Source organism: Carboxylicivirga mesophila (assembly GCF_018271975.1).
Lineage (GTDB): Bacteria > Bacteroidota > Bacteroidia > Bacteroidales > Marinilabiliaceae > Carboxylicivirga > Carboxylicivirga mesophila.
Genome location: NZ_JAGUCN010000015.1, coordinates 1 through 115,343, shown reverse-complemented (window position 1 = coordinate 115,343; position 115,343 = coordinate 1). Strand labels below are relative to the sequence as shown.

Below are 115,343 nucleotides of genomic sequence, written 5' to 3'. Positions count from 1 at the left end.
TTGTTCAACCTGGATTCGTCGATATAAGTTGGTGCATTCTTAGGCGCCAATCCTTTTTTGACTTCATGATAATAAGCGTAGGTAAGAGGAGTACCTGACTTATCCAGCAGTTCATTATCTTCAATGGTAGCAATAAATAAAATGTGCGTACCTACATCGACTGTTTTGTTGACTTTACACTCGAACCAAGCCAGGCAATCATCCGTAACTATTGGCACTCCGCTTTTTCCAGTCTTATAATTGATGTGTTCAAATTTATTTATCTCACTGCCACTTTTGTATCCAAATAAGCCAATAATGTCGGCACTAACATTTTGTTTGAGTACAGAAATTGAGAAGATACCGCTATTCTGAATCATCTGGCAGCTAAGGTTGTTCTTACTGCAGCTAATAGCTATTTGCGAGGGTTCTGCTGTTACCTGGAATGCGGTATTGGCAATGTAGCCGTTAAGCTTGTTGTCATCTTTTGTTGTGATGATGTATAACCCGTATGTTAACTTAAAAAATGCTTCAATATTCATCTGAATTAATTCATTAGGATGGATAGGTAAGTTATTAATAAGCCTTGTTAAATAAAAGTATTGGCTTTCAGAAATAGTTTATAATCAGTGCAGATAGGCTAATTTAGAATGCATGTAAATAATTAGTAGATAACTAATATCATAATTTGAGGTTAATTCAAACGCTATTTTTACCTTTGAGTATTCTAAAAAATATTACCAGATATTTGTTGTCTGGCTACCTTGGTCTCAGGTATATAACTAAGTAATAGTTTGTTATAATGAACAAAATTGTCGAAAAGGAGCATTTCTCAGAAAACGTTGTTCGTCTGGAAATTGAAGCTCCACGTATTGCAAAGGCTCGGCGAGCTGGGCATTTTGTGATAGTAAAAGTTGGTGAAACAGGGGAACGGATTCCGTTGACTATTGCGGCAGCAAACCCTGAAAGGGGCACCATTACGTTAGTAATACAAAAAGTAGGCGTTTCGTCGCGTCGCATTACCGATTTAAATGTGGGTGATGAACTAACCGATTTGGTTGGCCCACTTGGAGAAGCTACACATATCGAAAAAGTAGGCACTGTGCTGGCTTGCGGCGGTGGTGTTGGCGTTGCTCCTTTATTGCCCATTGTTGAGGCGCTAAAAAAGGCCGGAAACCGAGTAGTGACCATTCTGGCGGCCCGCACAAAAGACTTAGTTATCCTTGAGGAGCAAATAGCAGAATATTCTGATGAGGTGATTATAATGACAGACGACGGCTCCTATGGTAAAAAAGGTTTGATTACTGATGGGATGAAAGAAGTAATGGAGCGTGAAAAAGTGGACGAGGCCGTTGTAATCGGGCCAGCCATCATGATGAAGTTTGCCGCGTTGACAACCAAGGAGTATAATGTGCCAACTGTGGCGAGTTTAAATACTATTATGGTGGATGGTACTGGTATGTGCGGTGCCTGTCGCATAACAGTCGGAGGTAAAACGAAATTTGTGTGTGTTGATGGACCTGAATTCGATGCCCATCAGGTTGATTTTGATGAGATGTTACTTCGCCTGAATGGTTATAAAGAAATTGAAAAAGGTGCTGAGCAGCAATACTTAAAATCTAAAGACAAATAGAATGACTGTTACTAAAGAATTTTTAAAAGAAGAGAGAGAGCAGTCATGGCGTGTAGATGTACGTAAGCTGCTTAAAAATAAAGAGCGCACAGCGCTTAAGCGTGTTCATATGGGCGAGGTCGCTCCTAATGAGCGCGTCAAATCTAATGTTGAGGTAAATACTGGGTTGACTGCAGACGAAGCTATCGATGAGGCACGTCGTTGTCTGGATTGTCCTGATCCAACGTGTATTACAGGCTGTCCGGTTGAAATCAATATTCCCAAGTTTATCAAGCGTATCGAGTTGGGCGAGTTTCTGGATGCAGCTCGTGTTCTTAAAGAAACAAGTGCATTGCCTGCTGTTTGTGGTCGTGTTTGTCCGCAGGAGAAGCAATGTGAAGCCAAGTGTTTTTACCAGGTGAAAATGCAGAAAGAGCCAGTGGCTATTGGTTACCTGGAACGTTTTGCAGCCGATTACGAACGTGAATCAGGTCAGATATCAGTACCTGAGGTAGCCGCACCCAATGGCATCAAAGTGGCTGTTATTGGTAGTGGTCCGGCCGGCTTAACCTTCGCTGGTGATATGGCCAAGCATGGATACGATGTCACTGTTTTTGAGGCCTTGCATCAGATTGGAGGCGTACTAAAATACGGTATACCCGAATTTCGTTTGCCAAACAGCATTGTTGATGTAGAGATTGATAACCTGAAGAAGATGGGGGTTAAGTTTGAAACGAACTTTATTGTAGGTCGAACAGCCACCATTGAAGATTTAAAAGAAGAAGGCTTTCAGGGCTTTTTCACAGGAAGTGGAGCAGGATTGCCTCGTTTTATGAATATTCCAGGAGAAAATTACATAGGCATTCTTAGTTCAAATGAATATCTTACGCGTGTTAACCTGATGGATGCAGCCAATCCTGCAACTGATACGCCAATTATCAGCGGGAAGAATGTAGCTGTGATCGGAGGAGGTAATACCGCTATGGATTCGGTGCGTACGGCCAAGCGTTTAGGGGCCGACAGGGCAATGATTATTTACCGTCGATCAATGGAGGAAATGCCAGCACGTGTTGAGGAAATTAAGCATGCGCAGGAGGAAGGTATTGAGTTTATGACTCTGACGAATCCGGTGGAGTATTTTGCTGATGAAACAGGACGAGTAAGTAAGGTGCGTGTGCAAAAGATGGAGCTGGGTGAGCCTGATGCCTCAGGTCGTCGTCGTCCGGTGCCAATGGAGGGCTCTGAGTACGATATTGAGGTTGATACGGTAGTGGTAAGTGTTGGTGTGTCGCCTAATCCGCTAATACCAAGTTCGCTGCCACAACTTGAGACAACCCGCTGGGGAACCATCGTTGTGGATGAAGAAAAGCTGCAAACGTCTATTCCTGAAATGTTTGCTGGTGGTGATATTGTAAGAGGTGGAGCCACGGTTATATTGGCAATGGGTGATGGAAGAAATGCGGCAGCATCGATGCATAACTATTTACAGGACAAACTAAACCCTTAAGCTCATGCGAAATTTAGAAACTACATATTTAGGATTACCAATAAAAAACCCGATTGTAGTGGGGAGCTCAGGACTGGCTTCTACTATTGGGGGTATTAAAAAATTGGCCAAAGCAGGTGCGGCAGCTATTGTGCTGAAGTCGGTTTTTGAAGAAGAGATTAAAGCGGAAGCTGAGCAAACCATAGGTCAGCAGCTGGGGATGGATGAGAATAACCTGGAGTTTTATGATTATTACGACTATCAGGTGAAAAACGAGGTGTTGGAAAGCTACGTTTCGCTTATTAGAGAAGCAAAAGAAAGCGTTGATATTCCTATCATTGCCAGTATTAATTGTACCAGTTACAGCGAATGGGTGTCATTTGCTCATAAAATTGAAGAAGCTGGTGCTGATGCCATCGAGCTAAATATATTCAAACTGCCTTTTGGAATAAAAGAAGAAGCTGGTGAGATAGAAAAGGTCTATTTCGATATTGTACGTAAAGTGAAAGAGCGTCTGTCAATTCCAGTAGGGATTAAATTAGCGCCTTATTTTACCAATCTTGGCAATGTGATTCATCGTCTATCTCATTCAGGTGTTAACGGTCTAATTTTATTTAACCGCTTCACATCGGTTGATTACGATATTGAAAATGACCAGGTGATTACCGGAAAAGTGTATTCCAATGCCGATGACTATGTGAATTCATTGCGTTGGATTTCAATAGCTTCATCCCAGGCTGGTAGTGATTTGGTTGCTTCCACGGGTATACATGATTATCGGGCAATGGTGAAAATGCTGATGGCCGGGGCTTCGTCTGTAGAGGTGGTTTCAGCTATTTATAAAGAAGGACCTGAAGTAATAGGTGCTATGTTGAAAGAGCTTGATGCATGGATGGAGCGTCGTGGTGTCAATTCAATTAATGAATTCAAAGGACGTTTGAGTCAAAGTACATCTGCTAATCCAGAAGTTTTCGAGCGTGTGCAATTTATGCGCTATTTCTCGGGACACAAACAATAGTTTAGTGAATAAGAAATATAAGAAGAGGGCAGAAGTTGATGATGAATAGCTTCTGCCTTCTGTCTTTTAACTAATTCGCTTATTTACTGCTTTGTTTCTTCTTAATTTATTTTTATCTTTGCGCCCTGATTATTTAAACCTTCTAAAATTAAGAAGATATGTTAAATCGTTATGAAACCGTTTTCATTTTAACTCCCGTTTTGTCTGATGTTCAGATGAAGGAAGCGGTCGACAAATTCAAAGGTTTGATTGTTGAGGCCGGAGGTAAAGTGGTAAATGAAGAAAATTGGGGACTTCGTAAGCTTGCTTACCCAATTCAAAAGAAGTCAACAGGATTTTACCAGTTGTTCGAATTCGACGCTAATCCTGAATTTATTGCGAAGCTGGAGACTGCTTTCCGTCGTGATGAGCGTGTTATCCGTTTCTTATCTTTCAGATTAGATAAGTACGCTATGGCGTATGCAGAGAAAAGAAGATCAACTAAAAAAGAAGAAAAGGAGAACTAGACCATGGCACAGAATCAATCAGAAATCAGGTATTTGACTCCTCCGTCAGTAGAAATTAAAAAGAAAAAGTACTGTCGTTTCAAAAAGAACAAGATCAAGTATATCGATTACAAAGATCCTGAGTTCTTAAAGAAATTCTTAAACGAGCAGGGTAAAATTTTACCTCGCCGTCTGACAGGTACATCTTTAAAGTATCAGCGTAAAGTTGCGCAAGCCGTTAAGCGTGCTCGTCACTTGGCCTTGTTGCCATACGTAACCGATTTGATGAAATAAGAAAAAGGAGGATTTACGATGGAAATTATTTTAAAAGAAGATATTCAGAATCTTGGCCATAAGAACGAAATTGTAACGGTTAAAAATGGTTACGGACGTAACTATTTGATTCCTCAGGGACTTGCTATTTTGGCAACTCCTTCAGCCAAGAAAGTACACGCAGAAAACTTGCGTCAGAGAGCTCATAAAGAAGAGAAAATCAAGAATGAAGCTCTTGAAGTAGCTAAGACACTGGAAGGTAAGTCATTTACTATCGGTGCTAAAGCTTCATCAACCGGTAAGATTTTCGGTTCGGTAAATACTATTCAAATTGCTGAAGCACTTACTAAAGAAGGGTTCAACGTTGAGCGTAAGAACATTTCTATGAAAGAGGATGCAAAAGAATTAGGTACTTACACGGCTACCGTGAAACTACACCGTGAAGTTAAGGTTGACATCTCAATTGAGGTGGTAGCCGAATAACATTTTTATTAATCTCGGATAGATTAAAAAACATTTTTCAAACAGACATAAACCACCATGGGGACATGGTGGTTTTTTTGTGCGTTAAAGTTTGGGGTACAAAAAAGCTCATGCAATTTACTTACATGAGCTCATTATCTTGTTTTGTTTTGGTAGCTTACTTAACTACAATGGTTTCTATCTCAACCATAACGCCAAGTGGTAATTCTTTCACAGCGAAAGCTGCACGCGCGGGAGGATTTTTTTTGTAATAAGAACCATAAACCTCATTCATAGCTGCAAAATTACTCATGTCGCTTAACAAACAGGTTGATTTAACAACATCGGCAAAAGTATAGCCAGCCTCCTCAAGTATGGCGGCTATGTTTTTCATTACTTGTTCGGTTTGTTCTTTAATGCCGCCTTCCACTACTTTACCTGTGGCCGGATTAACAGGTACTTGTCCTGAAATGTATAGAGTGCCGTTGGCTTCAATGGCTTGGCTGTATGGGCCGATTGCACCTGGTGCATTGCTAGTTGAAATTACTTTTTTCATTATTAGTTTATTTAAGGATTAATCATTCACTATTGATTAGAAAAGACCGTTGTCGCGAGGGTGATTGCGTTTTTCGTACTTGAGGTCTTGAAGCATGCTTGAATTTACCCGAATGGTAAAGAAATAAGACTTATATCGGCCAACCGGTACAAGGTTAAAATTCATGCTCCAACAGTGTAAATCGCGACTGATTCCAACGTTGGTATGCGCTATTTCTTTGCGATCAAAGCTGTATCCCGATGCAAAATTAATACGCCATTTGGGGGTTAGCGAAACATTACCATTGAGGTTAACGTCGGAAGTGACTTTGAAATCATAGTCCATTTTACTCTTGTTAAACTGCCCGCGGCTTAATCTGAATGAATAGTTCAGTGAGATATTCCAGGGGATTTCAAATTTGGCATAGCCATCATCTCCTTTAACAAAAGTAGCGTTGCCTCCCTGGAATGCAGCTTGAGGATCGAATTCTTGATTATTCAAGGGATCTGGCGGAAGAGCATTCGGATCTTCTTCGGTACTATTTGGATCGGTTCCTGTTTTCTTGTCTTTCTTTTTAAAGGTATCGGAGCCGAAGTTAAGCCCAAAACTCAGGTTGGCACTTTCAAGTCTCAAAAGTTTGCCTTGCTGTGCCCAAACTGATTGGTTAACACGTATAGGCTGACCAGTACTGGTAGTATCAATAGCGTAAGGATCAAAGCGTGCTCCAAAGTTAACATTGGTGCCAAAGAGTTTAGTTCTACCAGTCATGTTAATGGGTTGCCACTTGAGGGAGTCTGCCAGAAAATTATAGCTGGTACTGAAGTTTAAACTCTCCAGTATTTTAAGTTTTTTAAAGCCTGTAGTGTCTTTCTCACTTTTGACCTTCATCTCAAGGGTGTTGCCTAAGCTAAGGCTCATTGAGCCCGATTTACCACGCCCGGGCACGCCATATAATGCACCATCGTAGTATGAATAATCGTGCCTCACAATTTCATCGCGGTCTTCATCGTAATATTCAAACCAGTCGTAATAACCATATTTGGAGTCGCCAAAATCAGGGCGATACGACATGGAAACTGATGGCGTAGCTACATGTCTGATTGCATCGACTTTGTCGCCAAAAAGCTTACGCCAGGGGCGAAAGAACGTATAGATTTTTGTTGAAGTACCGGCACTAAAACTGTAATCGTATACACGGTTAAACCCTGTTATGGTGTCGGTATTAACAATTTTATTTTCCTCTTCGTCATAGCCTTTCTCAATTTTATTCAGGTACCAGCGTTCAGTATAATTAAACGAAGGTGTAACTGTGAAGTGCTTGAGGAATTTCAAATTCATGGCTACAGGGATACTGTGTTTAACACCATTCTTCCACTGGTTGGCAAAGTCATCACCTGAGAAGCCTAATTCAGATTCTTTGGCATGTACATAGTTTTTCATGTTACCAGTGTACGAGAGATTGATTTTCTCAAACATGTTTTCCTTTGTTCCAACCTTGTTCTTTTTCTTAAACGGATAGAACCGATTAACTGTAAATGTCAGGTCGGGTATTGTTAGGTCAATGGTTGTATCACGACTGTTTTGTGAGTGAAGTAAGTTAGCGGAGAAATTAAAAGGTTTACCTGCCCAGCGTTTGCCATATGATATACTCGACCGCTTTGTATTGGTTGAAATGTCGTTATTGGCAGGATTGTATAGGTTGTTAACGTTGTTCTGGTCAAATGAACTGGTAGAGTAATTAACACTGGCAGAGAATGTTTGGTAGGGGTTGGCTTTAGCGTCTTGCCGGTGCGACCATGTGACTGCCATATCCTTGGTGACCCTGTAGTCTGGCAAATCTTTTTCGCTGTATATATTATTAATGTATTGAAAATTGAATCGCCCGCTGTATTTATACCTCAATTTATAGTTTGAGCCGGTTCTGATGGCCCATGAACCATTGGTAAATATATCGCCCTTGACCATAAAGTCAAAGTAGTCATTTGCTGCCCAGTAATAACCACCATCGGTCAAACCAAAACCCCTGATTTGCTCATCGCGGTAGGATGGAAATAAAAAACCAGAGCTGTAAGAGCTGGTCGTAGGTATCATTGCAAAAGGTACAAAAATGGGAAGCTTGACGTCTTCCACCACCAGATAGGCTGGACCCGTAATAGTTTTCTTTCCTGGAATAACTTTTGCTTTAGTAAGGTTCAGATAAAAGTGTGGATGATCATGACAATCGCAGGTTGTATACTTGGCATGCTTCATGCAATAGGAGTTGTCCTCAATCTTTTTAGCTTTATTTCCTACCACAAAACCTTCGCCTTGTTCGGTAACAATATGTTCGATAATGGCTTTCTCAGTTTTGAAATTATACCGCATACGGCGCATGGTGTATTCACCACTGGGATCAGTAAAAACGGGTAGCCCTATTTCATTGCCCAACGTATCTTTGGTGCCGTATGCAAAAGCAGTACTGCTATCCATGTCTAGTACGATGGTGTGTGCTTTGAGTAAGATATCCTGATAACTTACTTCGGCATTGCCATACAGATAGGTTTTTTGCGTTCTCAGATCAAAATCAATGGAATCAGTGGCTTTATAATTAACTTCAGAGTCTATAATAAAGGATCCGGAGTGCACCTGAGTACTGTCCGATGATGATTCGGCTATTTGAGAATCGGAGCTTTGTATTGTTTCCTGGGCACATAAGCCAGCAAAGTGAGGCGATATAAGTAGCAAAGTAATTGTTAATACAATTGGGTTCAGTGCCTTATATGCTTTAGTTCTAATCAGTGTCAAAATGGTATTTTTTTCAAGCGTTCACAAAAATAATTAAAAAATGCGCATACCTGGGCATGTCCTTTAAATAATGCACTACGCAGCCTTTTTTAGCTGTGTATAATTTTCCTATTTTTGAACTGCAATAATCTAAATGTATGACAATTTATTTATTTAAAACACGTCTTGTATTTTTCTTCTGTCTGGTTGCTTTATGGTTTTTTAACAATACTAAGCTACAAGCTCAGCAGGATATGGTTTTTAAAACAGTGGTTATTGATGCTGGTCATGGTGGCAAAGATCCAGGAGCTATTGGTAAGCAGGCAAAGGAAAAGGATATTGTCTTAAATGTCGCACTTAAGCTTGGTGGCTATATTAAGGAGAAGATGCCTGATGTAAATGTTATCTATACGCGCACCAAAGATGTATTTGTACCGCTTAATAAACGAGCTGAAATTGCCAATAAAAACAAGGCAGACTTGTTTATTTCGATACATGCTAATGCTATCTCGACGCCTAAAATATATGGAGCAGAGACTTTTGTGTTAGGTTTACATCGAACCAAAGAAAACCTGGAAGTTGCCAAGCTGGAGAACTCCGTGATTGTGTTGGAAGAAGACTATACAACCACCTATGAAGGGTTTGATCCTAATTCTGCTGAATCATATATTATATTCGAGTTGATGCAGAATATTCATATCGATCAAAGTATTTATATGGCTTCTTTGGTGCAAAAACAATTTAAGGAGCGTGTTGGGAGGCGAGACCGTGGGGTTAAACAGGCTGGATTTCTGGTGTTACGCCAGGCAACCATGCCAAGTGTGCTGGTTGAGTTGGGATTTCTTACTAATAATACTGAGGAGAAATTTATTGCCTCAGAACGAGGGCAAACATATATGGCTTCAGCTATTTTCAGAGCTGTACGCGATTATAAAAATGAGTTTGATGCCAAGAGTAAGCTGGCTAAGGTTGTTGAAGAACCCGAAATTACTATAGTTGATAGTGTCAATTACCGCATCCAGGTCGCTTCCTCGAAAAAGAAAATACAGGAAGGAACTATGGTTTATGCTCTATTTGATGACGTCTGGATGTTTCAGGAGGGTGAACGGTATAAATACACCACGTGTTGTACCAATAGTTATAGCGAAATCATTAGCTCTTTAACAGAAGTTCGTCAAAAGGTTGGTGGTGCTTTTGTTATAGCTTTCCATGGAAATGATCGTATACCGATTGCTGATGCGCGCAAAATTCAGAATAAGCAAAAGTAGAGGTTTAGGCTATTGATATTATTTTTGTTAAATTGCGCTTGATTTAATACTTCGGTATTATCCACAAACATCATAAACTATGAAAAAAGAAGTAAAGATAGGTCTGACCGTATTTGTTTCATTTATTATTGTCATTTGGGGATTTAACTTTCTGAAAGGGCATAATTTAATTGAAGTGGGTAATTCTTATTATGGCGTTTATGATCGTATTGATGGATTAACTAAAGCAAGTCCGGTTTATTTCAGAGGATTTAAGGTTGGAACAGTCAGGGATATAAATTTTCACCCAACACAGCCTAATCGATTTTTGGTAACCTTCACCTTATTTGATGAGATTGGTATTCCTGCCGACTCTAAAGCACAAATTTACAGTCTTGATTTGATGGGTACAAAGGGTGTTCAGTTTATAATAGGGCATAGTGAGCAAATGTTGGCTGTTGGTGATACAATGAATACATCTGTTGTTGGTGACTTGGCCGATAAGATGAGTATGGAAGTATTACCTCTGAAAGATAAAACTGAGCGATTAATTGTTAAGCTCGATACTGTGTTGACAAATATAGGTCAGATTTTCAGTGAGGAGAAGAGTCGTTTTCATTCAAGTATGTATAACCTTGACCGCTCATTAAGGCATTTTGAATCCATAAGTCGCAACCTCGCAAAAAAGATGGAGGATGATGGGGAAGTTACCATGATGTTGCAGCGTACTGATTCATTGGTTGCGATGCTTTCAGCTCAGCGTCCGCATATTGATTCGACTTTTTCTAATTTGGCTAACTTTAGTCAGCAACTGGAAGATGCCAATATCGATGCCACAGTTGAGCAGTTACGGTCGACTTTAAGCAGTGCCAATGATTTGTTGGATAGTATTAATGATGGAAAAGGTTCATTGGGTAAGCTAATGTCCGATGATGAATTTTATTATTCGCTTAACGATGTGAGTAATAGTCTTAATCGCTTATTAATTGATTTCAGACATAATCCCGACAGGTATGTATCATTCTCTGCGGTTAATTTTGGTCGTAAGGTAATGGTGACAGATCAGGCATATGGTGTTGGAGGTATCGTTTATGAAATTCAAATTCTTGCATCCAAAACTCCGGCAAAAATCGATTCGACAATTTTGGATGGCAAGTATAAAATATTCGAAGATTATCGTGATTCGAAATATATTTATAGCTTGGGTCAAACCCGATATTTTGACGAAGCATCTAAAATATTAGATGAAGTGAAGGATTTGTATGACGAAGCTAATATTGTGGCTTTGGAAAATGGCGTGCCAATTAGTCTTAAAAAAGCCCGTCGAAAAGCTAAGTAAATTCACAATTTATTGTTAAATAGGTGAGCGATAATTTTTTTGAAAATTTTTTCGAATCTTTTCATCATTTCTTCCAAGTAGTTTAAATACAGTGGATTTCACGTGTTAATTAAAAGTTATCAAATGTACACAAGTGTCTGATTATGTGTGTATTATCTGATTTATTTTTAATTGCTTGATTACTAGGCATCATATCGTCGAAATAAAAATGTCAAGAGAATTAACGTTTTTTTTTCATTTTTTTTTTCACAATTTTTGTTTTCGCATTTAAAGTAGTTATCAAACATAATTCTATTAAGGAAACAGAAAGAATGGAAGTCGATTGCAAAAGAATTTGGGGGAATTGTTTGAGCGTTATCAAAGACAATATTCCACAGATTAGTTACCAGACCTGGTTTGAACCTATTGTACCCGTTAAAATAGATAAGGATGTTTTAACGATTCAGGTACCCAGCCTTTTCTTCTATGAGTATCTAGAGGAGCAGTACATTGACTTATTGAGTAAGACACTCAGAAAGGAACTTGGTGTTAATGCCAAGTTGGAGTATAATGTTGTGATGGATAATGCTCATATGGCCAATCAGCAACCTTATACTTTAAATTTCCCGACTAGTAACAAAGCAGATCTTCGCAATCGACCTGTCAGTGTTACCAATCAGGAAAAGCCAGATATCAGAAATCCGTTTGTCATTCCTGGAATTAAGCGACTAAATGTAGATCCTCAACTTAATGGCGATTACAGCTTTGAGAATTTTGTAGAGGGTGAATGTAATCGTTTGGCAAGAAGTGCGAGTTTAGCAGTGGCTAAAAATCCCGGAAAAACCGCTTTTAATCCCTTGTTTCTGTATGGAAATTCAGGTTTGGGTAAAACCCATCTGGCTCAATCAATTGGTATTGAGGTGAAGCGCAATATGCCTGAAAAAACTGTTTTGTACGTTAATGCCAATAAGTTTCAAACTCAGTTTACCGATTCAGTACGCAATAACTCGCAAAATGACTTTCTGAATTTCTACCAAATGATTGATGTATTGATCATCGACGATGTACAGGAATTTGCCGGGAAAACTAAAACGCAAAATACCTTCTTTCATATATTCAATCATTTGCATCAGTCAGGAAAGCAATTAATTCTAACCTGTGATAAAGCTCCTGTAGAGCTGCATGGCATGGAAGATCGTTTACTTTCAAGATTTAAGTGGGGATTGTCTGCGGATTTGCAGATTCCTGATTTTGAAACGCGGGTATCCATTCTAAATAAAAAGATTTATAAGGATGGACTTACAGTGCCCGAAGAGGTAGTGTATTATATCGCCAGCAATGTAGTTAATAATGTGCGTGAGTTAGAAGGAGCTTTGATTTCGCTTTTGGCACAAGCAACGCTGAATAAAAAAGAGATAACCTTTGAGACGGCAAAGCAGATAATTGACAAACTGGTTAAGAAAACGAGCAAGGAGTTATCTATTGACTCAATTTCGCAAACCGTATGTGATTACTTTGGTTTGGAACTTGATATTCTGCAGTCAAAGACGAGGAAGCGTGAAATAGTACAGGCACGGCAGATTGCCATGTTTTTTAGCAAAGGTCTTACCAATTCATCATTGTCAACCATTGGCGCAAAGATTGGCAAGAAAGACCACGCCACAGTATTGCATGCCTGTAAGGCTATCAATAACCTCATTGAAACAGATAAAGATTTTAAAGGGCAAATAAAGGAGATTGAAGCTCAATTAAAATCGTAAATAGTATAAGTTGTACAACATAAAGACATCCAATTTTTGGGTGTCTTTTTTTTTATACTTTTGAGTGGCAATTGATAATGCTATTCAGACAGTATTTTACATTTTATAAAATCTATTGAAATGATTAAAATCTTTAGTGGACTACTGGTAGCCGTGCTGCTGGTAAGTGGATGTCAAACAAAGACACCTGAAATTATGAATCCGTTTTTTACAACCTACAACACTCCTTTTCAAACACCACCTTTTAGCCTGATTGAGGTCAAACATTACATGCCTGCTTTCGAAAAAGGAATGGCAGAACAGCAGGAAGAAATTCAGGCGATTGTAGCTAATAATGATGCACCGAATTTTGAAAATACCATATTGGCCTATGATCGTTCGGGTGAGCTTTTGGAGCGTGTAAGTGCTGTTTTCTTTAATATTCAGGGGACAGACAATAATGACTCAATTCAGGAAATAGCTCGGATAATAACGCCATTGCTAACCAAGCATTCTGATAATATTTCGATGAATATGGAGCTTTTTGGTCGGGTTAAAGCAGTTTATGAGCAAATGGACGAAGCGCAATTATCTGCTGCTCAAAAGCGCGTGACTGAAAAGTATTATAATGACTTTGTGCGTAACGGTGCTCTGCTTTCTACCGAGGATCAGGAACAGCTTAAGAAGTACAATGAAGAGTTAGCTGGTCTTCAATTAAAATTTGAAGAAAATCAGTTGGCAGAGACTAATAAGAATTTCAAACTTGTTGTTGATAATGCTGAAGATCTGGCTGGTTTACCAGAGGGTGTTATTGCAGGTGCTGCTGAAACAGCTGCAGCCAATGGTATGGAAGGTAAATGGGTGTTTACCTTACAAAAGCCTAGCTTAATTCCATTTTTACAGTATGCCGAAAACAGAGCTTTGCGTGAGAAGATTTACAGAGGCTATTTTATGCGCGGTAACAACAATGATGAGTTTGATAATAAAGAAATTGCTCGAAAAATGGCGATGATTCGTAGCGAGCGCGTTAAGCTTTTAGGTTATGAAACGCATGCGGATTATGCAATAGCTGTGAACATGGCGAAAACTCCTCAAAATGTAGATGAGTTTCTGATGGGCTTGTGGAGACCGGCCCTAAAAGTAGCTAAACAGGAGTTGAAGGAAATGCAAGCAATCATTAACCAGGAAGGTGGTAATTTTGAATTGCAGTCATGGGATTGGTGGTACTATGCCGAGAAGCTGAGAAAAGCCAAATATGACCTGGATGAGGCAGAGGTAATCCCGTATTTTCAATTGGAGAATGTGCGAGAGGGAATGTTTTGGGTGGCTAATCAACTGTACGGAATTACATTTACGCCACTGAATAATATAGAAGTTTACAATCCTGAAGCCGAAGTTTTTGAGGTGAAGGAGGCCAATGGCGAGCATATTGGTTTATTATACCTTGATTACCATCCGCGCGAAAGCAAGCGCCCTGGTGCTTGGCAAACCAGTTTCCGTAATGCTATTACCAAAGATGGCAAGAAGATATCTCCTCTGGTATCGCTGGTATGTAACTTCACTAAACCTACTGGTGATATGCCTGCATTATTAACATTTGATGAAGTAAGTACCTTGTTTCATGAATTCGGACATGGTCTACATGCCTTGTTTACTGATGGCGAATATAAGCGTACTGCTGGTGTGGTGCCAATGGATTACGTTGAATTGCCTTCGCAGGTGATGGAAAATTGGGCTGCTGAGCCTACTGTACTAAAACATTATGCACGTCACTATGAAACAGGCGAGGTTATTCCAGATGAGTTGATTGAAAAGATTCAGAAGAGTGGACATTTTAATCAGGGATTTGCCACCGTAGAATATCTGGCAGCTTCATTACTTGACCTTAAATGGCATAGTCTGAAAGCAGGAGATGTTGTGGAAAATACGCTTGATTTTGAGAAAGAGGCCATGGGTAATATTGGTTTAATTGATGAGATTATTCCAAGATATCGTTCTACCTATTTTGGTCATATCTTTAGTAGTGACTTTTATGCTGCGGGTTACTATGTATACATATGGGCTGCTGTGCTTGATTCAGATGCTTTTGATGCGTTTAAGCAGAGTGGAGATATATTCAATAAAGAATTGGCTCAGAAGTTTCGTCAACACTGCTTGTCGGAATGTGGCAATGATGAAGGAATGGTGCAGTATTTGAAATTCAGAGGTCAAGAGCCATCGCTTCAGCCTTTGCTGGAGAAGCGTGGTTTAAACTAAAGCCATTATTACGAAATAAAAAAATGGCCGATTCATGAGTCGGCCATTTGTATATTGTAAAAGTTACCGGAATAACAGAAAGATTGCATTTAAGGTAGTTGTCTGAAAGCCGGTAACTTTTTTAATTCATTATCCATTCGATAATTTCCTGGTCATCAGGTTTCGTTTTAGGATCAATCACTTTTTCAATTTCTCCTTGTTGATTGATTAAATATTTCTGGAAATTCCATTTTACCTTGCTATCTCCAAAGTTGTTTAATTCTCCAGTTGTTAACCATTTATAGAGTGGGTGTATATCGTCACCTTTCACAGATATTTTACTCATCATTAAAAAGGTGACGCCATAGTTCTCAGTACAGAATGTTTTGATATCATCATTAGAGCCGGGCTCCTGGCTTAAAAAATTGTTGGCCGGAAATCCTATAATCATAAAGTCATCTCCGCCATATAATTCATGTACTTTTTGAAGTTGTTCGTACTGAGGAGTTAATCCACATTTACTGGCCACATTAACAACCATCACTTTTTTTCCTTTAAGTGCTGATAAATCATATGTTTGACCATCAATGGTATTTACATTAAAATCGTAAAAGGATTGCTGACTATATGTAATAGCGCATGATAGTAGAATAAGTATTAGGATTGCAAATGTTTGTTTCATTAGTTTGTGTTAATTAATTGTTATACAATATAAAGCTAAACGCATAGGTTCTATTTTTGTTTATTAGCTTCTCGTGTAAATGGAACAAATCGAACGCTAATCAGTCGTTTGCTTCTCAACTTTCCATTTTTTTTATGATAGATGATTAGTTGCTGGTGAAAACCAGTTTTTATAGGGGCGATAATAGAACCGCCTTCCTTTAGTTGGTCAATGAGAGGTTCAGGTATGCTCTCAGGGGCTGCAGTCAGCATGATGGCATCGTAGGGCTGATGTTCTTCCCATCCGTGATAGCCATCGCCTATTTTACAATACACATTCTCATAGCCTAGCGAATCTAAAGTATGTGTGGCTTGCGTGCCCAGAGGTTTAACAATTTCAATCGTATATACTTCTTTAGCTACTTCGGCGAGAATAGCGGCTTGATAGCCTGAGCCCGTGCCAATCTCCAGTACCTTATCCTTCGGTGAAAGGTTTAGTAATTCTGTCATGTAGGCAACAATGTATGGCTGCGAAATGGTTTGGTTATAGCCAATGGGCAGCGGCCTGTCTTCGTAGGCAAATTGCTGCAGTTCGGATGGAACAAACGCATGTCTGGGGACGTTTTTAAGTGCTTTAATTACCTCTTTATCGGTGATTCCCCTGCTGATAATTTGTTCTTCCACCATTCGGACTCTCATCAAGTTATAATCTTGTGTAAATATTACAATTAGTGTGGCTGTTATGACTGAAACAAACATTGCTGACTTTTATTCAGTTGGTGGTAAAGTGTTGTCAGGTACAGAAATGTGGCTTTGAACGATCAGCCAATTGCCATCTCTTTTTTCCAGCACTCCGGTGTGTCTGAATCCTTCCAGCCTGAATGGTTCTCCCTTGGTTTCAAAGCAGGTGTCAAGTAGTTGTGAATACCAGGCAACCTCTTTGCATTGGCTCAGTTGAATACGTGTATCTTTGGCTGCTATAGTATAGTCTGGTTTTGTTTTTATTGCCTGGGTCATCCATTCGTAAAAAGCATACCACCCATACCATATTTCATCTAAATCAGTACCAATGTTTAAGGTGTTTTCGTCTTGAGCAAAACACTTCGAAAATTGCTCAAGATTGCCTTCTTCCTGAGCTATTAATAAAGTGTCAAGAACCTTTTTAATTGGTGTAATTTCAGGACTTACAGTCTTCGCGTTGATTGTTTCCATGGTGTAAAGTTTATTGGTTTTAAGTAAAATATGTTGCTATCTATTAAAGTTAGCCATTTGCTTATATGATGTCAACCTTGAAGAATGTGGTAAGTGAGGCGATAATTTTTTAAGTTTGCGCTTGAATTTTACAATTGGAACTATGCACAGGTATTTTATCGAAATGGCCTACAATGGAAGTCGTTTTCATGGCTGGCAGATACAGCCTAACGCCATTTCGGTGCAGGAGGTGATGAATGATGCCCTTAATAAAGCACTGCGTCAAGATATTAATGTTGTTGGTTGCGGCCGCACGGATACAGGTGTACATGCCTCGTATTTTGTAGCGCATTTTGATTGTGTTGGAGTGATTGAAGACCCGGAGCAGTTGGTGTTTAAAGTGAACAGGATAGTAGGCAAGGATATTGTCGTTTATTCAATATTGAAGGTAGATGGCGAGGCTCATAGTCGATTTCATGCCAGCTCCAGAACCTATCACTACTATCTTCAAACCGAGAAGAATCCTTTTTTGTCGGAATTTAGTTACCGGCCTTTGTTTAGGGTCGATATAGAATTAATGAATAAAGCAGCAAAGCTACTTTTTGACTATACGGATTTTACCAGCTTCAGTAAATTACATACCGATACAAAAACCAATAATTGTAAAATATTGTATGCTGCCTGGGAGCCACGGGCACAAGGTGCTGTTTTTGTTATTAAAGCAGATCGCTTCTTAAGAAATATGGTTCGTGCGGTTGTTGGAACCTTGTTGGAAGTTGGGCGCGGTAAGCTATCGCTGCAGCAATTCAAAAAAGTGATTGAAAGTATGGATAGAGGTGAGGCGGGCACTTCTGTTCCGCCCCAGGCATTGTTTCTGGTTGATATAGAATACCCTCAAGAGGTGTTCGAGTCAAAAGTTAAGCGTCAGCCTCCTTTTAGTTAGATAGTGTTTAAGAATTCCAAATCTTCCAGGCGGCTTCGGCTTGAAGGTGTAGCATGTCCAAGCCGTTCTTAGTAGTTGCACCTTGCTCAATGCCTTTTTGCATAAATAAGGTCGTAGGTGGGTTGTATGTCAGGTCATACAGCAAATGTTTGTCCGTAACCAGATTGTAAGGTATATCCGGACAGGTGTTGATATTAGGGAACATGCCTAAAGGTGTGCAATTAACCAGTACCGTGTAGTCTTTCATGATTTCAGAAGTGATGTCTGAATAACATAGGCTATCTGAACCTTTAGTCCGTGAAACATATTTGTAGTCGATATCCATCAGGCGGAAGGCATGGGCAATGGCTTTAGCAGCTCCTCCTGTTCCAAGTATTAGTGCCTTCTGGTGGTGCTTCTGTAATAGTGGCTTTATTGATTCTGAGAAACCAATTAAATCAGTGTTGTAGCCAGTTAGTTTTGGTATTTTATTTTCCCAGGTGACTTTAATAGCATTGCAGGCGCCGGCTTTTTGAGCTGTTTCATCCATCTCGTCGAGGTATTTTAATACCTTTTCTTTGTGTGGTATTGTGACGCTAAAACCAGCTATATAGGGGTGTTGGTTCAATAAGGCCGGTAACTCATCAATGTTTTCTATTTCAAAGTTTAGGTACCTGGCATCAATATTTTCATTTTCAAATTTCTGTGTGAAATATTTTTGGGAGAATGATTGTGCTAAAGGAAAGCCTATTAAACCAAATGTTCTCATAACTACTTTTGTTTCTTTGTTGCTAAAAGTTCTGTAATAATAATGCTGGCCAAACCTAAAATAATAAAAAGTACAGCAAAATAAAATTCAGTATTAAGTTCTGGTAGATAATAGTTGAAGTCAACTGTTTTAACCTTATCGCCAAATTGCTGGGTTATTTCGTGTTTCCATGGCCATAGAATACCTAGTGAACCGGCAATAAAGCCTGTCAGCAGAGCGATGGTTTGGTTATGGTACTTTTTCAGCAGCCACGATAGGAAGTGTGAAAAGGCGATTAATCCAACTCCCGCACCCAACGCAACAGGTAACAAAATTTCTATGGCCATATTGTTAACTGCATCAATCATTACCAATTGGTAATTGCCCATCAGAATAAGTACAAATGAGCCTGACAATCCGGGTAGTATCATACTGCATATGGCCACAACGCCGCAAAGAATGAGGTATAAAAATGAATCGTTCTGACTGGCTGGTGTTAATACAGAGATAGACACTGCAATAGCTGTTCCTACTATAAGGCTGATAATAGTAGAAGTTGTCCAACTCTTTACTGTTTTACCTACAAAGTAGATGGAAGCCATTACCAAACCGAAGAAATACGCCCAAATGTAAATTGGATAGTTGATGAAAAGGTATTCAAACAGGCGTGCTAAGCTAATAATAGCCACTCCAATACCTGTGAACAGGGCCAATAAGAAGTATAAATCAATATGCCTTATCAAGGCTTTGATTTCACCTTTAACCAGTAGCTGGATGGCTTTGCCGTTAAACGACTTAATGGCATTAATCAAGCGTTCGAAAATGCCGGTTATTAAAGCGATGGTACCACCGGATACACCTGGTATAACGTTGGCAGCGCCCATTGCAGCTCCTTTTAGGGCTGTTTGTATTAATGATAAGAGTGAATTATTCATTTACCTTATTCGTTACAGTAATTGTTGATGAGTTGTTGAACTGTTTTGTCTGCAATAAATTCAGGGTAGTCATTTTCAATATCCTTTATGCCACCGAAGTCAATGCTCAGGGCCTTTGATAATGCAGACAGGGCTTCATTTCTGTTGCTTAAATATCGGAAGTGTGCCACAGCACTCAAATAATGTATGGATGCTGTATCTTCATATTGTTCATGCAGGCTACTGATGTAAGCCTTAATGTCAAAATGTTCGATTAATACAATTTTTAGTTTAATTAGCTCAAGCCAGCCTGCTAATTCATGCGGATCAAGGTTAAGGCCATTTTCCAGGCTGCGTGCTGCATCTTCTACCTTGTCTAATTCGAACAACCCGCGCGCGTGGGCAAACCAGTAATCAGCATTTAACGGATTGATAGATATGGCCTGATCGATTGCCTGTAAGCCACCAGAGAAATCCTCATTTTCCATCAGTGTAGTTCCTAATCCATACCATGCATCTGATTGTTTTGGGGCCAGCTTAATCACCAATTGGTATAGCCTGATGGCCAAGTCGTAGTTGCCAAGTTGCTCCCAGCAATCTGCCATGTATTGGTAGGTTAGTGTCAGGTCGTCACCAATTGTAATGTGTTCACTATATGCATCAATTGCTTCTTTGAAACAACCAGATTGAACCAGGCTGTTGCCCATATTGAAATAGGCCTCTTCGTGCTGAGGATTGATGGTGATAGTGTATTCATAGGCCTTGCAAGCTTCCTCATGCTTGCCGGTCTTATTATAAATGATTGCCAGGTTGTACCAGCCATTATCTGAAAACGGATTGGTTTCCAGTAATTGTTGGTAGGCTTCAATGCTTTTATCGTACTCCAGAATTTTATCTAGTGAAAAGGCATATTCGAACAGAGCATTTTCGTTATCACGATTAAGTTCCAGTAATTGTTCCAGAAATTTAATCGATTCCAGATAAAGCTCGTGCTGATTGAGGTTGTAGCTTATTTCCAGTAGAATATCTTCTTTATCTTCAAAAGCAATTTCTACAGCTTTCCCAAAATAGCTAACAGCTTCAAGGGTGTTGCTTTTTTGAAGCATAATCCACCCCAACGTCATGTATACATCAGGATTTGAAGCGTCGAGTGGAGCTAATTCTTTCAGAAGTTTATAGGCTTCATCAATGTTGCCATGTTCAGCCATGAAGATGGCTTTTTTGACCATTAAGGCAGGGGAGTCGGGATGTTGCGAGAGGCCAATGGTTAAGATTTGTTGTGCGTGTTCAATTAAGTTTTTTTCGTAATAAAAATCGTAGATGTTTTCTATCTGATGCACGTCAAAATATTCAACTTTCTCCGCACTAATCATTTTTTCAAATCGTTCAATCGCCTGCAAAACATCGTCGTGACTTGCGTGCAAGAAATCCTGCATATAATCGTGTTTTAATGATACAAAAATATCAATTTTATCAGCATCAGCAAGGTGTGGTGTAAATTGTTATTAACAGGTTTATTCACAATCTAATAGTGCTATGCGGGAGGAAATAAAAAAAGAGGCTGAACTCTTTGGGTCGGGTTACAGCCTCTGTGCCTGAAGAGAAATTGCACCTTTATCGCCAAAACACTAGAAACCGTGTCGGTGAATATTCTTCAGACGATCGCCTGGATTTTTAATGAAGATACTAATGGGAATAAACCCATTATTATAGTGTAGTAAAGAAATCGCCATTTTCTTTGTGAGTGTCTGGAATCTTCATTATCCAAGGGCAAAAAAGTTAGGTTTGTTTGTATTTGCGTTTTTGCATTACAAGTAGTTGTCGTTACAATCTGGATGTTCATTTTGCAATTGGCATGCCATGTTTTATAACGGGCAGATATTTAGTGAGGTATGTGTTTTTTGCAATATTCAGCTTACATCCAAATCTGTACGGTTTTGTAATTATTTATGTACGTTATCGTACAGTGGTTAATGTGCAGAGCCAAATATTAGTAGGCCGATACCCAGAATAATACCCAATAGGTATATGGTTTTTCGCTGGATGTTCTGTTCTTTAAACAGGATGGCACCAATACTAAATGCAATAATTACACCGCCTCTTCTTATGGCTGATATGACAGATATAAGGGCCTCAGGTTCGCTTAATGCTTTAAAATATATATAATCCGCTGATACAAGGGAGATGCCAATCAGCGGTATTGTCCACCTGAATATAAAAGGGGTGCTTCGTTTTCGTTTGGGGTACCATAAAAACATTATGATGGGAAGCATGATAAGCGTTTGGTAAATTGAGAACCAACTTTGAACAGCAAGTCTGTTAATGTTTTGTAATAAATGTTTGTCGTAAAGACCACTGACCGCTCCACTAAGTGTTGCTAAAATAATGAACCAAAACCACTTGTTACGTTTGATGTGGATGCCTTCGAGTTTTCCGACTGTGGTAAACAGATAGAAAAATAGAAGAGTTATCGCTATACCAATCCATTGGAACGTATTTAGTTGTTCTGAAAATATCAGGATGGCACCTAATAGCGTCCAGAAAGGACCGGTTGCTCTGATGGGTGCTACTAAGGTTATTGGAAGATGCTTTAAGGCAAAGAAAGAAAAAATCCAGGATGTTAATACGATGATGGCTTTAAGGAAAACCTGCAGATGTTCACTTGCGGTTATTTCAGGTATATACAGAAGGTTGTTATTGGGTATGATGCCGAAAGTTGAAAGTACCAAAAGTGGCAGAAATATAAGCGCTGCACTCGCAATGCTTATCATCAATACAGGTAGAACCGCATTTTTGTTTAATGAAACCTTTTTGAAGATGTCGTAAATTCCGAGGAAAATAGCAGAGAGAAGTGCCAGGTAAAACCACATTGTATAATTTTTTCGCAAAAGTATATAAGAATTTGCAAAGTGCTTGTTGTAATCTTACTTTCTCTTACTTACCTGAAGCTTATAGCCTTGTTATTACTTCGCTTATTTGATATATTTAAACAAAAAACCACTGGCATGGATTATGTTCTTATTAAAAATGGAAAGGTTGTGGTTGATGGAGTTGCACTTCGAAAGGATGTGTTAATTGGAAATGATAAAATTGTAGAAATACTCGAAAAAATTGACAGGCCTGAACCAGAAACGCCTGTTATTAATGCTGAAGGAAAGTTTGTGTTGCCTGGTGCTATTGATACTAATATTTTATTTGGAGAGTTGGTTCAGCAGGATGAAATGGCGCTTAACCGATTCAATCAGGCACAAATAATCGGTGGTACCACTACGGTGCTTGAACCTGTGCTTCCAACTGTTTCACATTCATATAAAGTCGAACTCAAGCGTAAAAAGCAAATAGATTACGGTATTAATGTCGATTACGGATTTCATTTGTCAATTAATAAATGGAAGCTGTTTAAGGGTGTTGATGTAGACTTTTGTTATGCACACGAAGGCATTGCATCGTTTTATTTGAGGTGGCCTGTTGATAACAATGAGCTGTCAGCTATTAAGGAGCTGCTGGCTGTTGCTGCCCGCGATTCTACACCTGTTTTAGTTGATGTGCTTAAGCCAGGTGAGTTTAATGACGGAACTGGTATTGCAGAAGTGGATTCAGACACGATTCAAAGACATTTGGGACACATAAAAGCATTGATTGATTTGGCCATTGAGTTGAATTGTATTGTGTGTTTAATGAATATATGCTTCAAAGAAGAACTTGAAATAATTAGAAAATATGACAAGGACGCTCTGATTTATGCTGAGTTGATGTTTCCATTTCATATTGCCGATTCGGATAGGCTTTTGATTGGCGATAGTTCGATTTTTTCTGGTTTTCCTCTAATAAATGGATTAAATCTGTTGTCGCCGGATGAAGTATGGCCATGCTTAAAAAAAACCAATTTTTTTATTGCGCGTCCCATGATAAAATTGTCTGGTACAGGAACGATAAAGGAAAGCCAGGTGGCTAACAGGCCCGATGAGTATATCCTGCTTAAGAATTTGTTATCGGTGCTTTATACTTGTGGTGTGGTGCCGGGTAAAATGTCTTTTGAGGAGTTTGTTGATGTCATTGCTTATCGCCCCGCTTTATTTATGGGGCTTCATCCTAAAAAAGGTGTAATCAGAGTTGGAAGTGACGCAGATGTAGTGATATGGAATCCTGATTATAAACGTAATCTATACTGTCATTTACCAGGTTATGAGGGTAATGGTGCGCAGCAGCTTCCACTAAAAGGGCGTGTTGATTTTGTATTTTCGAAAGGATGTATGGTTTATGATGGGGAAAGCATTAGTAAAAATCTTGTAAAAGGCAGATATGTGTATCGCAGTCCATCATAGCTTCTGTAGGTATACACAGTAATTAAAATTCTGAAAATGTATATATTTGGCAAGCCAAATTTATGTTGATGAATAATCTTAATACTACATCAGAAGTAAATAACTCGGGGATTAAAAAAGTTGGAGGTGATAATCTTTTTGATATCAATCGATTGATTCGGTTGGTGTTGAAAAACTGGTACCTGTTCGTGATTTCATTTCCATTGTGCTTAGGTGCTGTTTTTATTTATCACCGCTATACGGTACCTGTGTATAAAGCATCTGCTACTTTGTTATTGAAAAGTAGTGAGCAAAAAACGGTTACGCCGAGTGGATTAATGGAAGGATTTGGCTTATCTCCCGAAATGCGTAGCATCGAAAATCAAAGTTTTATTATTCGCTCCCGAAATATTGTTAAAAAAGCAATTGACGGACTGGATTTTGGTGTTTCATACTATCAAAAAGGTCGATTTAAAGATTCTGAATTATACCGCACAGCCCCATTTGTTGTTGAATTTGATTCTTTGCATGCACAGTTGCTGAATGTGCCTATTCAAGTGGTTTATACATCAACAGGAAAGGCTCAGGTAACAGTTAGTTGCGAAGCTGGTGCGCTTTATAATTACATTAATGAGGCGTTTGTGGGACGTATTGGTACATTAAACTATAATAAAGTAGTTGCCGATAATGAGTGGGTAACAACCAATGCCTTTTCGTTTAAACTGCATCGCAATGAGCATATTAATGTGCCACAAGGAGCTTCTTATTATTTCATCTTCAAATCGCATCAGCAGTTAACCAGTGAATATAGAAATGGATTAGGTGTATCGCCTTACAGTGAAGGATCCAGTATATTGTTTATATCGTCAATAGGTGCCAACAGGGCTAAGTTAGTGCGCTTTTTGGATGAGTTGTGTGAGGTTATACTTGAGCACAATCTGGATAGGAAAAATGATATGGCCTCCAGGTCTATCGTATTTATCGAATCTCAGTTAAAGACAGTTGCAGATACCCTTGAGAAAGTACAGGACAGACTTTCATCTTACCGAAAAGCCAACCGTTTTATGGGACCATCTGAGTTTTCGCAGAAACTGGCAGATAAGTACTATGAAACAGAGAGCGAGCTTAAGATGTTAAGAATGCGAATAGATTATTATAGATACCTGCAGGAAAACCTGATGATGTCCGATGATATTGAGCAGTTTCTTTTGCCAGCAGTCGATAATGAAAATAATTCACTGGTTAATGAGCTGGCCTCTCAGTTAATAGAGTTGCAGAAGGAAATGGAACTGCTACAAAATGATGTGAGTGATAATAATCAGTATTTGACGGCCCAAAAGAGCAGGATGGAGGTGACAGTTGATTTGCTGAATAAGGCCATTAAGCAGGTATTGCGAAATTTCCGTATTGAAGAAGAAAAGATACAGAATGAGTTGACGGCTATATTGGCCGATATGGAGAAACTGCCTGATTTGGAAAAGGATTATCTGATAATAGACCGCACTTATAAGTTGAATGATGCTATTTACACATTTTTGCTGCAAAAGCATTCTGAAACGCAAATTACAAAAGCCAGTAATTCACCCGATAATGAGATAATTGATAATGCATCAATCACAGCCTTGGTTTCGCCCAACAAAAATAGCGATTACAAAAAGGGATTAATGTTAGCTCTGTTAATTCCGGCTGTGTTCATCGGATTAAAAGAGTTTTTGAATACCAAGGTGAGAGGTAAAGAGGATCTGAATCATCTTGTACCCGGGGTGCCAATTGTTGGAATGGTGATGCACAATAAGAATGGTGTTGAAAATGTGATTGATGCACATCCGCACTCTATCATTAGTGAGTCGTTCCGTTCACTTCGTACCAAGCTAAAGTTTATGGCTGGCTCAGATAAGGTGCAGGTCATTACTTTGACCAGTTCAAATACGGGTGAAGGAAAAACATTCTGTGCACAAAACCTAGCGTCAGTGTTTGCTATTTCAGGTAAAAAAACGGTGATTGTAGGCTTTGATATGCGTAAACCTAGATTGACAGCTTTGTATGATCTGCATAACAAATTAGGCTTATCAAACTACTTTATTGGGCAAACGATTATTCCGGAGATAATTTATCCAACCGACAATGAGAATGTGAGTGTTATACCGGCAGGTCCTATTCCGCCCAATCCAAGTGAACTTATTGTTGGCGATAAAACAGAGGAGCTTTACAGGTATCTGCGCAATGAATTTGATGTGATAGTCATTGATTCGCCTCCGATTGGACTGGTGGCTGATGCGCGTCTGTTGATGGATTATTCGGACTGTAACTTATTTATTGTCAGATCTAACTATAGTTCGAAAGAACATATGGTTCATACCATTGATAGCCTTATTAATGAAAAAGTAGAAGGTCTTGGAATAATTCTCAATGATATCTCAGCCAAAGAAAAGGGGTACGGTTATTACTCGGCTGAATATTATGGCGACAAAGGTTAATTTTAACTGTGATCTTTGGTAACAAACTGAATAAGTTTGCTGAAGTTTTTTATGAAGAGGGCATATATACCGCCAACATTGTTGTTTTTTAGTGCTCTCAAGTCTTCTTTTGATTTGCGTATAATGTTCTTGATTGAGTTGTTGCTCACACCACCCAGTCGCATGTTAATCAAAGTCTTATCGATGAAAAGACTCATTGTAGCTTCGTTTGAGAAAAGGCGAAGCATATAATCGTAATCAGCAGAAATGCGAAAGTTGGTGTTGAATTTGCCCAATGATTTAATCAGGTCTCTTTTAATGTAAACAGTAGGATGCGGAGGCATCCAGCCACGCTTTAGGAGTTTGGGCGAATAGTTCTGACTTTTCCAATGTCGCACTGTCTTATAAGGCGGTTCTTCTTGGATGTAGTTCAGATTACCGTAAACCGCATTGTAATGGGTGTTCTCAACTTGCTGTAGAATAGATTCAATGACAAATTCATTGTAAAACATATCATCGGCATGTAAAAAACCTATCCAATCACCCGTAGCCAACTCCAAGCCTTTATTCATTGCATCGTAAATGCCCTTGTCTGGTTCGCTAATCCAGTGATCAATGGCGGATGCATTGTTCTCAATAATCGTAAGCGTATTATCGGTTGACTGGCCGTCTATTATGATGTATTCTATATGTTCTCTCGCACTTTGTTTGTTTATACTGTCGATTGTTTCCTTAAGAGTATGTTGGCAGTTATAGGTAACTGTAATTATCGATATCTTCTTCATTTCAAGATGTGCCTAGTCAAAGTAATATAGCTGGATGTCTTTTTTTAACGCTTCTTTGGCCTTGTCAAAATAGAAGTTTGTTTCGTTAACGCCCTTTTCCAGGATAACCCTTGAGAGCTCCATAGCTGGGCCATTGGGCTTTACTTCGGCTGATGATGTATTGATTAGTTTAATGAGTTCATCGCGGGATTTAATAATTTTTTCCCATGTGGCTGCCGGTAAATATATCTGCATGGCAAAATTGTGTTCAAACTCCTGCCGGATAGAATGTAGTAGCTTCTTCTGTAGTTGCAGGCTTGTTAAGCCTTGTTGATTTGAACGCAGTACTATCGCTTCCGGGCTGATTCTTTCGAGTAAGATGCTAAGGCGTTCGTAGGCTTGCAGGCGTGTTGGTATGAGTTCTTTGTAGGTGCTGTTGGCTAGTTCTAATTCTTTAAGTTTAAGGTTATGCTTTAAAAACCACCTGAGAATAATTAGAATTGGCAGGGCTACTATAATTACAATGGTAGATAGTTTTAGAAATTCGTCAAATGAAATCATTGTGTGAAATTTTAAATCGTTTTTTCAGGCTTTGTTAAATTGCAAAATGATAAATCACAATAAAAATAGTCTTAATAAATTTGATTCGAAGCTGAGGGCGCTCTTTGTGTTTTTATGTGTAAGAAAAAAACAATAAAAAATAATGATGTATACCCCTGTATTTGTTGGTTGCTTTTAATTTTTAACTAATTTTGCTTTGATTATGCACGCAAGATATAAAATGTTTTGCTGCTAAGTAGAGTTGTATATAAATAATGTCACTACAAGAATAGGAGAGTCTTTTAATGAGCACAGAAGTTATTTCAAACCGTATTAATGCCTTGTCTGAATCGCAAACTATTCAGATGAACCAGAAAAGCAGAGAGTTGAAAGAGAGTGGTGTTGATGTTATCAACCTGACCCTTGGTGAACCTGATTTTAATACGCCTGAGCATATTAAAGCTGCTGGTGTTAAGGCAATTAATGATAATCTGTCGCATTATCCTCCTGTAGCAGGTTTTCCGGAGTTGAAAAAGGCTATTGCTGAAAAGTTATATGCAGATAATGGTTTGAAATTTGCGCCAGAGCAAATTGTTGTTTCGGCCGGAGCCAAGCATAGTTTGGCAAATGTATTGCAGTGTATTGTTAATGATGGCGATGAAGTAATAATTCCTGCACCTTACTGGGTAAGCTATATTGAGCTGGTAAAGTTGGCTGAAGGTACTCCTGTAATTGTAGAAGCAGGCGTTGATACAAAATTTAAGATAACAGCAGAGCAACTCGAGGCTAGTATAACTCCCAAAACAAAAGCTATTCTTTTCAATTCACCATCAAACCCGACAGGTAGTGTTTATAGCCTGGAGGAGATGGAAGCATTAGCTGCAGTGTTAGAAAAGTATCCTCATGTATTGATTATTTCGGATGAGATTTATGAGAAGATTAATTTCGTTGGTCAGCATGTTGGATTTGCTGAGTTTGATAAGCTTAAGGAACGAACAATTGTAATTAATGGTGTTTCCAAAGGTTATGCAATGACGGGTTGGCGTATTGGCTACATCGCAGCTCCGCTTGCAATAGCAAAAGCTGTGACAAAACTGCAGGGGCAATATACGTCAGGTGTATGTGCGATTGCACAGGCGGCTTCTGTTCAGGCTTTTGTGGGGGATCAACAATGTGTAGAAGACATGCGTGTGGCGTTTAATCGTCGTAGAGATTTAGTACTGGACAGCGTTAAAGATATTCCTGGTTTTAATGTAGCCATACCAGATGGTGCATTTTATATATTCCCAGATATCAGTGCCTATTTCGGAAAGAGGAATGGTGCACATGCGATTAATTCATCCATGGATATGAGTTTGTATTTACTTGAAAAAGCTCATGTGGCCTCAGTTCCGGGTAGTGCTTTTGGTAGCGAAAATTGTGTGCGCTTTTCCTATGCCGCTGCTGATGATTTGCTTGTTGAGGCATTTAAGCGTGTGAAATCAGCATTGGCTGAATTGAAGTAGAAGGCAAGGTTTTATATCCCGCAAAAAAATTGTTTCTTTGATTGATTAATTTTAATGCAATCATTGGGTAGATATGAGTAAGCAGCCTGTTAAAAGTACTAATACTGAAGGGAATATTATAGAGTTTAAAAATGCCAGCATTCGACAGCAGGAGCATTTAATACTTCAGGATGTCAACTTTAGTGTTAAGCCAGGTGAGTTTGTGTATCTGATTGGAAAAGTTGGCAGTGGAAAATCGAGCTTGCTCAAAACGATGTACAAAGAATTAGCGCTGTATGAGGGGTATGGTTTTGTGGCCGGTTACCCCTTAAAAACCATCAAAGATAGCCAGGTGCCTTTGTTGCGCCGAAAAATGGGTATTGTTTTCCAGGATTTTCAATTACTTTCCGACAGAAGCGTGTATGATAATCTGATGTTTGTTTTAAAAGCTACAGGTTGGAAAGTGAAGAAGGATATGGATAAGCGTATCCGCGATGTACTGTCGCATGTAGACATGGTGCATAAAGGCTACAAAATGCCACATCAGCTTTCTGGTGGAGAGCAGCAGCGCATTGGTATTGCTCGAGCCTTATTGAATTCGCCTGATTTAATTCTGGCAGATGAGCCCACCGGTAACCTGGATCCGGATACATCAGATGAGTTGATGCAACTGCTTAAAAAGATTTGTATATCTGGTAATACTGTCGTAATGGCTACGCACAACTATAACTTGCTCAAGAAGTTTCCTGGTCGTACCATACGCTGTGAAGATACCCGCCTGTTTGAATCAAAGCAGGAGGAAATTGAGTTCGATCTGTTAGATTGACCCTCAAATCAGATAAAGACAATCACTAATTATAAAATACCTGCGTGTTTCACTTTTCTGGTGAAGCACTTTTGTTATCTTTAAACTCCATAAATGCTTTCCGGAAGACTAAAAGTACGAAAGCAACGTTTAATAGGTACAATCATAATTTTAAAGGCCTTATCCTCATGATGAGAAAAATCGCATTGTTGCTTTTTGTCGCATTTGTACACCTAACATATGCACAACAATCACTAAAATTTGATTCTAAAAATAAACTGTACGAGCATGGGATGGAGATGTATCGTCTGGGTAAGTACGGTCTGGCGCGTGTTCATTTTAATAATTTCGTCAAAGAAGGTGGTGCTGATAATGCTACCTTAATAGCTGAGGCAGCTTATCTGGAGCGAATCTGTGCGCAGAAACTGGAAAATGATGATGTGCAGTATTTATGGGAAAGCTACCTCGCTGAATATCCCTATAGTAATCGTTTACATTATGCGAAGATGCATCTGGGTGATTATTATAAAGATAAAAGTAAATACAGGCAGGCCACACGCTGGTACGATAAGGTAAAACCGTCAGCTTTAGACAAGGAAACACAAATCGATTATTACTTTTCTTCGGGTTATGCGCTTTTCATGCAAGAAGAGTATGATGCTGCCCTGGCAAAATTTAATAAGATTAGGGGGCAGAAACATGAATATAGTTCGTCGGTTCAGTATTATTATGCGCATATACAGTACCAGAAAGGAAACTACGAAACTGCGCTAAGTGAATTTAAGAAACTGGAAGAGGAGCGTAGCTTCAAAAAAGTGATACCATTTTATGTGGCACAGATTTATTATCTGCAGGAAGATTACGATAGTGCTATAAAATATGCAGAGCCTTTAATTGATCAAGGCACACGGGCGCGTCAGGCAGATATGAACCGCATCATTGCAGATGCATATTATGCCAAAAAGGACTATTCACAGGCTGTTGTATATTATCAGAAAGTGATTCGATTAGCTGATAAGCCATTGCGCGAGGATTTTTATCACCTGGGTTTTGCCAACTACTTTATCGGCGAATACGAAGCAGCTATTAATGGTTTATCTAAAGTGACTTCCAATGAAGATGTAATGGCTCAGAATGCTTATTATCATCTAGGAGACTGTTATCTTAAAAGTGGTGATAAAAAGCGGGCAAGAGTTGCTTTTGAAGCAGCCTCAAAATATGATTTCGATAAGGGTATTCAGGAAGATGCTTTATTTAACTACATTAAATTAAATTATGAGTTGGCCTTTTCTCCGTTCAATGAAATCATCAATTCTTTTATGCGTTTCATTGAGCTGTTTCCCGAAAGTGATCGTATTGACGAAGCCTACGAATATCTCGGAAAAGCATTTCTGACAACGAAGAATTATCGTGAAGCGCTGGCGTCAATGGAAAAAATACAAAACAAAACAGGAAATGTATACAGGGCGTTGCAGCGTGTAGCTTATTTCCGTGCTCTGGAGTTGTTCACCGATTCTCGCTTTAATGAGGCACTGGAATTTTTCGATTATAGCTTGAAATATGCAGAGTATGATAAAAATTTAAAAATTGGGGCATACTACTGGCGGGGAGAGACTTATTATCGTCTTGGAAATTACCACAAAGCTATTGTTGATTTCAGGGAATTTATTTATCAGCCAGGGTCATATGACATGAAAGAATTCCCGGTAGCGCACTACAATATTGCCTATTCGTATTATAAGCAAAAGGAATATACTGAAGCGCAAAACTGGTTCCGCAAATATAATAATCTCACTGATGGTCATGATCGCGTAATGATGGGTGATGCTTACAATCGAACCGCTGATTGTTACTATGTGAACCGTCAGTTTGCACAGGCTATTTCAATGTATGATAAAGCATCAACTATACCGGAAGGTTCGCCAGATTATGCTTTGTTTCAAAAGGCTTTTTGTTTAGGCCTGACTAAAGACTATCATGGAAAAATTAGTGTGTTGGATGATATGGTTCGACGCTATCCGCAATCGCCATATGTTGATGATGCCCTTTATGAAACTGGGCGCTCTTATGTGGCATTGAGCAATAATGAGCGGGCGATATATTATTACAAGTCTACCAAAGAGAAATACCCCAAAGGAAGTTACGCCAAAAAAGCACTGCTGCAGTTGGGGTTGGTATACTATAACAGTAATGATAATGACAACTCTTTGACATTCTATAAGCGGGTTGTTAATGAGTATCCTGGAACCAGTGAGGCTGAAGATGCCTTGTTAGGCATCCGGAATATATATATGGACAATAACGACCTGAATGGTTATATGAAGTATACTGCTTCGCTTGGTGCATTTGCACAGGTAGGTGAGCGTGAACAAGACAGCCTGACTTTTGTATCTGCTGAGCGCTTTTATATGCAAAGCGATTGTGAAAGGGCTATAGCACACTTTAAGAACTATCTGACCCGTTTCCCTGAAGGAAAATTCGTATTGAATGCTCATTTCTATAAGGCAGATTGTCAATATAAAACCGGCGCTTATTCCGATGCTCTTAGCTCATTTGAATATGTTGCCGGACGTGAGCGAAGCTTATTTACTGAAGAAGCTTTGCTGCGTATGGGTGAGCTTATGTTTCAGCAAGGAGCTTATCGAAAAGCTTATGATAGCTTTAGTCGATTAGAACTGGAGGCCGAGATTGTAGAGAACCGTCTGGAGGCGAAAATCGGTAAGATGCGATGTTTAGCGCAGATTGAGCAACCTCAGGAATGTATTCGAGCGGCTGAGAATTTATTGATATCGCCAAAAGTTGCCGACGAGATTAAGCGTGAGGCATATTATAATATGGCCAGCAGTTATCTGAAATTAAAGGATAATGAGAAAGCTTTAGAGAATTATCAGAAAGTGGCTGTTAATACCAAAAGTGCAGAAGGAGCAGAAGCAAAATACCAGATAGCACAGTTGATGTATGATAGTGGAAATCAAGAGGCAGCAGAAAAGGAAATTTTTGACTATATCGATCGTGGGACTTCACACCAGTATTGGTTAGCTAGAAGTTTTATACTATTGGCCGAGATATACCACGATCGAGGTGAAACTTTTCAGGCAGTGCAATATCTGCAGAGCATAAAAGATAACTATGAAGGTGATGATGATATTGAACAACGTGTGGATGCATACCTGAATAGTTGGAGCCCAAAAGATGAGAGTGCAGATACTGGTGCAAATAATGTTGGATAATTAATGCGTACGATGAAATATTTACATATACTTTTAGTTTGTTTTAGTTTGGTGCTGCTTAATGGTCACGTGGCATTAGCTCAGGAGGAAATTAATCAGGATGTTAAGGTGGTAAAAGAATATACGCCAACCGTGTCTGATGCCTATAAAGTCAACTATATGCCTGTATTGGCTGATTCTAGCTATACCAAACCACAATTTAATTACCGTATATTAAGCACCTCAGTGGCCACAAATTACCAGCCAACCCCCATTGCTGCTGCTAAGATAAATACCTCTCGTAAAGAGTATCTGCATAAGTCTTACCTTAAAGGAGGTGTAGGAAATTATTCTACTATCCTAGCTGAGTTGGGATATAATATTCTGGAGAATGAAAAATATGTGCTGGGATTAAATGCCGGGCATGTAACTTCCCTTGGAAATATAACGCTTGAGGATGATAATAGTGTTGATGCACCATTTCATGATACATGGGCAATAGCTGATTTCAAGCATTTCTTTGATGATAAAACGCTTAGTGTTGACATGAGCTTTGACCACAACATGTATGAATATTACGGCTATCAAACGCTAATGGGTGATGATGCTTATTGGTTGCCTAATGGAGAGTTAGCGTCTGGATATCAGTTTATACCCGATGTTGAGCAACGGTTATCCCAATTTCAGGCAACTGTTGGTTTGAGCAATAATGTAGTAGATGAGCGAAAGATGAGGTATCAGGCATATGCTGGTATTAACACGTTTGGTAATCTTACCGGTGTGAATCAGTTTGGTGTTAAACTGGGAGGGAAACTCTATCAGCCAATTGGCGATTTGGCATTGGATTTAAATGGTGGAATAGAAAGCTATAAAACCAGTGTTCCTGATTCAATCGGGCCAATGTACACTTTTGATGAGCGTTCGCAGTTATTAATAAGTGTAAATCCTTCTGTTGCTTTTAATTTTGACAGAGCCAGGCTTAAAGTTGGTTTGTTGGTGGCTGGTCTTATTGATACCGAAGGCGATGAATTTTATTTAACGCCTGATGTGATGGGTGAACTGACAGTTGTGGAAGGTATTGTTACAGTTTATGGCGGAATAAATGGAAGGGTCAATGCGAATGATTATGCCACAATGCTATATGAAAATGCATTCGCTTCAGCAGATGTAAATGTACGCTCATCAGTTTATGGACTCAATCTGTTGGCAGGCATCAAAGGTAATTTCAGTTCATCAACCTCTTTTTCGGCAGGTATTGAATATGGTATCTTTAATAATGAGCATTTCTGGGTAAATAAAACTTATACAACACCTGAGGAAGGTGCTGAGCCGCTGAATGTTTTGCATTATTCCAATATGTTCGATGTAGTTTATGATGATGGTGAACTGTTGACTGTAAAAGGTGAACTGCTGTATAAGCCAAAGCAAACCATGGAGTTTTTGTTGCGCGGAGCTTATTACGGCTGGAGTCTGGATAGTCAGGAGAAAGCATGGCATAAACCAGAAGTTGAATTAGGACTTGAGGGGAACGTGAATGTTGTTGAAAACCTCTATGTAAATGCCGGAATTAGCTACTATGGAGAAAGGTGGGCATATGATGTTACAAGCGATTCAGGACTTAAGCAATTAAAAGGAATTGTAGATGTTAATTTAGGGGCTGAATATTATTTCAGTAAGCAATGGTCGTTCTGGGCTTCTGTGAATAATATGGCTGCAGCAAAATATTATAAATGGAACGGATACCCCATGCAGGGATTGAACGCCAAAGCCGGGGTAATATTCTCATTTTAAGATGATTTGAATCGGTTTGGTTCAAAGATTAAAAGCTTGCAAAAATCATCATTTATAGGCGGTATAAATGGTGATTTTTGCTATATTTGTGAGTCTCTCCACAGGGAGGGTGAATCTAACCGGTTAAGCCGGTTTTTTTACGCTTTTCAAAAGAATTAAAGATGAGTGATCAGGTAAATGAAAATGTAAATAAACAAGGTGAATATAGCGCCAGCAGTATTACCGTATTAGAAGGTCTGGAAGCCGTTCGTAAGCGTCCGGCTATGTACATTGGTGATGTTGGCGAAAAAGGACTACACCATTTGGTGTATGAGGTGGTAGATAACTCAATTGATGAAGCATTGGCTGGCCACTGTGATTCAATTGAAGTGGTTATTCATGAAGATGATTCGATTACGGTAAGTGATAATGGACGTGGTATTCCAACCGATTTTCATGAGAAGGAAGGTAAGTCTGCCTTAGAGGTGGTGATGACCGTCTTGCACGCCGGAGGTAAGTTCGACAAGGATTCTTACAAAGTATCTGGTGGATTGCACGGTGTTGGTGTATCTTGTGTGAATGCACTATCGACTATGCTGAAGGCTGAAGTGCATCGTGGTGGTAAAATCCATACGCAGGAATACTCAATTGGTAAGCCAGTAACAGAAATCACAGAAGTTGGCACAACGGATATGACTGGTACTAAAGTTACCTTCAAACCTGATGCTTCCATTTTTAATACAACAACCTATAAGTATTCAATTCTTGCGAATCGTTTAAGAGAGTTGGCGTTCCTTAATAAAGGCATTAAGATTCGTCTGACCGATGAGCGTGACCACGATGAAGAAGATCAGGTAAAAACTGAAGAGTTTCTTTCGGAAAGAGGATTAGAGGAGTTTGTTGAGTTTATTGATGAATCAAGAGAGCGATTAATTGATAAAGCCATTCATATTTCAACAGAAAAAAATGATATTCCTGTAGAGATTGCCATCCTGTATAATACTTCTTTCTCCGAAAATATCTATTCGTACGTTAATAACATCAATACCATCGAAGGTGGTACTCACTTAACCGGTTTCCGTCGCGGTCTTACTCGTACTTTAAAGTCATTTGCCGAGAAATCAGGTATGCTAAGTAAGCTAAAGTTTGATATTAATGGTGATGATTTCCGCGAAGGATTAACAGCAGTTATCTCAGTTAAAGTGGCTGAACCTCAGTTTGAAGGACAGACAAAGACCAAGTTAGGTAATGGTGAGGTAAGTTTGTCAGTCGATCAGGCGGTTAGCGTAATGTTAACCAATTACCTGGAAGAGAATCCAAAAGATGCCAAGGATATTGTCAATAAAGTGATATTGGCTGCACAGGCACGTCATGCTGCACGCAAAGCGCGTGAATTGGTTCAGCGCAAGAGTGTATTGAGTGGTGGAGGTTTGCCGGGTAAACTAGCAGACTGCTCTGATAAAGATCCAGCAGCTTGTGAAGTGTTCCTTGTCGAGGGTGACTCGGCAGGAGGTACAGCCAAGCAGGGACGTGATCGTAAGTTTCAGGCCATTCTGCCTTTGCGTGGTAAAATCCTGAATGTTGAAAAAGCGCTACAGCATAAAGTGTTTGAAAATGATGAGATTAAAAACATTTTTACTGCCTTGGGTGTAACCATCGGTACCGAAGAGGATAGTAAAGCGTTGAATCTTGAAAAGTTGCGTTATCACAAGATAGTCATCATGTGTGATGCCGACGTCGACGGTAGCCACATTGCTACATTGATTATGACATTCTTCTTCCGGTATATGAAAGGCTTAATTGAAAACGGCTATTTATACATTGCTACGCCTCCATTGTACTTGGTCAAAAAAGGCCAGAAACAGACCTATTGCTGGAATGAAGATCAACGCCTGCGTCTTGTCGAAGAATGGGGCGGCGGAAAAGAAAGCGCTCTGCATATACAGCGCTACAAAGGTCTTGGTGAGATGAACGCTGAGCAGCTTTGGGAAACAACTATGAATCCAGAAGAACGCACCTTGCGTCAGGTGACTATTGAAAGTGCGACTGAGGCCGATAGAGTTTTCTCGATGTTGATGGGAGATGATGTACCACCTCGTAGAGAGTTTATAGAAGAGAACGCAACCTATGCAAATATTGATGCATAAACCTTCGTAATATTATATTAAAAAAGAGCTCTTTAAGAGCTCTTTTTTTGTTTTCTATATTTCAATGGTTCCTTCAAATACAAAAGTTGCGGGGCCTTCCAGCCAAACATTTTTAAATCCACCTTCACTATCGGGTTCAAAGCATACTTTGAGTTTACCTCCCATTACTTCAATGTCAAATTCGCTGAATGATGGTTTTTTAAGGTGTGCTGATATGGCACTTGCTACAACACCTGTACCGCAAGCCAGCGTTTCGTCTTCAACGCCTCTTTCATAAGTACGCACTTTAATTTTATTACCAGTCTTGAATTGTACAAAATTAACATTAGTGCCATCTGGTTGGTAACGCTCGGAGTAACGAATGTTTTTGCCTTCGTTGTATACATCTGTTTTTGTCACATCATCAACGAAACATACATGATGTGGTGAGCCAGTATTCAGAAAAGTAAACTTATCTTCCTCATTAACACTATTGACATCGATCATTTTTAAATTAACAATACCGCTTTTGTATTGCGCCAGGTGTTCGCCATCTACGGCCATGAAACTGAACTTATCTGGATTTGAGACAACACCTTTGTGAACGGCAAAAGCAGCAATGCAGCGTCCGCCATTACCACACATGGAAGCTTCTCCACCGTCGCTGTTGAAGTAGCGCATGGTAAAATCATGGATAGGATGGTTTTCCAATAGCATTAATCCATCGCCGCCAATGCCAAAGCGGCGGTTACACAAGTGTTCAATAAGAGTGGTGTCATTACCATCAAATGTGCCTTTGCGGTTATCAATAATGATAAAATCATTGCCTGCACCCTGATATTTATGGAAGTGAATGTTCTTCATTGTGAAATGTTGTCGCTATAAAGATTAAACAAAAGACAAAACGTCTTGTTTTGCTTACAAAAATACGCTGATATGGCAGAACTTCCTTAATGATTGGCAAAAAAACGTTAAGGTCAAGTTAAAGTCGCTTATCGGAATAATTTTTGAACTAACACTTTTCGTATCTTAACAGTGTTGAGATATAAAATTTGTTAAATCGCAGCGTTGTCTTATACAGCTCAACGTTGTTGTAAACCTAACAATAACTTTTAAAAAGGTAAGAGATATGAATGCAAAAAAAGTATTTTACACATTTGCCATTGCAGTGATAAGCGCTGTTACTGGCGTTTATGTATACTCGCATATTGTAAAAAGCGAACCTAAAGTTATCACAATTAAAGAGGAAGTGCCTGCTATTGGGCAGCTGACCGCCAACACAGTGCAGGCGTCATTACCCGATTTAACTACAGCTGCGGAGAGAAGTGTTCATGCGGTTGTGCACGTTAAAACGCGCAGCAGGGGTAAAGATTACTATTCTGGCAATCCGTTTTATGATTTCTTTTTTGGGCCCGGAAGCGGGTATCGTCAACCACAGCAGCCGGTGATGGGTGCTGGTTCGGGAGTAATATTAACGACAGATGGTTACATTGTTACCAATAACCATGTGATTGATAATGCAGATGAAATTGAAGTTACCTTAAACGATAAGCGCACTTTTTCGGCCACATTGGTAGGGGCTGATCCAACTTCAGATATTGCCTTGATTAAAGTTGAAGCAGAGGAGTTACCATTTGTGCCTTATGGCGATTCTGATGAACTTAAGGTAGGTGAATGGGTATTGGCCGTAGGTAATCCTTTTAACTTAACTTCTACAGTTACTGCAGGTATTGTTAGTGCCAAGGCCAGAAGTATTAATATAATTGCCAATCAAAACCAAACGCTTGGGGTTGAGTCTTTTATTCAAACAGATGCAGCTGTTAATCCTGGTAATAGTGGAGGCGCGCTGGTTAACCAGCGAGGTGAATTGGTTGGTATAAATACCGCTATTGCATCAAGAACAGGCTCTTTTACAGGCTATTCGTTTGCTGTGCCTGTCACGATAGCAAAGAAGGTAGTAGCTGATTTGATGGAATTCGGAGAGGTGCAGCGAGGCTTACTTGGTGTAAGTATTATTGAAGTTAGTAATGTGCCTGAAGAACTGGCTGATGAGTTAGGAGTAAAAATAGAAAAGATACAAGGGGTGTTTATCGGAAGTGTTGCGCCGGATGGTGGTGCTGAGGAAGCCGGACTGAAAGCAGGAGACATTATTTTATCAGTAAATGGTGAAGATGTAAACTCAGTGCCTGAATTGCAAGAGCGTGTGAGTATGCATCGTCCTGGTGAAAAAGTGAATATTATTGCATTACGCGATGGTAAACAGAAACCTTTTGAGGTAACTTTACGTAATATACGCGGAACAACCGGTATTATTTCTTCCAGTAAAATTGATGAAACATTAGGAGCTGCCTTAGAGCCCGTGTCTGCCAATGACTTAAGGCGACTAGGTGTGAGGTATGGCATTCAGGTGGTAGAAGTCGGCAATGAAAGCTTACGTAAAAGTGGTGTGAAAAATGGCTATATTATTACAAAAGTAAACGATACACCCATTAAAAGTATTGACGATTTTAAGGCAGCAGTAGAGAAAGCAAAAGATGGTTTGTTTCTGACAGGTGTTTATCCAAATGGACGGGTAGTATACTATGCTGTTAACCTTAATGACTAAAAATGTTTCGTCAAAGGGCATTATTGGTTGGAAAAATAACGAAATTGTAGTACTTTTGTGCCGAAATTTTTTTAAGGAATATGAGACAACTCAAGATAACTAAGTCGATTACTAACCGCGAAAGCGCATCTCTAGATAAGTATTTACAGGAAATCGGTCGTGAAGAATTGATATCTGTAGAAGAAGAAGTAGAGTTAGCTCAGCGAATAAAGAAAGGTGATCAAATTGCTTTGGAAAAATTGACCAGAGCTAACCTGCGTTTTGTTGTTTCGGTAGCTAAACAGTACCAAAATCAAGGATTAAGTCTACCTGACTTGATTAATGAAGGTAACCTGGGACTGATTAAGGCTGCTGAAAAGTTTGATGAGACGCGCGGTTTTAAGTTCATTTCTTATGCGGTTTGGTGGATTAGACAATCTATCTTACAGGCTCTTGCGGAGCAGTCTCGTATTGTGCGTTTGCCACTTAATCAGGTGGGCTCATTAAATAAAATTAATAAAGCTTACTCGAAATTTGAGCAGGAAAACGAGCGTAAACCTTCGCCAGAAGAATTGGCAGATAAGTTAGAACTGCCTCCTGAAAAGGTAGCTGATACTATGCGTGTGTCGGGGCGTCATATTTCCGTAGATGCACCATTTGTTGAAGGTGAAGATAATAGCCTTTTGGATGTGTTGGTTAACAGTGATTCACCTAATGCTGATAAAACGTTAATTAATGAATCACTGGCTCGTGAAATTGAGAGAGCATTAGCTACCCTGACTGAACGTGAGAGTGATATTATTAAATTGTTTTTCGGAATAGGGTGTCAGGAAATGACACTGGAAGAAATAGGCGAGCGTTTTGGTTTGACTCGTGAGCGTGTGCGTCAGATTAAGGAAAAAGCGATCCGTCGTTTACGTCATACGTCCAGAAGTAAACTGCTTAAGTCTTATTTAGGATAATAATAAACTGAAAATAAAGAAAGCCTCGAAGTTAATTCGGGGCTTTTTTATTGATTAAATCTTCCAGGCGCTTAATTTCATCGCGGTGCTGTGCTGCAGTTATAAAATCAAGCTCTTTGGCAGCTTTCTGCATTTCTTTATGTGTCTTTTCAATCGTCTTCTTGAGGGCGTCTGCACTCATGTATTCAACTACCGGATCGGCTGCAATATCTGTACCTTCTGGTTCGATATAGGCTTTTGCTTTTGTCGACGATTCAATTATTGAAGTTAGCTGCTTATTTATCTGTCTTGGTGTGATGTTGTTTATTTCATTGTATTTGAGCTGTTTTTCACGTCTGTAAAGGGTGGCATCCATGGTTGCCTTCATGCTTTTGGTAATGGTGTCGGCATACATTATTACGCGCCCATTCAGGTTTCTGGCAGCACGACCTGCCGTCTGTGTTAATGAACGTTCGGATCTCAGAAAGCCTTCCTTGTCGGCATCTAATATGGCTACAAGCGACACTTCTGGTAAGTCTAAACCTTCGCGTAACAAGTTAACGCCGATTAGTACATCAAAAGTACCCAGTCGCAGGTTCTCCATAATTTTAACCCGTTCCAGTGTGTCAACATCCGAATGAATATACTCGCATTTAATAGAGAGGCGCGTGAGGTACTTGCTGAGCTCTTCCGCCATTCTCTTGGTGAGTGTGGTTACAAGAATTCGTTCATTCTTCTCAATACGGTCGTTAATTTCATTAATCAGGTCATCAATCTGATTTTGGCTTGGGCGTACTTCTATTTCAGGATCTAAAAGCCCGGTTGGGCGAATGAGTTGCTCTACAATGACGCCTTCTGTTTGTTCCAGTTCATAGTCGGCCGGGGTGGCACTGACGTATATTATCTGATTAATAAGAGACTCAAATTCCTCAAATTTTAATGGCCGGTTATCCAGTGCAGCCGGTAACCTAAAACCATATTCAACCAGGTTTTCTTTTCGTGAACGATCGCCGCCATACATGGCTCTGATCTGTGGGATGGTTACATGGCTTTCATCAATCACAATCAGAAAATCATCAGGAAAATAGTCGAGCAGACAGAAGGGGCGAGTACCTTCTTTGCGTCCGTCAAAGTACCTGGAATAGTTTTCAATGCCCGGGCAATAGCCTAGCTCTCGTATCATCTCCAGGTCGTAATTGACACGTTCGTTTAGTCGCTTAGCTTCTTGATGTTTGCCGTTCTCATTCAGGAAAGCCAGATGCTCAGTTAGATCATCTTGTATTTCCCTTATAGCTTGTTGAGTTCTTTCTTTAGAAGTGATAAAAATATTGGCTGGATAAATGTTTAGTTTATCCAGTGATTCTATGCGTTTGCCATTTTCAGGGTGGAAGAATTCAATTTCTTCAATATCATCACCCCAGAAAATAACCCGGCAAGCATGGTCGGCATAAGCCAGGAACACTTCAACCGTATCGCCTTTAACTCTGAAGTTACCTCTTTCAAATAATATCTCATTACGCGAATAAAGACTATCAACCAATTGCCTTAAAAAAGCGTTTCGGCTGATTTGCATGCCTTTCTCGATTGTGATGACGCCAGAATGAAAATCCTCTGGGTTTCCGATGCCATATAGGCAAGAAACAGAAGATACTACAATTACATCTCGTCTGCCAGATAATAGGGCCGAAGTTGCACTTAATCTGAGTTTCTCAATCTCATCATTTATCGATAGGTCTTTCTCAATATAAGTATCTGTAACTGGCAGGTAGGCCTCTGGCTGATAGTAGTCATAGTAGGAAACGAAATATTCAACAGCATTATCGGGGAAGAACTGCTTGAACTCTCCATAGAGCTGTGCTGCCAGTGTTTTATTGTGTGAAAGAATTAAGGTTGGACGTTGGACTTGTTCAATGACATTGGCGACTGTAAATGTCTTCCCGGAACCTGTTACACCCAATAGCGCCTGATGTTTTTGATTGTCAATTATGCCTTTGACTAATTGCTCGATGGCCTGAGGTTGGTCGCCTGTAGGAGCAAAATCTGATATTATTTTTAATTCCATGGCTTCTATGGTTCGCTATGTATAATACACAAAAAAAGAGTTGCATTTGCAACTCTTTTATGTATTTGATTTATTCTTTTATCGTCTTCTGCGTTTCTTGTTAATCGATCTCAGATTTTTCTTAGAGGAACTCCTGTATTGCGACCTTGTCTTGAGATATGCTTTTCTGTTATATTTTGGCTCATTCTTCCAACGACTATCATCAATCAGGTAAGTTATACCAATGGAGGTGGTGTAGTAGAAGTCGTTTGCTTCTGTTTGCACAACACCGCCACCTGGAAGTTCATATTCTTTATGCGCATCAAGTTCATCTGTAAAAGGGAATGTTCCAATGCCTTCAATATTAATACTCCATTGTGAGTTGAGCCATAAAGAAAGTCCAAAACCTCCAGAAAAGGTTGGTGTAATACCCGATGTCTCATTCCAAACAGAACCAAAATCCTGACCAAAATTTCCTCCATACACACCCCAATACTTTGTTGCATTATAATAAAGAGCACCAATTTGCCCTATGACATATGGATTAATGGTTCTTTGCTTGTAATAACCTAATAGGATATTAAGTGGCCGAAATGTAGCACCGACATTAAATTCTGTATAGATATTATCAAACCAAGCATTTTCTTGATTACCCGTAGTGTACTGGGTGCCACTCATTTTTCCACCCATTATAGAAGCTCTCGCTGTTAAGAAGGTATTAAGCTCCTTGTCTGCATTTATACCCAGTGACAGGTGGGTACGGCCGTCATCAACCAAATCCCCAAAGAAATGATTGGCACCAACACGTCCGGTAACACTAAAGCCTTCCCAGATTTTTGGTTTTCTTCTGCGCTGTGCATGTGATTCGGGTAGGATAGTTGCAAGCAGAACGGCAATTACAATAATATATCTTAATGATAATGGCATTCGTATGTGCTTTAAAATATGTTGTAAAAATGTAAAAAACTTTACGATTACAAAAATCTATTTATGCCAAAGATGTAATAAAGACTTCACTTTCTGAAAAAAAATTTACCGACATCAGGTTTTTCATAGTAAATGTAAGTTTTTTTTACATTTAAATTTCCATGACTGCATTTATCGTACTTTTTATTGTGTCCACATCTGAATAGAAACGACTAAATTCCGGAATGCCGCTAACCCCACTCATGTTAATATTTTGATTTTTAAATTTCATTGGTGAAGCAAACTCTTTTCGTGCTGAGAAATGAAATTCTTTAGCGCCTGTTTTTTGAGCAATTTCGGCAATGTTCTCAGGCTTCACTCCAGAGCCAACAAGTATTGTGATGCGATTATTGGCTTGCTTGATTATTTCTTTCAAAGTATTAATGCCCAGATGAGCTGTTTGTTCCATACCAGAAGTTAATATGCGGGCAGTGCCAAGATCTATCAGCTGTTCAAGTGCCTCCGAATGGTTGCGGCACATATCAAATGCTCTGTGAAATGTAAAAGGTAGATCTCCTGACGCCTGAATAAGTTTTCTTGTATTTTCAATATCAATATCTCCATTAGTTTTTAAACATCCGGAAACAATGCCATCAGCACCCAAATTTTTAGCCATCACGATATCGTTAAGCATAACGCTTACTTCGGCCTCAGAATAGACGAAGTCACCTCCTCGCGGCCTGATAATTATGAACAGTTTAACACCGGGTGCCATTTTTTTTACTTGTTGTATCATTCCGGCACTTGGGGTCGTGCCGCCTTCAAACAGGTTATCGCAAAGTTCGACCCGATGAGCACCTGCTGTCTGGGCATTGATAGCTGATTGAACTGAATCAATACAAATCTCAAATGTGTAGTTGTTATTCATTGTTAGACAGATAAATCCTTAAGTTATGAATGTTTGTCTCAGATAGAAAATTTTTCGCTTTGGGGGTATAAAGATAAGCTATCTCATCTGAAAAATGTTCCTCAACTTTAGGCCGAACCACTTTCATGGTGCTGTTTAAGAGTTTATTCTTCTCTGTAAAGCTTTCTTTTAAAACAACAAGGGTGCTTGGCAACCATCTTGAAGGGAAGTTAAAATTAGCACTATTGGTGGCTTTTATTTTTTCGATCTCCTCTTGAATGAGTTGTAATAGTTCTATCACCGTTTCATCGGATGTTGCGGATTTTCCATGTTTCTTTAGCCATAGATTAATTTTTTCTTTGTTAGGGACAATTAACCCGCTTGTAAAAGGATTTTGGTTATTGTGAAGAATAAACTGATCGATATACTGACAGTGGTCAATCACCGCCTCTTCAATTCCTTCGGGACTGTATTTTTCACCATCTGCACCAATTAATAAGCTCTTAAAACGCCCAAGTACATACAGATAATTCTGTTTGTCAAGATAGCCTAGATCGCCAGTGAACAGCCAGCCGTCTTTAATAGTCTCTTTGGTAGCTTCGGGATTGCGCCAGTAACCCTGCATCACATTCTCGCCTTTAATCACTATTTCGCCTTTTTCACCAATTGGTAAAGGGTGCCCATCGCTATCACAAATCTTAATTTTTAGCTGGTTAACAACTTTTCCGGAAGAGCCGAGTTTGTGAAATTTGGGCGTATTAGCTGAAATAATAGGTGAAGCCTCACTTAATCCGTAGCCTTGATACATTGGCGTGCCAATGGCATAAAAGAAACGCTGCAGTTCGATGTCTAAAAGAGCGCCTCCACCAATGAAGTACTGGAGGTTACCGCCAAATCGTTCCTTAATTTTGTTAAAAATAATGCGCTTGTAAAAGGCGTAAACCGGGTATAGTAGTCTTTTGAAACCTTTACCTGCATTTTGGCCATCGCTATTATACCAATACGCAAATTGTAAGCCCGATTGGAAGAGTTTATTGGCTGTTTCACCTTTGCTTTCAATGGCCTTTTCAATGTTCTTTTTAAAATTCTTGGCCAGTGCAGGTACACTCATTAATATTTCTGGTTTTATCTCCTGCATGTTGGTCACGAAGTTTTTAAGTGTTTCGTGTTGGTTGCGGCCCACCTGCACCGAGGCAATGGATGCACCTTTATGCATAAAAGAGTATAATGATGCAGTGTGCGCAAATGCATGGTCCCAGGGTAACACAACTAATGTTTTATAGTGCTGAGGTACGTTAATGTAACTAAATGCCTGTTCTACATTTGCGGTGTAATTTCTGTGAGAAAGTATAATGCCTTTAGGATCGGCTGTTGTGCCCGAAGTATAGCAGATGTTAGCATGAGTCTCGGGTTTTACTCTATCCATTGCTTCGGCCAAAGCTTTAGGTGCTTCATCGGCAAATTGAGTTCCCAAATGGAGTAGCTGGCTGATCGAAATTTCGTTTTCTTCCAGATTATCCATATCGTCCAAAACAATAACACGTTTGAGATAGGATAACTCTGCCTTAACAAGCCGTATTTTATCCAGTTGGTTGCGCGAAACGATGATGGTTTCTGATTGGGAGTGATTAAGTCTGAATATTAAATCATTATCCGCTTCCAGCTTGGTGGATAATGGTACGTTAATGGCACCTATGTGTAGAATGGCTAGTTCACTAATCAGCCAAAGTCTGCGACCTTCAGAAAGTAAAGCTACTCTGTCGCCGTGCTTAATATTTAAGGCCAGCAAAGCGTTACTGAATTGGTGTACTTCTTTTTGTGCCTCTTTATAAGTAGTTGCTATATATTTGTCTGTTTCCTTTTCCCAGATCAAAGGATTATTTGGATAGTTGCTGATACTATCTTCAAAAAAATTAATGATGCTTTTCATATTCCAGTTGTTTTCACCCGTTAAATGTAAGCTAAATTAATCAAAAGTTGAAGTGTTCGATATCGACCATCTTGTGTGTGTAAACGGACAAGATGGATGAATTGTTCGAAAAATTAACAGTCAGTAAATCAACATGAAGGATTTGTTGGCAAGGATGTTGAATGTTAATTATGAGTTAAAATTAAAACCTAATGACCATGAAGAGACATGCGCTGATTTTTATGCTATTAGTTGGGGTAATAGCAGGTACTTCCTATGTGAAAGCTCAAGATATTCAGAAAATGGATAGTGTTGAGTGTTTGAAAAACTATTCATTGTATAAAGAGGCACTGAAAAAGAAAATGTATGATTATTCTATTAGTGCCTGGCGTACAATGTTCAACCAATGCCCTGATGTGACCATTCGTTTATATGCCGATGGTGTTGATATTTATACCTACTATATCAAGAAGGAAAAAGACGAGTTAAAAAAGCAGGCTTTAGTTGATACGCTTTTAATGATATATGACCAACGTATTCAGTACTTTGGTAATCATCCGAAATATCCTGAAGCATGGGTGCTGGGACGTAAAGGTCTGGAGATTGTAACTTACAGGCGCGATGAGGTACCTGCACTCGAAGAGGCAGTAACATGTTTTGAGGCGTCATTTAATGAATTGGGCACTAAAATGGAGCCAATGGTGGCTGTTAACTGGCTTCAGGCAACAAATGCTTTACTGGATAATGGCGACAGAACATCAGAACAATTGCTTAATGTATATATGAATGTGGATGATGTATTGGCATATAATATTAAAAAGCAGAAGAATCCGAAGATTATAGAGATGTTGAATAAAGCCAGTAATACCTGTGTGGAGATTGTTGTGCGCAGTGGGCTTGATAACTGTGATGCCCTTCAGCAGTCGTTAATGGCTAAGTATGATGTGGTAAAGGATAGCCCGGATGGACTTGAGCGTCTGCTCAAGTTACTGGATGCTTTTAATTGTACTGATAGTGATTTGTATGCTGCTGCTGCTGAACGCAATTATGAATTATCGCCAACAGCAGAGGCTTCCTATTTATTGGCTAAATATTTCATTAAGCAGAATCAGTTTGATAAAGCGAAAGAGTATTATCTAAAAACAATCAGTCAGGCGGTTGATGATGATTTGCAGGCAAAATGCTTTTATGAGTTAGCAGTGGTTACCTTTTCTCATTACAAAAACAGTCCCGAAGCCCGTCAGTATGCTCAAAATGCATTGCAAAAGAATGGCAGTTGGGGTAAGCCACACATTTTAATTGGTAATATATATGCGCATGAGAGTCCTAAATACGGTGATAGTGACTTTGATCACCAAACTGTTTATTGGGTGGCCCTGGATCGTTTTACTAAAGCTAAGTCAATAGATCCGGAATGCGCAGCAGAAGCTGAGAAGCAAATAAATCTTTATTCACAATATATCCCCGATAAAGAAACTGGATTCTTCCATGGCGTGGAGGAAGGTGCTAATTACACCATTGGTTCCTGGATTAACGAAAAAACCATAGTAAGGTATCGCTAAGTGTGATAATAGAAAGCGGCAGGTTTAAATGAATCTGCCGCTTTTGCTTTTATATATCTGCTATACCAAACTTATATACGGTTGTTTGTTGGTATGTTTCTCCTGGCTTCAACTCTGCGCTTGGAAAGTTCGCTTTGTTAGGCGAATCGGGAAATTTTTGTGCTTCAAAGCAGATGCCGTAATGCGCTTTGAAAGGTATTTCATTTCTATTATAGCTACCATCCAGGTAGTTGCCACTGTAAACCTGAAAGCCGGGTTCTGTGGTGTAAAACTCTAAAGAACGACCTGTGCTTTCATCAACCAGCCTTGCGCCAATATTTAATTCGCCTTCAAACCCATTAATGACATAATTGTGATCGTAACCGCGGCCATCAACATCGCTAATGCGTTCACCAATTTTGCGTGGTAACAGAAAGTCCATTGGTGAGTTGTTAACTGGCACTATTTCGCCGGTGGGTATATCATTCTCGTCTTTAGGGGTAAAACTATCGGCATATAACACCATCAGATGATCAAGCACGTTGTGCTGCATACTCGATAGATTGAAGTAGGAGTGGTTCGTCAGGTTAATGACTGTTTTTTTATCGGTTGTTGCCTCATAGTCAATAACCAGTTCATTATCGAAAGTGAGGGTGTAGGTCATTTTAACCTCCAGGTTGCCAGGAAAGCCCTCTTCCATATCTTCTGATTTAAGTGTTAAAACAACACCAGTGCGTTTCGGCTCTTTAAAGGTTGTTAGCTGCCATACCTTCTGGTGAAAACCGCCGGGGCCACCGTGAAGAGAGTTGGAGCCATTGTTGCAGGCGAGCTTGTAGGTGTTGCCATCTAAAGTAAACTGTCCGTCTTTAATGCGGTTGGCATAGCGACCAATGGCAGCGCCAAAATACGGGCAATTGTTTTTATATGCTTCAGTCAGGTAATCTTCTACGTCATCAAATCCGAGCGCTATTTCAGCAAAATTTCCACGTCGGTCGGGAGTTTTGATGCTCATAATAATGCCACCGTAGTTGGTAATGGTTACCTGCGTGTGTTTGCGGTTCTGCAGCGTTACAGTTGTAATCTCTTGATTTAATGCAGGTATATACTGCCTTTTTTCATTAATTATCATAGTGGTGATTGTGGATTATATTAGCAAAAATAAGAAAAAAGATAATTTTAACATTTTATTACTTTTTATATTGCCTGCAATTAAAAAAGTAGTAGTTTTATACCTGAAAGATCGCACTATATCTTTCTGAATACTTGGCTACTTTATCCGAAAGGATATTTAAATAAGCGCAGGTAGTTTTTTGGTTTTAGAGAGAAGAGGTTATTCGTAAGAATGACCTCTTTATTTTTATATCAACAATTTGTTTAAAAGTTCATCAATTATCAACATCGTTCTAGGTGAAAACTACTGAACTATTATTAAATTTGCAGCTCATTAAAAACAAATTCAAAACATTCATTCATGGTTCTGTTTTTTAAGGGAAACTCCAAGCAGATTATTGCAGTAGGAACACAAGCCGAACTTTCATCTGAAAACATCAGTAAATTAGAGTGGCTATTTAGCGGGGCAAAGCTTTCTGAAAGTAAATCTTTAGAAGGCTTTTTTGTTGGTCCTCGTAAGGAAATGATTACTCCGTGGAGTACAAATGCTGTAGAAATAACTCAAAACATGGGTGTAGATGGTATTACACGTGTAGAAGAGTTTTTTGAAGTTGATTCTGAAAAAGCGGAATTTGATCCAATGCTTCAGGCAATGTATAAAGGGTTGGATGAATCAATTTTTACAATTGATAAGCAGCCTGAGCCTATTATTCGGATTGAAGATATAGCTGCCTATAATGTGCAGGAAGGATTGGCCTTGAGTGAAGATGAGATTGGCTATTTGAATAGCTTAAGCGAACGCTTGGGTCGTAAGCTGACAGATAGTGAGGTGTTTGGGTTTTCGCAGGTGAACTCAGAGCATTGCCGACATAAAATTTTCAACGGTATTTTCATCATTGATGGCGAGGAAAAAGAAAGTTCATTATTTCAGTTAATTAAGCGTACATCAAAAGAGAACCCTAATTATATTGTTTCAGCCTATAAAGATAATGTAGCATTTATTGAGGGCCCTAAAGCAATGCAGTTTGCTCCAGGTCGACAGGATACAGCTGATTTCTTCGAAACAAAGGATATAGACACGGTTCTTTCATTGAAGGCGGAAACGCATAACTTCCCAACTACTGTTGAGCCTTTTAATGGTGCTGCAACAGGTAGTGGAGGTGAGATTCGTGACCGTTTGGCAGGTGGACGAGGTTCGTTGCCATTGGCAGGTACAGCAGTTTACATGACTTCTTACTCACGTTCTGAGGAAGGTCGCTCGTGGGAGAAAGATATTCCAGCTCGTCAATGGTTGTACCAAACACCTGAGGAGATTTTGATTAAGGCTTCTAACGGAGCATCTGATTTTGGAAATAAGTTTGGCCAGCCCATGATTTGTGGTTCGGTGCTTACTTTTGAGCATTTCGAAAATCATAAGAAGTTTGCCTTTGATAAGGTAATCATGCTGGCCGGAGGTATTGGTTTTGGCCGTAAAGAGCACGCGTTAAAGAATGATCCTGAGAAGGGTGATAAGGTTGTTATTCTTGGTGGTGACAACTACCGCATTGGTATGGGAGGTGGAGCAGTTTCATCAGTGGCTACTGGTGAGTATGACAACTCTATTGAGCTGAATGCTGTTCAGCGCTCAAACCCTGAGATGCAGAAACGTGCCATGAATGCCATTCGTGCATTGGCCGAATCGGATGACAACCCAATAGTCTCGATTCATGACCACGGTGCAGGTGGTCACCTGAACTGTTTGTCGGAGTTGGTTGAAACTACCGGTGGTACAATTCATCTGGATAAACTGCCTGTTGGAGATCCAACATTATCATCGAAAGAGATTGCTGGTAACGAGTCGCAGGAGCGCATGGGATTGGTGCTGAAAGATAAGGATATCGAGAACCTGAAAAATATTTCGGCTCGTGAGCGTGCACCATTCTACGAAGTGGGCGAAACGACCGGTGATATGCATTTTAAGTTCGAAGATGATAAAGGAAATGCGCCAATCGATTGGCAGCTGGCCGATATGTTCGGTAATCCGCCAAAAACCATTATGAACGACGAAACGGCGGATGATAAATTTGAGGCTGTAGAGTATGAAACAACACAAGTAGAAAAATACATCAGTGATGTGCTGCAATTGGAAGCTGTTGCCTGTAAAGATTGGTTAACTAATAAAGTGGACCGCTCGGTTACAGGTAAGGTGGCGAAGCAGCAGTGTGCTGGTGAGATGCAGTTGCCTCTAAATAATCTGGGAGCTTGTGCCATTGATTTTAAAGGAGAGAAAGGTATTGCTACCTCTATTGGTCATGCACCAGCCATTGGTTTGGTAGATCCTGCTGCAGGAGCTGTTGTATCAGTAGCTGAAGCATTAACCAACCTGGTGTGGGCACCGCTTACGCATGGATTAAACGGTGTTTCTTTAAGTGCCAACTGGATGTGGCCTTGTAAAAATAAGGGTGAAGATAGTCGATTGTACCGCGCTGTTGAAGCGGTTAGTGATTTCAGTGTTGAGTTGGGAATTAACATTCCAACCGGTAAAGATTCACTGTCGATGACACAGAAGTATAAAGACGGTGACTTGGTTTACAGTCCCGGAACTGTTATCATCTCTGGTGCCGGTGAGGTGAACGACATTAAAAAGATTGTTGAGCCTGTATTAGTAAAAGATACGGAAACACATTTATTACATATTGACCTGTCGTTTGATAGTCTTAAGTTAGGTGGTAGTTCATTTGCCCAGGTAGTTAACAAGCTGGGAGCCGAAGCACCAACAGTAACAGATGCAGAGTATTTCAAGAATGGATTCAATGCTATTCAGGAGCTGATTAATAAAGGCCTTGTATTGGCTGGTCATGATGTGTCGGCTGGTGGTTTGGTGACTGCATTGCTGGAGATGAATTTTGCCAATACATCATTCGGTGCTAAGGTGAACCTGAACGATTATGAAGAAAAAGACCTGATTAAGTTGCTGTTCAGCGAAAATCCAGGTGTGCTTATTCAGGTGAAAGATTTGACTGAAGTAGCCGCTGTTTTGGAAGCTAATGGTATTCAGTTTAGTGAGTTGGGACAACCAATTGAATCACGTGAGCTGATTATCGAAAATCATGGCAAAATATTATCACTTGACATTGATAAGTACCGTAACGATTGGTACAAAACATCTTATTTGCTGGATCGCAAGCAGAGTGGAGAAGCCCTGGCTAAAGAGCGCTTCGACAACTATGCCAACCACGCATTGGATTACAATTTCCCAACCGCTTTTACCGGTCAGTTAGATCAGTGGAACCTGGTATTGGATCGTAAAGAGCGCTCAGGTATCAAAGCGGCTATCATCCGTGAGAAAGGTGTGAACGGCGATCGCGAGATGGCCTACAGTATGTTCCTGGCAGGTATGGATGTGAAAGATGTTCACATGACCGATTTAATTACTGGTCGTGAGACATTGGAAGATGTGAACATGATTGTGTTCGTTGGTGGATTCTCAAACAGTGACGTACTGGGTTCGGCCAAAGGATGGGCTGGCGCATTCCTTTACAATCCACAGGCAAAAAAGGCGCTTGATAACTTCTATGCCCGCAAGGATACACTGAGTTTAGGTATCTGTAACGGTTGTCAGCTAATGGTTGAGCTAGGCCTGGTGTACCCAGAGCACGAACAACAGCCTAAAATGCTGCACAATAACTCACATAAGTTTGAGTCTATCTTCCTGAATATGGAGATTCCGCAAAACGATACAGTGATGCTTAGCTCACTATCGGGCAGTAAACTGGGGGTTTGGGTAGCTCACGGAGAAGGGAAATACCAATTGCCATATGCTGAAGAGCAATACAATATTGTCGGTAAATATGCGCATGAAACATATCCTGCTAATCCAAACGGTAGCGATTATAACACCGCAGCTATCTGCTCTAATGATGGTCGTCACCTGGCAATGATGCCTCACCTGGAGCGCGCCATCTTCCCATGGCAATGGGGTTATTACCCGGCCGACAGAAAAGGGGATGAGGTATCACCATGGATTGAGGCTTTTGTAAATGCACGTAAATGGATTGAAGCTCAGAGCTAAGGTAAATAGAACTAAAATATAGTGTTTTATAGTGAACCTGTCAGGATTTTAAAGCCTGACAGGTTTTTTTCTTTTCTATAGCTAAAAATGATACCTGTTTGTGAGTTCCAAAACGGACTAGTTCCTATATGTTGTTTATAGTTACTACAAAAAATTGCCTGAACATATCAACGTAAGGGCAGTATTGATTCATTTCTAGTACAGGCGTGTGTTGTTTTTTTATACTCAGAGCTTCAGTTAGATATGTTTTCAGCAATGAAATACCCCATTTTTCATTGCTGATATTTGCTTTACTGTTCGTATTTTTGCGGATTAGCACTTTTCAAATTGAAAAAGGATTATGGCGGAAAGCGTGAGAGACTACATCAGTGATGCAATAGACTTTTATACATCAAATGATATAAGCAGTGCAGGTACCAACCTATATAAAGAAGGAAAAGTATCGCTGCAACTGTACCAGAAAGCACTGGATAACTGGATTTTTTCGGTGAAGGATACAAAAATGCACAAGGTGCAGATTCGTAACCTGAATCAGCGCCAGATAGAAACCATGTGTAATTGCTCGTATATTGGCGGGCGCTTTTGTGTGCACACGATTGCTGCTCTTCTGTTTATAGCCGATATAGATGGCAATATTCAGATGGGCTTTGAAAAGCGCGAAGAGCAATCCAGCCAGCGTGCTGTTTCGGGGCGTTCGGTATTAGGCTTTGAATTGCCATCATTTGAGCGTATCACTGAGTCATTTGTGAAGGAGAATACCACCTACTCGGTGCTGAGTGCTGTGTCGTATAGCTACCAGGTAAGCTATATATCTGAGCTGATTGTGCGCGACAATAAGCTGATAGTTGAGTTGGATCAGAACTTTAAAAAACACGCCAGACTTGTTTTTAGCTATATCGACGATAAGGTGTACATTTCACCTGAAGAGAAGACTAACTTGCAATCGCTCACCGAACCAGAGGTGGTTTGCTTGCTTAAGTTTGCGCGTTCTGCCAGTCCGGATATTCTCAAAAGAGTCTTTAAAAACAGCCTGGAAGGGGTGAAAACCGAAACGCTTCAGAAGCATGGAATAACCTCCGGCCGCTTCGATACCTATTTTACCATAGGTTTTGATGAAAAGCTGGGCTTGGTGGCTAAGCAAACTGATTTTGCCAAAGGACTAATACCGGTGCAGCCAGATGAAAAGCACATAGTGGATCAGATATTACACGAGATTGATGTAGAGACATTCCATCTGGAAACACAGGAGGAAGTGCAGAAGCAGGAGCGCGAAATGGGCTTTGTACTGGAGTTGCGTACCACTAAGACCTATTTCAGCGACAACTACGTTATTGAGCTGACGCCCATCATTGGTAAACCCAATAAAAAGCGCGATGCCTTAAGTTCACACATTGCCGAGTATGATGGCATGCACGAAGAGTATTTGCTAACAGTCAGCGGGCATCAGAAAGAATTGCTGGAGCTGATTGATGAATGTAATGCGCCCAGCAAAGCATCTGATTTATTCATTGTGCATAAGCGAATAATGGAGTTACTGGCACAAGAAAAGCATGTGTACATTAACCCATCGAATAATTATAAGCTGCGCCGTGCCGATTTGGAGCCGATTGAGATTGCCGCAGAGCCTATTGATGCTTTTTACGAGGTGAAAGAGGATGACACATTTGTGTACCTGAATCCTAAGCTGCGAATTGGTGACCGAACGTTAACAATTGATAACATTAATACGGAGCAATCGGGGCAATTTATTTATGTGATTGACGGCGCCTATTATGTTACGAAGGATTACCGCGTGGCTAAGCTGATTGTTGAGCACAATGAGCCCATTAAGATGGTGAAGACGCATAAAGACCTGTTCTTTGAGCAAGTGATAAAACCATTGGCACATAGCTTCGATATGGAGTTTGATAAGGGGATTTATGCCCTTGAAACGGCAGAGCTGGATTTTAAAAAGAAGCAAGTCTTCTTGTCAGAACGCGATCATCACCTCATTATCACCCCTCAGGTGGAGTATCATCATGGGGTATCGGTTAAACTCACTACCAATGGAAACATCCTTATTGAGGAGGATGATAAAACCATACAGTACAAGCGCAACTTTGAACTTGAGGATGATTTTGCAGAACAACTATCTACACTTCATCCTAAGTTTGAAGCACAAAAGAGCAGTAAAGTCTTTCATCTACACTATAACGAGTTTAGTCACGATATGTGGTTCTATCGTTTTTTTGATGCACTGCAGCACAACAATATAGAGGTGTATGGCCTGAAAGAGCTTAAGAGCTTCAAATACTCGCCGCATAAGGGGAAGATTTCGACGACCATCAGCTCGGGTCAGGATTGGTTTGATATTCAAATTAATGTGAGTTTTGGCGACAATGTGGTGAAGCTAAGTGAGATTCGTAAGGCGGTGATGAATAAACAGCGCTTTATTCAGTTAGCCGATGGTTCAGTGGGTGTGCTTCCCTCTGAATGGTTTCATCGTTTCGAGCGATACTTCAGGCATGGAGAAGTGAATGGGGAGCAGTTATCGGTTTCGAAGTTACGTTTTTCTATAATTGATGAACTGTTTGATAACATAGAGGATGCTGCCGTTGTGGAAGAACTGGCCGAGAAGCGCCGACGCCTGGCCGCCTTTACACAAATTGAAGCTACCGAGGTGCCTTCATCCATTAGTGCTGAGCTGCGCCATTATCAGAAAGAAGGCGTTAACTGGCTTAATTTCCTGCACGAGATGCAGTGGGGCGGCATCCTGGCCGATGATATGGGATTGGGAAAAACCTTGCAGGTGCTTACGTTCCTGCAGCAGGTGGTGGAACGCGATTCAACTACTAACCTCATTATTGTGCCTACTACGCTGCTGTTCAACTGGGAGAATGAAATACGTAAGTTTGCGCCAAAACTTCGGGCATACTATCATTACGGTGTCGACAGGGTGAATGATACCCGCTTGTTTGACGATTATGACATAGTATTCACGAGCTATGGTATTTTACTGCGCGATATTGAGCTACTGAAAGACTATCAGTTCAATTATATAGTGCTGGATGAATCGCAGGCTATCAAAAACCCGGCATCAAGAAGGTTTAAAGCAGCCAGTCTGCTAAAAGCCAAAGGTCGATTGGCTATGACAGGTACGCCAATTGAGAACAGTACCTTTGATTTATACGCACAAATGAGTTTTGTTAACCGCGGATTTCTGGGGTCTGTTTCTGGGTTTAAGGAAGGTTTTGCCAATGCCATTGATAAAGATGGTGATGAGTTGATAGGTAATGAGCTGCAGAAGCTGATTAATCCGTTTGTGTTGCGCCGTACCAAAGAGAAAGTGGCTTCAGAGCTGCCACCTAAAACAGAGGATGTTATCTTTTGTGAAATGGATACTGCTCAGCGTAAGGTGTATGATGCCTATCGCAATCAGTTTCGTGACCAACTGATTGGTAAAGTGGAGGACGAGGGCATTGGCAAAAGTAAGCTGATGGTGCTCGAAGCTTTAACCCGCTTGCGTCAGATTTGCGACTCGCCGCAGCTGGTGAAAGGTAGCAATTTTGATGTGACTGAATCGGTTAAAATTAAAGAGATTGTGCAGCACATCACCGATAAGACAGCGAATCATAAAATCCTCATCTTCTCACAGTTTGTGAAGATGCTGGGATTAATTAAAGATGAACTGAGCCGACGAAGTATTGATTTTGAATACCTAGATGGTAAAAGCTCAACTAAGCAGCGCGAACAATCGGTCAATAACTTTCAGACGAATGATGAGTTGCGTGTATTCCTGATTAGTCTCAAGGCTGGTGGAACAGGTCTTAACCTGACGGCTGCTGACTATGTGTATATTATCGATCCGTGGTGGAACCCGGCGGTGGAAAATCAGGCCATTGACCGTTGTTATCGCATTGGCCAGGATAAGAAAGTGTTTGCTTATCGCATGATTTGTCGCGATACAGTTGAAGAAAAGATATTGAAGCTGCAGGAACGTAAAAAGAAAGTAGCCGGCGATATCGTTCAAACGGATGAGGCCATCATGAAGAACCTTACCATCGACGATATCAAGGATTTATTGGGGTAATAAGATGAGGCAATACGGTTTTAGTGTATTGCATTCATCTCTCCTAAACTTTGACAGTTAGTGCCCATTAATGCATAAGGTAAATGCATTTTTGGTAACATGTTTTTTGACTATGTTTTTCCGACATAAGTAACGCCGTTTGGGACCTATTGGCAAAAGCGAAGAAAGGAAAAATTTGATTCCATGCTGTACATCTTTAAATTTTTCCAGAAGCGTTGCCCTAATGGGTAAACAAGTACTTTAGTCGGCGGCTTTTTTCTCACCTTTTTGAGCTGGAGGCAAAAAGGTGAAGCCCCAACGGCTTGAGTTGAGAAATGATTTTTTACTGCTATTGCTGTCCATCAATACATCGCTTCAATCGTATCGCTATAAATCTGGTTTACCTGCTTTCTTCGAACTTTTAATGAGTTGGTAAGCATCGAATTGTCGATGCTGAAAGGTTCGGGAAGTAAATGAAACTTAATCACATGCTCGTGCCTTGGTAAGTGGGTCTGGCATTTGGCTATTTCCTTTTCAATGAGTTTGTAGATAAATGGCTCTTTGAGTAAAACAGCCATATTCTCAGCTTTAATATTCTCAGAGTTAGCCAGTTTTTCAATAGCCGGATAGGTAGGCACGATAAGCGCAGTAAGGTATTTGCGGTTGTCTCCTATAATGCATATTTGCTCAATAAACTTACTTTTAGAGAGCTCCAATTCTATTTTCTGTGGCGAAATATACTTGCCAGTAGACGTTTTTATGATGTCCTTGATGCGCTCGGTCATATGCAACTTGCCCGGTTGCGGAATAGAGCCCTGATCGCCCGTATAATACCAGCCATCTTTTAGCACTTCTGCAGTTTGTTCTGGTTTCTTGTAATAACCCGAGAATACTGTTTCCCCTTTTACCAGTATCATGTTCTCTTCATTGATTTTCACTTCAATATCGGGCATGATATCTCCTGTATAATCAAAATCGTAGTTCTGATTGGGCATACACGAAACGGTGGCTGTTGTTTCTGTAGTGCCATACCCATAGCAGATGTGTAAGCCTATGCTATGGAAAAAGCGCAACAGAAAGTTATTTAATGCAGAACCGGCACAAGGCATAAAGCGGATATTGCCGCCAAATACCTGTTTGATTTTTTTGTATACCAACGCATTGGCAATTCGCCTTTTGACAGACAGGCTGATTGGCGCTGGTCGATTGTCTTTCTCATACTCAATGTACGACTGCCCGGTTTTAACAGCCCAGTTAAATACGTTTTTTTGCCATTGAGGCCATTTGTCGGCCGTTTGTTGGATGGCATCATATGTTTTCTCAAAAAAGCGAGGTACCACACACATAACTGTTGGACTGGCCTTTGGTAATTCTTCTATTATAGCCTTAGGATTGACGTTATAGACATTGGTTCCGCCACAGTGAAGCAGGTAGTAGGTCCAGGTGCGCTCAAATACATGGCTAAGGGGCAAAAAGCACATTGACACATCGCTCTCAGATAAGCTAAGTCTTTGATCATGTATTTTAAAAGCGTGCATAAAATGGCTGTGGTGCAACATTGCGCCTTTGGGCTCACCTGTTGTACCCGAAGTATAAATGATTGTTGCCAAATCATCAGCTTGGCCTTCTTCTAAGTGACGATTAAGTGGAGTAGCCTGCTCTTCACAATTCGCTTCTAGGATTTGTTCAAAAGTAAATATGCGTTCATCATTATTGACGCTGCAGTTAAAAGTAACCACGTACTTTAAACTGCTGGTTTCATCTAACGCTTTTTGTGCATTCACCAGTTGCTCATCATCACCCACAAACAGGATTTCCATCTCTGTTTCGTCAATGATGTATTTTAACTGCTCAAAAGTTGCAGTGGGGTAGAGCGGAACCACCACTGACCTGATGGAGAGTATGGCTAAGTCGCTAATGGTCCATTGTGGTCTGTTTTGACTGTATATGCCAATATTGCTACCTGTTGTTGAGTTTTTGCTTAGAAGGAACTTAGCAATCTGTTCGGATTGCTCTTTAAATGTTAGCCAGGATATAGATTGGTAAGACTCATCTCTTTTATAACGAAATACTTCACGCTTGGTGTATTTGTCAGCTCTGTTGCGGAGCATTCTGGCAATTGTGTTTTCCTGCATGGCGATATATTTATTGTTTTGGCGAACGTTTCCATCGGCGGTGTGACCACAACCAATCCTGAGGCTTGGCTGTAATTACTTCCTCCAGTTTGTTTTTGTATAGGCGCGTAATTTCTCCTTCGTTTAACTTGTTTGGTGTTTCGGTAAGTGTTGATAGAGTGACTTCGTAATAGCCTCTTTTAACGCGCTGAATATCGATGTACGCCACCGGGTAATTATATTTTCTGGCATATTTCTCAGGTCCGTATAAGAAGGCTGTTGGCCGATTGAAGAAATCAAACCAGAAAGCATTATCAAGTTGCTTACCATTTGCCGGACTCTGGTCGGCCGCCATCAGGTAAACACATTTTTTATTCTTAGATCTCTCAAACAATTCAGATGTTTCGTAGATAGACACCAGTTCGGTGCCGCATTTTACCCGGCTTCGCTTAAGTATCTTGTTAATGTATTTGTTCTTGAGAGGTTTGTACAGGGCTGCAAACTGGTTGTTGCATTGCAGGCTGCCAGATTGACTGCCCCATTCCCAGTTGGCATAATGGGCTGTAACACCAATGACGCCATCGTATTTATTCAGCAGTGATTCCAGCAACTCAGGATTAAGTATTTTATGCCGTTTTACTATTGAGGAACGTTTCATCGAAAACGCTTTGAAGCTCTCCAACAGGTTGTCGGTAAGGTTACGGTAAAATCCTCTGGCAATTGTTTCAATCTCACCACTTGACTTTTCAGGGAATGCCTGATGAAGGTTCTCAAATATCACTTTATGGCGATACTTGATGACTTTGCCCATTATCAGGGCTGCAAAATCGGACAATCCGTAAAGCAGTTTAAATGGCATTATGCTTACCAACCCAACAAATGATAAGAAAATGCAAGTTGTGAATATATGCATCAATAATATAGTGTTTCCTTATGATTCCGTATGCTTTACTGCAGATGATATGCCAAGGTTACAAATTGGACCATTTATTTGTTAACAGATTTTTATAGCGCTAATTCCAACGCTGATGAGCTTGTTTATATTGTCCGGGTGACATATTAAATTCCTTTTTAAAGCTTTTAATAAAGTACGAGCTGCTATTAAAACCTACTTTATAGGCTATCTCACTAATCTGATCATCACTGCTTATAAGTTTCGCAGCTGCTTCTTTCAGGCGGATAGTTCTAATAAAGTCAGTGGTTGATTTGCCGGTTAATGCCTTTATTTTGCGGTGAAGGTTACTGCGACTCATAGCCAGTTCATTACCTAATTCCTCAACGCCAAAGCTTTCATCTTCCATATTTGCTTTTACAATATCAATGGCTTTTGTAATAAAGGTTTCATCTACCGACGTACTGGTAATCTCAGATGGTAAAATAATGGCATTGCCGGTGAAAATCTCTTTTAGCTTCTCCCTGCTTTTTAGTAAGTTATCAATGTAGGCTTTTAATAGTTCCGGGTTAAAAGGTTTTGGTACATAGGCGTCAGCACCAGTATTAAGGCCTTCTATTTTATTTTCAACCGATGTTTTGGCAGTCAGTAAAATAACCGGAATATGGCTCGTTTGCAGGTCAGATTTGATTTGCATACATAATTCAATGCCATCCATTACGGGCATCATTACATCAGATATGACGAGATCAAAAGTTCGCTTTTTGAGCAACTCAAAGGCTTGCTGCCCATTATTAGCACTTTTAACCCGGTAGCGCTCTTGAAGTACCGACGTTAAAAAATCGACTACCTGCTGATTATCATCTACAATAAGCAGGTGATATTTTTGTTTATCTTCACTATCTGGTGTTGCCTTTTTAGGCGTGGTGGGTTCCGCTTTCTCAACAAACGTTTCATTGACAGGTAAATCAGTATGCTGCTGTATGCCTGAATTAACGACTGGTAATGCCACAGTAAAGGTGGTGCCCTTGTTTTTGGCAGAATCCACAGAAATTGTTCCGCCGTGCAGCTGGACGAGCGATTTGGTTAAGGCCAGTCCAATGCCAGTACCGGCTACTGCTTTATTCTCCTGCTTGAAGCGTTTGTATTGTTTAAATACTTCTTCGGGCGTATCACTGTCGATACCTATGCCATCGTCGCTTACCTTAATTAGCAGTTGCTGGTGTTCAATAACGGCATTCTGAGTTAGTTGCATGTTCAATGAAACATGGCCTTGCTCTTTTCCATATTTAAAAGCATTTGAGAGCAGGTTATAGATTACCTTCTCAATTATGTCTTCATCGAACTGGATATTGAGCTGATCAATGTTGCTTTGAATGCTAAAACTCATATTGCGCTCAGCCGCCATGTATCTGAAAGATTCACCATATTCTTTAATACAGGAAACAATATCACCGGTTTTAATATTCAGCTCCATCGAGCCGGTTTCAACCTTTCTGAAATCCATTACCTGATTAATTAAGCGTAATAGCAGGTTCGTATTTTTATGGGCTATGCTAAACAGTTTTTCATCATCACTATTGAGTGATAGCTTGCTCTTTAATGTCTCAAGTGGTCCTGAAATCAAGGTTAGTGGGGTGCGGAACTCATGCGATATATTGGTGAAAAACTGCAGACGCATCTGGTTCAGTTCTTTAATCTTTTCGCGCTCCATAACTTCAAATTCAAGCTTTCTTCTCAGGTCAATCCATAATACTGTATAGCGTATATAGGCATACATTACTCCGCCTATAATAAGGAAATAGGCAACATAAGCATACCAGCGTTTCCACCAGGGAGCCAGTACTTTGATTTTCAAACTGGTTTCGGAGTTGCTCCATACACCATCGTTATTGGCCGCTTTCACTTTAAAGGTATAGTCGCCGGGCTTGAGGTTATTGTATTTCACCAGTCGGTTAGATGATGCTTTACTCCATTCCTCTGAAGTATTTTCAAGTACATAGCTGTACGAGTTTTTTTCTGAAATAAAGTAGTTAATAGCGACGAATTCAATGCCGATGTTTGTCTGGTTATGGTTCAGAACTATTTCTTTGGTATCAGCTATATTGTGTGAAAGCGGGCTGTCTTCTTCGCCAGCTTTTACAGGTGTATTGTTAATGTATAATTCAGCTAACAGTACCTTGGGTACATTGTCGTTAACCTTAATCACATTCGGGTCAAATACATTTAGGCCCTTTACACCACCCACCATTAACTTGCCATTGTTGGAATACAAAAGGCTGTTAAATGTACTACCCAGCAAACCATCACGGGTGTCATAATTCTGAATACGACCGGTTTCAATCTCGTACTTGGTTAAGCCACCGTGTGTAGCAAACCAAATGTTCTGGCTATCGACTTCAAGGATATCATACACCTGCTCTTGCGCCAGTCCGTCGTTAATGGTCAGGTTTACTATATCTCCATTATCAGGGTCGATTTTGAAAATACCACCACCGTTGGAACCAATCCATATTTGTCCATCACTGGTTTCTTTTATGCTGAGTATGGCATTCTTACCTACACCACTATCGTTGATGCGATCAAACAGGTACCTGATGTATTTCTTTTCATTATTTAACCAAACATAGATGCCATTACTGGTCCCAATCCATAGGTTTTTTTGTGAATCAACAAATAAACTCAGGATGTAATCATTCATTACCTCGTTTAATTCGGGGTATTCATCTTTTAAGTGGATAAAGGATTTTTGATTGATGTCAAATTCGTACAGACCATTGCCCAGTGTACCAATCCATAGTTTGTCTTTTTTTTGCTGAGTGATGGACCAGACAGAAATGGAGACAGCCTCACTGTCTATTATATTGCTTGGATTATAGGTGATTAGTTCATTGGTGGTTTCGTTGAGGTGGGCCAGGCCGCTGCCATAGGTCCCCAGCCATATATTTTGTTTATCGTCTTCGTATATACGCTTGATTACATTGCTTTTTAGGTTGGAAGATAGCTGATTGTAACTCCTGAATGTTTCATTAGAGACGTCAAATAAATTAAGACCGCCTCCGTCTGTACCTACCCATATGCGTCCCTTAGAGTCCTCAAGTAGCGAAAGGATCGTATTATCACTGATGCTTTGTGGGTTCAGCGCCTGGTGAGTAAAGTGCTGAAAACGGTTACGATCCATATTGATAATGCGTACGCCTTTGCCTATTGTGCCCACCCAATAGAGCCCGTTACTATCTATATATACCGAGAAGACAGCTTTGGTATCGAGCTGTTCGAAGGCATTGTTCTGATTTCTGTTGTTAATAACTTCCTTATGTATAGGATCGATGCTAATAATACCTCCACCATCTACAGCCGCCAATATGGTGCCGTCCTTATCGAGTGTCAGAGAGAGGATGATGTTCAGGTTGGTTTTAACCTTGCTTCCTTTCATGTCGAAGCGCTCATAAACCTTCATCTCTTTATCGAACCGGTACAAACCCATATTATCAGTCGCAATCCAGATGCTTCCGCTCCCATCATCTAACAATGAGTTAATTTGCATCGTAGGAAACTCAAAATTGATAAAGAAGTGTTCTTTAGGATTAAACATGCTCAGGCCATTGCCATAGGTTCCAATCCATAGTTCACCGTTATAGCCTTCGGTAATGGCCGAAATGGTGTTTATATAAGTATCAATGGTGTCGTTTTGTGAGAAGCACGAAAAACCGTCTATCTGCTTATGGTAATAGTGTAATCCTCCCCCCATGGTTCCTACCCACATTTGCCCCCGACTATCGAGCAGCAAGGCACCAATCTGATTATTGGTTAAGGCGGCCGGTTGCTCATCATCAGCCCAATAGCGCGTAAAGCTCTCCGTGTCTTTATCGTATTTGTTTAAACCAAACTTTGTGCCTACCCAAATGTTACCGTCATTATCTTCAAGTAGCTGAGTGATGAAATTACTTGTCAGGCTTGTTTCCTTATCCGTAGTGCTGAAATAGGTTTTAACGTCATAGCCATTATAACGGTTGAGACCATAATAAGTGCTGAACCACATATAACCACGACTGTCCTGCAGAATGCCATTAACAGAGTTATTACTGAGGCCATTCTCCGTATCCAGACCATTAAAGCCATATTTTGAGTATTGGGCCTTTAATGAAAACAGCAATACGAATAAGAAGGTAGCTATGATATATAAACGCAGCATGGACGGTATTTTTAAGAGTGGTGAAGATATAAAAAATAAAGAGCATTGTTTTTCTTATGATAGTTAAATAAGCGCTTTCGAAATATTTTTAGTGCTAATTTTTTGACTTTCAAAAGCTAATTAATGGTAGTGATGGTAATATGATTCTGACAATAACAGACCTAAAGGTGTTTTTTATTAAACCAAAACACGTTTTGACCTGTTAATTGTGGGGTGAATATATCAATCACCTTACAAAGGGAAAATTAAACTTTAAAAAGAATTGAATAGAGTTATGGGAAAAGGAGTTCCGGCAGCCAATAAAATTAAGACAGACTTGCATGAGATACTGGATATTCGTCATCTGACGGATAGTACATTTGTTTTACGTATTGAGAAAAAAGATTTAGAATTTGAAGCCGGTCAGCATGTATGTGTAGGGCCTCCTAATGGTATACATACCAGGGAGTACTCAATTTATAGTGCCGAACAGGATGAATACATTGAGATATTGGTAAAAGAAGTGGAGAATGGCTTGGTATCGCCAAGTTTGAAAAAATTGCAGAAAGGCGGATATGTGGTGGTGGAAGAGCCAGTGGGTTATTTTACCATCAATAAGGATTTGCCACAAGCCCAAAAGTATGTATTTATTGCCAGTGGAACAGGTGTTTCACCCTTTCATAGTTTTGTGTTAAGTGGTAAAGCCCAGAACTATACCCTGTTGCATGGTGTTAAATATGCCAGTGAAGCATATGAGTCAGAGGCTTATGACGAGAATAAGTATGTTTTATGTACGTCTCAGGAAGATAAAGGCACATTCAACGGACGGGTAACCGACTATCTTAAAGCTAACCATTTTGGTGTTGATGCTCATTACTACTTGTGTGGTAATTGCAATATGATACATGATGTATATGATATTTTGGAAGAGCAGGGAGTGAGTACTGATAATATACATGCTGAAGTCTATTTTTAGGTAGTAGTCAGTAGAGAGAAGTAAATAGGAAGTTGGGTTCGACTACTGAGAAAAAAGATAGGCAACTTGTAAATGGCTATCAGCTGTGTGCCAGTAGCTATCAGCTTAAATTGACATTAATAAATAAGTATTTAAATAGTGAAATATCATTTAGTTACATTGGGTTGTCAGATGAATCAATCTGATAGTGAACGTGTAAAACGAGTATTGGATGGGATGGGTGCCCAATGGACGGACAATGAGTCGGAGGCCAATATCATTGGTATATTGGCGTGCTCGGTGCGTCAGAAGGCCATTGATAAGGTTTATTCAAAGATAGCTCATTGGAATAAACGGAAGGCTTCGCAAAACCTGATAACCTTTATCAGTGGTTGTATTTTGCCGGCTGATAAAACTAAGTTTCTAAAACTCTTCGACATTGTTTTTGCCATGCGGGAGTTGCCGCAATTGCCTCAGATGCTTTCGCAATACGGCATAGCAACACCAGCTGGTTTGGAACGCGATAATCTTAATCCGAAGGAGGAGATTAACTTTTTCTGGAAAGTGAAACCGAAGTATAATAGTGCTTTTGAAGCGTTCATCCCTATTCAGAATGGTTGCGATAAATTTTGCTCCTTTTGTGCGGTACCCTATACGCGTGGCCGTGAAGTAAGCCGTCCATCGCATGAAATTATTGATGAGGTTAAAAATCTGGTGGAGAAAGGCTATAAATCCATCACTCTACTGGGCCAAAATGTGAACTCATACGGACTTGATAAGAAAGGTGAAGAGATAACATTTGCGCAGTTGCTAGAGCGCATAGGGCAGATAGGAGCGACTACTAATCATCGATTCTGGGTGTATTTCACATCACCACATCCGCGAGATATGAGTCGCGAAGTGATTGAGGTGATTGCAAAATATGATTGCCTGGCCAAGCAGATTCACCTGCCAATTCAATCAGGTGATGATAAGGTGCTAATTAAAATGAACCGAAAGCATTCGGTTAAGAAATACCGAGAGTCGGTGGATGCCATCCGTGAACTGATTCCGCAGGCCACATTGTTTACCGATATTATTGTGGGCTTCTCGGGTGAAAGTGAAGAGCAGTTTCAGAATACGCGTAAAGCGTTGAAGGAGTTTCAATACAATATGGCCTACATCGCCATGTATTCGAAACGTCCGGGTGCTGCCTCGTATAGCTGGCCTGATGATGTGGAACTGAAAATTAAAAAAGAGCGACTGGCTTTGTTATCGGAAGATTTAGCCGAAGTATCCGGCGCCTATAATACGGCCATGGTAGGGCAGGTTTTTCCGGTGCTGGTGCGCGATACCGATCGGAAAAGCGGCTATTTAAGTGGACAGACAGAAGGAAAGATTACCGTTCGTTTCGCATCGGATAATAAGGCCTTGATTGGCCAGATAGTGGATGTGAAAATTACATCGGCCAGCAACTTTTCGGTGGAAGGTGAATTGGTGGAGGTAGCAGCAAAGGTTGGATAGTAATGAAAAAGCGAATAGGATTTAAAACATTGGGCTGCCGCCTGAATCAGTTTGAAACTGATGCACTGGCTTCCAAATTTGTTGGTTTAGGCTATGAGGTGGTTGAGAACAGCAAAGATATCGATGTGTTTATTGTCAATACCTGCACCGTTACTAACCAGAGTGATCAAAAGTCGAGGTATGTTGTCAATAATGCCCTCAATCATGGGCACACGGGCATGCTGGTGATTACCGGTTGCATGGCCAATCATCATAAAGAGCAGTTGGAGAAGCGATATCCCAATGCATATGTGGTGGATAATCAGCAGAAGAGTACCATTCCACAGCTGGTTGAAGCTCATTACAATAAGGAGATACTGCCCAGTAACCAGAATGTGGGTGGTGTATTTGATTATGCACCTGCTGCTGAAACATTTCATACCCGCAGCATGATAAAAATTCAGGATGGCTGCGATAACTACTGCACATTCTGTATTATTCCCAAAGTAAGGGGGAGAGCTGTGAGTCGTCCGGTTGAAGATATATTGGAGAACATCCGACAAGTTGTTGGCTTCGGCTATAAAGAAGTAGTTATTACAGGCGTTAATATCAGCCGGTATAATGACAATGGTATTGGTTTTTCTGCATTGTTAAAGCAAATAGTCGACATCAATCTTGATTTCAGAGTGCGTATTTCTTCCATTGAGCCCGACAGCTTTGATGAGGCCTTTTTTGAGCTGCTGAAGCATCCTAAAATAACACCGCACCTGCACCTGTGTCTGCAGAGTGCCTCCGAGTCGGTTTTACTGCAGATGCGCAGGATGTACACCTATAAATTGTATAAACGAATGGTTGAGCGCCTGCGTGCGGTTGATCCCCGATTTAATATTACAACAGACATTATTGTGGGCTTCCCCGGCGAAACGGAAGCTGACTTCCAAAAATCGCTTGAGGCAGTTGAGGAACTAAATTTTGGACATGTACATACCTTTAAATACTCCAAACGAGAGGACACCCGTGCGGCTCGTATGAGTAATACAGTACCCGAGTCCGAAAAATCCCTGCGAAGCGAACAGTTGCGCCAGGCAGCCAATGACTCAAAAATCAATTACCGTCAACAGTTCGTTGGTGATCAACTCAAAGTATTGGTCGATACGGTGAAGGATGGCTACTCCAAAGGCTATGGTGAGTATTATGTGCCGGTTAAAATCAATCAGGTACTGGAACGAAATAAGCTCTACACAGTTAAAATTACTGGCATTGAAACCTGGGGAGAGGAGCCTAATCTCATTGGAGTGGTTCAGAATTGATACCAAGCATAGATTTTTTCAAAAGGTGAGCAATATTGTTCACCTTTTTTTATGGAATCAAGTCATTAGTCGCAATCAATTACTCATATTTTATCAAAAAAAGAACACTTTTTAAGTGCTTAAATATCAGTATGTGCAACAATAGTACAATACAGATACAATAGTACAATGCAAGTGTTAAAAGTTCTATTATTTACAACATCCGTTTAATTCCACTCAGCTCGGTGCCCATAGTTTTGTTGTCATGAAATTGACAATGAGCAATAGAGATAAACCATCGAGTATTAAACATGAGGCACGCCGGTATTTTCTAATACGTAGCGTGCTGATTGTACTCTTAATTCTCATGCTAACGTTGTTGCTGCTACTCACATTTATTTAAATAATACATTAACTAATTCCAAAATTAAACTCTTTATGAAAAGAAGATTTAACTGGTTTCAGAGAGGACTAATGGGAGCTATCATGCTACTTTTATCAGTAGGGATAGCATTTGCCCAGGATGTTACAATTAAAGGTACCGTTACTGGTGCCGAGGATGGAATGCCTATACCTGGTGTTTCAGTTATTCAAAAAGGTACTACCAACGGTACTATTACAGATATCGACGGTAACTACACAATTACAGCGCCAACAGGTTCTGTGGTATCATTCTCGTTTGTTGGTATGAAAGCCCAGGAGGTAACTGTTGGAAGCCAAACAACTCTTAATATTTCTCTTCAGCCCGAATCCATCGAAATGGAAGGTGTGGTAGTAACGGCTTTGGGTATTAAAAAGAAGGAAAAGAGTTTGACTTACTCAACGCAGCAAGTAGGAGGTGAAGAACTAACTCGTTCAAAAGATGCCAACTTGGTGAATGCATTAGCAGGTAAAACGGCAGGTGTGCAAATTAATAAAAACTCTTCAGGAGTAGGGGGTAGTACTAAAGTAACTATACGTGGTAGCCGCTCCATTTCTAACAACCAGCCACTTTATGTGATTGATGGTATTCCAATGCTTAACAGTGTTTCAGAAGCTCCTGCAACTGCTTTTGGTGGTAGCAACGATGCTGGTGGTCGCGATGCCGGAGATGGTATCTCTAACCTTAACCCGGACGATATCAAGAGTATCAATATCTTGAAAGGTCCTGCGGCTGCTGCCTTATATGGAACACAAGCTGCTAATGGTGTTATCGTTATCGAGACAAAAAAAGGTGTTAAAGGTCACAGTTCAGTTTCTTTCTCTTCTAACACTACTTTCGAGTCTGTGATGATGTTACCAGAATTGCAAAATCAATATGGTGCCAAAGGAATTACTAGCTGGGGAAGCAAAGGTAATTTAGATGCCTACGATCCAAAAGATTTTTTCCAGACTGGTGTTACAAGCATTAACTCTTTATCTATTAGTAGTGGTGCTGAGAAAATGCAAACGTATTTTTCATATGCTAATACTACTTCAAAAGGTACTATCGAAGACAGTGGTTTAGATAAGCATAATCTTAACTTACGTGCTACAACAAAATTATTCGACGATAAAGTTACAATTGATGGTAACATGAACTTGATTCACCAAAAAGTTGAAAACCGTCCGGTTTCAGGTGGATACTATTTCAACCCATTGGTTGGTTTATACCGTTTCCCTCGTGGGAATGACTTAAACGCTTACCGCGATAACTTTGAGACTTACAACACAGAGCGTAACTTGAATGAGCAAAACTGGCATAACCTTCAGGCTGAGGAGCAAAACCCATGGTGGTTAACCCAGCGCGTACGTTCAGATGATGAAAGATTCCGTTCAATCACTAACTTAACAGTTAAGTGGGATGTGACTCCTGCTTTCAATGTACAGGTTCGTGGTAGCTACGATTTTATCTCGGATAAATACAACCACAGAACATTTGCAACTACGCACACTGCTCTTTCTGGCGACAATGGTCGTTACATTACCTTCGACAACCGTCAGGAATTACGTTATGGCGATGTGTTAGCTAATTATAACAAAAACTTTGGAGACATTAGTTTTACTGCTTCGGTAGGTGCCAGTGTAAATGATTCGAGAACTAAATCAGTTCGTTTAGATTCACGCCCAAAAGATTTGTATTACGCCAACGTGTTTACTGTTGCTAATATGCAGATGGGATATATTGAAGAAGTGAACTCGCAACGCCAGATGCAATCCTTATTCGGAACGGCTCAGGTTGGGTTCAAGGATTTCTTATTCTTAGACGTTACAGGTCGTAATGACTGGTCATCAACTTTGGCTTATACCAATAGTATGAGTTCAGGTTTCTTCTACCCATCAGTTGGTTTAACGGCAGTATTATCCGATATGCTTGAGATGCCAGAGTGGGTTAACCTTGGTAAAGTACGTGGAGCGTGGAGTAAGGTTGGTAACGACTTACCGATGTTCATCAGTAATCCTATTAACTCATTAGGTGTTGATGGTAATGTAATCATCAACTCAACTGCTCCATTCGATGATTTGAAGCCTGAATTAACAACTTCATTCGAAATTGGTACTGAGTGGACATTTGTAAATAACCGCGTTAAATTTGATTTCACCTATTACAGGACTAATACCAAAAACCAGTTATTCCAGTTAGATGCCCCTGCAGGATCGGGTTATTCTTTCTACTATGTTAATGCTGGTGAGATTCAAAACGAAGGTGTTGAAATCATGTTAGGCTTAACTCCGGTTGCTAAAAATGATTTTTACTGGAAAAGTGATTTCAACTTTGCTTTGAACCGTAACAAGGTAATTGAGCTGCATCCTGATCTGCCATTCTTTTCGTTTGGTGACCCAGGTAATGCTAACTACTGGATGAGAATGGATGAAGGAGGCTCATATGGTGATATTTATGGTGTGAAGTTCGAACGCAATAATGATGGTAGTATTAAAGTAGATGAAGATGGCTTACCTGTTGCAGGTAGCGATTATGAAAAGATTGCTAATATCAACCCGGATTTCAATTTAGGTTGGAATAACACGATCAATTATAAAAATCTGACATTAAGCTTCTTAATTGATTCTCGTTTTGGCGGTGATGTTATCTCTATGACTCAGGCTGACCTGGATCAATTAGGTGTAACTCAGGTAACTGCTGATGCTCGTAATAAGGGTTATGTAGATGTTGATGGACAACGTTTTAATAATGTTGAAGGATTTTATTCATCAATCGGTGGTCGCCAGGGGATTACAGAGCATTATGTGTATGATGCTACTAATATTCGCTTGCGTGAAATGACCATTGGCTACAACTTGCCGGAAAGTCTGCTTAAGAAAACTAAACTTTTCAAAGCTGCAACTGTTTCTGCAGTTGGTCGTAACTTGTTCTTCTTCTATAATTCAGCTCCATTTGATCCAGACGCGTTGTATTCAACAGGTAACAACCTGCAAGGTGTTGATATCTTCGGTATGCCGGCAACTCGCAGCCTTGGTTTTAATGTGAAGTTAAACTTCTAATTAATGAGATTAAGAACTAACATTCATAGTCTAAAACAGAATAACATGAAACAATATATTAAGAAACTATTGGTTCTACCATTAGCAGCCATCTTCTTCTTAGGCGCTTGTACAGACAACTTTGAAGAAATGAATACCAATTCGGTAGGAATATCGGATGAAGACTTAAAGGCAGATTATCAGTTTATCGGGGTTCACTTCCCACAGATTCAGCAGATGATCTACTGTAACTACAACTGGGGATGGGGTGTTAACTGGCCTTTCCAGATTATGCAAAACCTGAATGCTGATATTTATTCAGGTTACATGATGACGCCAACGCCGTTTGCCGGTAATGTGAACAATACCACTTATGCATTGGTTGATGGTTGGAATGCATCTGCATTTGATTACACCTATGCATATATGATGCCTGCTGTGTTAGCTGTTAAAAATAAGGCAGAAGTTGAGTTTCCTTCATTCTATGCAGTTTCACGTATCCTCAAAGTGTTAGGCTTATCACGTGTATCTACACAGTATGGACCAATTATTTACTCACAATATGGAGAGAGTAAAACAGGTGGTGAGTATGATAAGGAATCTGATTTATATAACAACTTCTTTACAGACTTGGAGGAAGCAGTTGCTGCTCTGGAGAAGTATGTAGAGGATAATCCTGATGCGCAGCCTTTTGCAAAGTTTGATAACTTCTTTGGTGGCGATTATAATAAATGGATCAAGTTTGCTAACTCGTTACAATTACGTCTGGCTATGCGTATCGTTAAAGTAGCTCCTGAGTTAGCTCAGCAAAAAGCTGAAGAAGCAATTAAAAGGGGAGTATTCACAGAAGGTGATATTGCACAAATTGTGGCCAATGGTTATACGCATCCTGTTGCTGCTATTTCAGGTTCTTGGGGCGATATTTCAATGAGCGCTGAAATGGAATCAATGCTATCAGGTTACCAAGATCCTCGTATTGCAGCATATTTTAATGCCCCTGCTGATGAGGCTGTAATTGCAGCCGGGTATGAATATAAAGGTATTCGTCAGGGTATTGCAATCGATGATAAAGCTACTTATGGAGGTCATTCTTTATTGAACTTAGCTCCTGAATCTCCAGCCGTATTAATGACTGCTGCTGAAGTATACTTCCTAAGAGCAGAAGGTGCCCTGCGTGGATGGGAAGTAGGTGGTTCGGCTGAAGCATTATACGAAGCTGGTGTAGCAGCATCATTTGCACAGCATGGAGTAGGAGGACTTGAAGGATACCTTTCAAGTGAAGCTTTACCTGCTGCATATGTTGATGTAAAAAACGATGCTAATAGTGTTGCTGCTGATTCAGAATATATGAATAAAGTTTCTCCTATGTGGGATGCAGCTGATAACAATGAGGTGAAACTTCAGAAGATTATTACCCAAAAGTGGATTGCCATGTTCCCTGAAGGAATTGAAGCCTGGGCAGAATACCGTCGTACCGGTTATCCTGTTTTGTTCCCTGTAGTTAAGAATGATAGTCAGGGTGTAATCGATTCAGATAATGGCATTAAGCGTTTGAACTTTTCGGTATCTGAGAAAAACAATAACCCTGACGGTTACGCTAAAGCGGTGCAGTATTTAGGTGGTCCGGATAATGGTGCTACTAATCTGTGGTGGGATGTTGATGGACCTAACTTTTAATAAATAGTCTCTAAAACCAAACTATTATATAAGTGCGATTAATTGAAGGAGCTCTGCTTAGGCAGGGCTCTTTTTGTATAATATATCTGGGTGTAGATATGTTTTTAAGTGATTAAATATGTTCTCAATTGTAAAATAATGTAAAAACAGACTTGAAGTTCTTTTAATAACTACTTACATTGATGTGGTCTTAACCTGTTGTAATTAACTGAGTAAACTAGCTGGAATCGGTCGATTCAGCTTTAAGGGAAACCTGAGGTGTTAACATTTTATAACGCTCTGGGTCAAATAGTAACCTAAAAATCACACGTATGAAAAGAAATGTAAGTTGGTTTAAAAGATGTTTGTTGCTTATTCCAACACTCATGTTTGGAGCGTTTTTATACGCTCAGGACCTAACAGTTACTGGAACAGTAACTAGTTCAGAAGACGGACAACCTATTCCGGGTGTTTCTGTTGTGCAAAAAGGTACAACTAATGGTACTATTACCGATATTGATGGTAATTATAACATTACTGTGCCGCAAGGAGCTGTTATTGTATTCTCATTTGTAGGGATGGATACTCAAGAGGTAACTGCTAATACAACTACAGTTAACATTGCGATGGTATCTGATGTCATTGGTATGGACGAGGTGGTTGTAACTGCCTTGGGAGTATCAAGAGAAAAGAAAGCTTTGGGTTATGCAGTGTCAGAGCTAAAAAGCGAAGAATTAACTACTGTTAAGGATCCAAATGTTATTAATTCGTTATCTGGTAAGGTTGCAGGTGTAAATATAACTCAATCGACATCAGGACCAGGTGGAGGATCTCGTGTAATCATCCGAGGAAATAATTCCATTACCGGTAACAACCAACCTTTGTATGTTGTGGATGGTGTACCAATTGATAATTCAGGAGCTGGTTCAGCAGCAGGCGGAGGTACCGGTGAATATGCTCGTGCAGACTATGGTACAGGTATTTCGGATATTAACCCTGATGATATTGAATCAATGACGGTATTAAAGGGGCCTAATGCCGCTGCATTATACGGTTCAAGAGCAGGTAATGGTGTTATTCTTATTACCACTAAAAAAGGTTCTTCAAGAAAGGGGCTTGGTGTTTCAGTAAGTTCCAGTTATACATTTGATAATCCACTTTTGTTACCGCAGTTTCAAGACCAATATGGACAGGGCTCGCAGGGTAATGTGCCTTCTGATATTACTCAACTTAAAGGCTCCAGTTCATGGGGGCCAAAATTTGATGGTTCAAGTCAGGCATATTGGACCGGTGAGAATAAACCTTACGTTGCTCAACCAGACAATGTGAAAGATTTCTTTGACACAGGTAGCCAGTTTATTAATACAATTGCACTTGAAGGGGGTAATGAAAATGCCAACTTAAGGTTCTCATATACTAACAACTCTACCTCAGGTATACTGCCTAATTCAGAAATGGATCGGCATAATTTTAATTTAAGAGGATTTGCAAATTTGACTGATAAGTTATCAGTTGATGCTAAGGTGACTTTCTTCCATCAGGATATGAAAAATCGTGCAATTCAGGGAACAGAAGGTGTGATGGCCTATGTTTACCCAATGCCTCGAAATTTAATACTAAACGATCTTAAAACATATCAGAATCCGGAAGAATCGCTTGATGTTATAACCTATTCAAACTCTGGTGGTAATCCTTATTGGATTCTTAATCATGATACTAATAAAGACCGTCGTCAGCGTTGGACCGGATTTGCTAAGGTTACTTACGAGTTTACTCCCTGGTTATCAGCTTTCGCAAGAGTTGGTACAGATATGGTTAATACTAAAATAGAAACTATAAGTATGCCAGGTCATCATTTCTATAAGTCAGGACGGTTTAATTTCTCTACACGTCAAAATACCGAGACAAATGCCGATTTCTTATTCATGCTTGATAAGGATCTGACTGATGATCTCAATCTTAATTTCAATTTCGGAGGTAACCACTCTTACAGAACCTATGAGAGTATGAGTATTTTTGGTGAAGATTTTAAAATACCTGCTAAAGCTACTGTTTCTAATGCGGTTATCTTAAACCCAGGCTATACGCCAACTGAAGAAAAGATAGTTAACTCTCTATATGCCTCAGCTTCATTTTCATTTAAGGATTTGGCGTATTTAGATTTAACGGCTCGTAATGATTGGTCTTCTACCTTAAGTTCGGATAACTGGTCTTACTTTTATCCATCAGTAAGTGCATCCGTGCTATTACATCGCGTGATTCCTGGTGCCGAGCAGCTGTTTGATATGGCAAAAGTAAGAGTTAGTTGGGCTCAGGTTGGTAATGATACTGGCGTTTATCAACTGTATGAGTACTATAACCTTGCTCAGGATGGATATCTTGGTAGAACAGTAGTTACTCGTCCAAGTGTTAAGTTTAATGAAGATTTGAAGGCGGAAACAATTACTTCATCAGAAGCCGGACTTGAATGGAGCATGTTTAACCATCGTTTATATGGTGATTTTTCATGGTATGATATCAAGACCAAAGATCTGATTTTTGATGTACCTGTGCCTGCGTCAACTGGTTATTCTTCATTTAGAGAGAATGTGGGAGAGTTGAAAAACTCAGGTGTTGAATTAATGTTAGGAGGTAGTCCTGTTCAAACAGGCAATTTCACCTGGGATATCTCTTTTAACTATGCTAATAATAAGAACGAACTTGTTAGTCTCATAGAAGACACAGATGTGTTTATTTTTAGTTCTACTAACTCAGGTAATGTTGTTGTTCAGGCAACAGTAGGTGGCGGATATGGAGATATCTATGGTACAACAATTAAACGTACTGAAGATGGTCGTCAGGTAGTTGATGCTGCGGGCCGCCCTCAAGCTTCAGAAGAACGAGTTAAGCTTGGTAATTATCAGCCAGATTGGACTGGAGGTATTACTAATACATTTACATACAAAGAGTTTTCACTAAGATTCTTAATTGACGCCCGATTTGGCGGCGAACTGTATTCGGGTAGTGATGCCGGACTAGATGCAAGTGGTGTTTCAGAACGTACACTCTTGTACAGAGAAACAGGTATTACAGTTGACGGAGTGGTAGATAATGGAGATGGAACATTTACTGAAAACACAACAAACATTAGTGCACAAGATTATTTTGGAGCAATGAGTGGTATTGCTTCTGAGCATGTTTATGATGCAACTAATGTGAGGTTAAGAGAGCTAAGTCTAACATACCGTTTCCCCAAGAGTATATTAGGTGACGGTTTTATAAAAGGAGCTTCGTTAAGTTTCATTGGTCGGAATTTGTTCTTTATTTATAAGGAGTTAGATAACTTCGATCCAGAGTCAAGTTTCTCAACCAGTAACTTCTCTCAAGGTGTATTGTGGTATAACCTGCCAACAACAAGAAGCTTAGGTTTTAACTTAAATGTTAACTTTTAATTGAGAACAACATGAAATTATATAAATTATATACCGTTTTGCTTTTAGTAGCAGTTGTGGGTGCATGTACAGATAAATTTGAGGATATTAACACTAAGCCGGACGCTTTTTATACAGATGAGGTAAGTGGTAAGTTCTTTATGACAAATCCTCAGTTTAGGCTTTTTGCTCCAGATAGATTCCCATATTGGCGTGCTCATCTGATTCATGCCGACAGATACAGTGGACATGTATGTTTTGGACATAATGGCTCGTGGTGGAGTGATGAACTTGGTTACTCCTATAGCAGTTCTTATACTGATGCAACATGGGGATGGATGGAAGGTTATCTTGGAAACCTTGATAATTTTATGAAGTTAGTGGACACTGGTGGTGAATTTGAGAATGAGTATATGTATGCAATGGGACTCATAATGAAAGGGCTCTATTATCAAATGTTCACTGATATATTTGGTATGGTACCATATACTCAGGCTGCCGACCCGGATATTGTAACTCCTGATTTTGATACGCAGAAAACGATCTATAAAGGCATTATTGCTGATCTTGACGAAGCAATGACTATTATAGGTGATGCTGAAAGTACAGGAGTTGGAGTCGATGATGCTGGTGATAATGATTTATATTTTGGTGGAGAATTGCAGCTCTGGAAAAAGATGGCAAATACCCTAAAGCTCAGAATTGCTTTAAGAGCTTTAGGAGCCAATGGTGATGATTTTGCATCAACAGCTATTGAGCAGGCTTTACTTGGTCCATTGATGGAAGGTGAAGGTGATAATTGCCTAATGGAAAAGGATGCTGAGATTTCTCAATGGGGAAGTGCTGCATATGGAGATGTATGGCATAATTTCGGTACAGGTTCGGATTGGACACTAGGAAAAACACTTATTGATCTGCTTAGAGATGAAAACGATCCTCGTTTGTCGAAATATGCGAAACCTGCAAAAGGTGGAAAAACTAAGTTTGAGAAGCCCGAAGGAGAAGAAGGTGCATTCTTCTTAAAGCGTGTGGATTTTATAATGGCTGGATTAGATGAAGCTGGTGTTGATTACACAAGAACTGATTATGCAGATAGTGTTCTTGTTGAAATGCCTATTTCGACTTACTATGTTGGACAGCCAACCCGATTAAATGGAAAAACCTATCCTTTTGCAGAATATGATTTCTTTTCTACTCCTGTGGATTATGTAATTCAAAAGAAAAATGAAGGACAACAAATTGCTCCTGAAATAGTGATGCTTACTGCAGAAGCATACTTCCTCAGAGCAGAAGCAGCAGTACGGGGATTTGGTGGAGATGCTAATATGCTTTATCAAGAAGGTATTCGTCAGGCTATGGCAGTATGGGATGTTTCAGGCGCCGAGGCAGATGCATATATCGGCTCTTCAAGTTTAGGTTCTTTAACTGGAGTTGAGGATGAAGATCTGGAAAAGATTGCGACTCAGCGTTGGATTGCTGCTTTTACAGATGGATTTGAAGCATGGGCAGTGGTGCGTGATTTGGGGTATCCATCAGTATTGGCTGAAGGTGTTTCTGACGTAGATATATTTGGATTAGGAGATATCAATGGTAAATATCCACAGCGAATGAGGTATGGTAATCAGACATGGAATAGTAATGGTGATAAGACTCAGGAAGCAGTGAATGTTCAAGGTGCTGATAGACAGGATACCAAACTTTGGTGGGCTAATTAACTAAACCTAAAATAATCGTTCCAAAAGGCTGGCAAACGTGCCGGCCTTTATTTATTTTATAAATCTGATAATAATCATAGGTGCAATTCAAATACCTTTTGCACATTTGTTATTTAGATTAAAAATAGATAGGAATATAATTACACGCTAAAAAATAAGACAATGACAACGATGAAAGCACTTGTAAAATCAAAAGCCGAAAAAGGTATTTGGTTAGAAGAAGTGAAGATTCCCGAAATTGGACCTAATGATGTATTAATCAAGGTGTCTAAGTCGGCCATTTGTGGAACAGATCTGCACATTTATAAGTGGGATGAGTGGGCTCAAAACACCATTCCTGTTGGCATGACCATTGGTCATGAGTATGTAGGCCATGTGGCAAAGTTAGGTAGCGAAGTGACTGAGTTTAAAGAGGGTGATCGTGTAACCGGTGAAGGGCATATCGCATGTGGTCATTGTCGAAACTGTCGTCGTGGCCGTCAGCATATTTGCGAAAAAACTGTCGGTATTGGTGTCAATATCGATGGTTCATTTGCTGAATATGTAAAAGTGCCAGCCACCAATGTGATGAAGATTAATGCGTCTATTCCAGATGAAGTTCTGGCCATCATGGATCCATTTGGTAATGCCACACACACTGCTTTATCATTTCCATTAATTGGCGAAGATGTATTGGTCACAGGTTCAGGTTTGATTGGTAGTATGGCAGTAGCTGTTGCTAAATTTGCCGGGGCACGCTATGTAGTAGCTACCGAAACCAATGAATTCAGAGCTGAATTGGCTCGTAAGATGGGTGCTACCCGTGTTGTTAATCCAATTACTGAGAACCTTCGTGAAGTAATGGATGACCTGGGAATGATTGGTTTTGATATTGGTTTGGAGTGTTCAGGTGCGCCTGCAGCATTTAATCAACTGGTTGAGCACATGTATAATTCAGGAAAGATTTCATTGTTAGGGATTTTACCATCTACCACTCAGGTCGATTGGAACAGAATTATATTCAAAGGGCTCACATTGAAAGGTATATACGGTCGCGAAATGTACGAAACCTGGTACCACATGGAACAAATGTTGATGTCAGGTCTTGACTTGTCACCAATTATTACACACCAGTATAGCATCAACGATTTCCAAAAAGGTTTTGATGTAATGGAAGAAGGTAATTGCGGAAAAGTGCTTCTTAACTGGGACTAAGGCAATAAAGAAATATGTTAGGAAGGCAGTCGTATGGCTGCCTTTTTTATTGCCATAGCTAGTCATCATTTATTTTTAAATTTGTGTAGTAAATCAAAACAGAACGATGATTAGACATTTCTTACTACTGGTATTAATAATATTTTCGATCAACCTATCTGCGCAAGAATCAAAAGAGTGGGCAGAACGGCTGAACGCATTGGAAGTTAAATTAGATCCTAACAACAAACGATTTGAGTTGCAGGAGCTCAATAAAGCACTTCACAGTATTTGGAAATCGGATACTGAGCTTAATGAGATAATGCGTCATACGAAGAAGTTACAAGTGGTCAAATCAGAGGATTTAGAGATGGTAGTTGTAGCTTTTGGTACAAATACTTACAGCGGTGTGTATCAATTAGAATGGTTGGTTAGTTATGCAGGTAAATCCTGGAGCTATAGCGAGGAAGTGCAAATAACTGAGGCAAAAAGTAATGTTCCGTTAATCATTAATATTACACAAAAGCAGGAAGATATTTATAGTGTTTCAATACATCGGGGAAAGAAGCAGCTAATCAGTGCGTCGGATATGGTTACCAAAGGGCTGTTTGAAGATTTGCAAATGCTGACCGAGGATACACAAAAGGATTCTCTCAATAACATTATTGAGAAACAGCTCATGCGCTTATGGACAGATAAGGAGTACTATGAAAATACATTTTCTCAACTGAAACGCATGAAAACGCTGCATTCGAAAGATGGTCGCGTGAAAGTGTGTACCTATAATATTCAGAAGGAAGGCTTTAAGCAACAATTCTACGGTGCCGTTATTATTAATGATGAAAGTATAATTGTAAAGCCTTTAACAGATACATCGGACAAAATAAAGTCACCAGAACGCTCAACTTTATCAGATAAGAAATGGTATGGTGCGCTTTATCTTGACATGATTGAAACGCAGAGTGGCAATCAAACCTATTATACGCTTATTGGCTACAAAGGGCACGATGAGTTTATGAAAAGACGTGTTTTGGATGTCTTAATTGTTCAGAACAACCGGATTCGTTTTGGAGCTCCGGTATTTAAAACTGATAGATTAACACGTAACAGAGTTGTTTTTGAATATTCGGCAAAGGCAACTATGATGCTACGCTATGATACCAATCAAAAGATGATTGTTTTTGATAATCTGGCTCCCGCTGATCCGATGTTCAGAGGCGTTTACCAATATTATGGCCCCGATTTTTCATACAATGCATTTAAATTTAGTAAGGGAGTTTGGGAACTGAAAAAAGATATTGACCTGCGTAACCCCAAGCGGCAATAGTTAAAATATAAATGTAATGACAAGCAATAATTTTCAATATCAGGTGGAGCAATTTGCCGATCTGCGTATCCTTCGTTACAAAATACCTGGTTTCGATGATTTAGATTTACAAAAGAAATTGTACATCTATTATCTATCAGAAGCCGCTTTGGCTGGTCGCGATATCATTTGGGATCAACATAACGAATATAACCTATGGCTAAGAGATAGTTTGGATACTCTTTATCATTCAGTCGACAAAGCTGATGATGAATACACTTATTTAGAGATATATTACAAAAGGGTGTTGTTCTCCAATGGGATGCATCACCATTATAGCACCGATAAACTTAAGCCTCAATTTAGCACAAACAAACTAAAGGTATGGGTGGATAAGCTATCTGTTCAGCAGCTTGAACATTTGAAATGTAGATCTCATACAGAGCTATTCGAAAAGCTGGAGCAGTTGCTGTTTAATGAGCAGGAAATGGCCAAGCGTGTGTGTCAGGATGACGATAAAGACCTTATTCTGCACTCGGCCAATAATTTTTACAAAAACCTGACGCAAAATGAAGCTGAGAACTTTTATAACCATTTAATAGATAAAAACGATGCTCAGCCTGTTTCACACGGACTAAATTCGCGCCTGATAAAACACGAGAATGAGATAAAGGAGGAGGTCTGGTGCATTGGAGGTAAATACTCTGAAGCAATAGAGCGTATAGTTCATTACTTGAATAAAGCCGCTGAAGTATGCGAAAATCAGCAACAGCAAAGAGTGATTAAGTTGTTGTGCGACTTCTATACCAATGGCGACCTAAAGCTGTTTGATGACTATAGCATTGAATGGCTCAACGAGCAGAGCGGTGAAGTTGATTTTATAAATGGATTTATTGAAGTGTATGGTGACTCTTTGGGTTTTAAAGCGACCTGGGAGAGCCTCGTTAATATCACTGATAAAGAGGAAACAGCCAAGGCATCGGTAATAAGTGCCAATGCACAATGGTTTGAAGATCATTCGCCTGTGATGAACAATCATCGTAAAGAGCAGGTGAGTGGGGTTAGTATGAAGGTGATTAATGCCATTATGCTTGGTGGTGATTGTTACCCGGCCTCGCCGTTGGGTATAAATCTGCCCAATGCCCAGTGGATTAGAGAGGTGCATGGTTCAAAGTCGGTATCACTTAACAACATTAGTGAAGCTTATGAGATGGCTTCGTTGACATCAGGAGTAATAGAAGAATTTGCCTGTACGAAGGAGGAAATTGAACTGCATAAGAAGTATGGGGCATTGGCCGATCATTTGCATACACATTTGCACGAATGTGTTGGTCATGGCTCAGGAAAGTTGGAGCCTGGTGTGCGTTCTGATGACTTAAAAGCATATGGTTCGGTCATTGAGGAGGCACGCGCCGATTTATTTGGCTTGTATTTTATGGCCGATGAAAAAATGATGGAGTTGAATCTGGTGCCCAATATGGACGTGGCTAAAGCGCAATATAACGCTTACATCAGAAATGGTTTGATGGTGCAATTAGCTCGTATCAGTAAAGGATCTAATATTGAACAGGCACACATGCGAAACCGTCAGTTGATTGCTAAATGGGTGTTGGAGCATGGCCAGGCAGAAGAGGTAATAAAACAGCATTCACGTAATAATAAAACCTACTATCAGATTAATGACTATGAAAAGCTAAGGCAATTGTTTGGTCAATTGTTGAGAGAGGTACAGCGTATTAAATCGCAGGGCGATTATGAAGCTGCGCGAAGTTTGGTTGAAACATACGGTGTAAAGGTTGATAAGCCATTACATGAGGAAGTGCTTAATCGTTATGCGAACCTGCACGTTGCCCCTTATTCTGGTTTTGTCAATCCAAAGCTGGAGCCGGTCCTTGATCAGCAAGGGAATATTATGAATGTATGCGTTTCTTATGATGAAGGATTTCTTGAGCAAATGTTACGTTACAATACCGAATACCATTTAGAAGTCAATCATAAAAGCAGGCCCTGATGAGCCTGCTTTATTTTTTAATTAAATAATTCATTTTCCCAGTCAACATAGAATTCACCATTCTTTACAACTAGTTGCTCATTTGTCTCAATTATCATCCCCTCTTCGTGTTTATAGCCAAAGGCAGTAAAGTTGAATTCGCCACGCATTGTCTTCTTTTCAGCATCGAAGGAATTAATTTTCACTTCGCCAACGGGTTCGGAAAGACGATTTTGAAAATTGTGGCAGTAGGTGATGTATATTAAGCCTTTTTGCTGAACATCTTCACGGCTAAATTCAACTGACTCCAACCCAGCTGAGCCCCAATGGTAAGTGACATCTGGCGTATCCCTGTAAAGCGCAATAGATTGTTGGTTGATGGCATCCCGATATGAGAAACTAAGACTGATATGCATTTCATTATAGCTTGCACGAATTGTAAAACTTGTATCAAGAGCTTCGCCTGTTTCGCTCATGGATAAAATACCCGTGCCAAATGTAAACTCGCCGCTTTGATAGTACTGAACAGAATCACGGTAAACACAAAATGGAACATCATTAATATCTGCCTTAACATATGGCATTGCTATATCAGTATTTTCTGTTTGTTCCGGCTTGATGGTGTTGCTCGAGCAGCTGTAGAAAAGGCAAATGAAAAACAGGCTGGTTAGTGGTAAATATTTCATATTGATTTTATTAGGTTAAGGACGAAAGATATAAATAATTTAAACCAATGGATAAAACGATGTTACTGATTTATATCACAATATTAGCTCAGACTCATTATAAAATTGTTTGTATTGCATTGAGCGCATACCTATGATTTGTAATCTCAGTTTACCAATCCGATATAAAACACTATTTTTGCACTACTATTATTCAGAAAGGGAATCAGGTTAAATACCTGAGCTGTTCCCGCAGCCGTAATCTGTGCCTGAAACAGGAGCTTTGTTTCAATAACCACTGTCTGTGAATAGATGGGAAGGGGAAGCAAAGAAAGAGAGCCGGAAAACCTGTCTGGTAATGCGATTTATTCAGAATTCTTTCGGAGAAAAAGAGATGATTAGAACTTTCATATCCATAGCTTTAGTTGCAGCACTCATGTGGTCCTGCACATCACGAACCAGCAGCAATAGTAAGCAATCAAGCGTTGCAGAACCTGATAGTACTTATATTCCTCATTATGCCAAAGGCTTTGTCATCAATTACTTTGAAGGGTATAGTCAGATTGTGTTGAACGACCCATGGGGCGATTCGACTAAAACCGAAACCATTGCTTTGGTGAGGGATGAATCGAAGTTAAAAGTCCTTAAAGCACAAAATGATTTTGTATTAAAATACCCGGTGAGCAAATGGGTAGCACTGTCTTCCACCATGGTGAATTATGCGCATGCTTTGGGGGTAAAACACACCATTAAAGGAGTAGCAGAACCACAATATATAGCCGATGATTATTTACAAGAGGCCATTGCCAGTGGTCAGGTTAAAAACGTGGGATTGGCTGTGGCACCTGATGTTGAAATTATGGTGGATATTGAGCCTGACTTTATGATGGTTTCCCCCTTTAAGGATAATCATTTTAAGGCGGTTGAGAGTGCAGGCATTCCTGTTATTACCAATGCCGATTACCTGGAGCATACACCATTGGGGCGTGCCGAGTGGCTGGTGTTTGTTGGTGAGTTGCTGGGAGAAGGAAGCAATGCGAAACATCAGTTTGAGGCCATCGAAAAGGAGTACTTAGCTGTTAAAGCAAAGGTGAGCCAGGTGGAGGATAAGCCATCTGTTTTTACCGGGCATATCTATCAGGGTATCTGGTACACACCTGCCGGCCAGAGTTACATGGCCAACTTCTTTAATGATGCCGGATGTAATTACATCTACAACGATACCGAAGGAACGGGTTCTCTTTCGCTCGATTATGAGACAATAATAGATAAGGCTGAGCATACCGATTTCTGGGTACTCATCATCAATTACCCAACTGAGGTTACCTATAAAGAGATAGAAACGATAGATAAGCGCTACACCGATTTTGATGCTTACAAAAACAAGCAGGTGGTGGTGACTAACTCATCGCACTCCAGGTATTTTGAAAAAGGCCTGTTGCAGCCGCATGTTGTGCTAAGTGATTTGGCCCATGCTTTTCATCCTGCATTACTACCCGATTATGATCCTCTCTATTTTCAACTGATAAACAAGTAGTAATGGAGGAGCACCGGGTAAAGTGGGTATTGGGATTTGGCTTATTGGTGGCCTTACTACTCTTGTTGTTTATGGCGAATATTGGTTTTGGCTCCGTGTCCATTCCATTCGATGATATTTTAAATGTACTATTGGGCGAAAAGGCTTCACGCAGTGCCTATACATCCATCATATTAATGTCGCGCTTGCCACAAACCATTACTGCAGTGTTGGCTGGTGCCGGATTGGCTGTTGGCGGATTGCAGATGCAGACCTTGTTTCGTAACCCACTGGCCGGACCATCGATTCTTGGAATCAGCAGTGGGGCAGGCCTGGGTGTGGCATTGGTAGTGTTATTTGCCGGAAATATTCTGGGTGTTACCATTAGTGGATATGGTTTGCTCGGTCACATGACGGTGGTAGGTGCTGCTTTTCTGGGTGCTTTTACCATATTGTTGCTCATCGTGTTTTTTGCGCAGGCTTTGCGCGATAATACCATCCTGCTGATTGTGGGAATAATGATAGGCTATGCCGCATCGGCCATTATTGGGGTTATGAAGTTTTACAGTCCCAAGGAAGATGTGCACGCCTATGTGATTTGGGGCTTAGGTAGTTTCTCAAACGTCAGTTGGGAACATCTGCTCATATTAATTCCAATTGTTTTAATTGGTCTGGTCATGAGTTTGCTATTGATAAAGCCGCTTAATGTACTTCTGTTGGGCGAAAACTATGCCGAAAACCTGGGGATTAATATCCGCAATACAAGGCTTGCTATATTATTTTGTACAGGTATACTAACCGCAGCCATTACTGCTTTTTGCGGACCTATTGCATTCTTAGGATTGGCAGTGCCTCACCTCACAAAGGGATTGTTCCGTACCAGCGACCAAAAGGTATTGATGCCTGCTGTTATACTTGCAGGTGCCGTGTTAGCGCTGTTTTGTAACTTAATAGCCCGCTTGCCGGGTTTCGATGGGGCTTTGCCGATTAATGTGGTGACGGGCCTGATAGGCGCGCCAATTGTGATATCAGTGATTATTAAACGCCGAAAGATGAATGCCAATGGATAATGCTGTTCTGTTACAATCGAATGATTTAGCTGTTGGTTACAGGCAAAGTGGCAACAAGTCGCTGGTGCTGCATAAGGATATTAATGTGCAGCTGCACCGTGGTGAGTTCGCATGCTTATTGGGGCCCAATGGTGCAGGCAAGTCCACCCTGATAAAAACTCTCAGTGGTTTTATTCCTAAAATGGCTGGCAAGGTGTCTGTCAATGGCAAGGCCTTGGCTGACTATAAACGCAACGAGCTGGCTAAAGTGGTTTCTGTTGTCCTCACTGAGCGATTGCAGATTCCTAATATGACAGTGTTTGATTTGGTGGCTTTAGGTCGCACACCTTATACCGATTTCTTTGGTATGCTTTCTAAGCACGATAAGCAACTGGTAAAACAGGCCATTGATGATGTGGGCCTAAGCGGATTTGCTAATCGCCAGCTGGTGTGCATGAGTGATGGCGAACGCCAAAAGGCGATGATTGCCAAAGCACTGGTGCAGGATACGCCATTGATTATTCTGGATGAGCCAACTGCTTTTCTGGATTTGCCAAGTAAGATTGAAATTGTTCAGCTACTGAAGAAGCTGGCCCGCGAACGTAACAGGGGGATTCTGCTGTCCACCCACGATTTGGATTTGGCCTTGCAGTTGGCCGATAAAATATGGTTATTGGCGCAAGGACGACAACTGGAAGCCGGAGTGCCCGAAGATTTGGTGCTGGCCAATGGGTTTCGTCGTTTCTTCGAGAAGGAAGGGATACTGTTTGACAACGAAAGTGGCTCGTTTAAGGTGGAGCGCGAACAAATGAAAACCATCCGGGTGATAGGCAAGGGAGTGGAGTACAAGTGGCTGAGCCATGCCCTTAACCGTACAGGCTACCAAACAACGGTTGAAGAAGGTAATTACCCAAATATTGAGATAGACAGTAATGCCAATAAGGCTTATATACTGCACCAGACCGATGGAAGCCGGCACGCGCTCAGGACCATTGAAGATCTCTTACTACAGATTCGTCAGGAATAAATATCATTAATATTATTACACCCACTTATAAAATGGTGGTTTTTTACATTGGCGATGTAGTCAGTTAAAAAGCGTCTTGATGAAAATCAAAAAGTCTCTTGATACTTTTTCAAAAGTGTCTTGACGATTTTTGAAAAGTGTCAAGAGCGTTTTAGGAACAATTGATATTTTGTGGACAAAAGTGATTGAGGTTAATTTAATTTAATCCTGAGAAAACAACTTTCATTTCTTTTTTCGACCCTATGCTTCGAAATCTTTCTTACTTGTGGGGATGTTCTGGTTGCGGGGTGGTCTGTCTCATTGGCGGGCCGGCCAAGGGTGAATGCCATTACACTCGAAAAGTATGCAGATAGTGGGGCTCACGTGTTTGTTGACGAAGGGATAGAGCGTTTTTGTGTTATAGTGCATTTTTTGAACATGACTGACCTTTTCTGAACCGACATAAAACAACAGGTAGATAGGAGCCGATTATTTTTGTATGACAGTGCATTTACAAGTAATCATACTATGAAAGTATCCAAATCTTATGTTTTTAGCTGGCTCCTGCTGACGCTTGTGAGCCTCACTGCCTGTAAGGACAACAGGCCGCCCAACGTGGTGATTATTTTCACTGATGACCAGGGCTATAACGACCTGTCCTGCTACGGAGCCACCGAGTTTGAAACACCGCACATCGACCGGCTGGCTGAAAATGGCATGCGATTTACCAACTTTCATGTGAGCACGGCTGTATGCAGTGCTTCGCGTGCTGCACTGCTTACCGGCTGCTATAACGAGCGCCTTAATGTGCGTGGAGCATACATGCCCTGGGATACGCTTATTGGCTTAAATCCCGATGAGGTGACCATTGCTGACATGCTGAAAGAGCATGGCTATGCAACGGGTATGGTTGGCAAATGGCATTTAGGGCATAATAAGGTGTTCTTGCCGCTTCAGCAGGGCTTTGACGAATATTATGGCATTCCTTACTCCAACGATATGTGGCCCGTTGATTACGATGGCATATCTGTGCATGAGAAGGATACTGTTGCCAAGCATTGGAAATTGAAATATCCGCCTCTGCCTATTCTCGAAGGCAATGAAAAGGTGGCGGAGATTCATAACCTCGACGACCAGGCTCAAATAACTACTTTATATACCAATAAGGCCGTTGAGTTTATTCAGAGTCACCAGGCAGAACCATTCTTCTTGTACCTGGCGCACTCCATGCCTCATGTGCCTTTGGCGGTGTCCGATAAGTTTAAAGGCAAAAGTGAACAGGGGCTCTATGGTGATGTGATGATGGAGATTGACTGGTCGGTAGGCCAGGTGATGAAGGCTCTGAAGGACGCTGGTATTGATGATAATACGCTGGTGGTATTTACAAGTGATAATGGCCCCTGGATGTGTTTTGGTAACCATGCCGGTTCGGCTTACCCCTTGCGCGAAGGGAAAGGCTCGATGTGGGAAGGTGGCCACCGGGTGCCTTGTGTGATGCAATGGCCTGCACAGATAAAAGGCAGGCAGGTAAACGACAAGCTGGCATCGACCATTGATTTGTTGCCGACAATAGCTGCAATAACGGGTGCTAGGTTGCCCGAAAATAAGATTGATGGTGTGGATATCTCTGAACTACTAAAAGGTAAAGATGTAACGCCGCGTGATGAGTTTTGGGCTTACTACGGTGGCGAACTGCACGCTGTGCGTAAAGGCGACTGGAAATTGTATTTCCCGCATGAATATCGCTCTTATCGTCAGCACCCTCCGGGAAAGGATGGATTCCCGGGCTGGACCAAACAAATGCCATGCGGCCTGGAGTTGTACAACCTGCAGGATGATATTGAGGAGGCACATAACGTCATAGACCTGCATCCTGATGTAGTAGAGGAGTTAGAGGCGATTGCCAAACAGGCGCGTTACGAACTGGGCGACAAGCTGCAAAAAATGGAGGGTCATGAAGTGCGTCCCCTGGGGCGTATTGAGGAGAATTAGTGGAACAGCTAAGCATCTTCCCCTTGGTGAAGTGCCGAAGGCGATGGGGGACAACACCCAAGTCTTGTTCCAATGGGAGCATTTATAGTCTTGTATCTTAAGTCTTAAACCTTCTTTAAGCCTTTATGGTAAGAATTGCGATTTGTAAGTCAACTAATACTTTTGAGACAGTCCTATATTAGTAGAGCCCCTTCGACATAATGAAATGTCCGTAGGACATTAACAATAATAACCCCGTGCAAAGCACGGGGCAGCACAAAAAGAGAGAAAGCAACCCTGAAATGGGTTGAATGTAGAAATAAAGCAAGTTTTCAATGAAACGAGCAAGTAAATTGAATTATCTAAGACGATGATTAAATTTATTTGAGAGTTTCACCTGACCATTAATAAATAATCTAAACAGATGAAAAATACTATCAATCAGCTACTGGCTGCTGTTGTAATACTGCTGGCTTTTGCATGTTCGCCAGTCAAAACAGAGCGTCCTAATATTGTCTTCATCATATCAGATGATCATGCTGAGCAGGCCATCAGTGCCTATGGACATGGCCTTAATCAAACGCCTAACATCGACAGGCTGGCTAAAGAGGGCGTGCTATTCACAAATGCGACAGTCACCAACTCTATTTGTGCCCCGTCGCGTGCGGTGATATTAACCGGTAAGCACAGTCATAAAAACGGATTGATTAATAATGAGGTGACCTTCGATGGCGGGCAGGCCACTTTTCCAAAACTCTTGAAAGAGGCTGGCTACTATACGGCCATTGTTGGTAAATGGCACCTCAAGAGCGAACCTACGGGTTTCGACCAATGGATGGTATTGCCCGGTCAGGGAGAATATTATAATCCAGACTTCAGAACGCCGCAGGGATTGGTTTGTATACCTGGTTATGTGACCAACATTATTACGGATAAGGCCATTGAATGGCTCGAAGGCATCAAACAGGAGGATAAACCATTTTGCTTAATGGTACAGCACAAAGCGCCTCACCGTAACTGGATGCCGGCACCGCAATACCTCAATCAATTTGATCAGGCGGAGATTCCTGTACCGGATAACTTCTTTGATGACTATTCCACCCGTGGACGTGCCGCCAGGGAGCAGGAAATGGAAATTGATAAAATCATGTTTGAAGGCTACGACCTCAAACTGACAAAGCCCGGTACCGATGATATAATAAGAGATGGCTGGGGCGACTGGTATGAGCGTATGAGCGACGAACAGAAAGTCGACTGGCACAATGACTATCGGGCCAAGAATCAGGCCTATTATGATGCAGAGCTGAGTGGTAAAGAAAAGGCTATTTGGAAATATCAGCGCTATATGCAGGATTACCTTTCAACCATTGCTTCGGTTGATGATGGCGTAGGCGAAATTCTGGATTACCTGGATGCAAATGGTTTGGCCGATAATACGATTGTGGTGTATACCTCAGATCAGGGCTTTTATTTGGGCGAGCATGGCTGGTTTGATAAACGCTTTATGTATGAAGAGTCATTAAGTACACCATTGTTATTACGCTATCCGGAAGGTGTGAAGAAAGGATGGGTATGTGACAAGCTGGTACAGAATCTGGATTTTGCGCAGACTTTCCTTGATTATGCTGGTGTTGAAGTACCAGAAGAGATGCAAGGTTTATCCATGCGTCCGGTGTTGGAGCAAAACTCAGATGCATGGCGCGACGCCGTTTATTACCATTATTATGAGTATCCGGGTATACACGCCGTTAAGCGTCACTATGGTATCTCAACAGGTCGCTATAAGTTAATACATTTCTACTTTGATACTGATGAGTGGGAGTTTTACGATTTGGAAACCGACCCACAGGAAATGAATAACCAATATGGTAATGCCGAATATGCAACGCTGATAGAAGAGCTGAAAGCACAGTTGGTCAAATTAAAGCAGCAATATGAGGTGCCTTCAATAGAGCAGGAGATGGGCGAACGTTTTGTGACCCTTACCAATAAAGCAAAAGGCGCAAAAGTAACCATGAAGCAGATGCCCGATAAACCCTACGATGCCCCAATCAGCTTTTTGTGCGATGGAAAGGGCAAGAACTTTACGCCTCTTTGGGCTTCCGACTATGATACGTTTTTAGGCTTTAACGGTAACGATATGCAGGGCGTTATTGAATTAAACGAACTGACTGCCATCAATGAAATAAAAATGCGTTTCCTGGATAAGCGTGGCTCGTGGGTGTATGCACCCCAACAGGTGGAGATATTTATTTCAAAAGATGGTCGTTCTTACGAGCAAGTTCAGCTAAATGAGTCGCAACAAAACGAAGTACTTAACAATGTTTACCTGGTGGCTAAAGGAGCAACAGGCATGAGTGTTGAGGCCCGTTATATCAGGGTTAAGGTCTCTAATTTTGGACTTATTCCCGAGGGCAAGCCAGGTGCCGGGCAACCTTCATGGCTGTTTTGCGATGAGTTTATTGTCAAGTAGTAGTCAATTTAATATTTCCATATTAAGAGGCTGCCTTCTGGTGGCCTTTTTCATGAGATAGACGCTGAAAAACTGAATCACAGATTGATTTTTTATCAATCGTTTTGATTCGTAATCGGTATAACTCCGCGTCTCTGGGCCTCTGTGTTTACTTTTTCGTCATATATTCCCATCATCATTCATCAATCAAATAGCATTAATCATAAACTTCTGCCAAAATTGCAAGGGGCTGTCAGCACTGTCTGCCGCATTGTCACACATTGACGAATGGCACAGGCTTTGATAACTTTGAGCCGTTAAATTGATATGTAAAAACATAAATATTAGTAACGATGCAAAAAGGACATATTGGGGTTACTACCGAGAACATTTTCCCTATCATCAAAAAGTATCTTTATTCAGATCATGAGATTTTCTTACGCGAATTAGTATCTAACGCGGTTGATGCTACGCAGAAGCTGAAAACACTGGCTTCGGTTGGTGAATTTAAAGGTGAAATGGGCGAAGCGCCTGTACGTGTTATCCTTGATGAAGAAAAGAAGACGATTACCATCTCTGACCGCGGTGTGGGGATGACTTCTGAAGAGATTGATAAATACATCAATCAGGTGGCTTTTTCGGGTGCCAACGAGTTTTTAGAGAAATATAAGAAGGATGCCAATGCCATTATCGGCCACTTTGGATTAGGTTTCTACTCATCTTTTATGGTATCTGAAAAGGTGGAGATCATCACCAAATCGTTCCGTGATGGTGCACAAGCTGTTAAATGGAGCTGCGATGGCAGTCCGGAATACACGCTTGAAGAAGTAGAAAAGGCCGACCGTGGTACAGATATCATCCTGTACATCGACAAGGATAATGAGCAGTATGCCACCAAAGCCGAGATTGATAAGCTGTTAAAGAAATACTGTCGCTTCCTGCCTGTTGAGGTTATCTTCGGAAAAGAGACAGAGTGGAAAGATGGCAAGGAAGAAGAGACTGAAAAGGATAATGTAGTTAACGAGACAAAACCTTTGTGGACGCGTACGCCATCTGAATTAAAAGATGAGGATTATAACCAGTTCTACCGTGGTTTGTACCCAATGGCTGATGAGCCTTTGTTTAATATCCACCTGAATGTTGACTATCCGTTTAATCTGACAGGTGTATTGTACTTCCCTAAGCTGAAGAACAATGTTGAAGTGCAGAAGAACAAGATTCAGCTGTATTGCAACCAGGTGTATGTAACAGATTCGGTTGAGGGAATAGTGCCTGAGTTCTTAACATTGCTGCATGGTGTGATTGATTCACCGGATATTCCGTTGAACGTATCGCGCTCATACCTGCAGAGTGATGGTAATGTGAAGAAGATTTCGAGCCACATCACTAAAAAGGTGGCCGATCGTCTGGAGGAAATCTTTAAGAAAGACCGTGACGGATTTGAAGCCAAATGGGACGACCTGAAGATTTTCATCGAGTACGGTATGCTGACTGAAGAGAAATTCTACGACCGGGCCAAGAAGTTCACGCTTCTGAAAAATACCGATGGTAAATTCTTTACTTTCGACGAATACGCGAACATCATTAAGGACAACCAGACGGATAAAGATGACCAGCTAGTTTACTTGTATGCCACTGATGTTGAAGGTCAGTTCAGCTTTATTGAAGCGGCTAAGAATAAGGGGTATGATGTCTTAGTACTTGACGGACAGCTTGACAGTCACTTTGTGAACCATCTGGAAAGCAAGTTCGAGAAGTCTCGTTTTGTGCGTGTTGATAGTGATATTGCTGAAAAACTGATACCTAAGGCAGATGCAGCTGAGTTGAAGCTGTCTGCTGCTCAGAAGCAGGATTTGACTACCATCTTCAGCTCTCAGGTGCCTAATGTTGATAAGGCCAATTTCATTGTAACTTTTGAAGCATTAGAAGAGACTGATACGCCGGTGATGATTACGCAGCAGGAGTTTATGCGCCGAATGAAGGAGATGAGTCAGCTGGGTGGTGGCCCAATGAGTTTCTATGGCGAAATGCCTGATAGCTACAACCTGGTGGTGAATGGTAATCACCCATTGGTAAATCGCATCATCGAAGAGGAAGAGCAAGAAGTAGGTGAAAAAGTAGCGTCTTTACGTCATAAGATTGAAGGACTGGAAGGTAAGCGCTCTGAGCTGGAAAAAGCCAAAGAAGGGAAAAAAGATGAGGAGATTCCACAAGCCGATAAGGATGAAATGGAAGACATCAACAAAAAGCTGACTGAACTAAATAGTAAGAAAGATGCAGAACTATCATCGTTTGCATCATCTAACAAATTAGTATCACAGCTGATTGACCTGGCTTTGCTGTCGAATAATATGTTGAAAGGGGAGGCCCTGACTAAATTCGTTAAGCGCAGCATCGATTTGATTTAATGTTATAGCAACATACTTTTTAAGCCCGGAAGCATTTTGTTTCCGGGCTTTTTGCTGTAATGCACCCAAGTAACGGCTTTGGCATAAGTGTTTGATTCAGGCTTAACATCTTTTAACGTTTATTTTGGCGAGGTATGATGTTGCATAGTTTAATAATTCAGGCATTTGTCTATTTTTGCGCCGATTTTATTACAGGGTGCATTGCCGTTCAGGGGACAGTTGGTAATGGACCAGATTACTATTCTTAAAACCAGAAAAAAATGGAACAAAACGTTTTCATCGCAAAAGATGTGACAACTAATCCTGCGCCTCTTGGACTAACCGGCTTTGGATTAACAACCATGCTACTGAACCTTCACAATGCCGGTTTATTCGGTTTGGATACAATGATTATGGGTATGGGTATCATGATGGGAGGTCTGATTCAGATTCTTGTAGGTATGCTTGAGTGGAAGAAGAACAATATGTTTGGAATGATGGCTTTTACATCTTATGGCGCATTCTGGATTTCTTTGGTATTCATCTGGATTTTCCCTAAAATGGGCTTGGGCGAGGCTCCTTCAGCAACTGCTATGGGGTATTACCTGGCTGTATGGGGCATATTTACTTTTGGATTGTGGATTGCTACCCTTAAAATGACTAAAACCATGATTTGGTTATTTGGAACTGTTGTAGTGCTTTTTGCACTATTGGCTATAGCCAACTTTACAGGTAGTCACCTGATTCATACTATTGCTGGTATCGAAGGTGTATTTTGTGGAGCAAGTGCTTTATACATTGCTATCGGAACACTTTTGGTTGAGGTGTATGGCAAGCAAATTTTGCCAATGCCTTAATTAGTTGGATGAATGATATTGACAAGCGCCAGGATGTTAGTTCGGGCGCTTTTTTATTGTCTTTGTTTGACTAAAGTATCAATCTTGTCCTTAAACGACATGGCCGAAGAGCTGAGAATAATTATTTTAGCAGCACATAATCTTACACATACACATGAAGCATCTAGAGAGTTCATACACCGGACAAAACGAATGGTGGAAATACCTTTTACTAATACTTATTTCATTCCTTGGTGGTCAGTTCTTCGGAGCCATCCCATTGTTGGTGGTACTGGCATGGGCCGGCTCAGGTAATATTGATACAGGCGCTGTTCAGAGTATGGATTTTGCGGCCATGGGAATTAACTCTTCACTTGGCCTGGGTTTGATTATTCTGCCTTTTATTCTCAGTCTTGTATTATTTGTTGTGCTTGTTAAAGCCTTTCATCAGCGCTCATTTACTACGGTTATTAATGGAACTAAATCTATTCGTTGGCGACGTGTGATTATTGGAGCTGGTTTGTGGGGGATGATAATGGCTTTTACCCTGGTGGTCGATTATTATATGAATATTGATAATTATGAGATGCGCTTAAACTGGAATGCGCTAATAGTATTGGCTTTAGTCTCCATTTTACTCATCCCGTTTCAAGCATTCTATGAAGAGATATTGTTCAGAGGTTATCTGGCTCAAGGCATAGGGCGTCTTTTCAAGAATCGTATACTGGTACTTATTATTCCTTCTGTATTTTTTGCTTTGATGCATGGCACTAATCCAGAAATTCAGAAGTTTGGCTTTTGGGTAATGATGCCTCAGTATTTTATTATGGGATTTGTTTATGCGCTTATTTCGGTATTTGATGATGGTATTGAACTGGCCATGGGAGCGCATGCAGTCAACAATGTTTTTATAAGTATGTTTGTGACTGCCGATGGATTGGCTTTTCAAACCGATGCTTTATTAAAAGCGCATGAAATAGATCCATCAAAAGAATTAGGAACTCTGCTGGTAGCATCACTGGTATTTGTAGGTGCACTGGCTTTCAAGTATCGCTGGCAATTAAGTGTCTTATTTAAAAAAATTGAAGCTCCGGTAGAGGAAGTGTAACCCAATAAGAAATTAAAATAACACAAAAAAGGACTGCCAGACAGTCCTTTTTTTGTATTGTATAATCAAGAGTGTCAAGTTTATCTCACACTTCCTGATAATGTGCTTATTTCGCGACTACCTTTGAGGTTTGTAATACGGAAATCGCCGGAAACAGAGTTGCCCTTCAGGTTACCATCAATATCTGCTAGTTCTGCATCGCCCGATACTGTATTTGATTTGGCATTACCTTTAACACCTTTCAGTTCAATGTCGCCTGATACTGTGTTGGCAGATATATCGCTACCGATTTTCTCTGCAATAATATCTCCCGAAACCGTATTACATTTGACCTTTCGTTGTCCAACTCCACTAACTTTAATATCACCGCTCACACTGTTGACGTCTAAATCCGTCATTGCCGGCATAGTAATGTGAAATTGTCCTTCGGCACTTCCCTTTGAATTACGCGGATGCTTTACTTCTACATATAGAGTTGTGCCCGATTGACGCGTTATAATCTCATATTCGTCTTTTTCCCGGTCCCATGTTAATGTGCCTGTTACATGCACAGCGTTGCCGTCAGCAGCTTCCACTACTACGTCGCTAAACACTACGTTAACTTCCACGTCAGTTATGTTCTCAAATGTCTTGTCTACTTCTGCCTTTTTGGTCTGGCCAAAAGCTGCCAGCGTACAAATCAATAGGCCAATGAGTATGGTCAGTTGTTTCATCATATTGCGTTTTAGTGATTAATGATTGTAGGACGCACACAGTAGAGCATAAGTTACAGCTTAAAAGCGATTAATCGATTCTTAGTTGATAACCACTGCCGTGAATATTTATTATCTCAACGCCTTCAACATCTTTAAGGTACTTTCTAAGCTTGGTGATGTAAACATCCATACTTCTTGTGGTAAAATAGCCGGTTTCTCCCCAAACCTGTTTCAGTGCTTTATCGCGCGGGAGAACCTTATTTTGTGTCTGACAAAGCAGCAGCAATAAATCCGCCTCTTTTGGTGATAGTTTCTGTTCCTCTCCAGCAATGGTGATGGTTCTGAATTCATGGTTGAATGTGGCGTTACCAATGGTATATTCAGAAGGCACTTCTTCTGTTTGCTGACGTTTATTGCGGTTCAGTATGGCATTGATTTTACAAATAAGAATCTCGGAATCAAAGGGTTTGGTAATATAGTCATCAGCCCCTGTGCTAAATCCTTCCAGTACATCTTCCTTCATTACCTTGGCGGTTAGAAAAATAATGGGAATATCCTGGTTATATTCTTTTATTTCACGGGCAATGGTAAAGCCATCCACATTGGGAAGCATCACATCAAGAATGCATATGTCGTACTGCCCTTCTTTAAAGCGCTTAAAGGCTTGCAGGCCATCTTTCACCCAGGTTACCTCAAACTTATTAATCTCCAGATAGGCTTTCATGACCGTACCAAAATTGCGGTCATCTTCCACCATAAAAACTCTGTTTGTATCCGTCATTGTTTTTATTTGTAAGGTAGTTGAATACTAAACTCAGTTCCAACGTTTATTTTACTTTTTACACTTATTGAACCATGGTGAGCGTCAATGACCGCCTTAACATAGCTTAGGCCCAGTCCAAAGCCTTTAACATTATGCACATTGCCTCCCGCGGCTCGGTAGAATTTTTCAAAGATTTTGTTTTGCTGTTCACGCGTCATACCTATGCCGTTATCGGCTATTTTTATTACAATGCCATTGTTATTATTAATGGTCGAAAGTGTTACCAATGGTTGTTCTTTTGCATACTTCAGTGCATTTTCCAGTAAATTTACAATAACATTGGTAAAATGTATTTCATCTACTAAAAATACGCTTAATTCGGCTTTTAAGGAGGTGCTTATTTTACCATTGGTTTCATTGGCTAAAAGCTGCATGTTATCAACGGCGCGCAGGATAAGTTCATGAATATCGTGCGATGCTTTTACAACCGAGAAATCTTTCTTCTCAATCTGCGACATTTGCAGCACACGTTCCACATGACTGTTCATCCGGCTGTTTTCTTCTTTAATAATTTTTAAAAAGCTTTTGACATGCGCCTCGTTATTAATGATGGTTGGGGTTAAAATACTGTCGGTAGCCAGACTAATGGTAGCAATAGGCGTTTTGAACTCATGAGTCATGTTATTGATAAAGTCTGTTTTTATCTGCGATACCTTTTTTTGCGTTAATATTGTCCGCATGGTGATGAAAAAGGTAATGAGAATAAACAGTGTAAATATGGCTGAGAGCGATACCATCCAGCCAATGGTTTTCACCAGGTACGATGCTGCATCGGGAAAATAGACCACTAATTCATAGGGTGTGATGCCTCTGAAGATATCTCGCGGAAACAGGTTAATTTGAAATGGCTGGTAAGTATTAGCTTTTGAAATATCAAAATTAGTGGTTTTGTAATTGGAGAGCTGGCGCGTAATTTGATTAAATACGCCAAATTCAAATTTCGTATCTATACCATTCTGAGCTAGTTCCTGTGTCAGAACTTCGTTAAGGTGCTCAAGATCAATGCGTGCCTGAAGTGGATTATGGCGTGCTTCAATTTCGCGTTTCATCTGATTAAATACTTCTTTAATCTCCTGGTTGCGCTCTTCCATGGCACTGATCACCACTTCAATAGAGTCTTCAATATGAACCATCTGTTCTTCCAGTTCGATCAAATCAACAGCCTCACCTGATGCATTAATCCATACCTGATGATCGGTTTGGTTGCCATTCACCTCGGTATGCACTTCTATGCGTGTGCCTCCTTGCGTAATAACGGTGTCTTTTTTCTGGTATACAATATTAGGTTTGACAGAGCTGGTACTTTTTTGTCTGATGATAGACACATTGCCATTGTTATCTTGACGGTAACTTGTGCTTGATTTTGAACGTGGCTGGTGGAAAAACTCGCGAAAGATATAATCAGCACTTTGCTCTTTTTCCATTCTTTGGACAGCATTGTCAAGCGACCTGTAAACTGCCGCCTGAAATTTCTCACGCTGCACGTTAACCGACTGTTGTATCCATAAATATTGAGCGGCAATAATACCCAACAGCGAAAGGCTCATTAAAAGTATTAGTCCCTGTATTGATTTACGTTTCATAAATGACTTAATTATAGTGTAAAGATAAGTGTTTGAGTAAAAGTGTACTTATACATTAACCTTTCCTTAACTCTTTTTAACCGCGCCTTAACCCGCATATAATCAGTTCATTCATACATTTGACATTGAATAAGTGTACAGAGTGAATTATTAAAATGATTCAGAAAATAATACTAACGAATAACGCGGAAGCTATGAAAAAACGAAAGAATGCTCTATGGTTAGCCCTGATTGGACTGCTTATTGGCGGTGTAAGCTATCAGGCGACAGCACAAACAAAAAAGGAGAACCGGGTCAAAGTAAAAGTGGTGGGCAGCGATGGTAAGAAGGTGGTTGACATGGATACTACTTTTACGCATGATGTATTTGTAATACAATCGGGTGGCGAGACAACAGTGATTAATATGGACAGCATCATGGGTGCTAACAGGGAAGAGATTAACAAACATATGAAGGTGATGGCTTTTACCATGGATTCGCTAAATGATTTTCATTTTGAATTTGATGGAGATATGGAAAAGATGCATATCGAAATTGAGAAAATGCTGAAAGAAAAGGGCATTGAGCTGGAGAATATGGAAGAAATGCACCGAAATCATATCATGTTTTTGAGAGAGAAAGAAGGAGATTTTGATATTAATGAGTTTATAAGTGAGGATGGCGACGTTGTAAAGATTATTCAAAAAGAGATTGATTGTGAGGTAGATGGGGAATCTGGAGTTAAAACAATTGTAATTGCCACGGATGATGAAAAGATGCCCATGCACTGGAAAGAAAAGCATACGCACCACATGACTGTCAAAGTGGAGTCTATTCCTATGGAAGACATCCCATTTTTAAAGAAATTAGGCATTTCGTCAAAAAAGTTGACTTCTGAGCCTTTAGATCTGAAAGATGTGAAAGTGAAAATTGAAAAAATTATGGAGAATGAAAAGCTTCAGACATTAATGCACATTGAATGTGAATTACCAGATGGTGATTACCTGCTTGAGTTATTTAATCAGGAAGGTGATAAGGTGAAGGAAAAGGCGGATATTAAGGCTGGACCTTTAAAAGAAGAATTGGACTTAAAAAAGGAAGAGGCACCTTACTACTTGATTCTATCTAAGAACAATCAACTTTTTGGTAGAAAAATCATCTTATAGATAGCAACCATAAACTAAAGTATGAGCGGTCATTCCTCTTGAGAGACGGATGACCGCTTTGTTTTTCCATAAAATACATACAATTCCAATATATGGATAGTGTTATGTGTTGGTATTTCGTTAAAGTACACAAATACAGTGTAATGCAATTTTTGGCAAGGCAATTGAAACAGTGATAGTCAAATAACAGTAATGATTGCGATAGAAATAATTGGTGCAGCCATAACTTTGATATATGCATGGTATGTGATTGACAAATACTTGATAGCTAATCAAGATGATATATAAGATATATTTGATTGGCGCTTCAGAATAATAATGAAGATGAGCCAATCAGTAGTTTGGGTGTTTATAATAAAAAAGCTCCTTGTCAACGGACAGGGAGCTTTTTTTATGCGGTAAAAACTTGCTTCAGATCACAGTGATTGAGCTTTCTTCAACCCAACCAACAGTACCATCAGCAATCTGTATTTCTTTCCATTGCCCAAGGGTGCTGATAATCTCTACTTTAGTACCTTCGTGTAAAATAAATATTTCAGTACCACTGGCATCTGGTGAACTTTTAACAGTAAGTGAAGGGCTGAATACAATAGCATGGTTGCGCACCACCAGTTTCGTTTTCTGACGATAACTAAATGATAAGGTGACAAATGTGCCCAATAGTAAACCAACTCCCAGGTAAAACCCAGCTTTCTTCAGCAATACCGAATTTGAAAAGAAGAAAAGGGCAGCCATAACCAGGGTCAGGATAAAACAAGCCAGGCCAATAAAGGCCCAGGTGTCTGATGTTGTTTTATTCCTGAAATCTGCCACCCACTTGCTTAAAAAGAACTCATCAACCGACTCTATCTTATCTGTGGTTTGTGAGTAGGCCAGCTCCAGGTTATACTTGATGTCCTTGTCGTGTGGTTTTAACAGCAAAGCACGTTCATAGTTAAGAATGGCGCTGGCTAATTCACCATTTTTATAAAAGGCATTACCGAGGTTAAAATACAAGGCACCGCTTTCTACACCAGTGGATAAAATACCTTTGTATGTATCAATGGCCGATTGAAAGTCGCCATTACTGTATTGCATGTTGCCTTCTTCAAAACGGTCGTCCTGGCCTTTAGCTATTACTGTAGCAAGGCAAAAAACGAATAGTATAATTAATTGCTTCATCATTAACGTTTTATTTGGTTTTCGAGCTGGCTGATAGTTGCAATTGTATGTTTGTAAAGCTTATCCATTTCTCCAGTGCCTGAAGCTGGTGCATAGCGAGCAAATTCGCAGGTATCCAGAATATTCATCATATCAGAAATGACCTCGTCCGAAACATTGGATTGCTGAAGTAATTCACCAGCATTATCTTTCGACAATTCGCTTAATGGCAGGGTTAATTTGTCGCTTAAATAACCCCAAAGTGCACGAAGCACCTCTTCGTAGAAGGCTTCTTTTTCACCTGTTTTAAGGAAATGTGCCGACTTTTTCAGGCGTTTCTTAGCTATTTTGTTGGCTTTCTTTGTTTTCATTAACGAGGCATTGGCATTCTCCTTTAAACGCTTCTGGTTAATGATAAACAGCAACACAAATAATGATAATGGTATCAATAAAGCCAGGTAATACGTGAGGCTTCCGATAAAGAATGTGCCAGTTGGTTTTAGTTGTGTTTTGCCGGTTTTAATAAATCGGATATCCTTGCCGATGAACTTCACATTCTCTTTCGTCACATTGGATCTTACAACACCCGAAGTGCTTGTTTCATCACCTTCTCCTTTGGCCACATTAATACTGATTGGGCCCGATTCCATTGACTGATATTGGCCTTTGGCCGGATCAAAGTAGGCAAACTGGATGGATGGTATTGTAAAGGTGCCGGCATGACGCGGTATCATCAGGTATTCATAGGTTTTTGATCCTTTCATACCGCGGGCTGTATTACTAATGCTGTTTGATACTTTTGCATCGAAATCATCAAAATCAGCCGGAAACTGAATCGCCGGATCTTCTATAAACTTGTGATTACCGGTACCGCTTATGACGACTTTGAGCGTGATACCATCGTTTACGGCCACATCATTTTTGTTAACACTGGCCTGCATGCTCAACTGCCCAACACCGCCCGAATAACCGGCAGGTCTTCCAGATGGCAAAGGTTTTACATTAATCGCTATAGGTTTGGATTTGACTCTTTTTTTGACGGTTCTGTAATTTGACTCGAAGAAGTCGTCAAAAATACTGCGTGAACGACTGCGTGCTACTCGCTGACGCACCATAAACTCTATCTCGGTTGGTTCAATGGTTAATTTACCTGATTTCTGCGGAAACAATAGCTTTTGTTCATAGGTGCCCACATTATAGGTTTTACCATTGATATTTTCCATGGTCCACTTAATGCCATCCTGATCTTTAAGTGTTTGTGTAATAAATGAGGCCAACTCAGGCTGCTTGATGTCCGATAGGCCTTCGAGCTGTACTTTGGTAAAAATTTTAGTGGTTAACACCATTGCTTCCCCCTGGTACAGGTTTTTCTTCGATGGCGTAACCGTAATAAACAGGTCATCATCGGAAGGTGCTGAGCCAGCAGTTGCACTACTTTGATTGTCTTGTTGAGCTTGCGCATCACCTTTCACCACCTTAATGCTAACAGCATTGGAGCTCACCTTTTCATCATCTACTTTAATGGTAGCCGAAGGAATGGTAAACTGGCCTTCTTTCAGTGCTTTTAAAATAAATGTATAGGTATACGTTGTTTCGCGCGATACCTTACCATTGATAATGGAAGTGCTGGTAGAATAAGTAGTGCTGGGGCCCATCAATATCTGGAAATCCTGTAATGAGGGGAGGCGTATATCACTGCCTTCTTTGTTAAGTGTATAAACTAATTGAAACTTATCTCCAACTACTACTGCTGACTGTGCACGGGCTGTAAAGCTTATTTCCTGCGCGTTGGCAGAAATGCAGGCAGTGATGAATAGTACTATGGAAAGAATTGTGAGTCGCATATTTTAGAGTGTTTTGTGCAAAAATAGTACTTCTACCAATTTTTTTCTGTTTTTGTTCGTTGTCCAGCTTTGGCTTTACGCAGTTTTTTTTGCAATTCATTTTCATCCTGCTGGATGGCATTGAGTAAACGCTGTGCATCCTCTTTCGACATCTGCTCAGAAGGCTGCTGCTGTTGCTGCTGGTTTTGCTGCTGCTGTTGATCCTGCTGTTGTTGATTCTGTTGATCTTGTTGCTGCTGGTCTTGTTGTTGATCCTGCTGCTGTTGCTGTTGTTCCTGTTGTTGATCTTGCTGCTGTTGTTGGTCCTGCTGGTCCTGTTGGTCTTGCTGATCTTGGTTTTGCTGCTGTTGATCCAGTAACTTCTGAACGGCAATCAGGTTGTAGCGGCTATCATGGTCCTCAGGGTTGTTGCGCAACGCATTTTTATATGCTTCCAGGCTTTCCTGCAGTTTTTGCATGGCAAAATAGCTGTTACCCATGTTGTGGTACACCTGTGCCAGTTTTTCAGGCGCTTGCTCGGTACCTGCTAAAATCTGAAACTGGTCCAATGCTTCATTAAATTTTTCCTGCTTATATAATGCATCACCCAAATTAAATTGGGCTTCGAAGGAATTATCTGTTTTATCAAGTGCTTTGCGGTATTCAATTTCCGATTCGAGAAAGGCCGAGTCGGCAAAGTGAGAGTTACCACTTCTGATAAACTTGCGCTCATCCTGCGCCTTCAGGTTAAAGACCCCAAGAAGCAGAATAGCTATTAATGTGATATATTTTAAATTCATCATACCCGTTAATCTTTACTCTTTGTTATCTTTTACCTCAAATATATTGATGTGCTTTAAACGTCTGTTCTTCCTTTCTAGAATAATAAATTCGAGAATAATCAGTAGTAAGGCAAAGGCGGCGAAATACTGAAACTGATCGTCATAATCGGTATACACCTTGGCTTCCAGTTCGGATTTTTCTAACTGGCTCAATTCATCTACCAGGTTGTTAATGCCATTGCGAATATTATTGGCGGGAATATATGCCCCATTGCCTGTGATGGCTACTTTTTGAAGTGTTTCTTCATCCAGTTTTGAAATGACCACATTACCATCTTTGTCTTTCATAAAGTCGTTACTGCGCCCTTCAGCCACAGGTATAGGTGCTCCCTTAGGTAAACCCATCCCAACGGTATAGATTTTTATGCCTTTATCGGCCGCCATTTTAGCAGCTGCTAAAGGATCATCCTCGTGGTTCTCACCATCGGTTATTACAATGATGGCTCTGTTGATGTCTTCCTGAGTTGTAAACGAGCTGATACCTTTATTGATGGCGGCGCCAATGGCGGTACCTTGTGTACCAACTACATTAGTGTTTATAGAATTCAGAAACATCTTCGCTGATGCATAGTCTGTGGTGATTGGTAATTGAACGTATGCCTCCCCAGCAAAGACAATAAAACCAACTCTGTCGTTCTGCAGTTTATCAATGAGTCGGGATATCGCTCTTTTAGCCCGCTCCAGTCGATTGGGCTCTATATCCTGTGCCATCATACTATTGGACACATCCAGGGCTACAATCAATTCAATACCTTTTCGTTTGACAGTTTGCAGTTTACTACCATACTGTGGTCCTGCAATGGTTATGATGAGCAGAATGAAGGCCAGCAGCAGAATATAAAACTTAACCGTAGGACGCTTAAAGGACACATTTGGCATCAGATCATTAAGTAGCTCTACATTACCAAATTCCTCTAGTGCCTTTCTGCGTCGTTTAGCCAGATACAAATGGATAAAGGCCAAGGCAGGAATCAGCAAGAGTAAATAGAGCGCATCCGGATGTTCAAATCTGAATATATTCATTTTATCTTGTTCTTTACAGTCGTTAGTGGCGCCTGAATAAATTAATTATTGAGGCTGTTGCTTGTTTAATTATTAAGGTAGATTTCTGAAAACGGTGCTACGCATAAATATCTCCAGCAAAAGAAATAGACCGGCAAAGGCTGCGAACCACCAGTATTCCTCTTTGCGTTTTGTATACTCGCGTACTTCTATTCTTGTCTTCTCCAATAGGTCAATCTCCTTGTATATTTCATCTAGTTTTTGCTTGTCGGTTGCTCTGAAATATCTGCCGTCAGTTAAATCAGCTATGCCTTGCAATAACTCTTCATCGATCTTAACTTCCATTTGCTGATATTGTTTGCCAAAAACGGTTTGCATAGGGAAGGGCGCCATACCGTTGGTACCAACACCGATCGTATATACTCTAATGCCAAAGGTTTTTGCAATTTCAGCCGCCGTCATTGGCGCAATTTCTCCACGGTTGTTCTCACCATCCGACACCAATATGATTACCTTGCTTTTCGCTTCGCTATCTTTGATGCGCTGCACAGCTGTTGCCAATCCCATGCCAATAGCCGTACCGTCCTCCAAATCACCCATGTTGATATCCCTAAACAGGTTCTGGAGTACATTGTGGTCCGTTGTCAGCGGGCACTGGGTAAAACTTTCAGCGGCATATATCACCAATCCAATTTTATCATTCGGACGTCCTTTAATAAATTCTGCAGCTACCTCCTTGGCCGCTTCCAGGCGATTGGGTTTAAAATCTTCAGCCAACATACTACCTGATATGTCCAGGGCCATCATAATGTCAATCCCCTCAGTAATCTCGTTTCTGAAACTGTTGCTCGATTGCGGACGAGCCAGAACAAAGATTAAAAGAATGATGCTAAGGACACGAAAGGCAAACAGCAAATGACGCAAATATACTTTATTGGAGGTGGGGGCCTTTGCAAATCCTCTCAGTGTGGAGATTTTAAGCGAGGCCTGCATGCCCTTTTGCTTCCAAACGTACCAGGCTATATAGGCAGGTACAATCAGCAGTAACCAAAAAAAGTAGGGTTGTGTAAATGTTATATTATTCATCATTGTTCACTACTGTTTGATACATTAAGCACTTCATTTTCCTTATTAAGCATGGCTTCCTTCTCTTCTTCCAGTGACTTTATTTCTTCCAGTTTAGTTTGATTCACAAAAAAGAAGGCATTGATCATGCTTAAGTCATTTTCATCTGGCAAAGGCTCATGCTTGGCAAACTTCACCAAATCCGAAGTAATTAATATTTGTCTAAGGTTATCTATTGATTTACCATCTCTGAAATCAATGCCTTTGAATGAGTTCATTATTTCATCGGTAGTTTGCTCCATGGCTCTTATTTCAAAGCGCTCTTCGATGTAATGGCGCAATGTGTCGGAGACACCAGAGTAATATTCTTTGATGCGATTGTGTTGCCAAAGCTTCTCCTGCTTAATTTTATCCAGAGCTTCAAGCGCCTTCACATGGGGAGGAATCACTGGTGCAGGTTTTGCAAAAATCTTAACCGGCACTTCTTTGCCAAAATACCTGAGTATAATAAATGTAACTATGCCAGCCAGCAGAATAATGCCCAGCACCCATGGCAGGTATTTATACAATTCCGACAGATGGAATGGGGCCTGCATGGGCTGTTTAATATCTACAATACCCTTTTGTGGATCTACTTCATCAAACGGATTAAATACCATCAGTGCCATGGGCTCGGTTTGTATCGCTTTACCCAGTTTCTGACTGACTTCCTCAAAAACAATGGGAGGAATATAATGCAAACCACTGTCAAACGATGTAATCCTGAAGCTTTGCTCAATCAGATAGCGGCCGTTATCACGGTTTAAAGTATCCAATTGTCCGGCTTTTACAATTTCTATGTTTTTTGTAATAGTATCGGTCAATAATGGAAAACTCAAGTCGATGTTGTCGGGTTGACTTAACTGTAACTTCAGGTCAATTTGCCCACCAATAAATATGACAGTTGAATCCATTTCTGCTGAAACAGATACATTCTGAGCACTTGCGTTATGCACAACTCCAGTTGAAAGAATCAGAAAAGATACTATTACACGGGATATATGTTTTTTTATACGATTCATTTATATACGTTTTTTAAATAACGATATCAGCGCTTTTACATAGTCGTCATCGGTGCGAACCGACACATTGTCGACACCGCACTTGCTGAAAAGTCTGCGCGTGGCATCATCTGTTTCGCGCCACCATCTACTGTAGGCCTCCCTTACAGCTCTGTTGGATGTATCGGCCCATTGATATTGACCCGTTTCGGCATCTTTCAGCTTAATCATACCGATGGATGGAATCTCTGTTTCGCGCTTATCATACACCTTTAAGGCTACCACATCGTGCTTTTGGTTGGCAATCTTAAGGGCATCCTCAAAATCATCATCAATAAAATCGGAAATAATAAAGGCTGTGCAACGCTTTTTAATGGCATTGGTCAGGTACTTTAGTGCTTCCGAAATATTGGTTTCACGGTGTTCAGGTGTAAAGGTGATAAACTCGCGAATGATATGCAGAATGTGTTTACGGCCCTTCTTAGGCGGGATGAATTTCTCTATCCGGTCGCTAAAAAAGATGACCCCAATCTTATCGTTATTCTGGATAGCCGAGAAAGCCAGCACAGCGGCCATCTCGGTTATAATATTCTTTTTGTATTTGAATGAGGTACCAAACTCGCGGGAGCCTGAAACGTCAATCATTAGCAAAACGGTCAGTTCCCGCTCTTCTTCAAACACCTTAATGTATGGATGATTGAAGCGGGCCGTTACGTTCCAGTCGATGTTACGTATGTCGTCGCCATATTGATATTCACGCACTTCACTAAAAGTCATACCGCGACCCTTAAATGCCGAATGATATTCGCCGGCAAAAATATTGGCCGATAAACCCCTGGTTTTAATCTCTATCTGACGTACTTTCTTTAATAAATCAGTTGCTTCCAATCTAAACTCGTTTAGAAGTTAAACAAAATGTTTCGTAATCATAGGAAGCTATTAGCTAATGGCTAGTAGCAGCAGCTATCGCTATGGTACTTCAACCTGATTCAATATTTCGCTGATAATTTCTTCTGATGTGATGTTATTGGCTTCAGCTTCGTACGATAAGCCAATACGGTGACGCAATACATCGTGACAGATAGCACGCACATCTTCAGGAATCACATAGCCGCGACGCTTAATGAATGCATAGGCTTTTGAGGCCATAGATAAACTGATACTCGCACGAGGCGAAGCACCATACGAAATCATGTCCTTAAATTTCTCCAATCCATATTGCTCAGGGTAACGCGTAGCAAAAGTGATATCAACAATGTATTTTTCAATTTTCTCATCCATGTAAACATCTTTAACCACCTGGCGTGCTCTAATGATATCCTCAGGCTTCAGTATGGTTGATGCTTTTGGGAATGTTTTAGCCAGATTATGGCGAATGATCATTTGCTCCTCATCTTTCTTTGGATAGTCAAGCACCAGCTTAAGCATAAAACGGTCAACCTGTGCTTCGGGCAATGGGTAAGTACCTTCTTGCTCAATGGGGTTTTGGGTGGCCATCACCAAAAATGGTTCCTCAAGCGGATAAGTGGTTTCACCAATGGTCACCTGACGTTCCTGCATGGCTTCTAATAAGGCACTTTGTACTTTAGCAGGGGCACGGTTAATCTCATCGGCCAATACAAAGTTGGTGAAGATGGGACCTTGCTTAACAATGAACTCTTCTTTTTTCTGGCTATAAATCATTGTACCTAATAAATCGGCAGGTAGCAAGTCAGGCGTAAATTGAATACGCGAGAACTTAGCGTCGACAATAGTGGCCAATGTGTTAATAGCAAGTGTTTTTGCCAATCCGGGAACACCTTCCAAAAGAATATGGCCATCAGATAATAAGCCAATTAAAAGACCTTCGACAAGGTGTTTCTGACCAACAATAACCTTGTTCATTTCCATTGTTAACAAGTCAACAAAAGAGCTTTCTTCTTTGATGCGTTCATTTATCGCTTTAATGTCTACGGATTGTTCCATGATGATTATTTTATTTATCTGTTTTTTATATTTTTTGAATATTTATCTCGTTACTTTCAAATAAACACAATATTGGGCTATTCAAATATTTGATGTTCGTTAATTTTTGTTAACCAACAGCCATTTTAACTAAGCTTTAACTTCTCTATTTCTGGTAGTAAACCCATTTGTTAAAAGTATGCGCAAATGATGAGTAAGCAAAAATAGCAGGATTTTAGGACTATCCGAATTATATGCCCTTAGTTTTAGACTCTGCTATAGGTGCACGCGTTCTGTCATTGTCATTTTAAGAATTTATTAACACTTTTGTCAGCCTTAAAATAAGTGGTATGAAATATTTCAGTTATCATACGCATTCATCCTTTTGCGATGGCAAGGCTAGTGTTGAAGAGGTGTGTATCAGCGCTATCAAACAAGGTTTATCATCGATAGGTTTTTCAAGTCATGCACCGGTTATGTTCGAAACAGCCTGGGCTATGCGTTTTGAGGATTTATCGGCGTATGTGGAAGAGGTGGAGCGATGTAAAATTAAGTATAAGGATCAAATTAAAATATACCGTTCCCTTGAAGCCGACTATATCGGAGAAGGAAAGAGCATTCCGTTTCATGAATGGCGTAAGCTAGGGCAGTTGGACTACCTGATAGGTTCTGTTCATCTGGTGACTAACCCTGCCAAGCGTAATGGTTTATGGTTTTTAGATGGACCATCAACTAACTATGATAAAGGAATAAAGCAATGTTTTGATGGTGATGCCAGAAGAGCGGTTGAGCAATATTATGCGCAAATAAGAGAAATGGTTCAGGTGCAGAAACCTGACGTGATTGCTCACATGGATAAAGTTGTTATGAACAACAAGAAAGACTATTTTTCCGAATCAAATACGTGGTACAAAGATGCTATGGAAGAAACCTTGCAGGTAATTGCAGCATCTTCTGTAATTGTTGAAGTGAATACAAGAGGCATCTACCGGGGCAAATACCATACATGGTTTCCAAATGAAAATGTTATTCAGCGTTGTGTTGAACTCGATATTCCTTTGACTGTTTCAGTCGATGCACATCACCCTTCTGAATTATGCTCAGGATTTCAAGAGGCTGCAACCGGATTAAAAGCGTCGGGATGTAAATACCTCAGTGTTTATGAAGACGAGGTCTGGAAACAAATTCCTATTAGTGATGTTATTTCAGATAACTAGAAAGCCTGCGATTATCGCTGGCGGTGTTCAATCTAAAAACTAAGGAAGCAACATGTTTGATGATAATGATTTTGTTTGTAGACATATGCAGCTGACAAAAGCTGATATTATAAAAGTGATAAGAGAAAAGGATATCACCTCTTTTGAAGAACTTCAGGATGAAACGGATGTGGCTACTATATGTGGTAGCTGTGTGGCTGATATTGAAGAAATTCTGGAGGATGAGATTGCCAAACGCGAATTATAAAAATAGGGCACCGTTTAAAGTGCCCTTTGTTATTTAGTCTATTCTTGTTCGATCATCAATAGTGAGCTATCTCCATAGCTGAGAAAACGAAAATCATTATTGAGGGCATAATTATAAATATCTCTCCATTTGTTGCCAACAATTGCACCAATTAGTAGTAGCAATGTACTTTGTGGCTGATGAAAATTAGTTACAAGACCATTAATAAGTTTAAAGTGATAACCAGGCACAATAATGATGGCTGTTTTACCAGCTAAATAAGTCAGATTATTATTGTTCATATACTCGAGGAGTGCAGTTAATGCCTCCTTTGTTGTGTGTTTTGCACTCAGGTTATACGGATCCCATTGTTCAATGCCGTTGTTGATGCTATGGCCGGTTAGTAGACGAACGCCGTACCAATAGAGGCTCTCAAGTGTTCGTACCGACGTTGTGCCAACGGCAATCAGCTGTTGCTTGTTAGCGATAAGTCTTTCAAGAGCATTCCTTTCTATCACAAAATGTTCTGTATGCATTTCATGGCCTGCTATTTCCTCCGATTTGACTGGCTTAAAAGTGCCTGCTCCGACGTGAAGGGTTACATTCAGTAACGAGTGACCATTATTGGTGAGCATTTTAAGAATGTCCTCCGTGAAATGTAAACCAGCAGTTGGCGCAGCAACCGAACCTTGGTGTTCTGAGTAAACCGTCTGATAGCGATCTTTATCAATGTCTTCCGTTTCACGGTTCAGGTATGGAGGAATAGGTGTTAGACCGATGTGCTCAATTATTTCGGCAAACGATATCTGTGGGTTATCCCAGCTAAACCTAATTGAATAGGCATCGCCCAGGCGTTCCCCTTTTTCTATTTGTAGAAGGATTGTTTGGTTGTCAATCGTAAATGATTGAGACAATGGTTCGTTTTTCCACTTACGTGCATTGCCCACAATGCATTTCCAGCTTGTTGCTGTTCTGCTGTCAAAGGCCATTTGTACTTCAGCAGGCGATAATGGTTCCAGGCAGAATATTTCTATTTGTGCGCCAGTTAGTTTTTGAAAACGTAATCGAGCTCTGATGACTTTGGTATTGTTAAAAGCCAGCAGTGCTTTAGATGGAAGTTCTTCAGTGATGTTTTTGAATAGGTCTTCCCTGATTTCCTTATTCTTATAAATAAGAAGTTTTGATGCATCCCTGTTGCTTAAAGGGTATTTGGCAATGCGTTCGTCGGGTAAATGGTAGGTGTAATCACTTATAGATATATTCGGCTTAATCATATTCTGCATTTTTGGCGCGACAAATTTAGTTAACTTTGTGCGACTGCACCAAATCAGGTGTTAGTTGTTAAGATTATTTGTCAAAAAAAATCAAACTTTTAAATCAATAATTATGAATGTGAAGGCAGGTGATGTGGTTCGCTTTTTAGATATAAGTGGTGGCGGTGTTGTGGTGCGTGTTGATGGTAAGCTGGCGTATGTGGAAGATGAAGATGGCTTTGAGGTACCCGTGCTTATCAGTGAATGCGTTGTTATTAAAGAAGAGCAGCCCAAAAGTGATAGTAATGCAGCAGGTAGTGCAGTTGTGGAAGAAGTGGAGGAGTATGAATACATTGAAGAGGCGGGTGATGATTCAGCACCACAATTCTATATAGCCTTTTTGCAAGGCGATAAGCCGGGGCAGGCATCAGGTGATTTGCGAATCCAGGCTGTAAATGACAGTAATTACTTCGTCTATTATACTATTAGTAATCTCCGTAAAGATGGCAGTCTTGATTTGTTCTATCACGGAGAGGTGGAGCCAAATACAAAGGTGGCACTTGATAAGCTGGCAGTGATGCAGCTTGATGATCGTCAATGGCAGGTGAATCTAATTCTGTTTAAGAAAGGAAAAACATTTAAAAATGTAGCGCCGATTGCTGAAGTAGTGAAAATTAAAGCACCACGGTTTTTAAAGGATAATGTTTTTGCCGATAATGCCTATTATCACGAAAAGGCCGTTTTGTTGCCAGTTATAAAAGGCGATCTGGAACGAAAGATAGAGGCATTGAGTGAACGTGAAATAAAGAAAGCCATAAAGGAAAAAGATAATCAACCCGCACGAAAGAAGGTCAAAAGGCGTGATGATGATAAAATGCTGGAAGTAGATTTACATATTGATGAGCTGATTGATTCCATAGCAGGTTTGAGTAAGGGGGAGATTATAACTATTCAATTGGATAAGTTTAAGCAGGTGATGGATGATAATAAGCAGAATCGTGGGAAAAAGATTGTTTTTATTCACGGTGTGGGTAATGGTAAATTAAAGAGTGAACTGCGCAAATTACTCGAGCGCCAATACAAAAAGCATACATTTCAGGATGCCTCTTTTCAGGAATATGGTTATGGGGCTACCATGGTGATTATTTAGAGAGTTTTATAGTAAAAAATATTTGCCGTCTGAATTGGGTTTCAGACGGCTTTTTTATGTCTTGGGGGGAAATGAATAATTGCCAGCTAGTTTCAGTATAGCCTGTTTGTATTGCAAGGCGGCTTTTTATATGATGTAATCTCATCATCGTCAATCTTCTCTAACGTCAATTGCGGTCTAAATCTAGATGTAACTAGTGACTTGCTAGTTGTTTATTCTTTCTTCTTTCTTCTGGAGGTGTCATTCAGCTAATGCTTAATAGTCGACTCGAATTACTTATTAGTATTACCTATTAGAAATATTTGTAAGTCTTATATAACATCACCTATACCTATACAATTAATGGAATAATCTTGTGTATAAATTAAGTTATCTGAAAATAATATGAATAAATATTTTTACTAATTGAATAAATACAAATATAAATTAGAAAAATGAAAATATTAAATAGAATTAAAATAATTTGCATAAGTAAAAAAATATTTAAAATATTTATAAAAATTATATAATTTGACTTCTATTATAATTCAATAGATAAGTTAAACTAGATAGAATATGCATTATACAAAAAATAGCATAGCAAACTATCAATCGGGTGTAGAGCTGTTGCTTTATAATAGCCTGAATCAGCAGTCGATTAAAAATACTGTCACTCAATTTGGTTATAGTGAGGATGATCTGAACCACATTTATAGCCTTAATCGTGAGTTGGCTGGCATTGTCACTGCCGTTGAGCAAGCAAAAAACCATAAAAGGCTTGTCTTTCGCGATAAGAATTCGCTATTGGCAGGCATCAAAAAGGATTATATGCGCTGTCTTAAACTTGCTCGAATAGTTTTGAGTGAAGATTTAAAGGCCGCTGAAGCTCTGATGTTAAACGGGTCTCGGGCAAGAACCTATAATGAATTGCTCTTTCAAATAAGTGCTTTTGTGTCCAATCTGATGAATAATTCCAGTTGGCTCAATGCGCTTAAAGTTTATAATATTAGCACTGACACTATTCGTGAGTTGCAGGCGCGTTTGAAGCAATTGGGGCAGCTTTCTGATAAGTGTTTGGAAGCTCAGGGAGAGGTGCGTCGTTTGACGGACTTAAAGAAGAAAAAGTTGGTAAATATGCAGCGTTATGTAAGTGACTATGTGAAGGTGGTTCGTATTGCTCTCGAAGAGAAGCCTAAGCTTTTAACCAGTTTAGGTATTGGAGCTAAGAAAGAATAGAATGTAATATGGAAAACTGAACTGAAGAAAAAGCCAAATAATGCCTTTGATGGCGTAACATCTGTACAGTGTTAACGTAAAAAACGTAATTGTTTAAGAATGAACGTTGCTGTTGGCTCTGGATGAGGCAGTGTTATATGTCTGTAAAGTTAGGATTAGTCTGTAATTATGGACTGTTAATAAAAATATTAAAAGATTACGGTCGATTCTTAATGGGTTTCGGTAACGATGTTATATTTTTAATGCTGTGTAGAAGGGTAGAGAAGTTGGGGGCAGAAATAAACTCAAAGTTTATGAAAAGAATGTTACTTTTTAGGTTTAGATGGTTTGTAAGTCTGGTTATTGCACTGGTTAGTGTTAGTGCTTTCGCTCAGGATATATCTAAGAAAGAATTACGTCAGGCCACAAATTATTTTACAGAAAAGCGGGTCAGTTACGGTCTACCGGTATTAAAAGGCGCCCGTCCTGGTAATCCTATTTCAAGTTTAGGGGACAAATATTGCTCTGATGCAGGCTTTGTTGATATTGTACCTGATAATGTCGATGCCGATGCTGTAACTATAGAGTGGACAATTACTACCATCGTTGGTTCATCTGAAGAACACCCTGATTGGGCCGAATATGTTGGATCTGGTCAAAGTACGGTATTGAGGTTCTATCCTGATAGGGTAACATCTGAATACTATAACGTTCCTATTTACTTTGAGTATATACAAAAAAATAACCTTGGGTTTATTGTTGATACAGAGTGGGATTACACATATGTATATCAGACACCAACTGCCTTTGATTTAAGTCCGGCTACCATTGATATATGTGCGGGAGAAAATGCTACACTTACATTAAGTGGCTCCGAAACTGGTATGGAATATCAGTTATTTGATAGTGGTGATAATCCGATTGGCTTTCCTGTAAATGGAAACGGAAGCCCAATTAGTTTTATTGTAAATACAACTGAGACTTATCGGGTAGAAGCTGTTAATGGTACCGAAAGCACGTGTACTGCTGTAATGAACGGTACATCTACTGTTACAGTTAATCCTTTACCTGTGCCTGTTGCCTCCAATGGAGGCGATGTTTGTTTGGGAGAAGATATTCTGCTGTATGCCGATCCGGATGGGATGGCCAGTTATACCTGGACCAATGCAGGTGGTACTGAAGTTGGTACAAGTCAGGATATAACATTATCTTCAAACGATTATGGAGTAGGTACTCACACATTTACACTTACAATTCAAGATGTAACTACTTGTGTAAACTCATCTACCACAAGTGTAACCGTTTCAGAAAACCCAGTTGTAGCACCATCCTACAATTCTCCTGTTTGTGATGGAGGAAGTTTGGTGATTAGTGCCAATGCCTCAGGTGGTTCAGGTACCTATACAACTTATACCTGGACAAAAGGAGGAGTTGTCATTGGTGGTGAAACAGGTGCTACCTTAACCATCGATCCGGCTGATGTAACAGATAACGGAACTTATGGTGTTACTGTTGAAGATTCAAATGGATG

The 115,343-nt window shown here is 40.2% G+C and carries 81 protein-coding genes and 1 riboswitch (1 of these 82 running past the window's edge); of the genes, 47 read left to right on the top strand and 34 right to left on the bottom strand.

Going from position 1 to position 115,343, the window contains the following annotated elements:
- Positions 1-521 carry the 5' portion of a rubredoxin gene (gene rd / locus KEM09_RS22085; protein ID WP_212229107.1) on the bottom strand. Its footprint begins 184 nt before the window's first position, so the window shows 521 of its 705 coding nt (coding positions 1-521); it begins with the start codon at positions 519-521; the stop codon falls past the left edge of the window.
- 260 nt (positions 522-781) lie between these two features.
- Here rd and KEM09_RS13655 point away from each other — a divergent pair, with 260 nt between their 5' ends.
- The 6 genes from KEM09_RS13655 (at position 782) to rplI (ending at position 5,336) form a co-directional block, all read left to right on the top strand.
- Positions 782-1,612 carry a sulfide/dihydroorotate dehydrogenase-like FAD/NAD-binding protein gene (locus KEM09_RS13655; protein ID WP_212188820.1) on the top strand — a complete coding sequence of 277 codons (831 nt, stop codon included), beginning with the start codon at positions 782-784 and terminating at the stop codon, positions 1,610-1,612.
- Position 1,613: 1 nt separating this feature from the next.
- Positions 1,614-3,098: an NADPH-dependent glutamate synthase gene (gltA, locus tag KEM09_RS13650; RefSeq protein ID WP_212229105.1), complete on the top strand. Its 1,485-nt coding sequence runs from the start codon at positions 1,614-1,616 to the stop codon at positions 3,096-3,098.
- A 4-nt stretch (positions 3,099-3,102) separates the two neighbouring features.
- On the top strand, positions 3,103-4,095 hold the full coding sequence (locus KEM09_RS13645) for a dihydroorotate dehydrogenase-like protein (RefSeq protein WP_212229103.1): 993 nt from the start codon (positions 3,103-3,105) through the stop codon (positions 4,093-4,095).
- A 158-nt stretch (positions 4,096-4,253) separates the two neighbouring features.
- Positions 4,254-4,601 (top strand): 30S ribosomal protein S6, encoded by a 348-nt coding sequence (gene rpsF, locus KEM09_RS13640; RefSeq protein WP_212229101.1) that lies wholly within the window; start codon positions 4,254-4,256, stop codon positions 4,599-4,601.
- 3 nt (positions 4,602-4,604) lie between these two features.
- Entirely contained in the window at positions 4,605-4,874 is a 270-nt protein-coding gene (gene rpsR, locus KEM09_RS13635; protein WP_212188816.1) for a 30S ribosomal protein S18, read from the top strand.
- 18 nt (positions 4,875-4,892) lie between these two features.
- Positions 4,893-5,336, top strand: coding sequence for a 50S ribosomal protein L9 (gene rplI, locus KEM09_RS13630; protein WP_212229099.1), 444 nt, complete (start codon positions 4,893-4,895; stop codon positions 5,334-5,336).
- A gap of 157 nt (positions 5,337-5,493) precedes the next feature.
- Here rplI and KEM09_RS13625 read toward each other — a convergent pair whose 3' ends face one another.
- Together KEM09_RS13625 and KEM09_RS13620 are read right to left on the bottom strand one after the other, a co-directional pair.
- Entirely contained in the window at positions 5,494-5,871 is a 378-nt protein-coding gene (locus KEM09_RS13625) for a RidA family protein (RefSeq protein ID WP_212229097.1), read from the bottom strand.
- A 36-nt stretch (positions 5,872-5,907) separates the two neighbouring features.
- A complete protein-coding gene (locus tag KEM09_RS13620) occupies positions 5,908-8,634 on the bottom strand; it encodes a putative LPS assembly protein LptD (RefSeq protein WP_244825016.1) in 2,727 nt (908 codons plus the stop codon).
- Between the two features lie 137 nt (positions 8,635-8,771).
- On the opposite strand from KEM09_RS13620, the gene KEM09_RS13615 reads away from it, so the two are divergent.
- The 4 genes from KEM09_RS13615 (at position 8,772) to KEM09_RS13600 (ending at position 15,173) form a co-directional block, all read left to right on the top strand.
- Complete coding sequence (locus tag KEM09_RS13615; protein ID WP_212229095.1) at positions 8,772-9,881, top strand: N-acetylmuramoyl-L-alanine amidase family protein; 1,110 nt, start codon at positions 8,772-8,774, stop codon at positions 9,879-9,881.
- Between the two features lie 79 nt (positions 9,882-9,960).
- Positions 9,961-11,199, top strand: a complete 1,239-nt coding sequence (locus tag KEM09_RS13610) for an MlaD family protein (RefSeq protein WP_212229093.1) — start codon at positions 9,961-9,963, stop codon at positions 11,197-11,199.
- A gap of 311 nt (positions 11,200-11,510) precedes the next feature.
- On the top strand, positions 11,511-12,938 hold the full coding sequence (gene dnaA / locus KEM09_RS13605) for a chromosomal replication initiator protein DnaA (protein ID WP_212229091.1): 1,428 nt from the start codon (positions 11,511-11,513) through the stop codon (positions 12,936-12,938).
- A 120-nt stretch (positions 12,939-13,058) separates the two neighbouring features.
- Positions 13,059-15,173 carry a M3 family metallopeptidase gene (locus tag KEM09_RS13600; RefSeq protein ID WP_244825014.1) on the top strand — a complete coding sequence of 705 codons (2,115 nt, stop codon included), beginning with the start codon at positions 13,059-13,061 and terminating at the stop codon, positions 15,171-15,173.
- Between the two features lie 121 nt (positions 15,174-15,294).
- On the opposite strand, the gene KEM09_RS13595 is transcribed toward KEM09_RS13600, so the two are convergent.
- The 3 genes from KEM09_RS13595 to KEM09_RS13585 all read right to left on the bottom strand — a co-directional run bounded on the left by KEM09_RS13595 (position 15,295) and on the right by KEM09_RS13585 (position 17,024).
- Entirely contained in the window at positions 15,295-15,834 is a 540-nt protein-coding gene (locus tag KEM09_RS13595; protein WP_212229089.1) for a glutathione peroxidase, read from the bottom strand.
- A 50-nt stretch (positions 15,835-15,884) separates the two neighbouring features.
- Positions 15,885-16,511: a protein-L-isoaspartate(D-aspartate) O-methyltransferase gene (locus tag KEM09_RS13590; RefSeq protein WP_212229088.1), complete on the bottom strand. Its 627-nt coding sequence runs from the start codon at positions 16,509-16,511 to the stop codon at positions 15,885-15,887.
- Positions 16,512-16,580: 69 nt separating this feature from the next.
- Complete coding sequence (locus KEM09_RS13585; protein ID WP_212229087.1) at positions 16,581-17,024, bottom strand: nuclear transport factor 2 family protein; 444 nt, start codon at positions 17,022-17,024, stop codon at positions 16,581-16,583.
- A gap of 142 nt (positions 17,025-17,166) precedes the next feature.
- Between KEM09_RS13585 and truA the strand changes: the two genes are divergently transcribed.
- Positions 17,167-17,946, top strand: coding sequence for a tRNA pseudouridine(38-40) synthase TruA (gene truA / locus KEM09_RS13580; protein WP_212229086.1), 780 nt, complete (start codon positions 17,167-17,169; stop codon positions 17,944-17,946).
- Positions 17,947-17,953: 7 nt separating this feature from the next.
- On the opposite strand, the gene KEM09_RS13575 is transcribed toward truA, so the two are convergent.
- From KEM09_RS13575 to KEM09_RS13560, 4 genes are all read right to left on the bottom strand, one after another.
- Entirely contained in the window at positions 17,954-18,694 is a 741-nt protein-coding gene (locus tag KEM09_RS13575; RefSeq protein WP_212229085.1) for a shikimate dehydrogenase family protein, read from the bottom strand.
- A 2-nt stretch (positions 18,695-18,696) separates the two neighbouring features.
- On the bottom strand, positions 18,697-19,608 hold the full coding sequence (locus KEM09_RS13570; protein WP_212229084.1) for a DUF368 domain-containing protein: 912 nt from the start codon (positions 19,606-19,608) through the stop codon (positions 18,697-18,699).
- Positions 19,609-19,613: 5 nt separating this feature from the next.
- Positions 19,614-21,023, bottom strand: a complete 1,410-nt coding sequence (locus KEM09_RS13565; protein ID WP_212229083.1) for a tetratricopeptide repeat protein — start codon at positions 21,021-21,023, stop codon at positions 19,614-19,616.
- Positions 21,024-21,557: 534 nt separating this feature from the next.
- The gene (locus tag KEM09_RS13560; RefSeq protein WP_212229081.1) at positions 21,558-22,457 is read right to left on the bottom strand and encodes an EamA family transporter; all 900 of its coding nucleotides are present in this window, start codon (positions 22,455-22,457) and stop codon (positions 21,558-21,560) included.
- 135 nt (positions 22,458-22,592) lie between these two features.
- On the opposite strand from KEM09_RS13560, the gene KEM09_RS13555 reads away from it, so the two are divergent.
- Both KEM09_RS13555 and KEM09_RS13550 read left to right on the top strand, forming a co-directional pair.
- On the top strand, positions 22,593-23,912 hold the full coding sequence (locus KEM09_RS13555; RefSeq protein WP_212229079.1) for an amidohydrolase family protein: 1,320 nt from the start codon (positions 22,593-22,595) through the stop codon (positions 23,910-23,912).
- 68 nt (positions 23,913-23,980) lie between these two features.
- A complete protein-coding gene (locus KEM09_RS13550) occupies positions 23,981-26,368 on the top strand; it encodes a GumC family protein (protein WP_212229077.1) in 2,388 nt (795 codons plus the stop codon).
- A gap of 2 nt (positions 26,369-26,370) precedes the next feature.
- Here KEM09_RS13550 and KEM09_RS13545 read toward each other — a convergent pair whose 3' ends face one another.
- Together KEM09_RS13545 and KEM09_RS13540 are read right to left on the bottom strand one after the other, a co-directional pair.
- On the bottom strand, positions 26,371-27,132 hold the full coding sequence (locus KEM09_RS13545) for a glycosyltransferase family 2 protein (protein WP_212229075.1): 762 nt from the start codon (positions 27,130-27,132) through the stop codon (positions 26,371-26,373).
- A gap of 12 nt (positions 27,133-27,144) precedes the next feature.
- On the bottom strand, positions 27,145-27,672 hold the full coding sequence (locus KEM09_RS13540; RefSeq protein WP_212229074.1) for a DUF7935 family protein: 528 nt from the start codon (positions 27,670-27,672) through the stop codon (positions 27,145-27,147).
- A 284-nt stretch (positions 27,673-27,956) separates the two neighbouring features.
- Between KEM09_RS13540 and KEM09_RS13535 the strand changes: the two genes are divergently transcribed.
- From KEM09_RS13535 to gyrB, 5 genes are all read left to right on the top strand, one after another.
- On the top strand, positions 27,957-29,156 hold the full coding sequence (locus KEM09_RS13535; RefSeq protein ID WP_244825012.1) for a pyridoxal phosphate-dependent aminotransferase: 1,200 nt from the start codon (positions 27,957-27,959) through the stop codon (positions 29,154-29,156).
- 73 nt (positions 29,157-29,229) lie between these two features.
- Positions 29,230-29,961, top strand: a complete 732-nt coding sequence (locus KEM09_RS13530; RefSeq protein WP_212229073.1) for a cell division ATP-binding protein FtsE — start codon at positions 29,230-29,232, stop codon at positions 29,959-29,961.
- A gap of 167 nt (positions 29,962-30,128) precedes the next feature.
- On the top strand, positions 30,129-33,170 hold the full coding sequence (locus KEM09_RS13525) for a tetratricopeptide repeat protein (protein WP_212229072.1): 3,042 nt from the start codon (positions 30,129-30,131) through the stop codon (positions 33,168-33,170).
- A 12-nt stretch (positions 33,171-33,182) separates the two neighbouring features.
- Positions 33,183-34,940: a TonB-dependent receptor gene (locus KEM09_RS13520; protein WP_212229071.1), complete on the top strand. Its 1,758-nt coding sequence runs from the start codon at positions 33,183-33,185 to the stop codon at positions 34,938-34,940.
- A 161-nt stretch (positions 34,941-35,101) separates the two neighbouring features.
- Positions 35,102-37,066 carry a DNA topoisomerase (ATP-hydrolyzing) subunit B gene (gene gyrB / locus KEM09_RS13515; protein ID WP_212229070.1) on the top strand — a complete coding sequence of 655 codons (1,965 nt, stop codon included), beginning with the start codon at positions 35,102-35,104 and terminating at the stop codon, positions 37,064-37,066.
- 54 nt (positions 37,067-37,120) lie between these two features.
- On the opposite strand, the gene dapF is transcribed toward gyrB, so the two are convergent.
- Positions 37,121-37,909, bottom strand: a complete 789-nt coding sequence (dapF, locus tag KEM09_RS13510) for a diaminopimelate epimerase (protein WP_212229068.1) — start codon at positions 37,907-37,909, stop codon at positions 37,121-37,123.
- A 265-nt stretch (positions 37,910-38,174) separates the two neighbouring features.
- Between dapF and KEM09_RS13505 the strand changes: the two genes are divergently transcribed.
- Complete coding sequence (locus KEM09_RS13505; RefSeq protein ID WP_212229066.1) at positions 38,175-39,650, top strand: Do family serine endopeptidase; 1,476 nt, start codon at positions 38,175-38,177, stop codon at positions 39,648-39,650.
- An 80-nt stretch (positions 39,651-39,730) separates the two neighbouring features.
- Positions 39,731-40,591, top strand: a complete 861-nt coding sequence (locus tag KEM09_RS13500) for a sigma-70 family RNA polymerase sigma factor (RefSeq protein WP_212188792.1) — start codon at positions 39,731-39,733, stop codon at positions 40,589-40,591.
- A 31-nt stretch (positions 40,592-40,622) separates the two neighbouring features.
- Here the strand turns inward: KEM09_RS13500 and uvrB are convergent, their stop codons facing one another.
- The 4 genes from uvrB to KEM09_RS13480 all read right to left on the bottom strand — a co-directional run bounded on the left by uvrB (position 40,623) and on the right by KEM09_RS13480 (position 46,354).
- A complete protein-coding gene (gene uvrB, locus KEM09_RS13495) occupies positions 40,623-42,632 on the bottom strand; it encodes an excinuclease ABC subunit UvrB (protein WP_212229064.1) in 2,010 nt (669 codons plus the stop codon).
- A gap of 78 nt (positions 42,633-42,710) precedes the next feature.
- The gene (locus tag KEM09_RS13490; protein WP_212229062.1) at positions 42,711-43,538 is read right to left on the bottom strand and encodes a hypothetical protein; all 828 of its coding nucleotides are present in this window, start codon (positions 43,536-43,538) and stop codon (positions 42,711-42,713) included.
- Positions 43,539-43,689: 151 nt separating this feature from the next.
- Positions 43,690-44,445 (bottom strand): copper homeostasis protein CutC, encoded by a 756-nt coding sequence (locus KEM09_RS13485; RefSeq protein WP_212229060.1) that lies wholly within the window; start codon positions 44,443-44,445, stop codon positions 43,690-43,692.
- On the bottom strand, positions 44,438-46,354 hold the full coding sequence (locus KEM09_RS13480; RefSeq protein ID WP_212229058.1) for an AMP-dependent synthetase/ligase: 1,917 nt from the start codon (positions 46,352-46,354) through the stop codon (positions 44,438-44,440). The genes KEM09_RS13485 and KEM09_RS13480 overlap by 8 nt, the downstream gene beginning before the upstream one ends.
- A 197-nt stretch (positions 46,355-46,551) precedes the next feature.
- Here KEM09_RS13480 and KEM09_RS13475 point away from each other — a divergent pair, with 197 nt between their 5' ends.
- Entirely contained in the window at positions 46,552-47,895 is a 1,344-nt protein-coding gene (locus tag KEM09_RS13475; RefSeq protein ID WP_212229056.1) for a tetratricopeptide repeat protein, read from the top strand.
- A gap of 49 nt (positions 47,896-47,944) precedes the next feature.
- Here the strand turns inward: KEM09_RS13475 and KEM09_RS13470 are convergent, their stop codons facing one another.
- The gene (locus KEM09_RS13470; protein ID WP_212229054.1) at positions 47,945-49,003 is read right to left on the bottom strand and encodes an aldose epimerase family protein; all 1,059 of its coding nucleotides are present in this window, start codon (positions 49,001-49,003) and stop codon (positions 47,945-47,947) included.
- A gap of 342 nt (positions 49,004-49,345) precedes the next feature.
- On the opposite strand from KEM09_RS13470, the gene purL reads away from it, so the two are divergent.
- Together purL and KEM09_RS13460 are read left to right on the top strand one after the other, a co-directional pair.
- The gene (gene purL / locus KEM09_RS13465) at positions 49,346-53,035 is read left to right on the top strand and encodes a phosphoribosylformylglycinamidine synthase (RefSeq protein WP_212229052.1); all 3,690 of its coding nucleotides are present in this window, start codon (positions 49,346-49,348) and stop codon (positions 53,033-53,035) included.
- 340 nt (positions 53,036-53,375) lie between these two features.
- A complete protein-coding gene (locus KEM09_RS13460; protein ID WP_212229050.1) occupies positions 53,376-57,104 on the top strand; it encodes a DEAD/DEAH box helicase in 3,729 nt (1,242 codons plus the stop codon).
- A gap of 341 nt (positions 57,105-57,445) precedes the next feature.
- Here KEM09_RS13460 and KEM09_RS13455 read toward each other — a convergent pair whose 3' ends face one another.
- From KEM09_RS13455 to KEM09_RS13445, 3 genes are all read right to left on the bottom strand, one after another.
- Entirely contained in the window at positions 57,446-59,218 is a 1,773-nt protein-coding gene (locus tag KEM09_RS13455) for an AMP-dependent synthetase/ligase (protein WP_212229048.1), read from the bottom strand.
- Between the two features lie 10 nt (positions 59,219-59,228).
- Positions 59,229-60,110 carry a lysophospholipid acyltransferase family protein gene (locus tag KEM09_RS13450; RefSeq protein ID WP_212229046.1) on the bottom strand — a complete coding sequence of 294 codons (882 nt, stop codon included), beginning with the start codon at positions 60,108-60,110 and terminating at the stop codon, positions 59,229-59,231.
- A 100-nt stretch (positions 60,111-60,210) separates the two neighbouring features.
- Positions 60,211-64,284 (bottom strand): two-component regulator propeller domain-containing protein, encoded by a 4,074-nt coding sequence (locus tag KEM09_RS13445; protein WP_212229044.1) that lies wholly within the window; start codon positions 64,282-64,284, stop codon positions 60,211-60,213.
- A 274-nt stretch (positions 64,285-64,558) separates the two neighbouring features.
- On the opposite strand from KEM09_RS13445, the gene KEM09_RS13440 reads away from it, so the two are divergent.
- From KEM09_RS13440 to KEM09_RS13395, 10 genes are all read left to right on the top strand, one after another.
- Positions 64,559-65,239, top strand: coding sequence for an FAD-binding oxidoreductase (locus KEM09_RS13440; protein WP_212229042.1), 681 nt, complete (start codon positions 64,559-64,561; stop codon positions 65,237-65,239).
- A 138-nt stretch (positions 65,240-65,377) separates the two neighbouring features.
- Positions 65,378-66,721: a tRNA (N6-isopentenyl adenosine(37)-C2)-methylthiotransferase MiaB gene (gene miaB / locus KEM09_RS13435; protein ID WP_212229040.1), complete on the top strand. Its 1,344-nt coding sequence runs from the start codon at positions 65,378-65,380 to the stop codon at positions 66,719-66,721.
- 2 nt (positions 66,722-66,723) lie between these two features.
- Positions 66,724-68,010 (top strand): tRNA (N(6)-L-threonylcarbamoyladenosine(37)-C(2))-methylthiotransferase MtaB, encoded by a 1,287-nt coding sequence (gene mtaB, locus KEM09_RS13430; protein ID WP_212229039.1) that lies wholly within the window; start codon positions 66,724-66,726, stop codon positions 68,008-68,010.
- A gap of 417 nt (positions 68,011-68,427) precedes the next feature.
- Positions 68,428-71,451, top strand: coding sequence for a SusC/RagA family TonB-linked outer membrane protein (locus KEM09_RS13425; protein ID WP_244825009.1), 3,024 nt, complete (start codon positions 68,428-68,430; stop codon positions 71,449-71,451).
- Between the two features lie 45 nt (positions 71,452-71,496).
- On the top strand, positions 71,497-73,107 hold the full coding sequence (locus tag KEM09_RS13420; RefSeq protein WP_212229038.1) for a RagB/SusD family nutrient uptake outer membrane protein: 1,611 nt from the start codon (positions 71,497-71,499) through the stop codon (positions 73,105-73,107).
- A 311-nt stretch (positions 73,108-73,418) separates the two neighbouring features.
- Complete coding sequence (locus KEM09_RS13415) at positions 73,419-76,517, top strand: SusC/RagA family TonB-linked outer membrane protein (RefSeq protein WP_212229037.1); 3,099 nt, start codon at positions 73,419-73,421, stop codon at positions 76,515-76,517.
- A gap of 11 nt (positions 76,518-76,528) precedes the next feature.
- A complete protein-coding gene (locus KEM09_RS13410; RefSeq protein WP_212229036.1) occupies positions 76,529-78,211 on the top strand; it encodes a SusD/RagB family nutrient-binding outer membrane lipoprotein in 1,683 nt (560 codons plus the stop codon).
- A gap of 162 nt (positions 78,212-78,373) precedes the next feature.
- Positions 78,374-79,405 (top strand): L-threonine 3-dehydrogenase, encoded by a 1,032-nt coding sequence (gene tdh, locus KEM09_RS13405; protein ID WP_244825008.1) that lies wholly within the window; start codon positions 78,374-78,376, stop codon positions 79,403-79,405.
- Between the two features lie 106 nt (positions 79,406-79,511).
- A complete protein-coding gene (locus tag KEM09_RS13400; RefSeq protein WP_212229035.1) occupies positions 79,512-80,711 on the top strand; it encodes a hypothetical protein in 1,200 nt (399 codons plus the stop codon).
- Between the two features lie 16 nt (positions 80,712-80,727).
- The gene (locus tag KEM09_RS13395) at positions 80,728-82,701 is read left to right on the top strand and encodes a dipeptidyl-peptidase 3 family protein (protein ID WP_212229034.1); all 1,974 of its coding nucleotides are present in this window, start codon (positions 80,728-80,730) and stop codon (positions 82,699-82,701) included.
- Positions 82,702-82,718: 17 nt separating this feature from the next.
- On the opposite strand, the gene KEM09_RS13390 is transcribed toward KEM09_RS13395, so the two are convergent.
- On the bottom strand, positions 82,719-83,366 hold the full coding sequence (locus tag KEM09_RS13390) for a DUF6252 family protein (RefSeq protein WP_212229032.1): 648 nt from the start codon (positions 83,364-83,366) through the stop codon (positions 82,719-82,721).
- 143 nt (positions 83,367-83,509) lie between these two features.
- A riboswitch (cobalamin riboswitch) is annotated at positions 83,510-83,715 on the top strand.
- On the opposite strand from KEM09_RS13390, the gene KEM09_RS13385 reads away from it, so the two are divergent.
- The 8 genes from KEM09_RS13385 (at position 83,704) to KEM09_RS13350 (ending at position 95,670) form a co-directional block, all read left to right on the top strand.
- Positions 83,704-84,882 (top strand): ABC transporter substrate-binding protein, encoded by a 1,179-nt coding sequence (locus tag KEM09_RS13385; protein WP_212229030.1) that lies wholly within the window; start codon positions 83,704-83,706, stop codon positions 84,880-84,882. Its footprint overlaps the riboswitch before it by 12 nt.
- 2 nt (positions 84,883-84,884) lie before the next feature.
- Positions 84,885-85,931: an iron ABC transporter permease gene (locus KEM09_RS13380; protein WP_212188770.1), complete on the top strand. Its 1,047-nt coding sequence runs from the start codon at positions 84,885-84,887 to the stop codon at positions 85,929-85,931.
- A complete protein-coding gene (locus KEM09_RS13375) occupies positions 85,924-86,937 on the top strand; it encodes an ABC transporter ATP-binding protein (RefSeq protein WP_244825007.1) in 1,014 nt (337 codons plus the stop codon). The genes KEM09_RS13380 and KEM09_RS13375 overlap by 8 nt, the downstream gene beginning before the upstream one ends.
- A 507-nt stretch (positions 86,938-87,444) precedes the next feature.
- Positions 87,445-88,908 carry a sulfatase family protein gene (locus KEM09_RS13370; RefSeq protein WP_212229026.1) on the top strand — a complete coding sequence of 488 codons (1,464 nt, stop codon included), beginning with the start codon at positions 87,445-87,447 and terminating at the stop codon, positions 88,906-88,908.
- Between the two features lie 403 nt (positions 88,909-89,311).
- The gene (locus KEM09_RS13365) at positions 89,312-91,360 is read left to right on the top strand and encodes a sulfatase family protein (RefSeq protein ID WP_212229024.1); all 2,049 of its coding nucleotides are present in this window, start codon (positions 89,312-89,314) and stop codon (positions 91,358-91,360) included.
- Positions 91,361-91,692: 332 nt separating this feature from the next.
- The gene (gene htpG, locus KEM09_RS13360; protein ID WP_212229022.1) at positions 91,693-93,747 is read left to right on the top strand and encodes a molecular chaperone HtpG; all 2,055 of its coding nucleotides are present in this window, start codon (positions 91,693-91,695) and stop codon (positions 93,745-93,747) included.
- 260 nt (positions 93,748-94,007) lie between these two features.
- Positions 94,008-94,583, top strand: a complete 576-nt coding sequence (locus KEM09_RS13355) for an acetate uptake transporter (RefSeq protein ID WP_212229020.1) — start codon at positions 94,008-94,010, stop codon at positions 94,581-94,583.
- A gap of 154 nt (positions 94,584-94,737) precedes the next feature.
- Positions 94,738-95,670, top strand: a complete 933-nt coding sequence (locus tag KEM09_RS13350; RefSeq protein ID WP_212229019.1) for a CPBP family intramembrane glutamic endopeptidase — start codon at positions 94,738-94,740, stop codon at positions 95,668-95,670.
- A gap of 80 nt (positions 95,671-95,750) precedes the next feature.
- Here KEM09_RS13350 and KEM09_RS13345 read toward each other — a convergent pair whose 3' ends face one another.
- From KEM09_RS13345 to KEM09_RS13335, 3 genes are all read right to left on the bottom strand, one after another.
- A complete protein-coding gene (locus tag KEM09_RS13345) occupies positions 95,751-96,386 on the bottom strand; it encodes a DUF4097 family beta strand repeat-containing protein (protein WP_212229017.1) in 636 nt (211 codons plus the stop codon).
- 67 nt (positions 96,387-96,453) lie between these two features.
- The gene (locus tag KEM09_RS13340) at positions 96,454-97,146 is read right to left on the bottom strand and encodes a response regulator transcription factor (RefSeq protein WP_212229015.1); all 693 of its coding nucleotides are present in this window, start codon (positions 97,144-97,146) and stop codon (positions 96,454-96,456) included.
- Between the two features lie 5 nt (positions 97,147-97,151).
- On the bottom strand, positions 97,152-98,771 hold the full coding sequence (locus KEM09_RS13335; RefSeq protein ID WP_212229013.1) for a sensor histidine kinase: 1,620 nt from the start codon (positions 98,769-98,771) through the stop codon (positions 97,152-97,154).
- A 194-nt stretch (positions 98,772-98,965) separates the two neighbouring features.
- Here KEM09_RS13335 and KEM09_RS13330 point away from each other — a divergent pair, with 194 nt between their 5' ends.
- A complete protein-coding gene (locus KEM09_RS13330) occupies positions 98,966-99,916 on the top strand; it encodes a hypothetical protein (protein WP_212229011.1) in 951 nt (316 codons plus the stop codon).
- A 411-nt stretch (positions 99,917-100,327) separates the two neighbouring features.
- Here the strand turns inward: KEM09_RS13330 and KEM09_RS13325 are convergent, their stop codons facing one another.
- From KEM09_RS13325 to KEM09_RS13290, 8 genes are all read right to left on the bottom strand, one after another.
- On the bottom strand, positions 100,328-101,080 hold the full coding sequence (locus tag KEM09_RS13325; RefSeq protein ID WP_244825006.1) for a tetratricopeptide repeat protein: 753 nt from the start codon (positions 101,078-101,080) through the stop codon (positions 100,328-100,330).
- Positions 101,080-102,900 (bottom strand): BatD family protein, encoded by a 1,821-nt coding sequence (locus tag KEM09_RS13320; RefSeq protein WP_212229009.1) that lies wholly within the window; start codon positions 102,898-102,900, stop codon positions 101,080-101,082. Before KEM09_RS13320 ends, KEM09_RS13325 begins: the two co-directional genes overlap by 1 nt.
- Before the next feature lie 32 nt (positions 102,901-102,932).
- Complete coding sequence (locus tag KEM09_RS13315; protein WP_244825005.1) at positions 102,933-103,682, bottom strand: tetratricopeptide repeat protein; 750 nt, start codon at positions 103,680-103,682, stop codon at positions 102,933-102,935.
- Positions 103,683-103,694: 12 nt separating this feature from the next.
- Positions 103,695-104,744, bottom strand: a complete 1,050-nt coding sequence (locus tag KEM09_RS13310) for a VWA domain-containing protein (protein WP_244825004.1) — start codon at positions 104,742-104,744, stop codon at positions 103,695-103,697.
- A 72-nt stretch (positions 104,745-104,816) separates the two neighbouring features.
- A complete protein-coding gene (locus tag KEM09_RS13305; RefSeq protein WP_244825002.1) occupies positions 104,817-105,812 on the bottom strand; it encodes a vWA domain-containing protein in 996 nt (331 codons plus the stop codon).
- The gene (locus KEM09_RS13300) at positions 105,809-106,849 is read right to left on the bottom strand and encodes a hypothetical protein (protein ID WP_212229008.1); all 1,041 of its coding nucleotides are present in this window, start codon (positions 106,847-106,849) and stop codon (positions 105,809-105,811) included. Before KEM09_RS13300 ends, KEM09_RS13305 begins: the two co-directional genes overlap by 4 nt.
- On the bottom strand, positions 106,850-107,716 hold the full coding sequence (locus tag KEM09_RS13295) for a DUF58 domain-containing protein (protein ID WP_212229007.1): 867 nt from the start codon (positions 107,714-107,716) through the stop codon (positions 106,850-106,852). It abuts the gene before it with no gap.
- A gap of 81 nt (positions 107,717-107,797) precedes the next feature.
- A complete protein-coding gene (locus KEM09_RS13290) occupies positions 107,798-108,793 on the bottom strand; it encodes an AAA family ATPase (protein ID WP_212229006.1) in 996 nt (331 codons plus the stop codon).
- A gap of 329 nt (positions 108,794-109,122) precedes the next feature.
- Here KEM09_RS13290 and KEM09_RS13285 point away from each other — a divergent pair, with 329 nt between their 5' ends.
- A complete protein-coding gene (locus KEM09_RS13285; RefSeq protein ID WP_212229005.1) occupies positions 109,123-109,989 on the top strand; it encodes a histidinol-phosphatase in 867 nt (288 codons plus the stop codon).
- An 85-nt stretch (positions 109,990-110,074) separates the two neighbouring features.
- Entirely contained in the window at positions 110,075-110,236 is a 162-nt protein-coding gene (locus tag KEM09_RS13280; RefSeq protein ID WP_244824999.1) for a (2Fe-2S)-binding protein, read from the top strand.
- A 38-nt stretch (positions 110,237-110,274) separates the two neighbouring features.
- Here the strand turns inward: KEM09_RS13280 and KEM09_RS13275 are convergent, their stop codons facing one another.
- Positions 110,275-111,489 carry an S-adenosylmethionine:tRNA ribosyltransferase-isomerase gene (locus tag KEM09_RS13275; RefSeq protein WP_212229003.1) on the bottom strand — a complete coding sequence of 405 codons (1,215 nt, stop codon included), beginning with the start codon at positions 111,487-111,489 and terminating at the stop codon, positions 110,275-110,277.
- A 112-nt stretch (positions 111,490-111,601) separates the two neighbouring features.
- On the opposite strand from KEM09_RS13275, the gene KEM09_RS13270 reads away from it, so the two are divergent.
- From KEM09_RS13270 to KEM09_RS13260, 3 genes are all read left to right on the top strand, one after another.
- Positions 111,602-112,618: a DUF2027 domain-containing protein gene (locus tag KEM09_RS13270; protein ID WP_212229002.1), complete on the top strand. Its 1,017-nt coding sequence runs from the start codon at positions 111,602-111,604 to the stop codon at positions 112,616-112,618.
- Between the two features lie 555 nt (positions 112,619-113,173).
- Positions 113,174-113,833 (top strand): PQLLE family protein, encoded by a 660-nt coding sequence (locus KEM09_RS13265; protein ID WP_212229000.1) that lies wholly within the window; start codon positions 113,174-113,176, stop codon positions 113,831-113,833.
- A 293-nt stretch (positions 113,834-114,126) separates the two neighbouring features.
- Positions 114,127-115,343, top strand: a 1,217-nt coding sequence (locus tag KEM09_RS13260; protein ID WP_212228998.1) for an Ig-like domain-containing protein, incomplete at its 3' end; no start/stop codon positions are given.

Coding starts and splice junctions, on each gene's coding strand:
- KEM09_RS13655 (WP_212188820.1), top strand. CDS start 782: ATGAACAAAATTGTCGAAAAGGAGCATTTCTCAGAAAACGTTGTTCGT.
- gltA (WP_212229105.1), top strand. CDS start 1,614: ATGACTGTTACTAAAGAATTTTTAAAAGAAGAGAGAGAGCAGTCATGG.
- KEM09_RS13645 (WP_212229103.1), top strand. CDS start 3,103: ATGCGAAATTTAGAAACTACATATTTAGGATTACCAATAAAAAACCCG.
- rpsF (WP_212229101.1), top strand. CDS start 4,254: ATGTTAAATCGTTATGAAACCGTTTTCATTTTAACTCCCGTTTTGTCT.
- rpsR (WP_212188816.1), top strand. CDS start 4,605: ATGGCACAGAATCAATCAGAAATCAGGTATTTGACTCCTCCGTCAGTA.
- rplI (WP_212229099.1), top strand. CDS start 4,893: ATGGAAATTATTTTAAAAGAAGATATTCAGAATCTTGGCCATAAGAAC.
- KEM09_RS13625 (WP_212229097.1), bottom strand. CDS start 5,871: ATGAAAAAAGTAATTTCAACTAGCAATGCACCAGGTGCAATCGGCCCA.
- KEM09_RS13615 (WP_212229095.1), top strand. CDS start 8,772: ATGACAATTTATTTATTTAAAACACGTCTTGTATTTTTCTTCTGTCTG.
- KEM09_RS13610 (WP_212229093.1), top strand. CDS start 9,961: ATGAAAAAAGAAGTAAAGATAGGTCTGACCGTATTTGTTTCATTTATT.
- dnaA (WP_212229091.1), top strand. CDS start 11,511: ATGGAAGTCGATTGCAAAAGAATTTGGGGGAATTGTTTGAGCGTTATC.
- KEM09_RS13600 (WP_244825014.1), top strand. CDS start 13,059: ATGATTAAAATCTTTAGTGGACTACTGGTAGCCGTGCTGCTGGTAAGT.
- KEM09_RS13595 (WP_212229089.1), bottom strand. CDS start 15,834: ATGAAACAAACATTTGCAATCCTAATACTTATTCTACTATCATGCGCT.
- KEM09_RS13590 (WP_212229088.1), bottom strand. CDS start 16,511: ATGAGAGTCCGAATGGTGGAAGAACAAATTATCAGCAGGGGAATCACC.
- KEM09_RS13585 (WP_212229087.1), bottom strand. CDS start 17,024: ATGGAAACAATCAACGCGAAGACTGTAAGTCCTGAAATTACACCAATT.
- truA (WP_212229086.1), top strand. CDS start 17,167: ATGCACAGGTATTTTATCGAAATGGCCTACAATGGAAGTCGTTTTCAT.
- KEM09_RS13575 (WP_212229085.1), bottom strand. CDS start 18,694: ATGAGAACATTTGGTTTAATAGGCTTTCCTTTAGCACAATCATTCTCC.
- KEM09_RS13570 (WP_212229084.1), bottom strand. CDS start 19,608: ATGAATAATTCACTCTTATCATTAATACAAACAGCCCTAAAAGGAGCT.
- KEM09_RS13565 (WP_212229083.1), bottom strand. CDS start 21,023: ATGCAGGATTTCTTGCACGCAAGTCACGACGATGTTTTGCAGGCGATT.
- KEM09_RS13560 (WP_212229081.1), bottom strand. CDS start 22,457: ATGTGGTTTTACCTGGCACTTCTCTCTGCTATTTTCCTCGGAATTTAC.
- KEM09_RS13555 (WP_212229079.1), top strand. CDS start 22,593: ATGGATTATGTTCTTATTAAAAATGGAAAGGTTGTGGTTGATGGAGTT.
- KEM09_RS13550 (WP_212229077.1), top strand. CDS start 23,981: ATGAATAATCTTAATACTACATCAGAAGTAAATAACTCGGGGATTAAA.
- KEM09_RS13545 (WP_212229075.1), bottom strand. CDS start 27,132: ATGAAGAAGATATCGATAATTACAGTTACCTATAACTGCCAACATACT.
- KEM09_RS13540 (WP_212229074.1), bottom strand. CDS start 27,672: ATGATTTCATTTGACGAATTTCTAAAACTATCTACCATTGTAATTATA.
- KEM09_RS13535 (WP_244825012.1), top strand. CDS start 27,957: ATGAGCACAGAAGTTATTTCAAACCGTATTAATGCCTTGTCTGAATCG.
- KEM09_RS13530 (WP_212229073.1), top strand. CDS start 29,230: ATGAGTAAGCAGCCTGTTAAAAGTACTAATACTGAAGGGAATATTATA.
- KEM09_RS13525 (WP_212229072.1), top strand. CDS start 30,129: ATGATGAGAAAAATCGCATTGTTGCTTTTTGTCGCATTTGTACACCTA.
- KEM09_RS13520 (WP_212229071.1), top strand. CDS start 33,183: ATGAAATATTTACATATACTTTTAGTTTGTTTTAGTTTGGTGCTGCTT.
- gyrB (WP_212229070.1), top strand. CDS start 35,102: ATGAGTGATCAGGTAAATGAAAATGTAAATAAACAAGGTGAATATAGC.
- dapF (WP_212229068.1), bottom strand. CDS start 37,909: ATGAAGAACATTCACTTCCATAAATATCAGGGTGCAGGCAATGATTTT.
- KEM09_RS13505 (WP_212229066.1), top strand. CDS start 38,175: ATGAATGCAAAAAAAGTATTTTACACATTTGCCATTGCAGTGATAAGC.
- KEM09_RS13500 (WP_212188792.1), top strand. CDS start 39,731: ATGAGACAACTCAAGATAACTAAGTCGATTACTAACCGCGAAAGCGCA.
- uvrB (WP_212229064.1), bottom strand. CDS start 42,632: ATGGAATTAAAAATAATATCAGATTTTGCTCCTACAGGCGACCAACCT.
- KEM09_RS13490 (WP_212229062.1), bottom strand. CDS start 43,538: ATGCCATTATCATTAAGATATATTATTGTAATTGCCGTTCTGCTTGCA.
- KEM09_RS13485 (WP_212229060.1), bottom strand. CDS start 44,445: ATGAATAACAACTACACATTTGAGATTTGTATTGATTCAGTTCAATCA.
- KEM09_RS13480 (WP_212229058.1), bottom strand. CDS start 46,354: ATGAAAAGCATCATTAATTTTTTTGAAGATAGTATCAGCAACTATCCA.
- KEM09_RS13475 (WP_212229056.1), top strand. CDS start 46,552: ATGAAGAGACATGCGCTGATTTTTATGCTATTAGTTGGGGTAATAGCA.
- KEM09_RS13470 (WP_212229054.1), bottom strand. CDS start 49,003: ATGATAATTAATGAAAAAAGGCAGTATATACCTGCATTAAATCAAGAG.
- purL (WP_212229052.1), top strand. CDS start 49,346: ATGGTTCTGTTTTTTAAGGGAAACTCCAAGCAGATTATTGCAGTAGGA.
- KEM09_RS13460 (WP_212229050.1), top strand. CDS start 53,376: ATGGCGGAAAGCGTGAGAGACTACATCAGTGATGCAATAGACTTTTAT.
- KEM09_RS13455 (WP_212229048.1), bottom strand. CDS start 59,218: ATGCAGGAAAACACAATTGCCAGAATGCTCCGCAACAGAGCTGACAAA.
- KEM09_RS13450 (WP_212229046.1), bottom strand. CDS start 60,110: ATGCATATATTCACAACTTGCATTTTCTTATCATTTGTTGGGTTGGTA.
- KEM09_RS13445 (WP_212229044.1), bottom strand. CDS start 64,284: ATGCTGCGTTTATATATCATAGCTACCTTCTTATTCGTATTGCTGTTT.
- KEM09_RS13440 (WP_212229042.1), top strand. CDS start 64,559: ATGGGAAAAGGAGTTCCGGCAGCCAATAAAATTAAGACAGACTTGCAT.
- mtaB (WP_212229039.1), top strand. CDS start 66,724: ATGAAAAAGCGAATAGGATTTAAAACATTGGGCTGCCGCCTGAATCAG.
- KEM09_RS13425 (WP_244825009.1), top strand. CDS start 68,428: ATGAAAAGAAGATTTAACTGGTTTCAGAGAGGACTAATGGGAGCTATC.
- KEM09_RS13420 (WP_212229038.1), top strand. CDS start 71,497: ATGAAACAATATATTAAGAAACTATTGGTTCTACCATTAGCAGCCATC.
- KEM09_RS13415 (WP_212229037.1), top strand. CDS start 73,419: ATGAAAAGAAATGTAAGTTGGTTTAAAAGATGTTTGTTGCTTATTCCA.
- KEM09_RS13410 (WP_212229036.1), top strand. CDS start 76,529: ATGAAATTATATAAATTATATACCGTTTTGCTTTTAGTAGCAGTTGTG.
- tdh (WP_244825008.1), top strand. CDS start 78,374: ATGACAACGATGAAAGCACTTGTAAAATCAAAAGCCGAAAAAGGTATT.
- KEM09_RS13400 (WP_212229035.1), top strand. CDS start 79,512: ATGATTAGACATTTCTTACTACTGGTATTAATAATATTTTCGATCAAC.
- KEM09_RS13395 (WP_212229034.1), top strand. CDS start 80,728: ATGACAAGCAATAATTTTCAATATCAGGTGGAGCAATTTGCCGATCTG.
- KEM09_RS13390 (WP_212229032.1), bottom strand. CDS start 83,366: ATGAAATATTTACCACTAACCAGCCTGTTTTTCATTTGCCTTTTCTAC.
- KEM09_RS13385 (WP_212229030.1), top strand. CDS start 83,704: ATGCGATTTATTCAGAATTCTTTCGGAGAAAAAGAGATGATTAGAACT.
- KEM09_RS13380 (WP_212188770.1), top strand. CDS start 84,885: ATGGAGGAGCACCGGGTAAAGTGGGTATTGGGATTTGGCTTATTGGTG.
- KEM09_RS13375 (WP_244825007.1), top strand. CDS start 85,924: ATGGATAATGCTGTTCTGTTACAATCGAATGATTTAGCTGTTGGTTAC.
- KEM09_RS13370 (WP_212229026.1), top strand. CDS start 87,445: ATGAAAGTATCCAAATCTTATGTTTTTAGCTGGCTCCTGCTGACGCTT.
- KEM09_RS13365 (WP_212229024.1), top strand. CDS start 89,312: ATGAAAAATACTATCAATCAGCTACTGGCTGCTGTTGTAATACTGCTG.
- htpG (WP_212229022.1), top strand. CDS start 91,693: ATGCAAAAAGGACATATTGGGGTTACTACCGAGAACATTTTCCCTATC.
- KEM09_RS13355 (WP_212229020.1), top strand. CDS start 94,008: ATGGAACAAAACGTTTTCATCGCAAAAGATGTGACAACTAATCCTGCG.
- KEM09_RS13350 (WP_212229019.1), top strand. CDS start 94,738: ATGAAGCATCTAGAGAGTTCATACACCGGACAAAACGAATGGTGGAAA.
- KEM09_RS13345 (WP_212229017.1), bottom strand. CDS start 96,386: ATGATGAAACAACTGACCATACTCATTGGCCTATTGATTTGTACGCTG.
- KEM09_RS13340 (WP_212229015.1), bottom strand. CDS start 97,146: ATGACGGATACAAACAGAGTTTTTATGGTGGAAGATGACCGCAATTTT.
- KEM09_RS13335 (WP_212229013.1), bottom strand. CDS start 98,771: ATGAAACGTAAATCAATACAGGGACTAATACTTTTAATGAGCCTTTCG.
- KEM09_RS13330 (WP_212229011.1), top strand. CDS start 98,966: ATGAAAAAACGAAAGAATGCTCTATGGTTAGCCCTGATTGGACTGCTT.
- KEM09_RS13325 (WP_244825006.1), bottom strand. CDS start 101,080: ATGATGAAGCAATTAATTATACTATTCGTTTTTTGCCTTGCTACAGTA.
- KEM09_RS13320 (WP_212229009.1), bottom strand. CDS start 102,900: ATGCGACTCACAATTCTTTCCATAGTACTATTCATCACTGCCTGCATT.
- KEM09_RS13315 (WP_244825005.1), bottom strand. CDS start 103,682: ATGATGAATTTAAAATATATCACATTAATAGCTATTCTGCTTCTTGGG.
- KEM09_RS13310 (WP_244825004.1), bottom strand. CDS start 104,744: ATGAATATATTCAGATTTGAACATCCGGATGCGCTCTATTTACTCTTG.
- KEM09_RS13305 (WP_244825002.1), bottom strand. CDS start 105,812: ATGATGAATAATATAACATTTACACAACCCTACTTTTTTTGGTTACTG.
- KEM09_RS13300 (WP_212229008.1), bottom strand. CDS start 106,849: ATGAATCGTATAAAAAAACATATATCCCGTGTAATAGTATCTTTTCTG.
- KEM09_RS13290 (WP_212229006.1), bottom strand. CDS start 108,793: ATGGAACAATCCGTAGACATTAAAGCGATAAATGAACGCATCAAAGAA.
- KEM09_RS13285 (WP_212229005.1), top strand. CDS start 109,123: ATGAAATATTTCAGTTATCATACGCATTCATCCTTTTGCGATGGCAAG.
- KEM09_RS13280 (WP_244824999.1), top strand. CDS start 110,075: ATGCAGCTGACAAAAGCTGATATTATAAAAGTGATAAGAGAAAAGGAT.
- KEM09_RS13275 (WP_212229003.1), bottom strand. CDS start 111,489: ATGATTAAGCCGAATATATCTATAAGTGATTACACCTACCATTTACCC.
- KEM09_RS13270 (WP_212229002.1), top strand. CDS start 111,602: ATGAATGTGAAGGCAGGTGATGTGGTTCGCTTTTTAGATATAAGTGGT.
- KEM09_RS13265 (WP_212229000.1), top strand. CDS start 113,174: ATGCATTATACAAAAAATAGCATAGCAAACTATCAATCGGGTGTAGAG.